The organism is Chryseobacterium sp. CBo1 (genome assembly GCF_001693475.1).
Taxonomy (GTDB): Bacteria; Bacteroidota; Bacteroidia; order Flavobacteriales; family Weeksellaceae; genus Chryseobacterium; species Chryseobacterium formosense.
Window position 1 is genome coordinate 1 of sequence record NZ_MAUH01000004.1, and the last position, 115,343, is coordinate 115,343.

Consider the following 115,343-nt stretch of genomic DNA (forward strand, 5'->3'; position numbering starts at 1 on the left):
GGGCGCAGTTTTGCTGCGCCCTAGTCTTTTACATATAATAAATTTTATCTTCCTAAAACTTCCGTAATCGGATTTCCTATATTTCCGCTTGGAAACTGAATATGCAGCAAAGCAGAAACTGTCGGCGCAATATCGGTCATGTGATAGGCTTTGTTGCTTTCACCATGTTTAATACCCCATCCCATAAAAATCAATGGAATGTGTGCGTCATAAGAATTCCAGACGCTGTGTGTTGTTCCGGTTTTAGAATATGGCGGAAGCATCGAATCATGAGAAATCAATTGAATATCGCCACTTCTCTGTCTGTTGATCCCGTTAATAATTCTTTGTTTAATAGGCTCCGGAATACTCGCTTCCTGAACTGCTGTTGTAGAAACTGCATATAAATCTGAAGGGTCATTTTCCAATTCCTGAACCGCGAACTTTTTAATGCTTTCCAAATCAAGATTATTATCCGCAATTAATTTTCTGTCGAAATAAATTTGGTAATTGTCGACACCGTTAATCAATTTATCGACACCAAATTTAATTTTAAGCTTTTCATTAAGATTCTTTTCCATTCCCTCTCCAAAGAAACCTGTTGTAATCTTATGCTCCTGAAGAAATCCAACTGAATGCGCTCCACCGTGATCTGCAGATACAAAAACGGTGTATTGGTTCTTCCCTACTTTTTTATCAAGATATGCAAAAAATTGCGCAAGATCCTGATCAAGTCTCAGATAAACATCTTCTACTTCAATTGAATTGGGTCCGAATTTATGTCCCGCATAATCTGTTGAAGCCAAATTGATGGCTAAAATATCAGTTACATTATCTGCTCCCAGTTTTTCTCCTTCCACAGAAGCTTCAGCCAATTTCAGGGTTAAAGTATTTCCGAAAGGGGTGTATCGGATGTTATCTTTTTTAGTTTTATAATCTGTCGCAAGATTAGAATAAGGGAAAGTAGGCGTTTTTGAACTTCCTAAAAGTCCTTCCCAAGATGAATTATCGGGTGTACTTTCGGTATATTGATTGATGGGTAATAAAGTATTCCAACCGTTTGCGACCAACTGATCGGGAAGATTTTGTGCGTTAAAATCTTTTACCCATTGTGGAAGATCATTCATATACCATGTACTTGTAATGAAATCTCCTGTAGAATCATCGAACCAAAAAGCTCCGTTTGGCGTGTGACCGGCAGGAAGAATTGAAGCTCTGTCTTTTAAAGACACCCCAATAACTTTACCCTGAAAATTGGTTGCTAATTTCAGCTCATCGGTAATTGTTGTCGACCAAAGATTTTTTGGAGAATGGCTTCCTACTTTCACATTGCTTGTTCCGACCGGTTTTACGCTTTCGTCAGTTGTACAGTAAACATTTTTACCGGTTTCTTTATCGGTCCAGTCATTTCCTGCAATCCCGTGAATGGCAGGAACCGAACCTGTATAAATCGAAGTATGTCCCAAAGCCGTAACGGTAGGAACATACGGAATATGCACATTATTTAAAGAATATCCTTTATTTAAAAGTCTTTTGAAACCATCGTTGCCATATTTACTGTAATAGCGATACAAATAATCCCACCTCATCTGATCAATGACCAAACCTACAACAAGTTTTGGTCTTTCGACCTGTGAATTCTTATTTTTCTGAGCATTGATTGTAATCACAGACAGAAACGTTGCTGCCGCAATTGAAATTTTCCTAAGCATTGAATAAATTTTTTGTGACCACAAATTTAAGGGTTTTAAAGGTTGGGTGTGTGAAATTTTGATTAAATTTGAAAGTCATTATAGTTCTTATACTACTTACAGTCAATTTAATTTAATGAAACTTTTAACCATAAAAAAACGAGAGAACGGAAGTTATTTCATCGATGGAAATCCAACTTTTGTAGCAAATTTATTCATCTTTTTTATCATTTTTATTCCGTTTTTTTTATCAAGTAAAAATTTTTGGTTTAGTCTTATTCTCTCTCTCCTTTTTACCATTTTTGTATCAATCCTAATTTGGATAAGTGATTCTATAGGGAAAAAAGTCCATTCTAAAATCTTTGAAAGAAAAATTTTCACAGAATTAAGACAAAAAGGGTTTCAAAAAGAAAGTATTGATAAATATGAGGGCTTAATTAAAACAATTGAAGGCAGAACTGTACGGGTTTTTTACAATTGGAATAAATTTGCTGAAGGATTTCTGAGTTTTGGCGATATTGAAATTAATGTTTTTTATAAACCACAGCTTTTTGAAAACGATATTAATAAAATAGATGCAGATAAATTAAAGAAATTAAATAAAAAGTATGATCCTTTTTATACCTCAAAAATTAAAAGATATGCATTTGCAATTGATCGCTTAAAAGTTTTCATCAATTATTATCCTTGGACATCAAGCCAAAAAATTGAAAAAGAGATTAATAAAGCTTTAAATATTCTAAAAGAAAACAGTTTACAGTCATTCGATATACACAAGATTTCATCCGAATATATTGATCTTCAAAAAGACGGTTGCTTTTATCCAAACATGGAATATATCTGGGAAAACTTCGAAAAAGAAGAAGCTTTACCAACCATTAAAATTGAATAATCCTAATACTTTATGGAAATCAAAAAACTAGAAAAAATAAATGAAAATACAACTATCAACTGGGGCTTAAACGGTTATGAAACCGACAAAGTCATTGCAATTTCAACAATAGAAATCGGGAATACTTTTGAATTTAATCTAAGAGAAAAAAATCAACATTATAAAAAAATCTGGGAAACAACTTCTGAAGATATTGATGATTTGAATGAAATTATTGAACAGGGAAATTCCTTCGGAGCTTTTGAAAATGGTGAATTAATCGGTTGGGCAATCTGTGATTTCAGGGAATGGAATAACAGTCTTTTTATTGAAAATATTTTAATTGATGAAAAGTTTCGCGGACAAAATATCGGAAAATTATTCATCAAAAATATCAACCGAAAAGCAAGAGAACTTCAATGCAGATTGGTTGAACTCGAAACTCAAAACACCAATTATCCGGCTATCAAATTCTTTCAAAATGTAGGTTTTTCGATCACAGGAATTAATACAAAACTCTATAAAGATTCCATAGAAACGGCTTTATACATGAGTTTTGAAGTCTTGATTTAAAATATAAATTCATTGATTGATAATTAATATTTTTAATTGACTGATATATATTATCTTTAAAAATTACTAATTATCATGAAAAAAACAATCACGTCTATATTTATTATCTTTCTTCATCAAATAATTTTCGCTCAGAAAAATCAATATTACGATTTCATCAAAACTTGGAATTTTATTAAATATTATCACCCCGATGTAGCCAGCGGAAAAGTAAACGCAGATAGCTTGTTTTTAGTTACAGTTAAAAATATCAATTCAAAAGATAATTTTAATTCTGTTATTACTAAATTATCTCAGAATTTAAATAAAAATTTAACGAATCCTGCTCCAACAGATACGTCAAAAGACATTTTAGCTAAAAATCAAAACTTCAACTGGTTCCGGAAAAACGGAAAAATTTCTTCTGAAAATAAAAATCTGCTGAATACGATCTACAATCACCGTTTCAATTTCGAATTATTAAAAGAAAAATCGGTGAGCGATGAAAAAAAATATTCTTTCCCAAAAACAGAAAATCTTCCACCAGAATACCGTTTACTGACTTTAGCAAAAATTCAGGGAATTGTTGATTATCTTTTTCCTCACAAATACATTATGGATAAAGGTTTTGATGATTATTTTAAAAACTCTTTAGACGAAAATTTATCTGTCAATTCAAGAAAAGATTTTGAAGTGATATTGGCAAAGTTGGTTTCAAAGTTTAAGGATAGTCACGCTTTCAGTTTTTATACTCAGCTTAATTTCAGAGGTGATATTTTTAACGGATTGTATTACGCACCTTTTGATTATCAAATCGTTGATGATCATTTATTGATTACGGATATTATTTTTCCTGAGATTTGCTCTAAAGCAAATCTTAATATTGGCGACCAAATAACAGAAATTGACGGAAAAAGTATCAAACAGATTATTGATGAAAAATCTAAATTACTTTCGGTTTCTAATCGGAATAAACTCGTTTATGAACTTTCAAAATATCAGGAAAACCTGATTTGGCCAAACAATAACAAACAGAAAAAACTGACTGTAAAATCTCAGCAGAACAAAAAATTCATCACAAGCATAGACTTTGCAGATCCAAAAGATAAGTCACAAAATAAGGCAATTGCAGAATACGTCGGCAAAAAAATAATGGACAAAAGAAATCATAATCTTGTTGATAAAAATATTGCTTATTTCAATATTAACAGAACTTTACAGTTTATAGACAACATAGATGATGATAAGATAGATGATGTGATGGAAAAAATTTTAGGAGATGCAGCACAGAAAAAAGCAATTGTTTTCGACATGAGAGAATATCCTGATTGGGGTGGTTTTGTATTTCATTATGTTTACAAATACTTTTCCCCTGTTGAAAATTATTTTCACAAATATTACGCTCCGAATTTAAAAAACGTAGGCACATTCTATCATTTGGATAAACCAATACAAAATTTTCCTGAAATTAAAGAAAAAACAACGCATACTTACTCCGGAAAAGTTTTCATTCTGGTAAATCCAGAAACCCGCAGTGCAAGTGAATGGTATTCTATGAGTTTACAGAAAATTTTCCCGCAATCTGTTACAATTGGTCAACAAACTTCAGGCGGAGACGGAGATGTGGTGAGAGTTATTCTACCGGGAGATTATGTTTTAGAATTTACAGGAAACGGAATTTTTTATCCTGATAATTCCCAAACCCAACAAACCGGAATCCGAATTAATGAAATCGTACATTATAAAGATCAGGATTTTCTCAACAAGCGCGATCTTGAATTTGAAAGGGTTTTGAACTCCGTTAAATAATTCTTTGTTGGAAAAACGCAAAGACGCAAAGTTTTTTATGATAGTAACGTTTTTAAGACGCAAGAAAATCAAAGATTTTCAGCAAAGGTATTTACCATGAGAATATTAATTTTGCACTATTAAATTTTATCTTCGATAAAATCCTTGCGCCTTAGAACAACATTATTAAAAAAACTTTGCGCCTTTTCGAAAAACCAACAAATTACGCTCCAACCTCACAATCAAAAACTTCATCGACAAAATCAATAAAACATATTTAAAATTTTATTTTGTACTAATCGGTACAATTGTATACCTTTGTCTTATCAAAATAAAGAAATGGCGGGAAGACCCAAAATATTCAATGAGCAGGAAGCGATTCAAAAAGCGACCGAAGTCTTTAGAAATAAAGGCTACGACACGGCTTCTGCAGATGAATTACTGAATGCCATGGGAATCGGAAAAGGCAGTTTTTATCTGGCTTTTAAAGGAGGAAAACAGGAATTGTACGTTCGTTCTATCAAGCAGTTTGCTGAAGGTTTTAATCAAAAAATCGGGCATGCGATTGAAAAATCGGACAATCAGATTGAATTTATCAGACAGTTTTTTTTAATGCTTTCCGATGCTGATAATTGCGATATCGAAAGAGGCTGTTATCTTGGAAATGCATTGGTTCAGCTTTCTGAAAAAGATGAAGATATAAAAAAAATCACAGCTGAATTATTAAAAGGTTTGCAGAAAATTTTCGCAAAAGCCATCAGAAATGCCCAAGAAAACAGACAATTGAAAACGCTGGAAGATGCTGAAATTCTGGCTTGGCATTTAACCAATTTATGGAACGGAATCCATGTCACAAGACGTATGGAAAACTCTCCGAAAATCCTCAGATCAATGATTGAAATGAATTTGAGATTACTGAAATGATGTGGCTGAAAGTGGGATGATGGAACCTTGAAGTTCGTTAGCGCGAAGTATTGGGCTCCAATTATCAAGCTTCATCACCAAAAAAAATTTTACACAATTTTGTACCAAATAGTACAATTTATAATTTTAAAATATAACTTAAACAACAACAAATTATTATGACTATTACAAACAACACCATCTTAATTACTGGCGGAGGATCAGGAATCGGATTAGAAATTGCAAAAGCATTAAGCCCTTCGAATAAAATCATCATCGTTGGAAGAAACAAAGAAAAATTAGAAGCTGCAGCGAAAGATTTAGATAATGTCTTCACGATTCAAGCGGATATTACGAATGAAGCGGATATCGACAGATTGGTAGAAGAAGTAAAAGTGAATTTCGGAGGACTGAATATTCTGATCAACAATGCCGGAAGTGCTTATATCTACAACGTTGCAAATGACGGAGACGCTTACAGCAAAGCCGTTTCAGAATTTACAACCAATTATTTTGCACCGATCAGACTTTCAGAAAAATTCCTTCCATCATTGAAACAACAAACTGAAGCAGCCATCGTGAACGTTTCGTCTATCGTAGGATTCGTTCCCGGTTCGCACCTTCCGACGTATTCGGATTCTAAGGCCGCGCTACATTCTCACACCAGATTGTTGAGATACGAACTGGCAAAAGACACCAACGTAAAAGTTTTTGAATTGATGCCACCTTTGGTAAACACCGATTTTTCCGTAGAAATCGGAGGCAGAGAAAACGGTATTCCGGCTTCAGATGTTGCCAATGATTTGGTGAAAGCTCTTCAGGAAGATATTTATGAAATTCGCGTAGGAAATACCGGTCTGTTGTACGACAATTTCTTTGCCGCTACAGAAGGTGCTTTCGCTACTTTCAACAACTAAAAATACCGTCGTTCCTGATCGGAATTGATTCCATATATTTTATCTCTCGCGAGTCTTTCGTGGGAGATTTTTTTATACTTAAATTATCATATCTGCTGTGCATTTTGAAACAAAAATAACTAATTGATAATCATTTTTTTTCTTGTATTTCTTATGTAAACGAATGGCTTTGTTTAACTTAAAAAAGCAAATGTTTTTATAAAAGCTTCGTTTAGCATTACAATAATTACCACGCAAGGACAACCAAAGAACAACAATAATATTTAAATAAAAGATAAATGAAGCCATTTCACTTATTTTCGAAAAACAAAAAACAAATGCACAACGAGTATTATTAGTTCTGAAAAAGCGATCACCAATAGAAGTGTTTTCAAGCATAAAAGTTATGATAAAAATCTGACAGAAACTCGTGACCCTCACAACAAACAAAAAAAGAACCCCACAACAAAATCCCTCTCTCAAATAAACCCCAACTTTGTCCTGTAAAATTTAAATAAAAATGGAAAACGTACAGACAAAGAAAACAGTTTTGGTAACGGGAGGAACGGGATTTTTAGGAGTTCATACCGTCCTGCAACTATTACAGCAAGGATATGAGGTGAAAACAACACTTCGTTCACTCGCAAAAAAAGACACTATCATCAAAGCATTGGAAGAAGGCGGAATTACAGATTTCTCACACCTTTCATTTATTGAAGCAGATCTTACGAGCGACACCAATTGGGACGAAGCAGTAAAAGGTTGCGACTATGTTCTTCATGTTGCATCTCCCTTCCCTGCACAAGATCCGAAGGATGAAAACGAGCTTATCATACCTGCAAGAGACGGAGCTCTGCGCGTTTTGAAAGCATCAAGAGATGCGGGTGTGAAAAGAGTTATTTTGACCTCATCTTTTGCGGCAGTTGGCTACAGCAAAGACATTGAAGACCATGTTTTCACCGAGGAAGACTGGACGGATGTGAATGCTGAACTTCCTGCTTACATCAAATCAAAAACGGTGGCTGAAAAAACCGCTTGGGAATTCATTGAAAAAGAAGGTAACGGTTTGGAATTATCGGTGATCAATCCTGTCGGAATTTTTGGTCCTGCCATTGGCGGAATCACTTCTGCATCGCTGGATATTGCGGTTTCTGGAATTTTAAATGGAATCTTAGAATACACTCCGGCTTTCACAATGGGCGTTGTAGATGTAAGAGATGTTGCAGATATTCACATCAAAGCAATGTTGAATCCGAAAGCTTCCGGACAACGTTTTATAGCTACTTCAGAAGGTGTGATGAGCTTTTATGATGTTGCCGAATTGTTCAAAAAAGAAAGACCACAATACACCGAAAATATTCAGAAATTGGAACCCATCGGACAAGAATTCTACAAAGAAATGTCAAACCAAAAAGCAAAAATCCTTCTCAACTGGAATCCAAGAAGTCGTGAAGAAGCTTTACTGGCAGGCGCAGATAGTTTAATGAAGTCTTAAATATAAACATACCGTCAGTTCGAGTGAAATTATTTGTAACAAAGTGGAAAATAATTTTGTGTCGAGAACATATAATAAAAAGCTTCTCGATACGGTTTTTGCAAAACCTACTCGAAATGATTAGAATTCAAAAACCTTTACTAAATTTGTGTAAATAGTATCCGTTGAAAAGCAACAGGTTATTCATAAAAGTACTATAAATTCAAGCAAATCTTGAATTAAAAAAAATTTTGCAACAGTTTCCAAATCTTGAATTCTTGTTTTTTCTTTCAAGACAAACGAAATTAATTAATGAAAAATGAAATTCAACAATCTCCATTCCTGTCATCTCGGTCCCGAAATATCACCGGAACAGTTTATTCCTGAGCATTTCTTTTTGTTTTTGCTTAAGGGTTCCATGACTTCGTACGATGGATATAAACATTACAATATGAAACCCGGTGATTACTGTATTGCAAGGAAAAACCATCTGGTTCGATATACAAAATATAAAGATGAAGGGCAGTTTGAAAAAGTAATTATCGCTTTTGATGAAACATTTTTGAAGAAATTTTTAGAGCGTCATTCTTATTATGCAGAACCAACGGATCATAAAGATTCGTTTTTATTTATCGAAGAAGATAAATTGATTAACAATTTTGTGCAATCATTAGAACCTTATTACAACGGAACAGAAAAGTTGGATGATATTTTTGTTGATATTAAACGTGAAGAACTGTTGATGATTTTACTTAAAAATAATCCTGATCTGAAAAATATTTTCTTCAATTTCAATATCCCGCATAAAATTGATCTGGAAAAATTTATGAATCACAATTATAAATTTAACATCAGCATGGAACGTTTTGCTTTTATGACAGGGCGTAGTTTATCAACTTTCAAAAGAGAATTTAAGGCTATTTTTAACACAAGTCCGGGGAAATGGTTAATGAACAGAAGACTTCATGAAGCCCATTTTCTACTTAATAAAGAAAACAAAAAACCAACAGACATTTATATTGATCTTGGTTTTGAAGACCTCTCCCACTTTTCTTATGTTTTTAAAAAAGAATTTGGAGTTTCACCTTCGGAATTAAAAAATGTGAAGAAAGTAGATTCCAAATTAATTTAACATAATTTTAAACTTTTCAGATTGCTTTTAGCACCAATTTTGCACGGACAGAAGCGCAAATGATGTTTCTCAACTCAATGAAATATGAAGAAAATCGTTTTAACAACCGTTTGTGCAACATTTATTTTATGGTCGTGCAATAAAAAAGATGAAGATCATGCTGTCTCTCAGACAGAAAATACGCGTTCTGATGTTGCAGATTCTACAGAAATGATTTCTGATACCGGATATAATATCAGTAAAATTCCTGAAACCGATAAATTTCACGGAACTTTCCCTTATTTTCAATTACCGGAAGGTTATTCTTTCACAGATCCGAATTCTTACCAGGGAAATGGGCAGACTAAAGATTTTGATAAAGAATATTTTTATGATCACGGCACTTATACTTCAATGGAAGGTAAAACCTATAAAGCCGAAATCCGGGTTTCTGATGATTTTAAAGAAAAGAAATTTTCACCACTCGAAATTCAGAAAAGTTTTGACGAACTTATAAAAAATGTGGGCGGAGTAAAAATCAATACCGGCGAACCACTGCGTGAAGGTGAAGAAGAAAGATTAAAGAAGAAAGATCCCGAAGCTTATAATCTGGGATACATGCACTCCTGCAACAACTGGAAAAACGTAAATACCTACATTATCAGAACTGCCGAAAAAGTTGTTTTTGTACAGTATAATCTAGGAAAAGAACAAACGAGCATAACGGTTTTAGAAGCCAAACCTTTTGAAAATAAAATGTCGATTGCAGGTGAAAAGTCGAAAACTGATTCAGCAATTAGCAATAAAAAATAACTTTAATAGAATATTTTAAAATAAGACACATTTTCGATGTGTCTTATTTATTTTGATAATTAAAATTATTTTTCATAATTTTGTATCGATCATTACAAAAATAAAATGAGAGGCAGACCAAACATTCACCAAAATGAAGAATTAATTCAAAAAGCGCAGGACATCTTTTGGAAAAAAGGGTATACCGCAACTTCATTAAATGATTTGCTGAAGATCACAGGTGCAGGAAGCGGAAGCTTTTATAATACTTTCAAAGGTGGAAAAAAGGAAGTTTTCAAAGCAGCAATTAACCAAAGAAGAAAAGATTTTGAAAATTTTAAAGAAGAGCTTAAAAACAGTGAAAATCCAATAGAGCTCATTAAAGATTTCTTCAGAAGCGTAGCAAATTCTGATAAAACAAGGCATTTACAAGGCTGTATTATCGCAAACACAGTGGTTGAAATGACTTTTGTTGATGAAGACTTAGAAAAGGAAGCCATTCAGATTTTAAAACAAGTTGAAGAAATGTATTCTGAAGCCATTAAAAAAGCTCAGGATGCAGGAAAAATTAAAAATCAGGCAGATGCTTCCGTTCTGGCAAGAAACCTTATCACATTCTGGTGCGGATTGAATACTTTGAGAAGAATATATCCTGATCAGAAAATACTTTCCCAACAAATTGAACTACAATTGGCTGTACTCAGCTAATTTTTTTATCAAATTTTGGATCAATCATTACAAAAATAAAATTTAATTATAATGAATTTACAATTAACATCAAAAAAAGCTTTCATCAGTGGTTCTACGCAAGGAATTGGCTTTGCAATTGCAGAACAATTATTAGAAGAAGGTGCAGAAGTAATCATCAATGGAAGACAAAACGAAAAAACACAACAAGCAGTTTTAGATTTAAAACAAAAATTTCCAAGTGCTAAAGTTTCCGGAATTGCTGCTGATTTTTCAGATAAAAATCAAGTCGATGAACTTTTAAAACAACTTAACGATATTGACATTCTGATTAACAACGTCGGTATTTTCGAATTAAAAGACTTTATGCTCATCACTGATGACGAGTGGCAGAGAATCTTTGAAATCAATGTGATGAGTGCGGTAAAATTATCAAGACATTTATTGCCATCAATGCTTGAAAAAAAGCAAGGAAGAATTATTTTTATCAGCAGCGAATCGGGTGTGAATATTCCTGCAGATATGATCCATTATGGGATGACAAAAGCTTCGATGATGGCAATCAGCAACGGTTTATCTAAGCTTACAAAAGGAACTGAAGTAACCGTGAATACCATTCTTGGTGGGCCTACATATTCTGACGGCGTCGCATCAACAGTTGAACATTACGCAAAACTTCAAAATATAACCACCGAACAAATGAAAGCAGCAATCGTGCAGCAAACCAACCCAGATTCTTTATTACAAAGATTTATTAAGCCTAAAGAAATTGCCAGTCTTGCAACTTATCTGTCAAGTCCGCTTTCTGTTGCGACGAATGGATCTTGCCTCAGAGCTGATGGCGGCGTTTTGAAGACGGTTTAAAATTTCAAGCACAATCTTTACAGACTCCGGTCAGAATACAATTTACACTTTCTACAGAATATCCTTTTTCCAGAGAAAACTGAACGGCAACCGGCAGACATTCTATCGTTTCACATTTTGTACATCTGAAATGAAAATGATGATCTGCCAGTTTTTTTTCTTCACATTTAATACAGACTGCAAAATACTGCTTCCCGTCTTCCGCAACAATTCTATGAAGGATTCCGTCTTCACAAAAACGGTTGAGAACACGATAAACCGTAGCTCTGTCTATATTTACAGAAACTTTTTTCATAATTGTATCCTGGCTCATTGCTTTTTTTGAATCTGCTAAAACATTCAAAACAGCTTCTTTCGTAGGTGTACTTCTTCTTATCATTTTATTAATGCGATTATGTTGCAATAATAAAAATTTATTTTAACTTTGACAAACATTTCAACTAAGAATACCTTAATAAACTTTAAATCTGAAATTATGAACGAAGTACAATACGAAGTGATCATCATCGGCGGAAGTTATTCCGGGCTTTCTGCAGCCATGGCATTGGGAAGATCATTAAGAAAAACTCTGGTGATCGACAGCGGAAAACCCTGCAACGAGCAGACTCCACATTCTCATAATTTCCTGACCCAAGACGGAAAAACGCCAAAAGAAATTGCTTTTCTTGCCAAAAAACAGGTAAAAGAATACGAAACAGTAAGCTTTTTTCATGGAAAAGCAATTAATGCTAAAATAACAGAAAATGGTTTCGAGATCCATACAGAAAACGGTGAAACTTTCAGTTCAAAAAAAATTATTATAGCAACGGGAATTACCAATGAAATCCCAAATGTTAAAGGTTTTGCGGAATGTTGGGGAATTTCGCTGATTCATTGTCCGTATTGTCACGGCTATGAATATAAAGGCAGAAAAACAGGAATTATAGCTAATGGTGACAAAGCCGTTCATATTGCTTCCTTGGTTAAAAATCTTACAGAAGATGTTACAATAATAACAAGAGGAGAAGCCAGTTTTACGGATGAACAAAAAGAAAAATTAGCCAAAAATAATATTCAAATTATTGAATCTGAAATTTCTGAATTAAAACATCAAAACGGAATGATTGAAAGCGTAATATTCTCAGATGGAAAAGATGTAAATTTTGAAGCCGTTTACGCAGCTTTGCCGTTTCACCAACATTCGGAAATTCCTGAACAATTGGGTTGCGAGTTTACAGATTTCAGGCACATAAAAACCGATCAGTTTCAGAAAACAAATATTCCCGGTGTTTTTGTTTGTGGTGACAATTCTTCGATGATGCGATCTGTTTCGAGTGCTGTCATGACCGGAAATGTAGCCGGAGCAATGGTGAATATGGAATTGGTGACGGATTGTTTTTAAAACAGGGATAGATTATTCAATCAATTTTGTAGATTTGAACAAATGATACACCACAAATGAATAAACTTCACCTGATTCTTTTTTTTGTTTTGAATATATCCTTAAACGCACAAAATCATCGTTTTATTTACGAGTATAAATATGTTCCCGATTCGACAAAAGTTGACAGCGTTTTAACTGAAAATATGCGACTCACGATTTTCAAAGATCATTCTGAATTTTTGAGCGAAATGAAAGCGAAAAGCGATTCATCAAATTTAAAATCATCAGAAAATAACGGAGATGCAAATTTTTCTCCCGGAAATATCAGAAACTTTATCTGGAAAAGTTATCATGATGCCAAAGATTATTCTTTAGAATATATTGGGATGGAATCTTATAAAGTCTATGATGAGAGAAAGCTGAACTGGAAATTGTTGAATGAGAATAAAAAAATTCAGAATTATAATTGCCAGAAAGCAACTGTGAAATTCGGAAACAGAGAATGGACAGCCTGGTTTACAACTGATCTGCCTTTTCAGGACGGACCGAATATATTTAAAAATCTTCCGGGATTAATTGTTGCCATAGAAGACACAAAAAAGCATCACTCTTTTCAGTTGGTTGCCAATTATGAGACGAATGACAACCTGCATAAAGTTAAATCTTTTAGCTTATTAAAGACTTACGAAGTTAACCGGAAACAGTTTAACAAAAAATGGAATGAATACAGAAGAAATCCGATCGGTAATAATGAACAATTTTTATTAATGAATCCTCAGATCAAAATGATCAGCATACAGGATGAAAAAGGTAATACAATAAATCTGGAAGAACTGAGGAAAAATGAAAGGAATCAAGCAAAAAAGAATATTCTAAGAAACAATAATTTTCTTGATCTTGAATTGTACAGATAATTTGGAAAACTGATCATTAATTCAAACTAAAATGAATGTCCTCAAAGAACATATTAACAAAACAATTTCCTTGACCGACGAAGAATTTTCGGTTGTTGAATCATTTTTCACAGAGGAACATTTCAAAAAACGTGAAATGATCATCAGCGAAAATGATCAGGTTGACCACGTCTATTTCATTATTTCAGGTCTTCTAAAACTTTTTTATACCGATGCTGAAGCTAAAGAACACATCATTTCTTTTTCAATGGAAGATTGGTGGGAAAGCGATTATGCAGCATTCTATACACAAACCAAAGCTACTCAGTCCCTGCAATGTCTGGAAGATACTTCAGTTTTAAAACTTTCTTTTAATGATTATCAGCAACTCCTGACTGAAGTTCCTAAAATGACCGATTTCTTTCTGAAAAAAGCCATTGGTGGACATATTTCAAACCAAAGAAGAATTCTTTCGCTCATGACGATGAATGCAAAAGAACGATACGAGCAGTTTTTAGAGTATTATCCTAAACTCATACATCGTTTACCAAAAACCGTTTTGTCTGCATATTTAGGGCTTTCCAGAGAAACTTTAAGCAGATTGTACAACGAATCATCGGCCAGGTAAATAGTGACGCACGTCACAGCATTATTTTCCGTTTTCTGCCGAACTTTGTTCCATTAAATACATTAAAATTTTTCAACATGGAAAAAAGAATCATTAACCCGTGGACATGGCAGAATGAAAGAAATTATGCACAAGCCGTAGAAGTAAAAAATGTTCAGAGCACCCTGTATGTATCAGGACAAACCGCAATAGATGACAATGGAAAATCGAGCGATGCCGATATGAGAACGCAGATCATCAAAACCTTTGAAAATCTTGAAAAAGTAATTTCACAGGCAGATTTTGAATTGAAAAACATGGTGCGCCTAACGGTATACACCACAGATCATCCGGCTTTTTTTGAGAATTTTGATGTCTGGCAAACCTGGATTACAAAACATGGAATTCAACAGGCGGCTACTGTTATTGAAGTAAAAACTTTGTTTGAAACACTCAAAGTTGAAATGGAAGCGACGGTTGTAAAGTAATTTTTCATGTGAATCGTCTAAAGCAAGACACTGTAAAATTGAGTTCATAAGATAATGATAAAGTATATTAGAATTTTCTCCTTAATATCATATTCGTTAATTATGTTAATGGGATCGATGATACCCATTCCATTTATTTTTTGGTTAGGTTTTACTGTTTTTGACTTTGGGAATATTGATCAGTTATTTGCATTTTTAGGAATTACTGGTATTGTTCTTAATGTAATGAAATTCAAATATGATGTAGCAATTTCGATACTAAGTATTATTTTGATGATTACTGCAGTTGCAAGTAGATTGATTTATGTTTCAGTTGAAGCTTTAAATTATCCTGCTTTTACAATTCCTTTTTACACATTTATTACAACTCAGATTCTATTAGTATTCTTAAAACTAAGAATTAAAGCCAATCATATCTCATAAAAAAGGTTTAAACAAAATAAAAATCCGCGCTTTTCCAGCGCGGATTTTATTTATATAAAGGTTTAATTTAATTAAAACTTCAAATCTCCGTTTACTTCTCTTACTGCTTTTGCAGCTTCGGCGAACTTCAATTGTTCAGCAGCTGTTAAAGTAACGTTTACGATTTTTTCAACTCCGTTTTTACCGATGATGGCAGGAACACCTAAACAGATATCTGTTTCGTTGTATTCACCGTCAAGCATCAAAGAACAAGGAATCATTTTTTTCTGGTCGCAAGCGATTGCCTGAACCATTACAGAAACTGCTGCACCCGGTGCATACCAAGCTGAAGTTCCCAATAATTTAGTCAATGTAGCTCCACCAACTTTAGTTTCTTCAATAACGTAGTTTTGTTGCTCGTCATTAAGGAATTCAGTTACCGGAACACCGTTTCTTGTCGCCTTGCTTAATAACGGAAGCATTCCTGTATCACTGTGAGCAGCGATTACCATCCCATCAACATCAGAAATCGGAGCTTCTAAAGCTTCAGCCAATCTGTACTTGAATCTTGCAGAATCTAAAGCCCCACCCATACCGATGATTTTGTGCTTAGGAAGACCTGAAGTTTTGTGTACCAGATACGCCATTGTATCCATTGGGTTAGAAACCACGATGATGATTACTTCCGGAGAGTTTTTTACTAGGTTTTCAGTAACTTCTTTTACGATTCCTGCATTGATACCGATCAACTCTTCTCTGGTCATTCCCGGTTTTCTAGGAATACCTGAAGTGATTACTGCAATGTGAGAACCTGCTGTTTTACTATAGTCTCCTGTTGTTCCAGTGATTTTTGTATCAAATCCGTTCAGAGATGCAGTCTGCATCAAATCCATTGCTTTTCCTTCTGCAAAACCTTCTTTGATATCTACTAAAACTACTTCTGAACAGAAGTTTTTCATAGCGATGTATTCTGCACAACTTGCACCTACAGCGCCTGCACCTACTACAGTTACTTTCATAATATTTTATTTATTTTTTATTAGTTTAATTTTTTGCTTCCCAAATGTACAAATTCCCGAAAAATTGAGCAATTTTTCGGGAATTTTAATTATTATTTAAGAGATATTAGTTAACGCTTAATAAAAACGTATACAGTTTCTTCGCACCTGAAAGCACTTCGTTGTAATTCTCTTCTTTCACTTCAGAATCTAAAATTTCTTTAAAATTCTTCCACATCGATCCTGTATTTTCCTGATAACATCCAAAAAAATTGAACGTCACCTGATCAAAGCCTTCCGTTTTAGAAAGTTGCTTGGCAATTACATTCCCACCCAAAGTAGAACCTTCAATCACATACATTGCTCCCAAAGCTTCATGCTCATTTTCAAACTCAAGATGAAGAGAAGGTTTTTGATTATCCAGAGCCAGACCGGAAAGATCTTTCTCGATCAGCGGAAGTTTTTTTCTTTCGTTAAGCTGAAGTTTTTCATTGAATTTATCAGAAAGACTGCTGAATATTTTGTTTTCACTATGAAGAAGCATCAGATAATTGGTGTGAATAATTTTCCTGTAATCTTCTAAAGTAAATGTTTTATTAAAAATTTTCTCAGAATTAAAAAGTTTTTCGGCCGCATCGTGATACTCTGCCGTATTTTGTTTTAGATATTCAGATACCATATTCTTGTTTAAATTTCAGCAAATTTAGGCTTTTGAAAGGTTAAAATAAAGCATGTTCCGTCTTTACTGCTTTCATAATCTACATTTCCGCCCAGTCTGTTCATTATTCTGTGAACGATAGACAATCCTACTCCATTTCCTTTGAATTTTTTGGCATTATCCATCCTGTTGAAAATCTTAAACATTTTATGCTTATTCTCTTCAGGAATTCCTATACCGTTGTCTTTAATTCTGTAGATGATTTTATCACCCTCTTCAGTGCCTTCAATTTCAATAACAGGATTTTCCTGATCTGAAGAATACTTAACGGCATTATTGATAATATTTAAAAACACCTGATGCAGCATGGTCTTATCTGCTAAAACATGAGGACATTCTCTAATAACTACTAAGCTTTTAGGGCTATCATATGTCATTTTTGCATTTTCTGTAATTTTCTTAATAGTGAGTGTGGTTTCAACATCTTCAAGCTGAATTTCGCTGTGCTTCGCACGACTGAGCTGAAGGACATTCTGCATCATTTCTGCCATATTGTCGATCTCATCAATGATAGAATTGATTTTGTTTTTGTTCTTGTCTGAAGTGTCTGCCAAGCTATTCAGCAACATCTGAGCATTAAGCTTCATTACGGTAAGCGGAGTTCCCAAATCGTGTGAAATCGTGTAAGAAAAACTATCCAGTTCTTCATTTACCTTTTTCAGCTGATCATGCAGCTTCTTTATGGTGATATATTGTTTATGAGAGGTCTCAAAAATAAGATCCCTGATTAAATCAACAGCGATGACATTTTTAGAACCCCATCTTTTAGAATTTCCTCTGATGTTTTCTGTAAAAACCTGGAAAGAAGTACGCGGAGAAACATATTTGATTTCAATGCCGTCTTTGGAAATTACATCAATATTTTTTTCGGGGTTTCCTGCCCAGTTGATATGTTCATCAAACTCTTTTCTGAACCAGATCAGAATTTCTTTTTTGCTTCTTTCGACAAAGTAGATAATGATTCCTGCTGTATTTGAATTCAAGTTTAATTCAGTACCATGATCTTTCAGAAAACTGTTGCTTACAAATACATTTTCTGTTGTATTCTGATATGCCCAGTCTACGATTTTGTCAATCGTTTCACTATCCGGAGTCAAGCCATCGGTAACCACATCATGATCGGAAATAATAACTAATCCGTCGGCTTTTGGCATTACTCTTAGTTCCGACTTATTGGCTTCCAGAGATTCAAAAAGTGTGTTATATTTCAGAAATTCAGATTTTAGATGACTTAATTTTTCATTTAAATCTAATCTGTATTCTAATTCTTTTTTAGCTTTAAAAGAAGAATAGGCATTGGATGCCAAAACCGTGAAAATTCCTGCCTGTACACGATCTTCAAGATCAATATGTTTCGGCTCCGAATTCTGACACGTTACCAACCCCCAAAGCTGATCATCAATAATAATCGAAATACTGAAACTTGAAGACGCTCCTGAATTCTTTACATACTGCCCATGAATGGGCGACATTGCTCGTGAAGCAGTAAAAGTAAGATCAATACTGGTTTCGGTACGGCTTAAAAGACGAATCGGCTCCGAATGAACATTTGAAAAAATTCTTTTTCTCTTTTTTCTGTATAATTCACGGGCCTGTCTCGGAATATCGTGTTCAGGATAGTGAAGTCCCAGATAGCTTTCCAGATGATTGTTGGTTTTTTCAGCAATTACTTTACCGGATCCATCGCTCATAAATTTATAAACCATGATCCTGTCATAATTGATGATATTAGAGAGTGTATTCAGAAGTTGATCCCAGATTTCCTGGTCATTATCGATGATGTAGAAATTGTCGTATTTGTTGGTAATGCGTTTTCGCTGATTTTCTAAAACCGCCTCAAACTCCAAAAATATATAATTATTGGTGCGGAAGACAGAAAAATGATATTGGTTGTCGTTCAGAACAATTTTATCAAAATAAGTTTCATTATCTCTTCTGGAAAGAAAACCGGAATCAATAAAAATCTCCGAACTTATTACATTCTGAAAAATATCCGGAAACTGTGATATTTTTTTTCCAAATAATTCTTCAGGATTTTCGATATTAAAAAGATCAGTAATATTTTCACTGAAAAAAGAGATGGTAAGAGAAGCTGCGTCAATGCCAATCAAATACCCAAAACTTTGTATGTAACCCGGAATATGAATGGGCTCATCATGACATTCTACAAAATTCATAACTATCTAAAATAAGTAAACAAAGGTAGACAAATTAATAGCCTAAATAAACACAATGTGGTATGTTATATTACTTTCACATTAATAATTAACAAAAATTATGATTTATTAAAAAATAAACCACAATTTATCAATATAAAACAAGGAATAATGTTAAAAAATTAAACAATATACATTTAAAATAAAAGAATATTAATTAACTTTTGCGTTATGGAAAAGTATAACAATTCACTTTTTCAAATATTGAAAGAAATCACTTTTTTAATCAAATAAAGACAAATTTATAGTAAAATACATATTAAGGAGATATACTTATTTTATTTTAATGATCTCAGTTTGAAAGCCTTTATTTTTAAATACATACAAATGCTTTCTTTTAAGAGAATCCAAAACCTCTATCTGAGATTCATTTTCGCCCGATAAATCAAAATTTTCTACTTCGATCATAGCAGGTGAACCTACTTGATTACTTACAGCAACGGGAAAAACTGTTTTCCACTTGATATCACCGTTTGTATTTTTGATGTTGGTAATTGTTCCGCTTGCTCCGTGATTTGTAAAATATACTGTTGCCTTTTTGTCATTATAATCATTTGTAGCATTACTGATCTGCGCTTCTAAAAATGGAAGATCAAAATTGTAAACATTCTCGATATTATAGCGTATTCCTGGTTCGAAAAATTCCATAGTAATTGTCGGCCGGTAATATTCACTCCGGTTTTTCGGAAAAATTTTCACAAACTCATCCTTTCTGATAACGAAAGTTTTAGCCGTATCTTTCTGTTGAAGATAAAGGTATTTTGCCTGTGAAAAATTCGATTCGGATAGAAATTCACCCGTAATTCTTTTAATGCTTATGTCATTCCCTTCAACCTTTTCGATCTTAAAACCATAATTATCGATATTCCCGTAATAATCAATGTCATTGACTACAAAAAACTGGCTTGCATTAGGATTTTTAATTTCAGATTCCAGAAATTCAATCTTTTCCGACATCTGATTTTCCATTTCACGATTGGCTGTATATTCAGAATAATATCTTTTGCCAAAATACATTACAGCAAGATAGATTACCAATACAGGCAAGATCCAAAGCAGTTTATTGGTTTTAAAACCTGTTCTTTTTTCTTTTACGACGTATGTTTCCGATAAAGAATCGTGCCACCCTCTTTTAGCAAAGAAAGACAACGCATCAAACGGAATATTTCTGCATAAAGTTCTGAGAAAAATCGTAGAGGAATTCGGGGATTCGGCTTTTGAATTAATTACTCTTGACTCCGTTAAAAATTTTGCTGGCGTAGAACCAAAAAGAATCTCAGAAACCGGATAATAAATAAAAAAGAACACAAGAACAATGACATATAAAGACCATCTGCTTCTGAAAAACATCTTAAGACCTTCGCTTTCCCTGAAAACATCAGATTCCATCAGCCAATATCCTAAAGATATTACACACGGAATGAGAATCAGAGACATGATGGTAACATCTATAATCCAATGAAAAAAACGCTGCCATTTTCCTGTATCGGTAACTGTAGTTTTCTGTTCGGTCGCAATAATATCAATTTCTTTCTGGCTTTTAATAATTTTTAAAATATTAAAACTCAGATATAAAACACCCAAAAGAATGACATAGCCCAATATCAGGTAAAAGATCTGCTTTGATGTTGTATTTTCCCAGTTCGTGATGAAAACTTTATAAAATGTACTTTGCAGCAACAAGACAATAGCATCCAAAAATATCACAGAAAAAACAAAACCTACAAAACGGGTTTCTTTACCTTTTGATCTGATAAACTGTAATCCGCCGATAAAAAGAAGCACATAAAAAACGAAATTCCAGATATCGGAATGCTCAAATCTGTTTGTAAAACTGAGATTAAGCGTAGTAAAAGCAAATAAAATCTGAAAAACTTCGGAAATTGTATTAAACTGCGAAGCCCCTTTCCAGACTCCGTAAAAAGAATAAAAGCAGCTAAAAATACCGATAACGGATATAGCCATCGCACTGATGGCTACAAGTTTGTAATTTTTTCCCATGTAAGTTTTTTAAGGTTATTGTTAGTTTTTTTTACACTTCTTTATCGAAATAAAGCATGTAATATTTTCCTTTTTCATCCTGACCCTGCTCTAGCATTTTTCGGTCACCGTGGATGTAAATATGAAAATTCTTGTCTAATTTAATAATACTTTTGAAATGACGCTGCGTTTTTTTCACCGCCGCTTCACTGATCGGAAATTCTTCGGCAATATTGATCTGCATATCCTGCTCATAATCGGTTTTAAAATTATTAAAACTTTCGATCACATGCTCATCACCCAAAACTTCGGCTGCAAATTCATCCAACTTGAATTCTTCTTTTTCTTTGAAGAAATTGATTGATTTATTTAAAAAATCTGCCTGATCTGCCTTTGAAACCTCAAATTCCTGTGGAAGCTGCTTTACAATATAATCTTTGTAGACCATCAAAGCTTCCTGCGTATGAAAATATTCATCGTCACGCTGTTTTACCTTTAGAAAATCTTCGAACCAGTAATACATATCTCCGTTTTTGTTATTGTCAACCACGGAAAGTACATAGCCACTTTCTTTATTGTTATTATAAATCAATGCCGCTTTATCAATTTTTGAAAGGCTGATTCCCTGATCTTTTTCGATCTCGAAAGATTCGTTTTTAGGGAATATTTTTAAGAATGATTCTCTTTTTTCGGTTTTAAAAATCCCGATTTTATCTACTCTTTCTTCGCTTTCTCTTTCGTCTTCAAAGAAAACGATAAACAATTCGCCACCCTGAACTCTTGGGTTTTCTGCTGCTTCAAAAAGATGTTTGGCAATATTTTCAGCTTCCCAAAGAAATTTTGCTTTGTCATCAAAAATTTCAGAAACCGAACTGAAAACCGGATTATTCACCAAATAAGAATCGCTGTAAAACTGATAGGTTTCTTCTGTTTTAAATGAACCTAAAAAATAATTTTCAAGCATTTCTACAGTTCCCTCATCCAGTTGAAGCTCTTCCTGTGAAAGTATAAGTGATTCTCCGTTGATTTTATTTCCGACTCTGTGGACTACAATTTTTGTAAACATCGTTGATTTTTTATGGATTGCAAATATATTTATTCTGAAAGTTAAAACGAGAAATTTATATATTTTCTTTTAAAGTAAAACCCGAAATACTCACCCAGTAAGATAAAAAAAATATTTCCAAAGTTTGGCTGAAAAAACGCACGACAATTCACTTTCATTTCGCCAAAAAATCCAAAAAATGCAAAATTTGACATTTTTGACACATCCGAAGTTTAATATTTAAACCATTATAGGCATTTTTTGAAATTTCACACAAGAGAAATACTATTTCAATGTAAATAATTAACATTTTCCATGTCCTTTTTATAAAGCTTAAGCCGATGCATCTTTGATAAAATAAATTCATAATTATGAAAAAAATTAATCAAAAACTTATCAATACTTTAATAATAATTTTAATAAAACAAATATTAATAGCAAACTTCAAATCTGAGTATATATTCATAAATGGATTAATGATTTTATTACAAATTTTCTTAAATAAATATTCTTTTCAATTTTACAATTTCATTTCATTACATTTTCCAGGAGGTTCATTACAAAAGATTCTTACATTCAAATTCAAAAAGATATTAATAACCAAATATTTAAGAAATTCAAAATTAATAAAAACGTCTAAAAACCTCATCAATAAAGAAAATAAATAAATTCACCGAAAAGTGTATAAAAAATTAGTAATAGAAAATATTTAATCTGAAAACCGCTATTTTGGTACAGTTTTGGTTGAAACAAGAATGTTTTGAAAAATATTTAAAAATGAACAATATTGAGAAGAAAGTAATAAATGAAAGTGGAGCAATTGAACATTTAAAAATATTCTATCCTTCGTTACAGAATGAAATCGTGCAGCTTTCCGCACAAAACAATTTCGCCGGAATTATTCAGACTACGGTTGATCACATGAAAAACCTGCTGAAAGAATCAAAGATCAATATTGTGAACCATAACATCAAAATGATGGATTGGCTTTACAGAAACGGAACAAAAACCGTAAAACAAATGATTGAAAACCTTTTTGTGAGATCTTTCAGAAGTTTTAAAAAACAAACCGACATCAATCAATGGAATCTTTTATACCAATATATGCCTCTAAGTTTTCAGAGAATTTACGTAAAGCAGACCAAAATGGATGAAGTATTATTCAAAAGACACTAAATCACATTATATATCACGAAAAATCCCGGAGCAATTACGCTTCGGGATTTTCTATTAATTTGAAATTTTAAACATTACGAAAAAACATATCCCGGCAAAGGATTGGGAAGATTCGGAAGCCTGTAATTCACAGCGCCCAGCAAAATCATATCAAAATAAGGATTTTGTCTTTTCTTAATAATAAATTCTTTCGAAACATCTTCACTAAGATTTAACCTGAATGAAGAATCCTCATAAAGCTCTTCTCTCTGAATGGAAATGGTATAATCTCCTTTCTCCATATCGTTGAAAACAACTTTGCCATCATTATCTGTTTCTGTAGAATACGTTGATCCGTCTGCCGAACTTTGCAATAAGATATTGATGTCAGTAAGATAATTTCCAAGCTCATCTTTAAAGATTAAACTAAACTGGAATTTGGTTTTCTGTTCAACAACATTGATGACCGGTATAGGAAATAATATTTTTCTTCTGAACAGATTTTTATCGAATCTATTTATTATCGGTTGATTTGTGATCACATTCTCTAACTTCACTTTCCGCAAAACAGGCGTTGAAAATAACTTATTTTGTGAAATCATTTTAAACTTAGAGGTTCTGATGATTTTTGGCTGAACCAGATCTATCGTTTTCAGGTTTTTTGCAATATTTCTGAAAATATAAGTCTGCGGAATTTTTTCTTCAGCCGTAACCTCATTTTCTTCAGGATTTACATTTTTATTATAGGCATAAACCCGTCTGATAAACAGAAATTTTTCGATGTATGATGGCAAAAGCCCTTTGTTGAGATCAGATTCATCCGAAACAACCTGTTGATCAGAAAAATTCCAAAATTGGGAATTGACAAGATTAGGCTTAAACCAGTTTCTTAAAACGGTAACAAAAATATATTCAAATTCAACTTTTGAATAGCTTAAGCCTGAACTGTCGTAAGTATTATAAAAATCATCTGTCAATGAAGTTTTTGCAGAATTTTCCAAATCAGCGATTTCTTTTTCTTCCATTACGATTTTTTTCCATCCGGAATATTCATACTTGTACAAATCGTTTGGAAGGCATGAAACCGGCAGAAAATCAATATTTGACCCGACTGTTGTTACTTTGGAAATTTCACTTTGGAGTTTTAGATATTCCTGATTCCATTGAGATACAAAAGCAGAACGTTCACTGATGCTTGAAACGATTTTCAGTGCGTTTTCGATCTTGTCTCTTTCGCCGTCAATAAGCCAGTCGTTAAAAGCTATATTCTGAAGGGTTTCAAGTTCCTGCTTTTTAGACAAACTTTCTTTATCGTCAGGATTTGCCATAATCTTATCGCTGAGATCCTGAATATTTTGTACAAGGCCTTCATATTTAGCTTTGTAACTACTGTATTTTTCGTAATCTGCTGCTTTTGTAAGACCATCGTCCTGATACAAAACTGATTTTGCATCTCTGTATTTTTGCTTGTCTGCATCCGAAAGGGAGCTTTCTATCAGTTTAGCATGATCAAATATTTTCTTATAATTTTCCGGTAAAGAAGAATCAGGATTCAATTCATAAATATCCTGCCTTCTGATAACGGCGTTTGCGAGATGTGCAAACGCCATTTGGTTTTCATAGGCATCAGATAGATACTGAACAGGAGTTGTAGTATCTAAAAAATTAAAATCCTGATTATTAAAACTTGTAGTAATGGGAGAAAATGTAAGAAAATAACGCCCCGAAACTGTATTTAACTGATTAAATACGGATTTCAGCTTTTCGAATATGATTGCATTTAAAAACATTTTGTTTGTTTTTGGTTAAATCCAACTGGTAATATTCGGAAGCGGATCCGGACTTTTCGGCAGCACATGACAGTTGAAACCTATAATCTGCATTCCATCCACACGAATTCCCTGAGAATCTGAATGTGATTTGAAGTCAGACTTGTAACTGCTGGAAGAATAATTGGCATCCACACTAAAAGGTCCCCAACCGGCAGATGCATCTGCTTTATCAGATTTAAAAGCCGAAGCATATTCTGAGTTATATTGTCCGAAATCTAAAACCAGATTACGGATAAATAAAACAGATGTAGGATATGCAGGCATAATTCCGTTTGGCGGCATCGCTCCGTCATTCAAAAATTCTCCTCTTGACTGAACTTCTGGACTTCCCATATCTAATTTCCAGGCTTTTGAAGTAAGAAAAGGTGTTTTCAGCCAAGGTCTTACAATCGGAACCTGACACATTTCAAAAGTCAGTTTAAAATTGGATGCATTAATAGTACGGTTGCTGCTGGAATCTTTATGCTGATAACCTGCAGATGCACCAAAACCTAAAAATCCTGCTGAGCCGCTTACTCCATAAGAAGTATATTTGCTGTCTGAATGTCTTGCGTAATCTGAAGATCCGAAGCTAAATTTCGTCCAGCCACCTTCAACAAAATTTCCGGGAACGAGAGAAGTGTAATAAAAATCTGAACCGGAAGCAAGACCAGTGAGCTTGGCTCTTTCCAATGTGTCTTTATATTCTGCTTTTAATAAAGATAAATCTTTTGACATGATCTGATCTATTCTTGCCGCAATTCCTTCGTATTCATTTTTGTATCCGTTTGTAACCCAATCAGACATTGCTGCCTGAACTTTTTTGCGCAAACTGGAAGCATTCATCGCCCAAAAGTGAATTGCCTTAGAATTATCTGCAGCCAGCGCATCGACTCTGTAAGTATTGTATTCTAAAACCGCATCGATATACGCTGCCATTTTCTGATTGTACAAAATTACGAGCGGACTTGGCTCTATCACTTCAGATTCTTCATCGGTAATAAGATCTTTTTTTATTCTTTTTACCTGTAGAAGCTGTTTAAATTTTTCTACTTTGGCTTTTTCTTCCTCAGATAGTTCTGTATTGGCAACTTTACTGAATTGTAGCGCATATTTATACACATCCGATAAAGTTCCTTCATTTTGCTGAATACTCAGTTTTGATAATTGATTGTTGTCTGCCGCATTTACATCCGGAATAAAATCTACAAGGCGCGCCAGATTTTCTGCCTGTTGGTAAAGCCATCCTGTACTTGTTGCTCTTATTTTTTCTTTTTCCTGATCGGTAAGCTCAACGACTTTGCCTTCACTGTCTTTTTCGGGAGTATAAACACCTGATAAACCCATGGTTAAAAAACGTAAATCTTCCGGTCTTATTGGTATCCCCGGAGAACACCAACTGAAAAAATTATCCTTTGACGGTGGAACATCTCCATCTCCGCCAGTTAATACTTCGTAAAGCTTACCAAGAACTCCTTGCATAAGTTGATCCGGTAAAATGTTTGATAAATCTGCCATTGTATTAAGTTTTAAAATTGTTATTGTGCTTACTCTTTTACGGATTTTCAGCTTAGTTTCCTATTAATATTTGTGATTTATAAAGAAGTGTATTCATGATCTTCAAAATCTGCCAGAGAAGGTCTTATAATTGCCCAAACACGTGCATGAGGGAGCGAAGTGTTCTCAGCGGGCGGATTCACCTGATGATCATTTGTAAGGATATGACAGGTAATTCCTACTCTTCCGGATGCACCATCATTTGTATAAATAACACCTGTCCCTAATTTGTCTTCCAGAATTTTTATTTTATCCGTTTTAAGTGTATTGTCTTTAGATTGATTATTTCCGGAAGCATTCGGGTCTGCTGCATTTGTACCGTATCCGTCTAAAGCAAAGCCTCCTCCGTTACCATCGATTACAATGAGCGTACGATCGTTTTCGTCCCATTGATAGACCATTTGTATATGATCGGGACCGCTTTTATTACGTCCATCAAACAAGAAAATATCGCCGGGAAGAATATCTAATGAACCTCCTGCCTGAATTTCATCAAACAAAATTATTTTTCTGAGAATTCCTCTTTGCTGATGATAATCTTCAAGTGAAACAGGAATTCCGTCTGCAACTATTTTTGGAATTTTTAAAGGCTTACTGAACTTTACGAGCTCTCCCGAATTTCCGTCAAAACCTATTTTATAGTATGAACCATAGGAAGAAAGCCCTAAAGTTCCTGCAAAATAAGTATTCACAATCTTCCTGGATGCTCCACTGTTTTTGTAGAAATACCCCAAAGTATTGCCACACCAGTTATTAGGATCAGAAGGGTTTTCAGATTTAAAAATCATATTTTTTGCATCTGCTAAAGGCATTTGCAGTAATGTAAAAGCAAAATCGGCAACAGACTGAAGCTTCGAGACCAAATCACCGGATGTATTGTTAGAAGATGAGTTTCCATTGGAATTGATTGTTTCCTGTACTCCGGAATTGGGATCCCATGTAATGTATCCGTTATCAAACGAATTCCATTTTCCACCTGAAATATTAGAGTTATCCAACTCATCGGATGTAGGAAAACCCAACTCACTTATAGCTTCTCCAAGTTCTATGTATCTTCCCAAAATTGCGCCGTGAACTTCAAAAATTTCGTAGAACGAATTTTGATATAAAATTGCATTTTCAAATCTCATTTTGTACCCATCTCCTATAAGTTCTGCCTCACCGAGAGGTGCACCGACATAAAAACCTCCTGCATTTAGCTGGTCTATTTTTTCGTTAAAATCCATAACTTATATTTTTTAAAATGGAACGTAATACGTTGTAGAATTATCTGTAAATTTTGCACATTGGTCTTCCGGCAATTCGGTGAGAAACTGATCGAATGCGATGTATTTTTTGAAAGAATTTCCTGCAAATATTTTCAGTTTTTTTACCAGATCATTTTTCGCAACTTTCTGATTTTTATAAAAAGTGAGAATAATTTTTGTAGGATCACCATTGGTTGCTTTATATGCCGAAGAATTTCCGACCCAACCGGCTGCAGGCATCCAATAACTAAAGTGAAACATGAGCTGTATGGCATCTTTAGACCAGTTGTTTGCAGAAACATGACCTGTAAGTCCCGGAGCAAAATTCATTACAAACTTCCATTGCTCATTACAAATTACATCCTGAAAATCGGGATTTGAAACCACATCTGCTAAAAAATCTATAAGTTTAGTATCCGATTTCATGTGTCTGAAACCATCATCATTAGTAAGAATTACAGAATTTGTGGTGTCTACAACGAGTAAATTTTTATTTTCATCTACAGCAACACCAACTGATTTAAAAGCTTCTTCCAAATTAGGATTTTGGGTGAAAATAGACTTTAGAATCTTCGGAATATGAATTTTTGAAATCCCTTTACCCCAAGTCACAATCATATTATCATATGCGTTTATCGAATCAAAAGAACCTTCTGAGCTTACTTCCTCCCAAATCCATTCTTCAATACTTCCCGCTACAATAGCTGTAGGTTTCGGATTAAATTTTCCGAAAAAAGCAAACCCATTGGGTACAGGTTTTACATGAGTTGTAACAGCATCTCTTTTCTCCCGGATGTTATTTATCACAACCGAAATATCATCTAAAGTATAATTATTTTTGTCTGAAAGTACTTTTTGCCAGTCAAGCAGATCTGCTTCCTCATAATGTGGGTAAAGTTGCACGTATGCACCATCATATGATGTCCAGTATATTATTCCGTATTGGAACATACTCATTTTTCCGCCCTCAGATTCGGGATTATCCATTTCATCTGATGTTGGAAAACCTAAATCGCCTGTAGTTTCATTAAATTCTAAATACTTCTGATAAATTGCTCCGTGTACTTCATACGCCTGATTATCGTGTTGATTTTCATAAATAGAAAAATCCTGAAATCGCTGAAATCTTCCTTCAAAAATCGGTGTAATCTCAGTTAAAGGGGTTTCAAGATTCCATCCGGCATCGATGAGTGCTTGTTTTTTCTCCTCTAGATTCATAGTAATAATTTTATAATTGGTTGTGATTTAAACTTTCAGAAAAAAATAATTTGAGTTGAATTTCTCATTAATTTTCTGATAAGATTATGATGTAAAATTATTTGAAACACAAAGAAGAGTGACAAGGAAAACCACTATATAACTGCGGGTGTTTACCCCTTTATTTTAGTAATAAGAAAAAATTTTGAATGGGATATTTTTTGAATGGCTCTTATTTAAAAACAAAAAAACCGCTGTAAAATTTAATTTACAGCGGTTTCTAATTATAATGTATTGAAAATTACTTCACTTCTTCAAAATCTGCATCCTGAACATCTTCTGCTCCTCCTGCATTTCCAGTATTCTGTGCTCCTGCATCAGCACCTGGTTGTTGACCAGCAGCATACAATTCTTCTGAAGCCGCCATCCAAGCTGCATCTAAAGCTTCTGTTTTGGCTTTTACATCATCTGCATTTTTAGCTTCGAAAGCCGTTTTTAATTCTCCGTGAGCTGCTTCGATTGCTGCTTTTTTGTCAGCAGAAAGCTTTTCACCGAATTCTTTCAATTGTTTTTCAGTCTGGAAGATCAATCCGTCAGCTTTGTTGAAGATTTCAACTTCTTCTTTTCTCTTAGCATCTGCTGCAGAGTTTTCCTGAGCTTCTTTCTTCATTCTTTCGATTTCTTCGTCAGATAGACCTGAAGAAGCCTGAATTTTGATAGACTGCTCTTTACCAGTTCCTTTATCTTTAGCAGAAACACTTAGGATACCGTTTGCATCGATATCGAAAGTAACTTCGATCTGAGGAACTCCTCTCGGCGCTGGTGGAATATCTGTAAGGTCGAATCTACCGATTTCTTTGTTATCGTTGAACATTGATCTTTCCCCCTGTCCTACTCTGATGCTTACAGCCGGCTGATTGTCAGAAGCTGTAGAGAATACTTCAGATTTTTTAGTTGGAATCGTCGTGTTCGCTTCAATTAATTTAGTGAAAACAGAACCCATTGTTTCGATACCTAAAGAAAGTGGCGTAACATCTAATAAAAGAACGTCTTTTACATCACCGGTCAATACACCTCCCTGGATCGCAGCACCAATTGCTACAACCTCATCCGGGTTAACTCCTTTTGAAGGTTTTTTACCGAAGAATTTTTCTACTTCTTCCTGGATGATCGGAATTCTTGTAGAACCACCTACCAAGATTACTTCGTCGATATCTGAAGTTGATAAACCTGCATCTTTCAATGCTTTAGCAACCGGCTCCATTGATCTTCTTACTAAATCAGAAGCTAATTGCTCAAATTTAGCTTTCGTTAAAGTCTTCACTAAGTGTTTTGGACCTGTAGCTGTAGCGGTAATATATGGAAGGTTGATTTCAGTTTGTGGAGAAGAAGATAATTCGATTTTTGCTTTTTCAGCAGCTTCTTTCAATCTTTGTAATGCGATTGCATCAGATTTCAACTCAACACCTTCTTCAGCTTTGAATTCATCAGCCATCCAGTTGATGATTACATCATCAAAGTCATCACCTCCTAAGTGTGTATCTCCGTTTGTAGACAATACTTCGAATACACCATCACCTAAATCAAGAATAGAAATATCGAAAGTACCACCACCAAGGTCATATACAGCGATTTTCTGATCTTTATGATTTTTATCAAGACCGTAAGCTAGCGCAGCAGCAGTAGGTTCGTTGATAATTCTTTCTACTTTAAGACCAGCAATTTCACCAGCTTCTTTAGTAGCTTGTCTTTGTGCATCGTTAAAGTATGCAGGAACAGTGATTACCGCTCTCGTTACTTCCTGACCAAGATAATCTTCAGCAGTTTTCTTCATTTTCTGAAGCGTCATTGCAGAGATTTCCTGTGGAGTGTATTCTCTATCGTCGATTTTTACTTTTACCGTATCATTCGGTCCAGATACCACTTTATAAGGTACTCTTGAGATTTCAGAAGCATCGTCTTTAAAATGAGTTCCGATAAATCTTTTAATTGAATAAACTGTTTTTGTAGGGTTCGTTACCGCCTGTCTTTTTGCAGGATCACCTACTTTTCTTTCACCATCTTCAGTAAACGCTACAATAGATGGCGTTGTTCTTTTACCTTCTGCGTTAGGAATTACAACAGGATCTTTACCTTCCATTACTGCAACGCAAGAGTTTGTTGTTCCTAAGTCGATTCCAATTATTTTACTCATAATTTTTATATTTTTTTCTAATTTTTTAATTTTAATTGTACAATCTCATTTTCTCAATATTTGTACCAATTATCTTTTTATGACAAAATGACAGACTAGGTAATATGAACATATTGAACGTTGCTAAATTTCTTTAAGTGCCTTCTTTTTTTAACTAAAAAATTAATTAAGAATTAATCTTAAAAGACGATTAATGAAGAGTTTTTATTACTACTTTTGATAAATTTTACAAAAAAATATGTCATTACATTTCAATCCCAGAGATATCACATGGTTATCATTCAACGAAAGAGTTTTGCAGGAAGCAATGGACGAAAACGTGCCGCTTCATCTCAGAATTCGTTTTCTCGGGATTTTCTCCAATAATCTAGACGAGTTTTTCAGGGTGCGTGTTGCAGGTCTAAAGCGTGCCATGGATTTTAAGGAAAAAGTACTTGCCGAATCTTTTTATCAACCCCCTTCAAAAATTCTTCAGAAAATAAATGACACCGTTATCACGCAACAGCATGATTTCGACAGAACCTGGAAAAAAATCCAGAGTGAAATGGCAGAGCATAATGTCTATATAAAAACTTCTAAAAATTTAAGCTCAAAACAAAAAGAATTTGTAAGACAATATTTTGATGAAACAGTAGAAGCCAACGTCATACCGATCCTTTTGCATGAAAACACACCCATGCCCTACATGAGAGACAAAAGTCTTTATCTGGGTGTTGCCATGAGAAAAAAAGACTGGAATTATCACAGCAATTACGCCATCATAGAAATCCCGTCCCGTTTTGTAGGGAGATTCGTTCTTTTACCAACAGAAGATCCAGAAGAAAAAAATGTGATGCTTCTGGAAGATGTGATCACCTTCAATCTGCCACATATTTTCTCTTATTTTGGCTATGACGAATTTGCAGCAAATGCATTTAAAGTAACCAAAGATGCCGAAATGGATATTGATAACGATATCAAAACCAATCTGGCAGAAAAAATAGAAAAAGGACTAAAAAACCGTAGAAAAGGAAAGCCTACCCGATTCGTATTCGATAAGGATATGGATAAAGCTTTGCTCGAACTTCTTATCCGAAAGTTAAATTTAAGTAAAAAAGACAGCATTATTCCCGGAGGTAAAATTCACAATTTCAAACATTTTATGGATTTCCCTGATGTTTTTGAAAAATATGAGAGACCGGTAGAAAGAACTTCTTTTACACACCAGGCTTTTGAGCATGGAGAGAGAGTAACCGATGTTATTTTAAAACACGATGTCCTTTTGACATTCCCTTATCATACCTATACTCCTGTGATCGATCTTTTGAGAGAAGCAGCAATGGATCCGGATGTGAAATCTATTCAGATCACTGCATATCGTCTCGCAAGCAATTCGAAAATCAGTAATGCATTAATCTATGCGGCCAGAAACGGAAAAGAAGTAACCGTCATGCTGGAGCTTCAGGCGAGATTTGATGAAGAATCAAACCTGATGTGGAAAGAAATGTTTGAACCTGAAGGAATTACCGTTCTTACAGGAATTCCAGATAAAAAAGTACATGCGAAACTCTGTGTCATAAAAAAAAGAGCGAACAACAAAACCCTTCAATATGGTTTTGTGAGTACCGGAAATTTCAACGAAAAAACAGCAAGAATCTACGGCGATCATCTCATTATGACCTCTGACCGTGGAATTATGGCAGACATCAACAAAGTTTTTAATGTTCTTAGAAAACCGAAAGAAGATTATATATCAGTTTTAAAAACCTGCAAGAATCTAGTGGTTTGTCCACAGTTTATGCGTGATAAAATTGTACATCATATCGATAAGGAGATTGAGGAAGCCAAAGCCGGAAGAAAAGCAGAAATGATTATAAAAGCCAACTCTGTAAGTGATCGTGCTTTAATCACAAAATTATACGAAGCGGCCGAAGCTGGCGTTGTTATCAGAATGATTGTTCGTGGAATTTACTGCGCAGTCAACCAGAAAGATTTCAAGGAGAAAATAAAAGCAATAAGTATTGTCGATGAATATTTGGAACACGCCAGAGTTATGTATTTTTATAATAAAGGTTCTGAAGACATCTACATCTCTTCAGCCGACTGGATGACCAGAAATCTTGATTACCGAATTGAAGCTGCCGCAAAAATAACCGATAAAAATTTAAAAAAAGAAATCAAAGACATTTTGGATATTCAACTTAGCGATAATGTTAAGGCAAGAATTTTAGATAAAAAATTAAGCAACGAATACATCCGTAATGACCAGAAAACATGTCGTTCACAGATTGAAACTTACCGATATTTAAAAGCTAAGGCAAGCAAAAAATAGAACATCAGAAAAAGAACGAAACTTTAATTGGAGAATAATTTTCGTAAATTTCGGAATTGAAATTTAAATATTTTACTGAATAAATAAACCATACTTACAATGATCATTGCAGCGATAGACATAGGAAGTAATGCAGCCAGACTTTTAATAAACGAAGTAAAAATCCAGAACGGAGAACCTGAGTTTATTAAGCTTAATCTTTTACGAATTCCTCTGAGATTGGGTATGGATGTTTTTACCCTTGGTAAAATAGGTATAGAAAGAGAAAAAATGGTGCTCGACTCTATGAAAATATTCAGTGATCTGATGAAAATTTATAAAGTTGAACATTATCGCGCCTGTGCAACCAGTGCAATGCGTGACGCTGCAAACGGACAAGAAATCATTAAAAACGTAAAAGCATCATCAGACATCGACATCGAGATTATTTCCGGTGACGAAGAAGCTACTCTGGTTTATGAAAATCATGTTGCAGAAGGGCTTGACAAGGATTTCGCTTACCTTTATGTAGATGTAGGTGGTGGTTCTACAGAGCTTACTTTCTACGAAAACGGAAAAATGCTTTATGAAAGATCTTTCAATATCGGAACCATCAGATTGCTTAATGATCTGGTAACCGAAGACAACTGGAAAGAAATGAAAGAAGAAATCCGAAAAAATATCAACAGCAAAAAACCTATTGTTGCGATTGGTTCAGGAGGAAACATCAATAAAGCCTTTTCGATGAGCAAAACCAAAGACGGAAAACCCATGTCTGCAACGTATCTGAAAAAAATCTACAAAGAAATCAGCGCACTTACCGTAGACGAAAGAATGACTAAATATAATTTCAGACAGGATCGTGCAGATGTATTGGCTCATGCGTTAAAAATCTATAACAATATCATGACCTGGTCTGAAATTACAAGAATTTTTGTCCCTAAAATTTCGGTTGCGGATGGATTGATCCACAATATTTATGATAAGGTCACAAAGAAAAAATAATCGATAATTATTGTTATTTTCAAAATATAAGACAAATTGGTGAATATTCAGTTTGTCTTTTTTTTATTTAATAAATATTTAAACAACAAGACTAAATAAGAAGTAATTATTAATCATTTCTTAAAATTTAATTAAAAGCCTCACAATGTACAATCTTCATTTTTGCAACAATCTAAAATCTGATAAAAATGAAGAACAAATACCTTTTAAGAGGTCTGTTGCCGATTGCCGCGTTATTTCACGGTGCAGTTTCAGGACAATCATTAATCCATTACTGGAATTTTAATAATAATGCTTCCGTTGCAGCGATTACAGCGCCTTCGCCGGCTGCAGCATTACAAAACGGAACCATTACAGCTTTTCAAAACGGTACAGCCGATCCTAATACTTTTATTAATTTATCCAGTGCTACAGGTAACGGTTTTTCGACAATCAACGGAAGAAACGGAGATGCTGCAGGTACGCACTTGCGTTACAACAATCCAATCCCTGGAAATATTCAGTTTGCTCTACCTACAACAGGTTACAATAATGTTGTCGTAAAATTTACGACCAGAAGATCAGGTTCGGGAGCAGGAAAGCAAAAATGGTCTTATTCGATTGACGGGGTTACATTTTTACCTTTCACTTATACTGCCAACAACGATCCCGAAGGTGCCGTTTTACCGGTTGACGGAGATCCAACGTTGGTAACTCTTGATTTTTCAAACAACTTTAGCGCAAACAATAACCCAAATTTTATGCTGAAAGTTGAATTTACTGCGGGACCGGGAGGAACAGTTGGTAACAATAGATTCGACAATTTCACGGTTGATGCTACTGCGATGAGCGGAGTTGACACGACTCCACCAACGGTAACTTATTTACCCGCTAATAATGCAAACAACGCTTCTGCAACGGTAAATCCTACGATTACTTTTAATGAAAATGTAAGATTAATTGACAATTCTGCGATTACTGCTGCAAATGCCCAGAATTTAATTGAATTAAAATTAAATAACGCAACAGGAACCACTGTTCCATTTACTACTACTTTCAGCAATAATCAGATTACAATAATTCCTACAGCAGGTTTGCTTCCGAATCAGGCTTATTATTTAGCTTTAAAACCAAATATGGTTGAAGATGCAAGCGATAATGCAGTTACAACGGCAACTTCAAGCACCTTTACAACGGCAGGAACAAGCATTTCTTTAGATAAAACTTTAATTAAAGTCAATGAAAATGCCGGAACTTTAGCATTTAAAATAAATGTTGCCAATCCTTCAAATGCAACTGTAAATCTGGTCGTAAAACCTGCCCCATTCAGCACAGCAAACAGCAGCGATTTTACTTTGGCAAATCAGACCATCAATATTACACCTTCTACAACAAGTGTAACGGTAAATATTCCGATCCTCGATGATAATTTGGAAGAACAACAGGCAGAATATTTTGTAGTAAGTCTTGAAAACCCTGCTGGAACAACCATTACAGGAGACACTTCATCAACCGTTTATATTATTGATAATGATAAAGCTGCACCGGTTCCTTCCAATCAGATATCGTTAAATTATATCGGAAGTTTTGATCCCTCAGGAAACAACAACAGCTCAACGGAAATTGTGGTTCATGATCCTGCAACCCAGAGATTGTTTACGATCAGTTCTTTAACAGATGTTTTTGATATTATTAATTTTTCCAATCCTTTGGCTCCGACTGTTGTCAGCACAATAGATATGACCCTTTATGGCGGAATAACAAGTATTGCTGTAAAAAACGGAATCATTGCTGTTGCTTCTCCAAACGGAACCAATCCTCAAGGTAACGGTTCGGTTTTTTTCTTTGATATAAACGGAACATTTTTAAAACAGGTGCAAGTCGGAGTTTTACCGGACATGATTACTTTCACTCCGGATGGAACAAAAGTAATGACAGCAAACGAAGGTGAACCAAACGATGCTTATACCGTAGATCCTGAAGGTTCAATTTCAATTATCAACATTCCGAATTTAACGGTTGCTGGAATTCAGGCTTTGACACAATCGAACGTAACCACTCTTTCTCTGACTACATTTAACGGACAGGAAGCTGCATTAATCGCTTCAGGCGGAAGAAAAGTGAAAGCAACAAGTACTTTGGCTCAGGATCTTGAACCGGAATACGTCACCATCAGCTCAGACAGCCAAAAAGCATGGGTTTCTTGTCAGGAAAACAATGCAATCATTGAAGTTAATTTAGCAACAAATACTTTAGGAAACATTTGGGGATTGGGCAAAAAAGACATGAGCCTTCCCGGAAACGGTTTTGATGCTTCAGATAACAACGGGGAAGTTTTAATTGCAAACTGGCCTGTAAAAGCATACTACAATCCTGATGCAATGGCTTCTTTTAAAGTGGGAAGCACCACTTATCTGGTTACCGCAAACGAAGGTGATGAAAAAGATTTGGGCGGATTCAGCGAAAGAACAACGGTTGGTGCAAACGGATATGCTTTAGACTCTACAATTTTCCCGAATGCTTCCGTTTTAAAAGCTTCGCATAATTTAGGAAGATTCCGAGTGACCAATGTAAATGGAAATACAGATGGAGATGCTGATTTTGAAGAAATCAATGCTTTGGGAGCAAGATCATTCTCGATTTTCAATACAGATACAAAACAGCTGGTTTATGATAGCGGTGACCGATTTGAAAGCTATATTGCAGCTAATCATCCTTTGATTTTCAATGCCGATAACGAAGCCAACGGAGCAAAAAACAGAAGCCGTGCAAAAGGTCCCGAACCGGAAGGTGTAACTCTAGGAACAATTAGCGGACAGACTTTCGCATTCATCACTCTGGAAAGAACAGGTGGCGTGATGGTATATAACGTAACAGATCCAAACAACGTTACATTTGTAGACTACAAGCATTCAAGATCGACTTCTGCTTTTGCTGGAGATAACGGTCCGGAAGGAATTATCTACATCGCTCCTGAAAATATGAACAACGGTAAAGGTTACGTTATCATCGCCAACGAAATCAGCGGAACATTGTCAATGTATGAAGTACTGTCTTCTGCAACATTAGGAACAGGCGAAATAAAACCTGAAAAAGCAACTTTCAACATCTTCCCGAATCCTGTAAACAAAGGAAATACACTGTACTTCAACAGAACAATGGGTTACGAATTGTACGACATGAGCGGAAAACTTCTTGGAAAAGAGAAAAACGCTCTTACCATCGACACTTCAAAATTAAATACCGGAGTTTACTTAATTAAAACTTCAGAAGGCGAAGTGAAGAGATTCATCGTGAAATAATTTTTTTTTACTTAATAATTTACTTTTGAAGCTCCGGAATTCGGGGCTTTTTTGGTTTAAAATTATTAAATGTCATATATATTAGATAGCTTTAAAAAAACAAAGAAGTTTGTATATTTGACATGATACGAAATAAGTGAGAGAAATGAGTGACAACAAAATAAATATTACTTCTAGCTTACTAGAGAAAGGTATAGATATAGCAAAAGACTTTGTTGACAAATTAATTATGCCTTCGGTAGAGGAAACAGGATTATTATTAAAGGATAAAATTTCATTATGGAGATTTAATAATCAAGTAAAAACATTAGTTAAGGCAAAAGAAATTTGTTCTAAAAATAATATATCAACAAAACAAATTTCACTCAAATTATTATGTCCTATTTTAGAATATTCAAGTATTGAAGATGATGATTTTTTAACGGATAAATGGGCTATTTTATTATCAAATTTGGTAGATTCTGAACAGAATATTCAAAACCATGTTTTCCCTTATATTTTAAGTCAAATCTCGAAAAAAGAGTTTCAAATTTTAGAAAGAATATTCGACGATAAAGAAAATAGAATATCTAAAATCAGAGAAGAGCTCAATAATTATTATATTAATAAAGAAAGCATCGAAAATGAACACTCTAAAAAATTAAAATTAATTGATAAAAAAATCCTTGAGTTCAATTTGGTTGATAATGAACCAAACTTTGATTTATTAAAATTGTATAAAGAAAAATCTGCTATTAATAGCAAACTTCAGAACTATAAACACAAAGAAGCTTTAATAAAATATTCATTAGAAAAATTAGAAATAGTTTCTGCAGAAAATTTTGAAAATTTCGAACTATCAAACTTGTTAAGATTAGGGTTGATAAAGGAAGAAAAAGATGTTTACGCTAATCCTCAAACTTTAAAAATTCCTATTGATCAAGACGAATATGAAAGTCATGCAAGTTTCAATCTTGAAGTTGATGTACATTCAGATACTAAATATTTATTAACTGAATTTGGAGAGTTATTTATCAAAGTATGCAAAGAAAAGCAACAAATAATATAATGTCAATTTCCACAAAAAAAGACAGACCTTCAAAGGTCTGTCTTTAAAAAATATATTGTCTTATTTTTACTCTACATTCACTACCTTTTCAATTTCAGGAGCGTGTTGCTTGATCGTATTTTCAACACCTAATTTCAAAGTTGAGAAATTAAGAGAGCAACCTGAACAGTTTCCTAAAAGTTTTACAAAAACAGTATTATCTTTTACATCCAAAAGCTCGATATCACCGCCGTCTTTATTCAAAAACGGACGAATGCTTTCCAGAGCTTCCATTACTCGGGTTACAGTGTCTTCGTGTGTTATATTTGTCTCCATATTTGGGTTTGGTTTTCAAAAATATATTTGAAATTAATTAAATTATTTTTTTGGTGAGCAACCAGCCATTGTCGTGATCTTTACTGCTTCAGTCGGAGGAAGAAATTTGTTTCTTTCCACTAAACTTTCTACCATTTTTTTGGCAGTTTCGGTATAGATTTCAGCAATTTTAGACCCTTCCTGTAAAGCTGCCGGTCTTCCTACATCTCCTGCTTCTCTGATACTCTGAATTAAAGGAATCTCCCCTAAAACCGGAATGTTTAAATCCTCTGCTAAATATTGCGCTCCCTGATTTCCAAAGATATAATATTTATTGTCAGGTAATTCTTCCGGTGTAAAATACGCCATATTTTCTACTAATCCAAGTACAGGAATGTTAATACTTTCCATCTGGAACATGGCAATACCTTTTCTAACGTCTGCTAAAGCAACGTGTTGAGGTGTACTTACAATCACCGCTCCCGTTACCGGAACTTCCTGGATTATTGATAAGTGAATATCTCCTGTTCCCGGAGGAAGGTCGATTAATAAGAAATCAAGTTCTCCCCAAGCTGCATCTCTGATCATTTGGTTCAAAGCTTTTGAAGCCATCGGTCCTCTCCAAACAACTGCCTGATTAGCTCCTGAGAAATATCCGATAGAAAGCATTTTTACCCCATAATTTTCGATAGGTTTCATTAAGCTTTTTCCGTTTACGTCTACAGAAATTGGTTTCTGACCTTCCGTATCAAACATCGTAGGAACAGACGGCCCATAAATATCTGCATCCAATAAACCTACTTTAAAGCCCATTTTCGCTAAAGTTACCGCAAGGTTTGCAGAAACGGTAGACTTACCAACTCCACCTTTTCCTGATGCGATGGCAATTATATTTTGAATTCCCGGAATTTGTTTTCCTTTGATCTGGCTTAGTTGTACTTCACTTGGTTCCGGAGAAACAATTTTAAGTTTAAGGTTAATCTCTTCTCCAAATTCGCTTGCGAACGCCTGTTTCATTGCTGCCTCAAGCTTTTTCTTTTCGTGCATTGCCGGTGAATGGGCAGTCATATCGATATAAACATCATTTCCCATAACCTGAAAGTTCGACACAAGGTCATCTACTTCAATCTCTTTAAGGAAATTCTGTACTTTTTCTTTAGTCAACATAAAAATATAAATTGTCTACAAATTTACGGATTTTTTAGCTATTTAGAATCAATAAACGGACTGATAGATAAATTCTTTTGCAGAAGGAAATTTTACGTAATTTAGGGCGATTTTAATTTTAATTTCCATGAAAAAAATAGTATTCGTTCTTTTAGGATTAATTGCTCATAATTCGTTTTCACAAAATTATTCGCAATATATAAATCCTTTTATTGGAACGGGCGGTCACGGACATACTTTTCCGGGTGCCATTGTACCTTTCGGAATGGTGCAACTTTCTCCGGACACGAGAATCGAAGGAAGCTGGGACGGCTGCAGCGGTTATCATTATTCAGACTCTGTAATTTACGGATTTTCTCATACCCATTTGAACGGAACCGGAGTTTCAGATTACGGAGACATCATGTTGATGCCTACAATGGGAAAAGCAGGTTTAACGCCAAAAGAATATTCATCAAAGTTTTCTCATAAAAATGAAAAAGCAACCGCCGGATTTTATTCGGTGAAATTAGATAAACATGACATTGATGTTCGTTTGACGACCACTAAAAGAGTTGGCTACCATGAATACAAATTCAACAAAGCCGGAACAGCCAATATTATTTTAGATTTAAATCACAGAGATAAATTGCTGGAAGGCGAGGTTAAAATCATCGACAGCAAAACAATTGAAGTTTTCAGAAGAAGTGAAGCATGGGCAACCAACCAATACATTTATGCCCGAATTGAGTTTTCAAAACCAGTGAAAATCTCGGGCAAAAACTTTAACGGTAAAAATGAGAACAATACTTTTTCAGGAACCAAATTAGCTTTAGCATTTACCTCAGCTGTAAAAAAAGGTGAAAAAATCAGCGTGAAAGTAGCAATTTCCCCAACGGGATATGAAGGTGCAGCCAAAAATATGTTGGCTGAAGGAAAATCAAATGATTTCAGCGAAATTCAAAACCAAGCCGTTACAGACTGGAATAAAGAGCTTTCGAAAATTGAAGTTAAATCTGCAGACAAAGACAAACTGACGGTTTTCTACACCGCAATGTATCATGTTTTCACGCAACCGAATATCAATATGGATGTTGACGGGAAATACCGCGGAAGAGACAACAAATTTTATATGGCAAACGGTTTCGATTATTACACCGTTTTCTCACTTTGGGACACATTCAGAGGAGCACACCCTTTGATGGTATTAATTGACAAGAAAAGAACGGCAGATTTCGTCAATACCTTCATCAAACAACGTGAACAGGGCGGAAGAATTCCGGTTTGGGAATTAGCATCTAACGAAACAGAATGTATGATCGGTTATCATGGCGTTTCTGTGATTGCAGATGCCATGGCAAAAGGAATTACAGGTTTTGATTACGAAAAAGCTTTTGAAGCTTCAAAAAACTCTGCGATGCAGGATATTTTTGGTTTAAATGCTTATAAGCAGAAAAATTATATCAGCATTGATGATGAGCATGAAAGTGTTTCAAAAACGTTGGAATATGCATATGATGACTGGTGTATCGCTCAGATGGCGAAAATTTTAAATAAAAAAGAAGATTACGAATATTTCATGAAGCGTTCTCAGAACTGGAAAAATCTTTACAATCCGAATAACGGTTTTATGCAGGCAAGAAAAAACGGGAATTGGTACGAACCGTTTGATCCGAGAGAAGTCAACAACAATTATACAGAAGGGAATTCTTGGCATTATTCTTACTTCGTTCCACAAGATATTCCGGGATTGATCCAGGCGCACGGCGGAAAAGAAAAATTTGAACAGTTTATTGATGCTATTTTCTCAGCTCCTGACAAAACAACAGGTAGAGAGCAGGTTGACATTACCGGTTTGATGGGACAATACGCTCAGGGAAACGAGCCGAGCCACCACATCGCTTATCTCTATAATTTTGTTGATAAACCACAGAAAACAGAAGAAAAAATCAAATATATCCTTGATAATTTCTACAAAAACGCTCCGGACGGTCTGATTGGAAACGAAGACTGCGGACAGATGAGTGCATGGTTTATTTTGAGCTCAATGGGAATTTATTCTGTAACTCCGGGAAAACCTGAATGGGAAACCGTAACACCTTATTTTGATGAAATTAAATTGCATTTAGAAGACGGAACAACAAAAATCATTACCAAAAACACTCAGAAAAGCGAGCTTAAATATTTAGGTTTTGAAGATGTAAAAGCGGCTAAAGATTTAAAATATACAGAACAAACTGCATCTCCCGTAATTGCTGCAGACCGACTTTTTGAATTTACCACTCAGGTAAAAATCACTCCGTTGAACGAAAAAGATAAAGTATATTACATGACTTTGGATGATGACGATAAGAATGTAAGAAAAACGTTTAAAGTTTACAAAGAACCATTTACCATCAATAAAACAACACAAGTTTCTACTTATGCTGAAAGAAATGGTGAAAAAAGCTCGATTACTACAGCCAATTTCAACAGAAGACCAAACCATTGGGATGTAGCCATCAATGCAACGGTAAATCCGCAATATACAGCAGGCGGAAAACTGGCCATCATCGACGGAATCAACGGTGATGTAAACTGGAGAAAAGGCGAATGGCAAGGTTATCAGGGACAAACTGTGGAAGCGATCATCGATTTTAAATCGCCTCAGCAAATCAATGAAATTTCTTCAACGTATCTACAAGACAGCAGAGCATGGATTTTAATGCCGAAGAAAGTAGAATATTACGCCTCGATGGACGGAAAAACATTTATTCTTCTAAAAACTTTAGAAAACGACATTGATCCGAAAGATGAAAATGTTCAGATAAAAGATTTCAGAACTGCGGTTCTTCCTACAGAAGCAAGATATTTAAAAGTAAAAGCGTATCACTTCGGAAAACTTCCGGAGTGGCATCAAGGTGCAGGTGGAGAAGCTTATATTTTTGTAGATGAGATTTCTGTGAAATAGAAATTCGCAATTCATAAATAATGAAACCTCTTTCGATTTGGAAGAGGTTTTGTTTTTTAATATCTCGCAAATTTTTCGGATTGAGCAGATTTTTCTTTTATGAATCTGCTTCATCTGAATCATCTGCGTGGGATTATTTTTTATTAAATATTACTTAATGATAATTTGGTTATTCAATAGGAACGGGCTTTAGCCCGTTTAATAAATTACAAAGTTCCCTTGGCTTTAGCCAAACCTTATTGATTAATTTTTGGAATCAATTCATTCTTTCCGACCAATTCAATACTTCCGGCAATTCTCTATCCGAAAATTCAATATGAATCACTCTTCTTTTCTTACCGTTGGTTGTACGGTTTGAACCGTGAAGAGTCAAAGGTTTCATGATCATAATTCCACCTTTGTCAACGTTGCAGATGGTTTCGGTTTCAATATTCCAGTCGATGGTTTCGGGTCTGTAAATTCCTTTTGCATGAGATTTTGGAACAACTTTTAAAGCTCCGTTATTCTCATCAGTATCATCAAGATGAATTCTTATCGTGAAAATATTTTCGAGAAGATCTAAAGGCGGCTGTACTGCAAATTGATTCTGTTTTGTTGTCCATGGTCCGAAATTTTCCAACTCTACTTTTTTATCGACGGAAATTGTCAAATCCTGATGATAAGCGACATACCAGTTTGATTTTTCAGGCTTGTCGAAATAAATGCTTTTTACGACAAAATAGCTTTTACCAAAAATCTCGTTAATAATTGTTTTTAAATTTTCATTAAAAATCAAATCTTTTACTTCTGGAATTTCTTTTAAAAACTGACGAATGGCGAAAAGGTCTTCCGATTTTCGAAACGTTTCTTTTGAGGTATCTATATCTTGAATGACTTCAGTAATTTTTTCTATTTCTTCATCAGAAAAGATATTATTGATGACCGTAAAGCCGTTTTCCTGGATTAGATTTATATGATTTTGTAAATTCATAAAATATAAGTTTTATTGCTATACTTCTGTAATGGTGAAAGAAGAGTGCATATTGAAGAATCTTTTTTTTAAACGCAAAGGGCGCAAAGGTTTTTTTAAAATTTTGAAAATATTTTCCGGGTGCAAAGGCGTTTGACTACGTCGAATCTCTGATTTCACTCAGCAAAGTAATACAAAATTTATTATTAGCATAACATTTGAAAACAAGATAATGAGTTTCCTACTTCGATTCTTTCAGAATGACAAACTTTGGTGATATTTGCTATTCTCAAATAACAAACTCCTACCATTGCAGCAATTGTTTGAGCTCATTTTATTTGTATTTGCGGCGCGGCTAAGCCGCGCCGCAAATACAAATAAAACAGCGAGTGCGGAAAGCGGGAAATATCTCCTAAAAAAATGGTCAACAATGAAGATTAACATTCATTATTGACCACTTTATTAGTTTAGGCCAAATTAAAATTTACATTTTTCCCCCATGATTCTCCAGTTGCCCTTCCCATTTTGAAACGGCAGAAGTTGCTAAAGCATTTCCTAAAACATTGGTCATACTTCTTGCCATATCACAGAAGTGGTCGATTGGTAAAATCAAGGCAATTCCTTCCGGTGGAATTCCAAACATCGAACAGGTTGCAACGATAATTACTAATGAAGCTCTCGGAACTCCGGCAATTCCTTTTGAAGTTAACATCAACACCAAAAGCATGGTAATCTGTTGTCCGACTGACATTTCAATTCCGTAAATCTGAGCGATAAAAATTGATGCAAACGTCATGTACATCATACTTCCATCCAGATTAAATGAATATCCTAAAGGTAAAATAAAGGATACTACTCTATTGTTACATCCAAATCTCTCTAATTCTTCAACAAGCTTTGGAAAAACTGCTTCTGAGCTTGTCGTAGAAAATGCAATCAGCAAGGGAGATTTTATTCTTCTTAATAATTCGAAAAGACGGTTTCCTAAGATTAAATATCCTACCAACAACAAAACCAGCCACAAGATAGCTATTGCAAAGAAAAAATCTCTCAGGTAAATAGCATATACTTTAAATATTTCAAAACCATTTGTTGCTACAACCGCCGCAATGGCGCCCAAAACTCCAAACGGAGCAAACCACATGATGTAGCCGACCATTTTCAGAATTCCGTGAGCAATAACATCGAATAATTTGATAACCGGTTGAGCATATTCGTCTCCCAAATTTGCCAGAGCCACTCCAAACATAATGGAAAAAACCACAATCTGAAGCACTTCATTCGTTGCAAAAGCCTCAAAAATACTTTTAGGGATAATATGCTTTACAAAATCTTCCATTGAAAAACCTTTGCTCGACTTGATCAGCTCTTCTGCTGAAGCCGCATCCTGAATCGGAAGTTTTGTAACGTGTCCCGGCTCGAGCCAGTTTACCAAAATCAAACCGATGAAAAGAGAAACGAGTGAAGCAGTAATAAACCAAAGCATCGCTTTTGTTCCTACTCTTCCGATCATTTTAATGTCGCTCATTTTGGCGATTCCCACGACCAAAGTTGTAAAAACCAATGGTGCAATAATCATTTGTACCAATCGTATGAAAACAGTTCCGAGAAGTTTTATGTTTTTTGAAAACGGTTCGGCACTTTCAGGATATTGTACATGAACGAAGCCGCCAATCGCTACACCTAATACAAGTGCAATGATGATGGCAAAAAATAGTTTGTTTTGTCCTTTCATACGTAGATTTCTATTATTTTTTTTATACCAAATAGAATTGCGTCTTTGTCATTAGAGTTTGCCGATTTTTTATCATTGAAACCGGTAAATTTCATATGCATTTGCAATTCATGGCAATTTCATACTATTATCAATGGCCACAAATATAATGTTTTTCAAATATTATGAATCATTAGTTTAAACTACATAATAACAAGCTATTAACAAAAACAACATCATGATCCTGATCATAAATTATTCAAAAAACTTTATTTAAAATTTTTATCATTTGTATTTTGGTATAGATTTTATTATTACATTTGAGTCTAACAAAAACATTAAATAATTAAATTAAATCAAACTATGAAAAAAACATTCGTAATGTCTGCCTTAGCTTTGGCAGTTTCATTTGGAGCTATTTCGTGCAAAAAAAAGGTATCTGATGCTGATCTTCAGACTCAGGCTACCACAGTAATTACAGCAAATCCTACAGCAACTGTTGAGATAAAAGAAGGTGTTGCACATCTTGGTGGAACATTTGCTACTCAGGCAGAAAAAGATGCTGCTATTAAATCTTTAAAAGAAATAAAAGGGGTAAAAGATGTACATGATATGGCAACGATAGAAGTTGCTCCAACTGCACCACCGGTAGAAACTGCATCAGCTGTAGACCCTGCAGTTCAGCAAAAAGTACAGGATGCCGTAAAAGATTTCCCTTCTGTAAAAGTAGAAGTTGTAAATGGAGAACTTACATTGACAGGAAACGTTTCTTCAGCTCAGGCTAGAAAAATCAAAGAATCTGTTGATGCTTTGAAAGTTGGAAAATATAACAATAACTTAGTCGTAAAATAATTAAAGATGAGCACATTACAAGATAAATATTCAGGTGTAGTTTCTGCTGCTCAGTCTGCAGGAATTTCAAATCTTCAGGTTCAGGAGCAGGATGGAATTCTTTATGTTTCCGGAAATGCTTCAAACACGGCTGCTAAAGATGCAGTATGGAATGCTTTGGGAGCAATCGACTCAACCTATTCTGCAACAGATATTAACCTTGATGTTCAGGTTTCAGGTTTAGCTGCAGGTGCAAATCTTACCGTTGCAACTGAAGAATCTAATCTGAATATCAGACAAGAGCCTTCAACTGAAGCTGCTGTCGTAGGAAAAGCATCAAAAGGATCTTCTGTAACTTTAGTAGAACAAACTTCTGACGATTGGTGGAAAGTAAAAACTGCTGACGGACAGGAAGGTTACGCTTATGCAAGATATTTGAGAGCTTAATTTCACAATTAAATTTAAAATATAGAACATCTCCTTTTAGGGGATGTTTTTTTGTTGTTTAAATATGAAAACAATTTACCTATTTCAAACCTTAAAATAAAATCACATTTTATTAATAAATTAGCGTCAAATTTTATTCATGAAGATTCATTTTTCAATTTTACTTATTTGCTTTTTCATTTTCGGATATTCTCAAAATACCCAACAGCAAGACAATTATGTAAAAGATAATTTCACAAAACAAGAGTTTTATATTCCGATGCGTGACGGAACAAAACTTTTTACGGCAGTTTATACACCAAAAGATATTTCCAATAAAAATAAATATCCATTTCTGATGCAGAGAACCTGCTACAGTATTGCGCCGTACGGTGAAAATGAGTACCGCAGAAGCCTTGGCCCGAATAAATATCTGATGAACGAAAAATATATTTTCGTCTATCAGGATGTTCGCGGAAGATATATGAGTGAAGGAGTTTTTACCAATATGACGCCACAGGTTGAAAGAAAAACCAAAAAAGATATTGATGAAAGCACCGATACTTATGACACAATTGAATATTTAATTAAAAACATCAAACACAACAACGGAAAAGTCGGTCAGTTCGGAACTTCTTATCCCGGATTCTATACTGCTGTAGGAACTTTAGCACAACATCCGGCTTTGGTTGCTTCATCTCCACAGGCTCCGATTTCAGATTTCTGGAATGACGATTTCCTGCACAACGGAAGATTTATGCTGGGTTATTTTAAAACCTTCCCTGTCTTCGGCGTTCAGAAAACAAAACCGGAAAATAAAGCCTGGTATTCTGGTTCTATGATTAAATCAACCTCAGAAGATGGTCTAAAGTTCTACAGAGACATGGGAACACTAAAAGACGGTTACGAGAAATACTATAAAAACAATTTCTTTATGACTGAAATTATGAATCACCCAAACTACGATGAATTCTGGCAGAAAAGAGGTTTATTGCAACATCTGAAAAATATTAACCATGCGGTAATGACGGTTGGTGGCTGGTTTGATGCGGAAGATCTTTCAGGACCATTAAATATTTACAAAACCATTGAAAAAACCAGTCCGAAAGCTAAGAATACGATCGTGATGGGGCCATTTTCTCACGGAGGATGGGGACGTGAAGAGGGAAAACATTTTCATAATCAAATCTATTTCGGAGACAGCATTGCAATCTATTATCAGAAAAATATTGAAACGAAATTTTTTAATCATTATTTAAAAGGAAATACAAAACAAGACGCAGACTTACCGGAAGCATTGATGTACGATACGGGCGCTAAACAGTGGCGTGAATTTGCAACTTATCCTCCAAAAGAAGCGAAGAAAATGAATTTTTATTTAGCTAATGGAACTTTAAAAAATTCTGCAGGACAAGGATTTTCGGAATATTACAGCGACCCGAATAACCCGGTTTTAAGTTCTGATAATCTGAAGGATTTTAATGGATTTACACCAAGAAATTATATGTCGGAAGATCAAAGATTTGCTGTCGGAAGACCGGATGTTCTGACTTTCACAACTGAGGTTTTAACAGAAGATATGACTTTTGCAGGAGAAATTTTAGCAAAATTAAATATCGCCTCCACTTCTACAGATGCCGATTTTGCAGTAAAATTAATTGATGTTTACCCTGAAGATTTTAAACCAACTGAAAAGAAAGATGGTGTGATTTACGGAAATTATCATCAGATGGTAAGAAGTGAAATTATGCCTGCAAGATTCAGAAATTCGAGAGAAAAAGGAGAAGCTTTGGTTGCCAATCAGAAAACTAAGGTAAATTTCAGATTGCAGGATGTGGTTCATACTTTTAAGAAGGGACACAAAATTCAGATACAGGTTTCGTCAACATGGTTTCCTTTGTTTGCCATCAATCCCCAAAAGTTTATGGAAAATCCGAATTTTGCTGCGAAGGAAGATTATACCAAAGCGCTTATAAAAGTTTTTGAAGATTCAGCGATTGAGGTTGAAGTTTTACAATAAAGTTTAAAAGCTGTTCGATTTGAACAGCTTTTTTTGTTTTTTAGAGCTCGCTGATTTTACAGATGACGCAGATTTTTAAATTATCTCTTTTAAATTTATGCTTAACTGTAAAAATCAACAGCTCATTTGTCATTCTGAATGAAGTGCAATGGAATGAAGAATCTAATTTAAATTTTAGAGATTGCTCCTTCGTCGGAATGACAAACTGCATAATAAAATCTTTGTAAAAAAATTTATTCTTCAATAGTTCTGAAAGTCAAATTCACTCTCGGCGTTTTTATTTTTGTCGTTGGTGGAAGTCGGTGAAGCCAGTTTTCCTGGGTTGTTCCTTTCATAACTAATAAACTTCCGTTTTCAAGCTGAATGTCAATTCTTTCTTTTGAAATTTTATGTTTGAAAGAAAATTTTCGCTCCGCTCCAAAAGTTACAGAAGCAATTGCGCCGTGTTTTTTTAAATCTTTTTCACCATCGCTGTGATACGCCATTCCTTCACTTCCATCGTGGTATAAATTCAGAAGACAAGAATTATAGGTTTCTCCGGACACTTCTTCACATTTTTGTTTTAAAGCTAATAATTCGGGAGTCCAGAGTTTTGCATATTTCGTACGATTGGAATAAGTGTATTCAAATTCTTTTTCACCAAACCAAGCCACTTTTCTTTTGGTGTAAATCAATTTACCGAAAATTACGGCTTCATCATTTTCCCACGGAATTTCGTTGAATAAATACTGGTAATATTTTTCGCATTCTGCATCAGAAAAAATCTTTCCGTAATATTCTGCAACTCCGTCTTTGGGAAGAACATTGATGGGGAAATTTTGTATTTCGTTGAAAAGGTTAAGCATTTTTTAAGGTTTAAGCTAAATATTAAAACACAAATTACACAAACATTTTTCACTAATAACACTAAGAAATCATTTCATCTGATAAACCTCCACGACATTGCTTTTTTTTAACCACAAAGCGCACAAAGATCTTTCACGAAGCACACGAGAACCTGTGAAAATCTGTATAATTTGTGAGAGAAATTATTTACAGCAAAATAGAATCATCAGAATATATCTTTGCACTTTCCCAGCCGATTATCAACCGTTTTCTATCACTTCCCCACATATAACCACCGATTTTGCCTGAAGATTGTATCACACGATGACACGGAATTAAAAATGCAACAGGATTGCTTCCGATCGCAGTTCCTACGGCTCTTGAAGCTTTCGGGCTTCCTATTTCGTTAGCTAAATTTCCGTAAGTCGATAATTTTCCCAAAGGAATTTTAAGCAAGCTTTCCCAGACTTTCAACTGGAAATCAGTTCCTTTTAAATGGAGTTTTATGGTATTGAGTTTTGACCAGTCTTTGTTAAAAATTGATAATGCATTTTTCTGAAACTCATCGTATTTCTCAAAAAAAGATGCATTGGGAAATTTATGGTGTAAATCTCTCAATGCATTTTCTTTATTTTCTTCGAAAGCCATATAGCAAATCCCTTTTTCGGTAGATGCGGTAATGATTTTTCCAAACGGACTCTCAGAGAAATTATAATTTATTCTCAGATTTTTTCCACCGTTTTTGTATTCTGCGGGAGACATTCCTTCGATATTCACAAACAAATCATGTAATCTGCTTGTGCTTGAAAGTCCGGTTTCCAGAGCAGCATCAAACAAACTTGCTTTTTCTTCTTTCAATAAATTTTTTGCGTGCTCAAGACTGATGAACTGCAAAAATTTCTTTGGGCTCGTTCCTGCCCAATCGGTAAATATTTTCTGAAAATGAGCCGGACTTAAGTTTACTTTTTCAGCAACCTCATCCAAATTGGGCTGAAGTTTAAAATTGCTCTGAATATACTCTATCGCCTTGGCAATTCTCTGATAATCTATTTGCTCTTGTCTCGACATTTTCATTTGTTTTTACCTCACAAATGTCAGAAGAAAAATTGGAAGAAAAAATCCGTTTCCTGCGGAATTTTAATCTCTGTTGATATGATAATAAGCCAACATCTTGTAATACAATTTTGCAGCTAAGAAAGCACTTGGTTTTGCATAAGCAGAATCCATCAGCTCAACAATATCAAAAGCCACAACATTACATTTTTCGAAAACTTTTCTCAATAGCTCTAATGTTGGATACCATTGTAAACCTCCCGGTTCCGGAGTTCCTGTAGATGGTGCGATTGATGGATCAAAAGCATCCAAATCGATGGTGATATACACATTACCGGAAACTTTTTCCAAAACATCATTTACCCAATTGTCGTTGTGAGCAATTTCGTGCGCAAAAAACACTCTCCCTTCAGGTAAATACTGAGCTTCCTCAACATCCATAGAACGGATTCCCACCTGAACCAAATTATGTTTCTGATTCGCTTCAAAAACCGCGCAAGCATGGTTAGAAGTAGAACCATGGAATTCAGGACGTAAATCTGTATGAGCGTCTAACTGAAGAACCGTCAAATTTTCAAATTTTTCTCCAACCGCACGAATAGAACCGATAGAAACCGAATGCTCACCACCAAAAAGGGTAAACAATTTATCTGTTGCCAAAAGCTCTTTTGTTTTCTGATAAACCGCTTCCGTCATTGCTTCAGGTGTTGAATTTTCAGAAACTTCTCCAGCTAAATAAACACCCTCAAGATAAGGTTCAGTTCCTGTTTCAATGTCATACAGTTCCATGTTTTCAGAAGCATCAAGGAACAATTCAGGACCTTTATCTGCACCTTTTCCCCAAGTTGAAGTTCCGTCATAAGGAACTGTTACCAAAACTACTTTTGAATTTTCTAATGAAGCATTTTCTTCAGGAATTCCTGCGTATGTTTTCATGTTTTATTTAGAATTAAATGATTTTTGCAAAGATAATGAAAGATAGATGATGGATGACGGAAGTTGGAAGTTTTTATGGTGAAATTAATTCTCGATTTTAGATAGTATTAAATTTAAAAATTCTCGCAGATTTTGGAGATTACGCAGATTAAAATAACTAAATCTGTTTTTCACCGAAGCTAAGCTTCCAACATCTAGCTTCAAGCTTCCAGCCAAATTTATTAACTTTGCAAAAATTTAAAAAATATGTCCTTAAAAGCTGTGCTTTTCGATATGGATGGGGTAATTGTTGACACAGAGCCACTGCACAGAAAAGCTTATTTCAAAACATTTAAAGAACTAAATGCCGATGTTTCTGAAGAACTTTACACTTCGTTTACCGGTGCTTCTACAAAAAAAGTTTGCGAAACTTTAATTCAGACTTTCGGACTTTCTCAATCATACGAAGATATTGCAGCCATCAAAAGAGCACATTTCAAGGATTATTTTTACAACGATGCTGAATTTGATTTAATTTCAGGGGTCAGAAAATTGATTGAACATTATTATCAAAACAATATTAAATTAATTCTCGCTTCTTCCGCAACGATGACGACCATCAATATGGTTTTTGAAAAATTCGGACTGGAAAAATACTTCATCGGAAAAATTAGCGGTGCCGATTTGACGGAATCAAAGCCTCATCCTGAAATTTTCCAGCTTGCCGCAAAATTAGCCAATGAGCCAATTGAAAACTGCATGGTTATCGAAGATTCCACTAATGGGATTTTGGCAGCACACAGAGCCCATATTTTTTGTGCAGCTTATAAAAGTCTACACACACATAATCAGGATTATAGTTTGGCGAATATTGTGCTTTCAGATTATTCTGAACTGGAAATTGATAAAATTTCTCATCATTTTAATTAAAAAATAGCTCTCAAAATTATGAGAGCTATTTTTATACATTTTGGCTAAAGCCATTTGAATTTATTTGTATTTTAAAACGGGCTAAAGCCCATTTCTATTGAAACATCAGATATTATTTATAACCAAGAAGCTTCAAAATATCGTCCGGCTCCTGTCTTTCTCTGAAAATTTCATATTGAAACTCGCCGTTCTCATCTTTCTGAATCAGAATATGTCTTGGTTGCGGCATCAGACAGTGATGAACTCCACCATAGCCACCAATTGTTTCCTGATAAGCCCCGGTGTGGAAAAACCCTATGTATAAAGGTTTTGTATCACTGAAAACAGGCAGATAAATGGCGTTGGTATGCTGTTCAGAATTGTAGTAATCATCAGAATCACAGGTTAAACCTCCTAAGAAAACTCTTTCGTAAGAATCTTCCCAACGATTTAGCGGAAGCATGATAAAGTGTCTTGAAATCGCCCAGGTATCAGGAAGCGTTGTCATGAAAGATGAATCGATCATATTCCATTTTTCTCTGTCGTTCTGACGTTTCTGAGAAATAATTTTATACAGATTTGCACCACTCTCTCCTACGGTAAAACTTCCAAATTCTGTATAAATATTCGGTTCTTCAACCCCTTCTTCTTCGCAGAATTTTTTGATTTGAGAAACAATTTCTTCCACCATATACTGGTAATCGTAATCAAAATTCAACGAAGTTTTGATTGGGAAACCACCACCGATATTCAGTGAATTAACTTCGGGAGCAATTTTCTTCAAACGTGCATAAACACGAAGACATTTGTACAATTCATTCCAATAATACGCCGTGTCTTTGATTCCGGTATTAATGAAAAAGTGAAGCATTTTCAGTCTTGCATTCGGATGTTCTGCAATTTTCTGACTATAGTAAGGAATAATGTCTTTGTAACCGATTCCTAATCTAGAGGTATAAAATTCGAATTTCGGTTCTTCCTCAGAAGCAATTCTGATTCCGATGTCAAAAGTGGTATCGATGCTTTCTGTAAGCTTATCCAATTCACGGTAATTATCCAGAATTGGCGTAATATTTTCAAAACCATTATTGATCATGTCTGAAATTTTAGCCAGATAATCATCAGTTTTAAAACCATTACAGATTACTTCAATATTTTTATCAACTTTTCCTTCACCGAAAAGAGATTTTACAATATCCATATCATATGCAGAAGACGTTTCGATAGAAATATCATTTTTCAATGCTTCTTCAATAACGAATTTGAAATGGCTGGATTTTGTACAGTAGCAATATCTGTAGCTTTTTTTATAATCAATTTTCTCAAAAGCTTCCTTGAACCAGCCTTTTGCTTTCTGAATATTTTGAGAAATCTTCGGGAGGTAACTTACCTTTAAAGGAGTTCCAAACTTTTCAACAACTTCCATCAAAGGAATATCGTGAAACAACAAATTGTTCTCAGAAACATTGAATTCTTCCGTTGGAAAATACAATGTCTGATCAATAAGTTCCGAGTATTTTATTTTCATTTTCTAACAAGTGAATTAAGAATGCAAAATTGCTAAAAAAGTTTGATTTTTTAGTTTAAATTTTTCTTAAAGTTTATATTTAAACCTAAAAATAAAAATGATATTTATTTATGAAAAACAGATTTTCTTAACGTATTCTGTATGTTGAATTTACATCCTTTTCTTCCCTGCAAAAAAAAGCAGGTCTCCTTTCTGATATTCTATAGAAACATGATCTTTCACCGCAAAATTTCTGATCATCATATCTTTTGTCATATCTGCATTCACATTATCAAGAGGCCATTGCAAACCTTTTGTGATAATATTTTCTGCAAAAGGAAAAGGATATAACGATACAATTCTACCTTTCATTTTCTTTGCCAAAAACAATTTTGGAATGAAATAATACTCTGAAAATTCGTCATAAAACTGAATATTCATCTGATCTTTAAAACCAAAAGCTACCGTAAGATTACCCAAAAAATGATCCTGTTCTCCACCACTTCCACCGAAAACATCAACATTATCAAAACCTTTTTCAAGAATAATTTCTAAAGCTTTATGAAAATCTGTTCGTTCCTGATCCGGAGTATGAATAAATTTTTCGTGATAAATATTTTCATCCGAACCTGAATGAGAATCAAAATCACCGGAAATAAAATCAAGCTTATCTAAAGGAAAATCTAAGTCTTTTAAATAGTGAAAAGCGCCATCTGTACAGGCAATCAGGCTATAATTTTCTAAGTCTGGGAAAGATTTCGGAGCATCTCCGTTGATGAAGAGTAATACTTTATCTTTCATTCGGATTCCAGTATTCTTCAGGCTCGTTATTGATTTTCGAAATATATCTTGCCAGAACAAAAAGGTAATCTGAAAGTCGGTTCAGATATTTAATCAGTTCAGGACGCACTTCTTCAGATTCATTCAAAAAAACCAAAGAACGCTCTGCTCTTCGGCAAATTGTACGGGCTGCATGTAAAAAAGTCGCCGATTTACCACCACCGGGAAGAATAAAATATTGAAGCGGTTCTAATTTTTCTTCAAAAGCATCCATCCAGTTTTCCAATTCTTCAATTTCCGTATCAGAAATAATTAAGGGAAGACGAGATTTTCCGTTGGCCAACATCAATTTATCCACAGGAGTTGCGGCTTCAGAACCTACCGTGAACAAATCGAACTGAATTTTTTTCAGCTGTTTTAAAACTTCTTCATCCTCAATATGACTTTTTGAAATTCCTATAAACGAATTCAACTCATCAATATTTCCATAGCTGTCAACTCTTGCACTGGCTTTCGACACTCTTGTTCCGCCATACAAAGCGGTCTGACCCTTGTCTCCTGTTTTGGTGTAAATTTTCATAGGCCTAAATTACTTTTTTAAAATTATGCTGACAAATGATTTTAGCTAGTTAAATTTTAATTATCACTGTAATTCGCAGCAGATTTTTTTTTAACTTAAAATTTAATGCTCAGAAATCTGAATAATTTCATAATTTTAAAACACCAATCATTAAATATTAAATATGGCAACCAATCAACAGCTCAGCGAATTAATGGCGCTTGATTTAGGAATAAATCTTGTCAACAGAAGACCTTATGCAAAGGAAGTTTTCAAATGGCAGGATATTGATCTTCTTCCCCATTCTTCTGCAGACACTTTATTGTGCGAAATCTACGAATGGAACGGCAGAAACTGGCGCACGACCAATAATAATCTTATCGGCTATCTTTTTTCAGGTCAAAAGCTTATTGACATCAAAAATCAACTGATGAGTGTCACCAAACATTCTGCATTGATACCCGATTTTGAATTTACAAAAGACAGTATGATTGAATATGGCCTGGCTTTACCCTCCTTATTTAACATCGGTATTAACGGGAATATCAATCAGGCTAAAAATTTTTCTGTTCGGGTAAACGGCGTTACAAAATCAAGGATTACAAACATCGATCCGCCCGGAATTGAAATTCTTCAGAGCTATTCTGCTTTCACTCAATCGAAATCTAAAACGTACCGAAAAAATGTAAAGTTTAATTACTTGAGCGCCTCTTTATTTTATGCTGAAAGTGTAGAGATTTTTCTTGAAAAAGAATCGGGAGTCGGTTTGGATGTAAGTTTCCAGACAACCAATGTGAATGTAGAAGCAAAAGTTGACACCGATACCAAAAAACATTTCGTATTAAAATATTCCGGAAACCAGGCTCCTTTTGCCGCTAAATTTGTAAAGGGAAAAGATTTTGATGTAGAATAATTTATCCGAAAAAATCACAAAATAAGTGATTTTAATTTTAGAAATAAAAAAGTTCACATTAGCCATTCTTTGAAAACTTATGTGAACTTTTATTTGTATAGCTTGAAAACTTTTAAAAAGCTTTTGTGACTTCTGTGGTAAATGTTACTTATTTAAAAGCATTGCAGCTTCTTTCGCAGCATATGTGAAAATCATATCTGCTCCTGCTCTTTTGAAGCATGTTAAACTTTCAATAATAGCTTTATCATTATCAAGCCAGCCGTTTTGAGCCGCAGCTTTCAACATGGCATACTCGCCACTTACATTGTAAACCGCAATAGGCAGATCGATCGCTTCACGAACCTTTGCAACAATATCCAGGTAAGGAAGTCCGGGTTTAATCATGATAATATCTGCGCCTTCTTCCACGTCTTTAAAAACTTCATTCAAAGCTTCACGGGAATTGTGAAAATCCATCTGATAGGTCTTTTTATCTTTCGGAATTTCCATGTTGTCTTTTGGAGCACTGTCTAAAGCACTTCTGAAAGGCCCGTAAAACGAACTTGCGTATTTTGCGGCATAACTCAGAATTCCTACATCATGAAAGCCGCTTTCTTCCAAAGCTTCACGAATTGCCAAAACTCTGCCATCCATCATATCACTTGGCGCCACAATGTCAGCTCCGGCTTCTGCGTGTGATACAGCCATTCTTGCCAAAGCTTCGTTGGTTGCATCGTTAATGATTTTTCCGTTTTCTATGATCCCGTCGTGGCCGTAAATTGAGTATGGATCTAAAGCTACATCGGGCATAATTACCATTTCAGGAACTGCATCTTTGATTGCTTTAATGGTATTTTGCATTAATCCATCTTTATTCCACGCTTCTTTTCCGGTATTATCTTTTAAATGATCAGAAACTTTCATGTAAAGATTGACCGCTTTTACACCTAAAGAAAATAATTCTTTACATTCTTTTACGGTTAGATCAATGCTTCGCCTGAAAATTCCGGGCATAGAAGCAATGGCTTCCTGCTTGTTTTCGCCTTCCATTACGAAAATTGGCATTACAAAATCATTGACTGAAAGACTGCATTCTCTCACCAAACCTCTCATCGATTCATTCACTCTTAGTCTTCTGTTTCTAGAATATATCATCTTTGGAATACTTTTTGAATAATTTATTGCAAATTTAATATAAGTTCTACAAAAAACTATTGCAGAGAATTATAGAATTTATTATTTTTGTTAGTAATATTTAAGCAAACTATACGTTGATGAGAAAACTTTTACTTTTATTTATCTTTATTGCAGCTTCTATCGGCTTTTCCGATAATTTAAAAGCGCAAATAAAAGAGCCAACTTCGAACTCTCAGAAGTCAGATGATGGTGTGCTTACTGCATACCCGAATCCAGCAAAAGACTTTTTGATGGTGAAAGCTAAAGATTCTTCATTGAAAATAAAAAATGTTTCGTTCTATTCTATATTAGGAACTCAGGTTGCTAATTATGCGGTAAATAACAATAGTGCCGAGATCAATATCCAGAAACTAAAACCCGGAAAATATCTTATAAGATATATTCTAAGTGACAACACGCAAAAAGTTACTCAAATAGTAAAACAATAATATACAAATCCTGATCAACATCAGGATTTTTTCTTTTAGCTAAATTCTCAATTCCGTAACTTTCGGAATATTTTTATACTAATTGTAAAAAACAATTTTTAATGCTAAAAGCTGAACATATTACTAAAACCTACAATGCAGGAAAAAAAACTGCATTGGATGATTTTAGCATCCACGTTCCGAAAGGAAGTATCTACGGTCTTCTCGGACCCAACGGAGCGGGTAAAACCTCTTTCATCAGAATTATCAATCAAATTACACAGGCCGATTCGGGAGAAGTTTTAATCAACGGAGAAAAACTAAATCCCAATCATATTAAGGACATCGGTTATATGCCGGAAGAACGTGGTCTTTATAAAAACATGAGTGTCGGTGACCAGATTCTATATTTTGGGGAGCTGAAAGGGATGAAAAAAAATGATGCCTTGAATGAAGCAAAAAAATGGTTTGACAAGCTAAATATCGATCAATGGTGGAAGAAAAAGCTCTCTGAACTTTCAAAAGGGATGGCCCAGAAAATACAGTTTGTGGTAACAGTGCTTCACAGACCCCATCTTTTAATTCTTGATGAACCTTTTTCTGGTTTTGATCCTGTAAATGCCAATTTAATTAAAGATCAGATCATCGAACTTAAAAATAACGGAACCACCATCATTCTCTCCACCCACAGAATGGAAAGCGTGGAAGAAATGTGTGATTATGTTGCATTGATCAACAATTCAAAAAAGATTATCGATGGTAGAGTTTTTGACGTTCGTGAAAAATTCAAGAAGAATATTTTTGGAGTTACTTTATCTGAAATCAATGATTATCAGTTTGATCAATTTAAAGATAAATATGGAATTTTTAATATTACCAATGAAAATAATCTGATTTCTTTTGATCTTAAAAACGAAGCAGATCAGAATAATATTCTTCTAGATCTGGTGAACGTTGGAAAAGTAAGATCATTCGACGAAAGAATTCCGAGCATGAATGAAGTATTTATTAATGCAGTAAGCAATCACTCTTAATTTTATGAACAATATTTTTTTAATTACAAAAAGAGAATTTCTTACACAGGTTAAGAAAAAGTCTTTCATTATACTCACTTTGCTGGCTCCTTTAATGATTATTGCTTTTGGGGCAGTGATTGGTTTTATGTTTAAAGCTAATGAGTCGCACAACATTATTGAAGTGGTTGATAACAGCGGATTATTTAGAGGACAGCTTAAATCTGACGAAAAAATCAATTATGTATTTATTCCGGCTGCTGAAGAGCAGTCTAAAGTTAAAAATCTAAAAGGAAATGAGAATTTGGATGGTATTCTGATACTTCCTGCTTTATCCGGTAATGATCTTGATAATATTGAGAAAGGTTCAAGACTGGTTGTCAACACCAAAATTGGTTTTGATACGAAACAGCAAATTATCTCGGATATTACCAATGTTATCAAAAAAGAAAAAATCAAGCAACTTGGAATTCAGCAGGCACAGCTTGAAAATTTAGATAAAAGTTTCACTTTAAAAACCATTAACGTTTCAGAAGACAATAAAGAAGATTCTGATTTAGCATTCGGAATTAAAAGTGCAATGAGCATGATCTTAATGTATGTAACATTCATGTTTATTTTAATTTATGGTGTTCGTGTAATGAGAAGCGTTTTGGAAGAGAAAAACAACCGTGTGGTTGAGATTATTATTTCTTCTGTAAAACCTTTTGAATTGATGATGGGAAAAATTTTGGGAGTTACTTTAGTTGCTTTAACTCAGTTTATCGTTTGGATTACGATGTCTGTAGCCGGAGCTCTGATTTTGAATACCGGATTTTCGTCACTTCAGAAAAATATTCCGGGCGGGAATGAAGAATTGATGAGCAAACTTGATGTTGGACAAATGGCGACACAGATTTCTCACAGTTTGTTAGAAATGAATTTCCCTTTAATTATTTTTGTTTTTATCATATTTTTCCTTTTAGGATATATGTTTTACAGCTCTGTTTATGCTGCAATCGGCTCTGCAGTTGATAATGAAACGGAAACGCAGCAATTTACTTTATTTGCGATTCTTCCGCTTACTTTAGGGATGTATGGAAGTATTTCAGTCATCAACAATCCTGACGGACCTGTCGGATTCTGGATGTCTATAATTCCTTTCACTTCACCTGTTGCGATGGTGGCAAGAATTCCTTTCGGAGTACCTGCTTGGCAAATTGCTTTGTCTATTGCTTTGCTGGCTGGAACGACTTTCTTTATGATTTTTTTAGCAGGAAAAATTTACCGAGTAGGAATTTTAATGTACGGAAATAAAGCGACGATGAAAGAAATCTGGAAATGGATAAGAAGTTAAAATAAAATGATATTTCATCAAAAATAAAAAATAAAAATTCCGGAACTGAGTTCCGGAATTTTTTATTGTAACGAAAAAATTTTATTCGAAAATATAGCTTAACGTTAAACTAAGAACCTGTTCAGATTTCTTTTTAGCTGTATTAGGATCTTGAGTAAAGCTCTCAACAAGCTTCGGATATGTATTGGATATACCAAAATCATATTTTAAAGCTAGTTCTAACTGTCTTTTATAGCTATATCCTATTCCAACACCTACTGCAAAGTTGAAGCTGTTCGCTTTACCACTTATCTGCGGATAATCAGGATCAGTTACATCAGGATCGTAATAAGGTCTGCCTACAGGAGCATTTTTTGTAGTCTGATTCAATAAGAAATTGAATCTCGGACCAATTAATCCAAAGAATTCTGATTCTGCTTCAGAAAAATACCCTTTGAAATAAATTGGAACACTTAGATAGTCATTAGCATATACAGCATCATAACCATCTACTCCTTTAGCATTTTTATCTTTTCCCGATTCACCGGCTCCATAATAGGTAACCTCCGGCTGCAGATAAAACTGATCTGCACCTCCCATCGGAATTAATGCCAATACACCTGCCTGAAAAGTAAATCTTGGTCCCGAAGGATTATGCGCATTCTTTACTCTGGAATAGTTTCCACCTGCTGTAAGACCAAATCTTGTGTTTCTTAAATCAATCTGGGCGAATGATAAAACAGAAAAAGCCAACGCGGATGTTAATAAAATTTTTTTCATATTATGCTTGTTTTAATTATCCTAAGATTTTTGCTACGGTAGCACCGATGTCAGCAGGGGAATCTACTACGTTGATACCGTTTTCTCTCATGATTTCCATTTTTGCCTGAGCTGTATCTTCTGCACCACCAACAATTGCTCCAGCGTGACCCATTGTTCTTCCTTTAGGAGCAGTTTGTCCAGCGATGAAACCTACAACAGGCTTCGTAGAACCACTAGCTTTATACCATCTTGCAGCTTCAGCTTCAAGACCACCACCGATTTCTCCGATCATTACAACCGCTTCAGTTTCCGGGTCGTTGATGAACAATTCTAAAGCTTCTTTAGTTGTAGTTCCGATAATTGGGTCACCACCGATTCCGATTGCAGTAGAAATACCGTAACCAGCTCTTACCACCTGATCAGCAGCTTCATAAGTAAGAGTTCCTGATTTTGAAACAATACCTACTTTACCTTTTTTGAAAACGAAACCTGGCATAATACCAATTTTAGCTTCTTCAGAAGTGATGATTCCAGGACAGTTTGGCCCGATTAATCTGCACTCTCTGTCTGCGATATAAGATTTTACTTTTACCATATCTGCAACAGGAATACCTTCAGTAATACAAACGATCACTTTAATACCTGCTTCAGCAGCTTCCATGATAGCGTCTGCAGCAAATGCAGGTGGTACGAAAATAATACTTACGTTTGCTCCAGCTTTAGATACAGCATCAGCAACAGTGTTGAATACCGGCTTTCCTAAGTGCTCGCTTCCTCCTTTTCCGGGAGTAACTCCACCTACTACGTTTGTTCCGTACTCAATCATCTGACCTGCGTGGAAAGTACCTTCGTTACCAGTAAATCCTTGTACAATTACTTTAGAATCTTTGTTTACTAAAATTGACATTTTATTGTTTTTTAAATTTATTTTCTTATTTTATTATTGCTCACAAATTTACTTATTTTTCTTTGATTTTAAATAAATCAGAGCAATTTGTTTACTCAAGATTTCTCAATTTCACCTCTTTTTTCAGGTAAGTTTTATAATCTTCGGCAAACATTCCGATGTACGTTCCTTTTTTAAGGTCACGGTTGACTCCTGTTTTACCTAAAAGCACAGAACCGCTTTCAATATTATTTCCTGAAGCGATCCCCACCTGTCCCCATAAAGTTACCTCATCACCGATGATACAGCACCCTGCAACACCAACCTGAGAAGCGATGAGACATTTTTTTCCGATAACTGTATCATGACCAATCTGAATCTGATTATCTAAGACCGAACCTTCACCGATAATTGTAGAATCTGTAACTCCTCTGTCGATGGTACAGCCGTTTCCGATTTCTACGTTGTTTTCAATAATGACATTTCCCACCGAAATCAAACGGTCGAAATTTCCGTTCAGTTTTCTGTAATAGAAAGCATCACCACCTAAAACGGTATTGGACTGGATCACCACATTATCTCCAATAATCGTTCTGTCCCCGATAACTACATTTGGGAAAATTAAAGTGTTTTTTCCGATGGTTACATTATTTCCGATGACCGCGGAAGGATGAATTTTCGTACCCTCTCCTATTTCAACATCATGAAGGGTCTCCGTGAAATTGTAAATTCTTGTAAAATGCGTATTGATTTTATTGAAATCTCTGAAAGGATCGTCTGAAACAAGAAGCGCTTTTCCTTCGGGGCATTCTACTTCTTTATCGATTAAGATAATGGTTGCAGCAGAATTCAGTGCTTTTTCGTAATATTTTGGATGATTGACGAAAACGATTTCTCCTGCTTTTACACGATGAATTTCGTTGGTTCCCAAAACTTCGAAATCTTCAGAGCCGATAAATTTTGCTCCGATGAGATCAGCAATTGTTTTAAGTTTTTGTGGCTGATGAAACGTCATATTTTTAAATGATGTTTGTTTTAAATTAACCTTGTCAAAGTTTAAAAACTTAACAAGGTTTCTAATGATGCTTTACTTAAATTAACTTTGCCAAGATCAGAAAACTTGACAAAATTTGTTTTTCTGTGTACATTGCAGCCCGGCTTGAACGGAGCTCTTTTTGCGAAACAAAGTGTAGCAAAAAAGCGGGAGTGGAAGACGGAAATTGCTGCCATAAAAATAAAAAAGGCTCCCGAACAATATCGAAAAGCTTTTATAATAAGAAAGCTGGAAACTTCATGCTTCCAGCTTCCTGCTATTTTATTTTACTCTTTCAAGGTAAGAACCGTCTTCTGTGCTCACTTTGATTTTGTCTCCCGGCTCGATGAACAAAGGAACCATTACTCTTGCTCCTGTCTCAACGATTGCATTTTTCAGAGCATTTGTTGCTGTATTTCCTTTTACTCCAGGATCTGCTTCTACAACTTCAAGATAAACTGACTGCGGCAATTCTGCAGAAAGTGGAGTTTCATCAACTTCTTTAAGAATGATTGTCACTTCTTCACCCGCTTTCATCAGGTTTGAGTTTTCAATCATGTCTTTGTTTAAATATAATTGAGAAAAATCTTCGTTATTCATAAAGTGGAAACCGTTCTCATCATCATAAAGATACTGGAATTTTCTTGTGATCACCTTTACTTCATCAATTTTGTGACCTGCAGAGAAAGTATTGTCGATCACTTTACCGTTGGTTACCGATTTTAGTTTTGTTCTTACGAAAGCAGGACCTTTTCCTGGTTTTACGTGAAGAAATTCGATTACTTTAAAAATATCGTTGCTGTACTCGATGCAAAGACCTTTTCTGATATCGTTACTTGTTGCCATACTTTTGGTTTAAAGTTTCGGGTTTAAAGTTTGAATCTATAAACTCGATTTTTTTTATAGTTATTTTTTATTCTAAATTATTCTTTTCCTGTTCCGTATCCCTTTACAATACCTCCAGGAGAGTTTTTGATAAATTCTAAAATCTCATCTCTTTCAGCGGTCGGAAGCATTTCTTTTTCGATATGAATTAATGCTTGGGTAACGTTCATTTTCATCTGGAAGATATATCTGTAAATTTTCTGAATTTCGAAAATCTTATCATTAGTAAAACCTCTTCTTCTTAAACCTACAGAATTAATTCCGGCATAAGAAATGGGCTCTCTACCTACTTTAATGTAAGGCGGAATATCTTTTCTCACCAGTGATCCTCCTGAAACCATTGCGTGTTTTCCGATTTTACCGAATTGCTGAATGGCAGAAAGACCTCCCATCACTGTAAAGTCGCCGATTTCAACGTGACCGGCAATACCGCAGCCGTTTGCAATGATCACATTATTTCCGATAATGCAATCGTGCGCTACGTGGGAAGTTGCCATAATCAGACAGTTTTCTCCTACTTTGGTATATCCTAAAGCTTTTGTCCCTTTATTTACGGTAACACATTCTCTCAAGGTTGTATTATCTCCAATAATCGTCTGTGTATCTTCTCCTTCAAACTTCAAATCCTGAGGAATTGCAGAAATTACAGTTCCAGGGAAAATTTTACAATTTTTTCCGATTCTTGCACCATCCATAATGGTTACGTTAGACCCTATCCATGTACCTTCACCAATTTCTACATCTGCAGCAATTGTTGTGAAAGGTTCTACCACTACATTTTTGCCAATTTTTGCACGTTTATCTACGGCCGCTAATTGATGAATCATTTAATCAATTTTATTTTTTGCAACTTGAGCCATTAGTTCTGCTTCTACAGCAACAGTATCTCCTACATATCCGTAACCCTGCATGTGAACAATACCTCTTCTGATTGGTGTTATCAATTCAATTTTGAAAACTAAAGTGTCTCCAGGTATTACTTTTCTTTTAAATTTAACCTTGTCAATTTTAATAAAGTAAGTCGAATAGTTTTCAGGATCCGGAACGCTCGCCAAAACTAAAATCCCACCTGTCTGAGCTAAAGCTTCAACCTGTAAAACTCCTGGCATAACCGGTTCTTTAGGAAAATGGCCAACGAAAAACGGTTCGTTGAACGTTACATTCTTTAAACCTACAACATGGGTATCTGAAAGCTCAAGAACTTTGTCAATCAATAAAAACGGATAACGATGCGGCATTAATCTCATAATCCCGTTGATATCAAAAACCGGTTCTTTGTTTAAATCAAAATCAGGAACGTTTTTCTTTCTCTGTAATTTCCACTGACGATTCAGCTTTTTAGCGAACTGGGTATTTACAAAATGTCCTGGTTTGTTGGCTATAATTTTACCTTTAATTTTAACTCCGCATAAAGCCAAATCACCGATTACATCCAATAATTTGTGTCTTGCAGCTTCGTTCGGAAAGTTTAGAGTTAAATTATCTAAAATTCCATTTGGTCTTATTGACACGTGGTCTTTACCAAAGGCTGTTTTTAATTTTTCGGTTGTTTCTGGAGTTAAATCTTTATCAACATATACAATTGCATTAGAAATATCTCCACCTTTTATCAAACCGTGGTCAAGAAGCATTTCCAATTCGTGCAAAAAGCTGAATGTTCTTGCAGAAGAAATTTCTTCTTTAAATTCTGAAATATTTTTTAATGTAGCATTTTGAGTTCCTAAAACTTTAGTCCCGAAATCTACCATTGTAGTCACTTCATACGTATCTGAAGGGATGATTGTAATTTCTGAGCCTGTTGCGGGATCGCTATAGCTCAACACTTCTTTTACAACAAGATATTCTCTTGCAACAGTTTGTTCTACAACACCAACACTTTCGATAGCTTCTACGAAAAATTTTGATGAACCATCTAAGATTGGTGGTTCAGAAGCATTCATCTCTAAAATTGCGTTATCTATATCGCAACCTACCAAAGCAGCCAAAAGGTGCTCACAAGTATTGATTTTAACACCTAATTTTTCTAATGTCGTTCCTCTTTCTGTTGCTACAACGTAATTAACATCAGCTTCGACCTGAGGATGCCCCTCCAAATCTGTTCTTACGAAAACAAAACCTGTATTTTCTTTCGCAGGTTTAATGGTTAATTTTACTTCTTTACCAGTATGAAGACCAATTCCGGAAAGAGTAACTTCTTCCTGAAGGGTTTTTTGCATATCACTCATTAGTATGATCTTTTGAGTTATTCTCAAGATTATTTATTCTTTTCGCAAGTTCAGGAAGGTTCCTGAAATGCACGTAGCTTCTAAGATAGTCGTTGTAACTAATCGCAGGTGAACCATACACGGTTTCTTTATCATTAACGCTTGAGTTTACTCCACTCTGCGCCTGAATTTTCACCTGATTACCGATTTTTATATGACCTACAATTCCGACCTGACCGCCAATTTGATTCCAGTCGCCGATGGTTGTAGAACCTGCAATTCCTGCCTGAGCAGCAATGACATTGTTAGCTCCGATTTTTACGTTGTGTGCAATCTGGATCAGATTATCTATTTTAGTACCTTTGCCAATCATCGTAGAACCAATTGTTGCTCTGTCGATACTACAGTTTGAACCGATTTCCACATCATCTTCAATAATAACATTTCCCAGCTGAGGAATCTTCTGAAAACCTTCAGGAGTCGGCTGAAAACCAAATCCATCACCACCTATAACGGTGTTGGAGTGTATCACACAATTATCTCCGATAATGCAATAATCATAAATTCTAGCACCACTGTCGATCTTACAGTTTTTACCAATTTTCACTCCTTTACCAATGTAGACCTGAGGAAACACCTGTGAACCTTCACCAATTTTTGCTTTTTCTGATACATAAGTAAACGCTCCGATATATACTTTATCTCCGATTACGGCAGTTTCGTGAATCGAAGAGCCATCTTCAATACCCTCTTTTCTGCCTTGCATTTCCTGATAAAGATTCATTAAAATCTGAAAAGAAAGATAAGCATCTTTTACAGCGATAATGGTAGGATTATATTGATCTTTATTGATAAGCGTCTCGGTAACAATAAGTACCGAACATTTTGAAGTATCTAAGTGATGCGCAAAACGATCCTGCGCAACAAAGGAAAGATGACCGGATTCCCCGCTTTCGATCGGTGAAACGCCGGTAATAAGCGCATTTTCGTCGCCTATAATTTTTCCGTTGATAAAACTTGCAATTTGCGAAGCTGTAAATTCCATATTCTGCAAAGATAAGAAATTCTCTTATTCGCAAACATTTGGAATATAGATTTTAGTATTTATTTAAGAAAAAATCACACATCAATCTTGAAAGTGTAAGAGAAAATCTTATTATAATCTTGGGAAAGTAAGAATATATCTTTTGGTTTTATGAACGATCAATCCTGACAAAAGCTGATCTTCCGACTCGTCTAACCTCAGAACTTCACCACTTTTCTGTAACAGATAAATCGGCTGTTTTTCTGTATTATAAGGAAGAAGACTTCTTGTAATTTCGTGCACCAGTTCTTTTCCGTTATCGATTCCGAAAAATTCGTTTGTATTTCTTATTTTTTCATCAATAAAATTTTCATCAAAAGGATGTGACGAAATAATGGTTTTAGGAAGATTTCGCTGAATGACACATTGACACCAATAAGACAAGATAAAATCATCAGATTTCTGCCACAACTTCATTGCCTGAATCACATCATTATCATCAAGTTGCGTAAAACGTTCAACATCTTCATCGGTTGCAGCGCTTTTTCCTCTGTGTAAAAAATATTTTAAATTTTCGGTTGCAGGCAAATCGACGCCTTCAGAAGCCAGATATTTTGCTCTTTCTAAAATTTTAACCAAAATAAATTCTGCCAAAGCGGAAGTTTTATGATAATAAACCTGCCAATACATAAACATTCTTGCAGTAAGGAAGTTCTCAATTGAATAAACGCCTTTCGCATCGATAACCAATTCTTCTTTGCAAACGTTCATCATCGAAATAATCCTTTGTGTATTGATATTTCCTTCTGAAACTCCCGTAAAAAAGCTGTCTCTGTTCAAATAATCCAACCGGTCTACATCCAGTTGCGAACTGATTAACTGATTAAAAAACTTTCTGTGATATTTCCCCTGAAACATCTCAATCGCCGTTGATAACTCACCATTAAACTCATCATTTAATCTGTTCATTAATAATAAGGAAAGATTTTCATGATGCCAATCATCCATTAACATACTTTCTAAAGCGTGCGAAAACGGACCGTGACCAATATCGTGCATCAGAATTGCCAACATGGCGCCTTTTTCTTCATCAGGAGAAATTTCAACATCTTTCTGTTTTAATGTTTCCAAAGCGGTAAACATCAGATGCATTGCACCGATAGCATGGTGAAATCTCGTATGCGTTGCACCCGGAAAAATTAAATTTAAAAGTCCGGTCTGCGAAATTCTTCTTAATCTTTGAAAATAGGGATGTTCGATAACATCAAATAAGATTTCGTGAGGAATTTTGATAAAACCGTGTACCGGATCGTTGATAATTTTAAGCTTATTCTGCATGGAAGTATTGTGAGACAATTGCAAAATTAAGTTTTTAATGTCAATTCAAAGAAAACAGACAATTATTATTTGAAATATAAAGATTAAAATTTGTTTAAAAATCGCAGTATTTATCTTATCTTCATAGAATAATTCAGGATTGAATATTGATCGAAAACCTTTAACTAAGATTTAACTTTTCAGCTCATTAAATTGGGAGATTTTACCAAGTTTTGGTCAAAGTTTTGATACTATAATCCGCATAAAAAATAAACTTGTATGTCAGACAAAATATTATGGATTGATGATGAAATAGATTTACTAAAACCTCATATTGTTTTCCTCGAAAAGAAAGGTTACCATGTAACTCCGGTAAACAATGTGAATGAGGCTTTGGAACTGATTGACTCAGAAAAATTTGATTTAACATTAATCGACGAAAATATGCCGGGAATTTCCGGCCTTGAAGCCATTCCGATGATCAAAGAAAAAGACAGTTCTCTGAAAATCGTGATGGTTACCAAAAGCGAAGAAGAGCATATCATGGAAGAAGCAATCGGGTCGCAGATCTCAGATTATATTCTGAAGCCTGTAAATCCGAACCAGATTTTGCTTTCATTAAAGAAAAATCTTCAGGAAGATAATCTTGTAGAGCAAAAAACAATTCTTCAGTATCAGCAGGAATTCAGAAATCTTTCGATGGAGCTTTCTTATTTAAGAACCTATCAGGATTGGGCTGAATATTATAAAAAAATAGTGAACTGGGAACTTAAATTTGATAAAGTGACCGATAACGAATTTGCAGATCTTTTGCAATCGCAGAAAGAGGAAGCGAATATTCAGTTTGCAAAATTTATTGAAAATAATTACGAAGACTGGCTAAATGGCTCAGAAAAACCGATGATGAGCCATACTTTATTTAAAGATAAAGTAAAACCGGAGATGGAAAAAGAAAAAGTTTTGCTTTTAATGATCGACAACCTACGATACGATCAGTGGAAAGTAATCGAACCTTTGTTTACCAAGCATTATAATAAGGTATCTGAAGATTATTATTACAGTATTCTTCCAACAGCGACTCAATACGCAAGAAACTCTTTCTTTGCCGGACTTTTACCTTCAGAAATTGAAAAACGTTTTCCTGATAAATGGTTTAACGATAATGAGGAAGGAAATAAAAACGAATTTGAGCGTGATTTCCTGGAAGATCAGATGAAAAGAGTTGGTTTAAGCTCAAAATCGATGAAGTACCTTAAAGTTCTGAATGCCGATTTTGAAAGAAAAATCTATGATGACTTCAATCAGCATAAAAACAATGATCTTTTGGTGATTGTTTACAACTTTATCGATATTCTTTCTCACGCTAAGACCGACAATCATATTGTTGATCAGCTAATCAGAGATGATAAAACCTTCAGATCTTTGACAATGAACTGGTTTGAGAATTCTTCAATACTAAAGATCATTAAATTAGCTGCAGAAAGCGGATTCAAATTAGTTATTACAACCGACCATGGAACGGTTTATGTAAAAAAACCAAGCCGCGTTGTCGGTGACAGAGAAACATCAACCAACATCCGTTATAAAACCGGAAAAAGTCTGACTTATGACGATGGTGACGTTTGGGCAGTTACAAATCCTGAAAAACTGTTTTTACCGAAAGGAAATTTAAGCTCCAAATATATTTTCGCAAAGAATAATATCTTTTTAGCGTATCCTAAAAATTATAATCATTTTGTAAATTATTACAAAGAAACCTATCAGCACGGCGGAATTTCTTTGGAGGAATGTATTATTCCTATTAGTGTTCTTGAACCGAAATAACTTTTTGCTTTTAGCTGATTGCTTATTAAAAACTTTAATTCCGGCGGGAAAAATCTTCGATTTTTCCCGCCGGAATTTTTTATATTTTGTAAATTACCGAAAATAATTTTCCAACCATGACCGATGACGAAATCTTATTGCAAAAACACAATATTCTTACCTCTGTACAGGAATTAATACAGAGAAACGAAATGATCTCTGCCATAAAATTAGTAAAGGATAAAACAGGGTTGGGCCTGAAAGAATCTAAGGATCTTGTTGATAATATTAGCAGATTTCCTTTCAGTTCAGCACAAAATTTCAATCATGTATCCAGCGTTTCCACGAATGAAATATTACAGAAAAATAATATCGGAGAAGAAATCAACACACTTTTACAACAAAACAAAAAATTAGAAGCTATAAAACTGTTGATCGACAATACCGGAATGGGATTGCACAATGCAAAAAACTTTGTAGAAAGCATTCAAAATAAAGAAACTACATTTAATCCTGAAGCAATAGAAAATTTTTCTAATATCAGCGTAAAAATGACCAACATTAATGGAAAGATTACCGTAAAAATGAAAGAAGGTAGCAATCCCGGAAAAATAATCTATCCGAATGATCCGAATTGGGAAAAAGCAAAAAAAATGCTTGGAAATAAACCAGAACTTCTTCAATATGAAACAGAATTTCTTAACGGGAAACATCCTATCCCTCAGAAAAAAAGCAATCTCTTCGTAGAAACTAATTCTTTTGGAAAATGGATTTTATTTTTCGTTTTGTTTTGCCTTATCATGCTGGTTATTTATTTTTTCAGTTCTAACAATTAAACAATAAATCTTGATATTAATTTTAATTCTTAAACTATAAAGATTATAAAGAGTATAATTTAAATATGAAACTAATTACCTACAACGTCAACGGAATCAGAGCTGCTTTTACAAAAGATTTTTTAGGCTGGCTGAAAACTGCAGACCCCGATATTATCTGCATTCAGGAAAGCAAAGCAGGAAACGATCAGATTGACATCGAAAGCCTTGAAAAAATCGGCTATTACAGTTATTGGCATTCTGCCGTAAGAAAAGGCTACAGCGGTGTCGGAATTGCCTCTAAAACAAAGCCGAATCACGTAGAATACGGTTGCGGAATTGAAAGCTATGACAATGAGGGAAGAATTATCCGTGCAGATTTTGACGGATTTTCTGTGATTTCAGTTTATGTTCCTTCTGCATCAAACATTGAAAGACTGGATTTTAAAATGCAGTTTTGCCATGACTTTTTAGAGTACATTAAAAATTTAAAGAAAGAAATTCCAAACCTTATTATTTCAGGAGACTTTAATATCTGTCATCAGGCAATTGATATTCATAATCCGGTTGGTCTGAAGAACACTTCTGGTTTTTTACCGATGGAAAGAGAGTGGATGACTAATTTTATTGAAGAATGCGAATTGATTGACAGCTTCAGACTTTTTAATAACGAGCCCGACAATTACACATGGTGGAGCTACAGACAAAATTCCAGAGCCAATAATAAAGGATGGAGACTCGATTATAATTTTGCATCTTATACTTTAAAGGATAAACTTTCAAGAGCGGTGATTTTAAAAGAAGCGGTACATTCTGATCATTGTCCGGCTTTATTAGAATTTCATCTATAAAAACAAAAAATCCAGTTGATTTCTCAACTGGATTTTTCTTTAATTTAAATCATAAATTAATCGACAATTTCATATTCCACCGGGATAGTACCTCTATCGATATTCCCGATTTCATCGAACGCGGCTTTAGACATATCTAAAACTCTTGATGAATGGAAAGGCCCTCTATCATTAACCGTTACAATTACCTCTTTTCCATTGTTCAGATTCGTTACTCTAATTTCAGTACCAAAAGGAAGCGTTCTGTGTGCCGCAGTAAGTTTTGAATTATCAAAAACTTCTCCGCTGGCTGTTTTTCTACCGTTAAATTTATCGTGGTAGTACGATGCATAACTTGTTTTCTTCGCATCTGTAGCGTTATTCGAAAATGAATAAACACTAAAGGTTGAAATCATCATTATGATTACGAGAATGAATCTTTTCATCATGTTGAACTTTTACTTGTTTGACGAGGCAAAAGTATACGGAAACTTATTAGCTACCTATTTTAAATGTTAACAAACATTAAATAAAACTTAAATAAAACTTAATTATTCTTGTAACTTCCTATAAATAGGGATTTTAAAGCATAGTGTTAAAAAACGTTAAAAAAACACTATAAAAGTTAACACAATTAACTAATCGCAGCAGAATTAAGAGATGTAAAAAAGTAAAACAATCTGAAAATCAAACATTTAAACAAAATGCAAAATTTATCAAATTGACTGAAACTTCTTCAAATATCTATTAACTTATTAAGAAAACAGAAAAGGTTATGTGAAAATTAAAAAACAATAAAATCCTGCTTGTACTTGTATTAATGGTTGTTTTGATTTCAATATTTTCGGCAGGAAAAGAATTTGGGCAATATCTCTATCAAAGATTTAACTAAAAAATTTCCTGCTATTTTAACTAAAATAAAAAAACCAATGAAAAATCATTGGTTTTACTCTTATAATTTACCTATACAAGTTCTCCGTAGAGATCGAATTCTTCTGCTGAAGTAATTTTAACATTAGCAAAATCTCCGATTGAAATGTAAGTATTCTCTGCTGAAACCAAAACGGTATTGTCTACATCCGGAGAATCGTATTCTGTACGACCCACGAAGTAATTACCTTCTTTTCTATCGAAGATACATTTATAAACCTCTCCGATTCTTGCCTGGTTCTTATCCCAAGAAATCTGTGACTGCAATTCCATGATTTCTTCAACTCTCGCTTCTTTTACTTCCTGTGCGATATCGTCTTCCAAAACGTAGGCTCCAGTGTTTTCTTCATGAGAGTAAGTGAAACATCCCAATCTGTCGAATTTCTGCTCTCTTACCCACTCTTTCAATTCCTGGAATCTTTCTTCAGTTTCTCCTGGATAACCAACAATTAAAGTCGTTCTGATGGCCATATCCGGAACTTTTTCTCTGAATTTATCTAATAAAGCATTTGTTTTTTCGTGAGTCGTTCCACGTTTCATTGATTTCAATAAATCTGAATTGATATGCTGAAGCGGAATATCGATATAATTACAAACTTTCGGTTCTTCGCGGATGATATCTAAAACATCTTCAGGGAAACCACTTGGGAAAGCATAATGAAGACGAATCCATTCGATACCTTCTACTTTTACCAATTCTTTTAAAAGTTCACCTAAAGCTCTCTTCTTATATATATCTAAACCGTAATAGGTTAAATCCTGAGCAATAAGAATTAATTCTTTTACTCCAACTTTTGCCAGTTTCTGAGCTTCTTTAACCAATTTTTCAATCGGCGTAGAAACGTGACCTCCTCTCATCAAAGGAATCGCACAGAACGAACAAGGTCTGTCGCAACCTTCAGAGATTTTAAGGTAAGCATAATGTTTTGGAGTGGTTGTTAATCTTTCACCAACCAATTCATGCTTATAATCTGCTCCTAAATGTTTTAACAAGATTGGAAGATCTCTCGTTCCGAAATATTGGTCAACATCTGGAATTTCTTTAATTAAATCCGGTTTATATCTTTCGGAAAGACATCCCGTAACGAAAACTTTTTCAACTTCACCTCTGTTTTTTGCCTCAACGAAATCAAGAATGGTATTGATCGATTCTTCTTTTGCATTATCGATGAATCCGCAAGTATTAATCACGACAATATCACCTCTGTCTTCGTGCACAACTTCTTTTCCGTTGGCTTTCAGCTGGCTCATCAACACTTCAGAATCGTAAACGTTTTTGGAACAACCTAATGTTACGATATTTATCTTCTTTTTACCTACAGATTTTGTGCGCATTTTATATTGAATAATAAGTAATTAGTAATCAGTAATTTTTGTGGCTGCAAATTTACGCATAAAAAAAGAACCGGCAGATTCGGTTCTCTATTTAGATTCATTATAAACAATTTTTTTAGATTAATAAGCCTGATCGTCTCCTTTCACGATATTATATAAGGTAAGAAATATAATTTTCATATCTAAAAAGAAAGACCAGTTCTGAATATACCAAACATCTTTCTCTATTCTTTTTTCCATATCCTGATGCGAAAATATTTCTCCTCTGGAACCCATCACCTGTGCCCAACCTGTAATTCCAGGTTTCACAATGTGTCTGGTCATATATTTTCTTGTAATCTTAGAATACATTTCTGTCTGAGACAGCATATGTGGTCTTGGTCCTACAACTGACATTTCACCAAGAAGAACATTAATAAATTGAGGTAATTCGTCGATACTGGTTTTACGCATAAACGCTCCAAACTTTGTTATCCTGGAATCATTTTTTTTTGCAGTTTGATGATCAGCATTTTTATTGCTTTTCATACTTCGGAATTTCATACAATTGAACGGAACATTATTAAGCCCTGATCTCTTCTGTAGAAAAAAAACAGATTCATTACTTTCAATTTTTACAATTAGAGCAACTAATGGTATCAACCAAGACAATAAAAATATAATGGCAAACAATGAGAAAGCTATGTCAAATGATCTTTTTAAAATTTGTTTTTTAGGATTCGAAAGAGGTTCTCTAATTAACTTAAGAAATGGAATCTCATGAATAACGTCAAAATAATTAGGTCCTAAATTAGCATACTTAAAATCTGGAACCATATAAATTCTTATCATTTTATGTTCTGCAATATCAACAATTTTTTTATAAACCTCAACTTCAATACTATCATCACAAAATATAATATTATTTATTTTGGTATTTTCCAAGTCATAGAATAATTGTTCAATACCACCCAAATATTTGTTTTTAGTTTCATTATTTAGGGGCGTATAAGTTCCTCTTATTCCTATAACTCTTCTCAGATCATTATTTGATAATATTGAGGTAGATAATCTGTTTTCTCCTACTAAGACTGTATTGAAAGAATAAAACATCCTACCTAATTTGACTCTGTTTTTTTTTCTATATAAAAACAATAAAAGTCTTGTAAGAGTTATTAAAAAGCCGAGATATAAAAAGTAAAAAATTACATTTCGATAGTTAATATTTACAGCAAAAATTAAACTGAGAAAGATTGCGGTAGCTAAGATAAAAAGAAAATAAACTTTGGTCAAAGCATTGAAATGCAGTGAAGACTCTTTTACTTTAAGACTTTTATATGGTTTTATAATAAAACAGATGACAAACCATGAAATATTTAGAAGAATAAGCTGTACTTTATATTCTTGGGAGAAGTCTTTTTGATTAAACTGAAAAAAATACAATTTTCCGAAAATAAAAAGACTATTGATAAGAATATAATCAATTATCAAAAAAATTCTAGGTAAATGTTTAAAAAAATAAGCTAACATACAATCACCATTCGCAGATTTGAAAGTTAGTTAGTAAAACTAAACTTAATCATCAAATCTTCAGCTTTTATTAAAATTCTAATATATTAAAAATTTTTTAAAGCAAACGATGGTAAAATTTTATCTTTTTCCGACAAAATAATATCCTCGGTTGGTAGTTTCCAATCAATATTTAGATCCGTATCATTCCATAATACTCCGCCCTCAGAAGCTTTATCATAAAAATTATCACATTTATATGAAAAAACAGCAGTTTCGCTCAGAACCGAAAAACCGTGCCCGAAACCTCTTGGAATATACAGCTGCAGTTTGTTTTCATCTGTAAGTAATAAAGAAAACCATTTTCCGAATGTAGGAGAATCTTCACGTAAATCTACTGCTACATCAAGAACTTTACCTTCCAGACAAGAGACTAATTTCGCCTGCGCATTATCTCCTTTTTGTAAATGAAGCCCTCTAAGAACACCGTAACTCGATTTTGAAATATTATCCTGAACGAAATGGCCGTTCATTCCTGTAAGTTCTTCAAATTTTTGTTCATTGAATTTTTCGTAAAAGTAACCCCTGTCGTCTTTAAAAACAGTTGGTTCGATAATGTAGCAGTCTTTAAGTGGGGTAGATTTTATTTTCATTTTGACAAGTGTTTCAAAAATAAATTTCATGCAAATATAAAGAAAATTAATCTACTCCATTTCGTGTAAATACCCTCTTATTCAAGATTTTTTACCGTCGTATTTATCGGCTGTAAGTTTATCAGCAATTAATTTAAACTGTTGATCAAAAATTTTTTCTTCAAATTTTTCTGCATTTTTTCTTATCGCATGAACGTCAAAAGTACTGTATAGGTTTTCGAATTTGTTTATCGCACCTATTAGCGACTCAACAGTCTGATGTTCAAACAAAATCCCTGTTTCACCATCGATCACAGTTTCCAAAACGCCGCCTTTACCATAAGCAATTACAGGTGCTCCAGATGCCTGAGCTTCAACAGGTACAATGCCAAAATCTTCTTCTGCCGCAAATACAAACCCTTTTGCTCTCTGCATATGATCTTTCAATATAGTAAATGGTTGATAGCCCAAAAGGGTGATATTTGCAGTAGCAATCTGTTTGATTTTTTTAAAATCCGGTCCAGTACCTATAACAATAAGCTTCTTATCGGGCATTGCCGAGAAAGCTTCAACTATAAGATCTATTTTTTTATAAGGAACCATTCTGGAACACGTAAGATAAAAGTCGTCTCTTTCATGAGAATATTCAAAATTTTCAACGTCAACAGGTGGATATACAGTAATAGCCTGACGATTGTAAGTTTTTTCAATTCTTTCTTTAATGAAATTTGAATTACTAATAAACTGATCTACTCTATTTAGTGAAATTATATCCCAAATTCTGAGATTATGTAAAAAGTACTTAGCGAAAAAACCTTTTATTCCTCTCTGTAGACCTTCTTTTTTCAGATATTGATGATGCAAATCCCAAGCGTATCTTACAGGTGAGTGACAGTAGCATAAGTGTTTCTGCCCAGAATGTGTTAATACTCCTTTGGCTACACAATAGGACGAACTTATAATCAAATCATACTCAGAAAGATCAAAAGTCTCTATAGCAAGCGAAAAGAAAGGCAGATAATTTCTATATTTTTTTTTTGCGAATGGCAATCTTTGGATAAATGATGATGTAACTTTTGCTTCGTCAATATTTAAATGGGTTAGCACGTCTTTATGATAAACTAACGTAAATATATCTGCTTCAGGATAATGTTTGTGGATTTGCTTAAAGACCTTTTCAGCACCACCAAATTCTGTAAGCCAGTCTTGTACAATTGCTACTTTCATTATAATGAGAATAAAATAAACTTTAACATAGGCAGAATTTAGTAATAATTAAGTTTTACAAATATATCTTTTATTACACCTAAATAAAAATAATATATACTCTTTACCTTGATTTATTATTCTTAATGAGCTGTAATGGCTTTCAAAATTATTTTCAAAACTTCACTGCCACTTTTTTCCCAACTATACTTTATATGATTCTGACTGCCTTTCTTTATATAAAGAGCTCTGTAATTTTCATCACGAAAAAGGTTCATTTTATCTTTCAGTTCGTAGTGATTTTCTGTGTTTGTGTATAAAACACTATCATAAAAAACTTCATGAAAGCAGGGGATATCTGAAACAATGACAGGAGCTTCGCATTTTTGAGCTTCTAAAGGGGGTATACCGAATCCTTCATATAGTGAAGGATAAATAAAAGCTATGGTATTTGTATAGTATTCCATCAGTCTTACATCTGAAAGACGACCTAAAAAACTTATTTTGGTATTTGATTTAAATTCCTCCAGATTATATCTCGAAAAACTTTTTCCATTGATATCCCCTACTATATACAGGCGAATTTCTTCATCTGTTTGGCTCAAAATATTGAAGGCATTCAATACCAGTTTCAGATTTTTTCTGTAGTTAAGAGAAGAAACTGTTAAAAAATACTGTTCCTTTTTAAGCTCTTCATTTTGCACTGCACAAAAACTTTTGTTTACAGCATTATTTACGACCATAATTTTATCTACAGAAATATTATAAAGCCTTATAATTTCTGATTTTGAAAAGTTGCTTACTGTAATAATTTTTTTGGAAGAACGAGCGATGCTCGGTAATAGATATTTGTAAAGAAGCAAAAATTCTTTAGAATATGCTTGAGGAAATATTTCGAAAGCGATATCATGTATAGTAACAATATTATTTCGGTAAAAAAGCGGTGCTGTATTACATAGATTAAGCAGTAAAGGCGATTTATTTTTAAGTAAAAATAACGGTAAATCGATTTGTTCCCATAAATGAAATCGGTTTATCCCTAATATCTTAACATTTAATTCCTCTGCAATTTCAGAATGAATTATATTTTTTGGTGAAACAAAAACAGCATCTTCACCAAGTTCTTTTTTTAGGTATCTTGAAATTTCTATCGCAAATCTCTGAACACCTGTAATTGACTGAGTAAGAAATCTCGCATTGATAACAATTTTCATCGAAATTTTTTTATTTTTTTAAGTTTTCAGATAGTTTTTGAAGGAGCTGTAGGTAATAATCTTCTGAAATTTCGCTTTCGTAAGGTATAAACCTCATTTCTGAATTACTGGGAGGCTTTTTTGATAATTTGAATACGGCTGTTCCTTCATTGATCTCGTCAAACATTGCGACAAAAATATTTTTTGCTCTGATTTTTTGAACTATATCAATCTGTTTTTTAAACAATGCTCCCTTATCTCTAGGAATTTCGTTCAGAGGCGCATTCGAAACTGAGTTATGCCAGCTGAAGCCTGGATAAATTACAGGCAGATAACCTATTTTGTACTGGTCACACCAAGCCATATCGCTTTGCATAACATTTAAGACTTCTGACATATTATTATATCTTATTCTCCCGACTGACCATGGCATAATGTAATTACTGCTTTTTGCCAAGTCATGAAGAAAGATATTTGCTGTACTATCATTATTTAGTGTTCTCCAGTAAAAAGGCACACCTAATACAATACTGCAATTACCGTAATTTTTATCATTCTGCAAAAAATCAATTATTTTTTTTATGTATTGAATATTTGACGGAGAATCTTTAAGACCAGCTATAATAACCCCTACAATAGGTTTATCTTTATCGAAAAGGTATGGAGTGTTTTTCTGAGACGTAATTTTGAGATGATCTACCAAATATTTCCAATCTGAGATCACCTCATTTGCATCTTTATCTGTTTTCAGACCACTTATATCATACATTACCGAAAGCGATCGACCGTATTTTTTTCCTGCCTGCATCATGTTTTTTAAGACCTTCAAATTATGTTGTCTTGTTGCGTCATTAAATGCCAGAAAAAAACGTTGTAAGAATATACCATCAATGTTATAGTCTTTCATCCATTTCATATGCAAATCTGTAGTAGACTGATCGTTGGAGCTAAATAAAAAGGTAGGATTACCCTCAGAATCCGTAATTGGTGTTTTATAGAGTTTTTTATATTCTTTGGTTTCTGGCCATGCATCAAAAGAGGATACTTTACTGTTAAATACCCAATCTTTGGCATAACGATGCCAACCAATTTTTGCACTATCCCCTTCCGCAGTAAACCACCCCTGATAGCCCGACATCACTTTATCATGAAAAGAATTAAAATGTGGCTTAACTGTATGTCTATACTGTGAATGGTATTCGCCCACTCCCAAAAGCAATAGAAAAAAATACAGAATTTTGATCATCTTTTACTATTAGAAATTTCCATTATTTATAATGATTTTTCTTAATTTTTAAATATCGGCTAAGATAAATTTCACTTGTCCGTACTCGCTCTTCTTTCCCTATAATTTTAAAAAGAAATTTCATTATTTTATAAGATAAAATTCTTTTATTAACAAATGATTTAAAACTAAAGTCATATTTCAAACAATATTTTTTGACAGAATCAATTTCAATATCAAATGTTTCTTCCACAGTAATACTTCTATCCCCTATAAAATGATCATAAGTAAATTCTTTAATGAATTTAGTAGAATATTTTTTTTTTAAAAAACGCTGTGTAATATCACTTTCTTCAAAATACAAAAAGAAACTCTCATCAAAAAGCCCGATCTCGAAGAATTTATCTTTATCTATAAACAGCAATGCCCCCGAAAGATAAAAGAATTTTTGAAAATACAGATTAATTTTGTTTAAAGAATCGCTTAGAAAAGCAGTCAAAATGAAGAAATCATATTCGGGTCTGTTAAGAAAAGAGCTGTTTCTACCACCACTCTGCTTACCCCCTATCATTGCAAGTTGTTTATTTTCTTTAAACAATTTCAGAGCTTTTTTAAAAACTGGAGCCTTAAAAATTATATCAGGATTTGCGATACAAATATACTTTCCACTCGCAAGTCTTACACCGACATTATTACCTTGCCCATAGCCCTTGTTTTGTTCATTTTTCACCATTTTTATCCGTTCTCCGTATTTATCAGATACATGTCTGGACATTTCATTAAAACTTTCAAGGGAACCGTTTTCAACAATAATAATTTCAAAATCGTCTTGTTCTAAATCATTAAACTGATAAATAGACTCCAAACAATTGAAGATATGTTGCAAAGAATTGTATGTCACAATAATGATCGATAGTTTAATCATAAAATATCTTTTAAATATTTAATAGACATCATCATTGTTTCAAGTTCATCACGATAATGATTGTCTTTCAAAACATAGTCCGGAAAAATATAAAAAAACATGGCACAGACAATCTGTATAGCTCCGAAAATCAAAAATTTAACAGTACGGTTCTTATGCTCTAGATCTTTCGTTAGGAAAAGGAAAAATATACACCAAAAAATATGAAATGGAATAACGTAACGATGTCCCAAAATATCAATCAAAAAAGATATAGGAATAAATAAAAGAGGAAAAAAACTTATTTTATATAAAAAAACGTACACAGGCTCATGTTCATACTCAGGAAAAATCTTAAGGACGTCTTTATTGAGAATGTACAAAAATGCCAAATTTAATATATAGGGAAAAGCAGTATACAGACCACCAACCAAGCTGGTCATGTTTTCTTGAACCAAATAATCTCCAAAGTGATTAAACTTACCCGCTAAATTAAATTTGAAGATCAAAAAAATAGTGGCAACAACTAGAAACGACCCCAGCAAGATAAAATTTAAAAAGTTCTTTCTATTTATAAAATAATAGATAGGTATAAATATAAGCAGCAGTGAAATTGCTGAATGACAAAGGCAGGCCAAAATGAAGAGTAGTACGGCAACAACTATTTTTTTGTTTAGCATTAAATAATAAAATCCCAAGCAAAGAAAAGGAAATCCTAAAAAATACCGTATTTGGTTAACTGAATGTACATAATTGAGTACCATAAAAGCCAACATAACATAGAAATAATTTTTATTAAATCTTGTTATCAAAAAATAATTGATGAATATTGTAATAATAATATGGAACTGAAACAAGTCAGTAAACTTCAGTTGCATATCATTAAAGAGCACACTAAGCCTGTAAAATATAAAATCTGTACGATCGGTTTCAAGCTTAAAAAACCATCTATACATTTCCCAATCGGCCATTTTTGTTACTCCTACTGACAAAATAAGAATAATAGCTAAAAGAAGAAAGTTGCAGACGTTAGCAAGATATCGAGAATATAAATTCTCAATCATCAATCCCAACAGGAGGTGTACAATATATATGAATAATAAAATTTCCAAAGAGATATTCAGCTACAGTTACAATTTTTTTTAATCAGATGGTATTCGAGAGTGGCCCTTTATATAATTCTCTTATTGCTTTTTTTCCCTTTTCAGATTCAAAATAAATATCTTTACATATCTGACCATTTCTCTTACTTTTCCTTGCATAAAGATTGAATGAAAGCTCATTAACTCTGAGTCTTTCATAGTTCATACTCTTAAAATCTCCTATATCTTCAGAGAGTACTACAGGAATAATTCCATAGTGCATGTATTCTATTAATTTCGTTGGACAAGCAACGTTATTAACAGCAATATTATCCCTCAACACAAATCCGTAATGTGCTTTTTTATAATAGTTTTCCAATTCTGCGGGGCATACTCCCCGAATATCAATGTTATTCGTAGCAATCCCCGAATCCAAAATTTTCCTTTTCATCTCTTCTACCTGCCCGGTAAGAATTTGAAAAAAATAATTTTTGGCGCAACTTATTTTTTTAATATGACTGATCATTAAGTCTATATTCTGCCATGGCTGAAGATTTCCACTATAGATGATGTTTACTACAGAATCATTACACGCATCATCAAGTTCTGTTTCTATTATTTCACCTAAATTATTAGGCAATATCGGATAAACAATGTACTGTGCTTTTGCCTTTGGATATTTTTCGGAATAATAGTTTATCAGCTTGTTTGTAACCCCTATTACATAGTTCAAATCATTGTATATATATTTTTCTAAGGTATTAAAGATTCTTGCTCGTTTATAATCTTTAAATAATTTAAATTCTTCCGGAACAAGACCGTGTAAGTCTAAAACGTATCTTTTTTTAAATATTTTAATAAATAAAAACAGGTAGAGAATGTTGTGTATTGACTGAATATAAACAAGATTTGCTTTAAGAAAGTATTTTATTATCAAATTTAAATGCAAAAACAAATTACATTTTATAATTACTCTATCATTGTTCTGAACTGCTATAAATTTTCTGAAATTCCTGTACGGAGAAGCAGTAATATATACCTTTCTGCAATCACAAAAAAGCTTATCTATATGGGTTACCCGTTGAAAAAAACCATCCCTGAACTCTTCATCTGTAGTTGGGAACTTAGATAGGAATAATATCATATCATAAAATGTATGTCTTAACAAATGTCTTTCTATAAAGGCATTTAGGCAGAAGATTTAGTGATGGAAAAACTGCCACCATTTTTTAACTTCGGCATTATATCCGTATCCATATTTATTACCATATCCTAAATTTGTTGCTTTAATTCCATTTAGCACTATCCCTACATTACTTAGTTTTTTATCTTCAACAGAGTTGTTTAGAAAATCAATATATTTCTTTTCAGATACTTCAGATCTTGTAACGTAAATTACCAAATCACTGTTTTCTGTAATTAGGAACGAATCTGTTACCAAGAGAAGAGGAGCTGTATCTAAAACGATGTAACTGTACTTTTCGCTGTTTTTAACCGTTTCCAGGAGTTCTTTTAGTCTTCCATTCTGAAGAAGTTCTGTTGGATTTGGCGGAATAGTTCCTGAATATATAAAATCGCAGTTTTCATTATAGCCACTTTCATGAATTATTTCATTAAGTGAAAGATTTTCACCACTTAAAAACTCACTCAAGCCCTTTGCCTGTTTCATTGATGGGTTGTACCGTTGTAACTGCGGATTTCTTACATCAGCTCCAATTACCAGTACTTTATCTCTCACCGAGCCCAAAACCATTGATAAATTAGTTGAAACAAATGTTTTACCTTCCCCTTTTACCGAAGATGTAATTAAAATCACGTAGGTGGATTTCTTCTGTGTAAGCAAGAATTTCATATTGGTAACCAAAATCCTGAAAGATTCTGCCATCGGAGAAACATCATTGGTTTTTATTAAACTTGATCCTTTACTGTTTAATTTCGGAATTTCAGCGATAATAGGTAATTTCGTAAGCTTTGTAAGATCCGAGCGCGTAATAACTTTACTCTGCAGCAGCTGCTTAATGTATATAAATGTAAATGGAATCAATAATCCTATAAAGATGCATGCAGCGGCAATATATAATTTTTTAGGAGCTACAGGTTTACTGAAAATAAATGCTTTATCTATAATTCTGGCTTTTTCAGCAGTGATTTCCATACTGATTGCAGCCTCCTCTCTTTTTTGTAATAACAGCAAATATAGACTTTCTTTTATCTGCTGCTGTCTTTCAATACTTCTAAAAAGTTTTTCCTGAGAAGGAATTTTCTCTATCATATTTTGAGAACTCCCTAATTGGGTTTCTATCTTATTTCTTGCGAACTGCAAAGTAGTCACATTTTTTTGCAATGACTGGGCAAGTGATGATTTCACATCAACAATCTGTCTGTTAATCTCCTTTACAATAGGGTTATCTGGTGTCGCATTCTCAATGTATTTATTTCTTTGTAAAATAAGGGCATTGTACTCTTGAATTACTTTTGCCGAAGATTCATTATCGAGTCCGACATTTAAAGGGAGTACATCACCGATACCTTTTGCATCTAAGGTATTTTGCAATACTTTATTTATACCAATCTGTGTTTCAATTTCGAGTAACTGAGCTTTACTTTGTTCCTTAAGATTGAGATTTATTTTTGCTTCGGAAGGTAAATCTACTATATTGTTATCTGATTTGTATGTCGCCTTCTGTGTCTCTACATCACCAAGTTCTTTAGCAATAAGAGCTATTCTTTTGTCAATAAATTCTTTAGTTCTTTTTGACTCAATATTTTTATCATTTATAGCATAGTTATTATACTGTCTTACGAGGCTGTTTAGATAATCTTTTGCTTTCTCTGTATTTTCAAAATCTACAGACAGACTTATAATGGTACCTTCTTTATCGAGTAGATCAACAATTAAAGCATTTTGATATGCTTCAACCACACCTTCAAAACTGCTATATGTAAAATACATATCGGAAATATCTTTACTGGCAGATTTTACGTAATCTTTATTTTTTGTAATCAGTATAAATGCAAAAGGCAACGACGTAATTTTGTCAAAAGTAGTGATAATCTCGCCATCAAATTCTTCTGAAGATAAAACTATCATTTGTCCATCAACTCTGATAGATATTTCTTTTTTTGGCTGTTCAGTGTCTTTTTTTTCCTGAACGACATGTATTGTAAGTGGGCTAGTTTTTCCGTAAAGCTCAATGGAATTCAGTGTTTGTCTTGCATACAAAGGTGTTTGAAAATTATGTTCTCTTACTGCATCTTCAACAATTGTTTTAGATTCAAAAACACCAATCTCATTTTCTATGCTATTGGTTCCCATTCCAGAAAACCCACCCAAACTCTGCAATACACCGATGTCTCCGGATGCAGCAGACATCTTTTTTGCATCCTTAATCAATACGGTAGTTTGAGCTTTATAAACAGGAACAGTAGATTTTATCTTGTAAATAGCAAACAATGCCATAATCACTACCCCCAAAATAAAATACTTCCGATTTTTCAGATAGGGACTTATAATTTCTTTTATGTCAATTTCTTTACTTTTTTTGTTATCCATTTTGTTGGATTATATTTTTTGAGAATTATCTTTTAATTAGAACGATTTTACTTGAAACCTTGCAAATATATTTATAATTATAAAATCTTCCCAATTAAAAATGATTATCATGCGAATAATTGATGAAATTGATTCCTAATTTTTTTAATATTTTTTAGTTCCAGTTATTTAATAAAAAATCTTTGCCACGAACTCAGTTACGGGAGTATATAAGTTATCATTAAACCAGCACGCGTAGGAATAATTTCTCCGCTTTTATTCCAATTTTTTGCCTTGTCATAGCGTTCGTTATTCTCTTTAATATAGCCCTTATAAAAAGATTGTACAGAACCTATACCGGCAAAAACATCTAAACCTAAATTTTCGCTAACTGTAAAATGGTAGCCCCCGCTTATTCCGAAAACAAAAGCAACCCCCCGCTGATACATCTCTGCAGTACGTATACTACCATCATCCAAATATTGAGAATTTCCTACGTCATCTAAAACAGGCTGTTTTGTTAAGTAATTCCATTTTTGCAAATCAAACGCCGCAATCGATCCATATGTCCCCACATACCATTTTTTCATTATTTCATTAAAATAATATCTTCCCTCTAAGGTTCCCATATATATCTGTAGATTTTTACCATGGAAGGATTTCCATGGCGAAATAAATCCTTCTGCCTGAAGAGAAATATTTTTACCAAAAGGTTTTTCTACCGCAAGATTTACGATACCAATTACAGTGAAAGGAGCATTAATCTTTAGTACTGTTTGAGATTGTATATTTATGACTAAAAGAAAAACTGAAAGAGAAATTATTTTAAGAAATAAACCATTACTGTACTTCATATTATTCTGATGTTTCATTTTTTTAAAACAGAGAATGTCTTAAGCAAAATCTGTGCATCTTTTTTAAAGGAAAGGTTTTTATAATATTCCAAATTCATTTTTACTTTTTCAGGAAAAAGAACCTCATCGTTATATTTTAAAGGATTTCTCTTCTGATTCAAAATTTCTTCTTCGTTTCTAAATTTAATACTGGCTTCACTTGTAAGTCCGGGTTTGAGACCAAGAATGAGTCTATCCTCGCCTACCAGAGTATCATAATATCCTGCTACATCCGGTCTTGGTCCTACTAAAGACATATCACCTTTGAGAATATTAAATAACTGAGGAAGTTCGTCTAATTTGTTTTTTCTCATCCAAATTCCTATTGCTGATTTCGTATGAGCCTTTGGATGAAAAGTTCTGAATTTAAATATGATAAACGTATTTCCGAATCTGCCGATACGGTGTTGTTTAAATATACCTGGAAAACCTGTATCTAATGAAGAGATCAGGAAGAGAATACAAAACAAAGGCAGCAAGATTAAGATTATCAGAAAACTGAGACCATAATCCATTGCTACTTTCCACCAAGGATATTTTTTCACTTAAAATAAATTGGTCTGTAAAGATAGGGAAAGATGTTGATTTACAAATAATCTTAAAGTTTTAAGGAATATTACGAAAGCAGAATTACTCAACAGAAATATTCCATTCAAAATCAACACCTCATTGTAAGATAAAATCATTTATAAATAAAAACTCCTTACCTCATCGTAAAAGTAAGAAGCTGATTTTTATATTAATTTTAATTAAAATAGACTAAGAAAAAAATTCTTTGATTATTTTTTCAATACGTTCTCTGTCATGGTCAGAAAGATTAGAGCCCGAAGGTAGACACAGACCATTATCAAATAACCTCTCAGATACATTGGTTCCATAATACGGAGTGTCAACAAAAACCGGCTGTAAGTGCATCGGTTTCCATAAAGGTCTCGATTCTATATTGTCCTCCAACAGAGCCAACCTCAAATCTTCTCTGGTTTTTCCCGTTACTTTTTCATCAACTATGATCGCAGACAGCCAATGATTGGAAAAATATTCTTCTGAAGGTTCAGAAAAAACCTCAACACCATCAATATTTTTGAAAAGTTCGACATAAAAATCATGCATTTTTCTGCGTGCTTCTACCCTGTCTTTTAATACTTCCATTTGTCCACGCCCGATTCCCGCAACAATATTACTCATACGATAATTGTAGCCGATGTGCGAATGCTGATAATGTGGTGCATTATCTCTTGCCTGAGTTGAAAGAAAAACGGCTTTATCTTTATCCTCCTGATTATGACAAACCAAAGCTCCTCCACCGGAGGTTGTGATAATTTTATTACCGTTAAACGATAAAATCCCAAAACGTCCGAATGTTCCGCAAGTTTTGCCATTATACGCTGAGCCTAAAGCTTCTGCAGCATCTTCAATGACAGGAATATCATATTTATCTGCAATTTCTAAAATTTCAGTCATTTTTGCAGGCATCCCGTAAAGATGAACGACGATAATTGCCTTCGGTTTCTTTCCTTTAGAAGTTCTGTCTTCAATCGCCTCCTTTAAAGCAACCGGACACATATTCCAAGTATCTTTTTCTGAGTCTATGAAAACAGGAGTCGCCCCGCAGTAAGCGATTGGATTCGCAGAAGCTGAAAATGTCATCGACTGACAAATCACCTCATCACCGTGTTTCACGTCACATTCAATTAAAGCTAAATGTAATGCAGCTGTTCCGGCAGAAAGTGCCGCCACCTTTACATCTTCATTTAGAAAAGTCTCCAAATCTTTTTCAAAACCGTCTACGTTTGGACCTAAAGGGGCTACCCAATTTGCAGCGAATGCTTCGTTCACATATTTTTGTTCGGTTCCGCCCATGTGTGGGGAAGAAAGCCATATTTTTGAGTTCATCGTTTATATCTATTTCGCTGCAAATTTACTTAATTTCATTCAACCGAGGTAGGTTAATCCTCTAAAATTTGTTATTAACCTAAAGGAATATTCAGTGTGTGAGTTCAATTGCTGTACAAAACGGGAAAATAGCCTTTATAAAAGACTCGTAACAATTTAAGGAATTAATAATTACCAAACCGACATACGCTGAAGTTGAAGCATCCAAGTACATTGCACTTCTAAACGCCATATATACATGCAGCGCTTTTCCCGACAGACTTGTCGGCAGCGTCAGTTCAAGTTCTTTATCCATGGTATTTTCGTAGAATACTGTAGACGCTTCCCCTTCTACAGCACACAATATCTGAGGATCATCTGCATTTCCTCCAGCATTATACCATTCCAGTCTGAGGATCTTAGGCTGAGTTGATTCTATCCCTGTAGCAACAGCACCGGTAAGATCCTTTTTGAAAACTGAATTTCGGGATATTCGATCTGGAGTTCCATAGCAGTATAGTTAAGTTTGAAAGCATTGAGAAGGCTTGCCATTGCCTGATTATAAGAGGATTTACTCCTACTCTTACCCCGAAGAATGCTGATGCATAATTCTTATAAGATTCCAAGAAAGCATAATAGGTTTTCATTCTTGTCCAGATTAGCTCCAGTTTCGGTGACACCGGTTTTGTTGATTTTCTTGCACGTACTCTCAGAATTTCCGTTCCGTTTACGTTTGCTACTACAAGGCGACCGGTGCGGCCGCTTGATCCTGATAACAGCGAGTCATTTAATTTAGACATATTTCTATTTTTTTGGTTGTCTAAAATTAAATGTGCCCTCTATCACCTGATGAGAAAGCTCCTCATTTCCCCATCTTTCCGCATTAGGTTTATTTTTTCCTTTTTGTAGTATAGATATTACCAAGTCTACATCTCCCAGTTATAGACTGGTTATCCTTCCTTTATCCTTTGATCTACCTTCTTTATGAGAGGCAAGATAAGATTTAACTCATTTTAGTAAAAAAACATTCATATAGAATAACACAGAAAATAAAGTACTATGCGTCAAATAATTAAATTTTTTTTAAAAAAAATACATCCCTTATGTATGATATATTTTTTTGTTTTTGATTTAACCAAAACACAATAGCATGAAAACATATCCTTTTTTCAGTGAGAATGATCTTTCTTCATTAAGCAGAGAGCTTCAGCAATTCAGAGAACGAATGCAGACTATGGAAGTACCTTTTGATGAAAGCCAAATCCTGTTTGATGAAGATATCAGCAGTATTAGAACAGTAAGAGCATACCGAAAGAAAAAACACTTCCGGTGCCGAAAAATTTCCGGAAGTGCAATCTGTCTGAAATTCTATTTCTATATTGACCTGCTTGAACTGTTTCACAAGCAAAATAGTGAGAGGAACCTGCTATATAGAGATCTGTGTATGGCAGGCCTATGTCAATTAAGTGATATACACCAACTCTCAACTAAGTTGTTATACTTACAATAATCTTATATATTAGCTATCCAACTCTATAAATCTTAGTTTAATACCAATTTTTTTCTCTTCGATAAAAAAATATGCTAATTCAGAATTCTTATCAGTTGATAAAGCTCTCAACCTATCGATTAATTCACCATTGGTAGTTTTATCTTCCAAATTAATTTTTCGGACTTTTTCTAAATCTTTTTTAACGTGGGAAGTTCCCTGATTTATTTGCTGAAATCTTGGGGGATTTAATTTAACTAAATCATCAAATGCCTCATAGAAGACTTGTTTCTCTAAATCAAGAACCTTTTTATATAAAGAATCAGCTGTATCGTTTTTTAAGACATCTAATTTTTTCTGATGGATAATATCACCTTCATCAAGTTTTTCGCTCATAAAATGTAAGGTCGCACCATACGGGGTATCATCGATTATTGCCCATGAAGGAGTATGCCAACCTTTATTATACGGAAGAAATGCAGGATGCAGATTTAAGAAACCTATTGACGGAATACTTATTATTTTATTACTTATAATGTAGGGATAATGAATTCCTAAAATATAGTCTGGTCTAATAGATTTTAAAAAATCATAAGTATGCTCACTTTCTAAATCTTTCTTTCCTCTGAATATAAATTCTTCGTTTAATTCACTAATTTTTATAAGTTCCTCTGCGTGAGTTGAACTTGAACCTTCAGTAACTAAAAGAGCCTGAGGATAGTATCCTTTAGTGATTAAAAACTGTAGAATATCACAACTTATTTGTCGGTCTCCCGCAAAAACATACTTCATAATAATGTATTTTTAAAATTTTTTGGAAAAGCTATACTCTCTTTCAAACGAGTAAATGCAAAATGCTGATCTAGATTCTTAACTTTGGATTTTTCCATGTCAAATTGACAGAACCAATCTTCTAAGTGAAATAGATATTCGAATGCCAGGTTTAAATATGCCTCGTTACATTCAAATATATACTCGTTTAAGAGCTCATAGATTATCATATTTGCTTTGTAAATTCTTAAAGCCTGAAAGTATTGTTTCTGTTCCGTGTAAAGTTGATAAGCATATTCGCTCCTTTTGATAGCTCGTATCAGATTATCCTTTGTCGTCATTTCCTTTAAAATATTCTGTTGTTATTTGTCCTTCCTGGCTGATACCTTCACTTTTGAACACTTTTTTAAAAGTCGTTACAAAAACTTTTATATCAGTTGCAAAAGAAATGTTATCTACATACCACACATCGAGTTCAAATTTTTTAGTCCATGAAATTGCATTTCTGCCGTTTACCTGTGCCCAACCTGTAATTCCGGGACGCACGAGATGTCTGCGTTTCTGTGTTTCATTATACAAAGAAAGATATTGTGGTAATAAAGGTCTGGGACCAATTAAAGACATATCCCCTTTTAGCACATTAATGAGCTGTGGAAGTTCATCCAATGAAGTTTTACGGACAAATGCTCCAACAGGAGTAAGACGATCGGCATCGGGCAGTAATGCTCCATTGCTATCTTTATTATCATTCATGGTTTTAAACTTAATGATCTTAAAGATCTTTTCATTTAACCCCGGCCGTGCCTGAAAAAAGAAAGGTTTCCCGCTATTGGCAAAATAGAGTCCTGCTGTTACCACCAGAAACACCGGACTTAATATCAGTAAGGCAAAAAATGCTACTGTAAAATCGAATAATCTTTTAAAAAAATTTCTGTACATTATTTTTTAATTGGCATATTAGTAGTTTGTACTCTTCTGCTACAGCGTTCCAGACTAACTGTTGATCATAACGAGACTCAATCATCGGTCTGCTATTCTCCTTTATTTCTTCATAAAGACTTTTATCTTCCATCATTTTATGCATTGCCAAATTAATTGCCTCCGCATCTTTTACAGGAATAATTATACCATTTTTACCATTTACAACAATCTCGTTGCAACCGTTAATATTGCTTACAATACTTGGAAGTTTCATTGCTCCTGCCTGCATCACTACGTTAGGAAAACCTTCACGATAACTTGGAAACACCAGTGCATCGGAAATTGCAAAATAAGGGCGAACATCATTCTGAAAACCTACACTGATAATATTGCTGTTCAAATTGATCTCATTTAAGGTGGAAGACTTCAGCGGATCCAGTTCACTTTCCAATGGCCCCACCAACAGCAGCTTTGTATTTGCTATATCTAATTTGGAAAATGCCTTAACCAGTTCATTAATTCCTTTATCCCCTACTAACCTGCCCACAAATACAAATACAAAATCATCCGGTGCAATTTTAAGATTGGTTCTTAGTCTGTATTTTTCCTCTGCCGAAACAGCATCCACCGAAAAAAAGTTAAGATCTACACCATTCACATTTCCGTTTGCCAAGACTTTTAAAGGTTTTGAAGTGATTTTAAATCTGATCAAATCATTTTTAACCCCATTCCCTTCCGGATAAACATGAGTGGCTGCCCAACACAGCAGCTGATCCATTCTAATTAACAATTTCTGCATTAACCCTGTACGAGTAGGGAAAATAAGACCTGTAAAAGTATGCATGCGAATAGGAATCCTTGCCATTTTCCCAGCAAGCATCGTAAGCAAACCTGCTTTAGGGGTAATGGAATGTACAATCGTCGGTTTTTCTGATTTTAAGGTTCTATACAGCTTTACTAAAGAAATTAGATCCTTAACAGGACTAATCCCCCTTTCCATATCAACCGAAATTGTTTGAATATTTTCTCTCTTCTGAACTTCTATAAGGTCATTCCCTTGTGATGAAATACCAACAATTTCGAATTCGGTAGACAAATATCTGAGCTGTCCTTTCAATAGAATATTCAGCGACAGAGATATGGTAGAAGTACGTATAATTTTAGTTTTCATTATATATTTCAATTAATCTGTCTACCATAAAAGTTATATCGAATTGCGCTGCTTTACAAAAGCATCTGTAAGCAACTTCATTATAATACTCATCTTTGCTTAAATCTAAAATTTTTTGAACTAGATCCTGCTCATTTTTAGGCTCAAAAAGTATTCCTCCCCCTTCAACAACCTGTGCTAAACCGTCAACATTGGATGCTATTAAAGGTACTTTACTTGCCATGGCTTCCACAGCGACTAATCCGAAACCTTCCCAATGTGAACTGAGTATAGAAATGTCGCACATCTTAATTAAACTATATACATCATCTCTAACACCCAGAAACGATACTCTATTATTTAATTCTAATGAATTTACTAAATTTTTTAATATCTTTTTTCTTTCCCCATCTCCAACTAATAATAATTTATATTGTGGAGGCAGTAATTTCAAAGACCGAATGACGGTATCTTGATCTTTCTGCTCACGAAATCCGGCAACCATTATTAATAATTTATCCGTTTCTGAATAGTTGAAATCTTTACGATTTTTAGCTGTACTTTTCACTACATTTGACAAATTCACACCGTTTTTAACTACCTTAAGTTTCTTCTCAGTCAAACTAGTTTTTTCAATTAGAACTTTTTTAACTTCTTCTGTAATACATATGATTTTATTGTAGAAAGCATAAATAAATTTTTCAATGTGTTTGTATTTACCACTTTCTAACCTTCTATTTGAGGTATTATGCTCAGTAAATATGAGTTTTATTTTTTTTAAACAAAATATACGTGCAATTACTGCAAAATACTGAGCCGGAAAGAGATGTACATGTGCAATATCATAACGATACAAGAACGGAATCAGCTTAATTATATTCAGAGGACTGTATATCGAATTTCCCAGTGAATATATTTTACAGCAATTTAAAGCTTCTAATTCTCTATACAAATGAGTATGCAAACCATTTAGTAAAACTACGTCTACCTCGTATCCTTTTTCTACTAATAAAGGAACAGTTTCTCGTACTAACTTCTCAGCACCGCCTACGGCTAAACTATCTATTATCTGAACTATTTTCAATTTCTGTCTTTTAATAAAAAAATTAAACTTAAAGGAAATCCTAATACACTGATAAAAATACTTATATGTTTTAAATGATAAGGAATACTGTAAGATGAAAATTTTGCAAAACGCCAATAGTTTATATTTGCTTTTATTTTCTGTATAAAAGGAATATCCATTTTTTCTAGTTCACTGTAATAAGTTAAAGTATTGATTGGCGATTTTTTTCTTATCGAAAAGATTTTACATGTTAATCCACCTGGAAGATATTCGCCAATATAAATAATCTCAGGTATCCAGTAGAAAGAATATTTCTGGCCAATTCTGTTCCAAATGAGTGCTTCCGGGCAGAATTTTTCGTCTGTAGCAGGAAACTTGTACTTTCTAAGAACACTTGTTTTAAGAACTTCTGCCATGTCTCCAGATATTTTATATCTGAATCTAAAGTCTAATACATTACAGATTAATTCCTTATCGAAGTTTTGCGAGCCAATCGGCGTTTCCTTATCATATCCTCTTCTAAATGACAGACCTGCGATTTCATTATTGTTTTCAATGCGGGTATATTTCTCCAGAATTTTTTCGACAGCATCTTCTAATAAATAATCGTCACTATCAACAATAAAAAACAATTTTCCTTCTGCTACTTCCAATCCCTTATTTATTGCTATATGCTTACCCCTATTAGTTTGCTTATAAAATCGAATATTTATAATATTTTCCGCAATAAATGCTTTTACTACTTCTTCTGTATTGTCGGACGAGCCATCATCTACAATAAGCCATTCAAAGTCTAATACAGATTGATTTGAAAGGCTAATATAAAGTTTTTTAAGCAGTGATGCTCTATTGTAAGTTGGAGTAAAAATTGTTAAATTCTGCATATATTAGATATTAAATACGAAATAAATAATAGTAAAAAATATTACAATAGTTAGGGGATTGATAAATATATTACCAGGTAATCGATGTGTAAATACAGGAATAAATAATAATGGGATTAACATCCAACTCAAAAGACCGAATCTATCCGAAAAAGGAATATGAAACATTAGAAAAAAAAGCGAGCTCATTACTACAAATAATTTGTGTAATAAATTGTAGAAATCTACCTTGTATTTATTTTTTTTTAAGAGTTGTAAAATTTTATAGCTTATAAAAATAAAAAACAGATTAAACAAAAAAAAATCAATCCTGAATCCCAATTTATAATTAACAATTTCATCAGAGCCTGCAGATCCATAGCTTCTCAATCTTTCAACATTTAATACTGAAGTAAAAAAAGCATTTGTAAAAATATTATAATTTAAGGCAGATATTAATGAGCATATCAATAGTAATAAGTATATCCACATTGTTTTTTTTATACGAGTAAATACATAGAGCAACGTTAATGGAACTATATATACCAAATGCATTAAAAATGCAACTGAAAAGTAAATAATAAATTTCTTCTTATCTCTTTCATACAAACCTGCTAAACCACATAGAAAAAAAGCAAAACCCAGACCCTGTCTGATAATATTTTGTGTCATCGAGTAATAGAAGAAACACGAACATAAAATAAAAAAGATTAAAAATATATTTTTCTCAGAAAAGGTTTTTAACGCTTTTAATATTAGGAAATTGATTGTAGTTAGAAGCGCAAAAATGTACTGTCCAAAGGTGAATCCTAGTAGATTACAGAAATATGCTATCAAATAAAATAAATAATCACCTTTTAAATTAAAGATCTGCTTAAATGAGCTTAATGTATAATATTCATATTCATATTGTGAGAAATCACTACCTATAGCAATCTCCTTATAACTAATTAATAGTGAATAACATAGCACATAGACGAATAAAACAATATCATACAGCAGAGGACCATCTCTTTTTTTAAAAAAGAGATTTAAAGCTTTCACCAAGGCAAAGAGTACTAAAACCAAAAATAGTAAACTTTGGTATAAGGAAGTTTCCTCTAAACTAAACATCTCTCATTTTTATTTAAATTCTAGTACTAATATTAATCTAAAATTGCATTAATATTCTGCTTAATATCTACACTGTTATAAAACTGTAAAGATAAGTGGCTCATTTCTTCATATTTTTCATCAATTGCCAATACTATTTTACTAATGTCTTTTCCTATAAAATCTTCAGTAACTTTTCCGCATCTATATCTGTCAAATATAGATTTCATCGCAGGCAGATTGTTACTTATCATCGGAATACCAAACTTGGAGTATTCGAAAATCTTATTAGGAGCACAAAATAAAACATTCAAGACCTGTTCAATTTCACCTTCAGAAGGGAAATAACTTATGAAACCAATATATGCTTTACTGGTAACATGCAAATGGTTCGGTGCTTTTATCAACGGAAAAAACAATACTCGGTTGCTTGCATATTTCTCCTGAAGTTTTGCTTTGTAAGGCGTTTCAGGCCCCATTATTACTATGACAAATTCTTCCGGTAAAAAATTTATACTTTCACAAAACTCATCCAGTCTTCTTTCAGGATAATTAAAACCACCCTGATAAAGAAGAATTTTTTTTCTTTCAATAGAAGTTAGCAAAACATTGATTTTTTCATCAATAGCCGATGGAACATCCATAAATGACTTATTAGGAATGATAACAGTCTGCTTATTATTCAATCCAAATATCGCTTTTACCACCGAATCTCTATTTTCTTCACAATTGATTATTTTATAAGCAGATCTTACACCTGTATAGTAATTGCTGTCTGAACAGAATAATCTGAATTTTGTTGGTACTCTGAACAATGGAACTTCAAAAAAGTATATAATGCTTCTAAAATCTTTGATAATCTCATGTAATAAAAAAACAGACTCATTTCCTAGAAACCAAACTATAGAATTTTTTTCTATGTTAGACAAATATTGTCTCACACGTTTTCTGTAAGTATAAAGTGTGTAGAGTTTAGTGATAGGATTACTATTTATTGAATAAGATATCAACTCTTCATATACCAAGCCTTTATCCAGCAGATATTGAATATTTTCTGGTTTACTACAATAACCTAACAAATGTACTGAATCTCCTCTCTCTAATAGAATGTTAATTAAAGATAAAATCGGTGGATAAACCAGAACATCAAACTGTAAAATCAGATAATGATTGTAAACGTTATTTTCACTCATATAAATTATGATTGATTCTACAAATGTAAAATAAATTGAACAATTTTTTCGCAGGCTTTCCCGTCTCCATAAGGGTTATGCAAAGACGACATTTCATCATGAAGTTCCTTATTTCTTAATAGGCGATTGGTTTCATTAATAATCTTCTCTTTATCTGTTCCTACCAATATTACAGTTCCTGCTTCCACTGCTTCTGGTCTTTCTGTAGTATCTCTCATTACCAAAACCGGCTTTCCTAAACTTGGCGCCTCTTCCTGTACCCCTCCAGAATCGGTAAGAAGTAAATAAGACTGCTGCATAAGCCATACAAAAGCAGGATAAGATAGGGGATCGATTAATTTAATATCTTTAATGTCTGATAATATTTCATTAACCGGTTTCTGCACATTAGGATTTAGATGTACAGGATAGATAATTTGTACATCATTATTTGTAAGAGCTACCTCTTTTAGAGCTTCACAAATATTGATAAATCCCTGTCCGTGGTTTTCGCGACGGTGCCCTGTTACTAAAATTAACTTTTTATCTCTATTTACAATCGTTTTTAAAAATTCAATTTCTTCACTGATGAGAGATTTTACTATTTCAGAACTGTGTAATAATGCATCGATTACTGTATTTCCGGTAATAATAATATTTTCAGATTTAATATTTTCATTAACTAAATTATCGAAAGACTGCTGAGTTGGTGCAAAATGATAATCTGCCAATCTCCCTGTTAATTGTCGATTCATTTCTTCAGGAAATGGTGACCACTTGTTGTTGGTACGCAGCCCGGCTTCTACATGACAAATCTTAGCACCAGAATAAAACGCAGCCAATGCAGCCACTGTAGATGTAGATGTATCGCCATGTACATAGACATAATCTGGGGTAAACTGCTCCAAAACATCTTTCAACTGGGTAATAATATCTGCCGTAAGCGAGTAGAGATTTTGCCCGGGTTTCATTAGGTTTAAGTCATAATCTGGTTTTATCTGGAAAAATTCTAAAACCTGATCCAGCATTTCACGGTGCTGAGCTGTTACACATACTCTGGTTTCGAATTCAGAATATTTCTGAAATTCGTGTACTAAAGGTGCCATTTTTATAGCTTCAGGTCTTGTCCCGAATATGATTAAATTCTTTTTTTTCATAAATATTTTTTTAAAAATCTAACTAGAAACCTCATCCTTTTCATTAAGCATGAAATTCTAAAATTAGTATTATTTAAGTCAGCGGCCGTTAACTCTGTCTGAGATAAGCTTTTTAAAACGACTTGACCTACTGCATCAGTTGAATGATTTTTTATCACATACTCATAGCATAGATCTCCAGTAGCGTAATTATTACCTAATAAAACCGTTGACATAATTTCTTCGAAAGATAAATCCCGTGATAATTTTTTATTATATTTCTCTGCAACATTAAAGTCCTTAGAATCAAATAACCAATTAAATTTATTATCCGTAGGAATTGGGTCATAAGAAAAGTCTAAAATTATTACTGCTTTTCTCATAGTTCCGATTTCTAAAGCGGAAGTACCCATTGCAAAAGCTACATCGAAGTTTTTGTTAATATAATTTTCTAAAATTTCATCAAGCATTGTTCCTAAAAATTTTATTTCAACATTCTTAGGTAAAACTATATTTTCAATTTTATTTTTTTCACTGCCTTCGCCTATAATATGAATAACAAAATTTAAATGCTTATTCTGCGTCGCATATTCTATGGTATGATGTATTACATTAATTAAAGCAGATATTTTATCATTGCTTAGTCTCCCAACCCATCCCAAATTAATGTAGTTTTGTGTTAATGACTTTTTAATGCCTGTACGTTGTTCACAGAAAATAGGCATAAAATCTTCTGGAGCAAGTCGAAATTTAAAAATATCTTTTTGATAATTGAGGTTTGTACCATCCATAAAATACACCCCTTTTTTTACGATAAGTTTTTCTAGATCTTCACCGATCTTCATAAGGGATTTCTTAAAAGGATTATATTTACTGTAACCATTATGGACATCATATAATCCTGAAGGATGAATAGACCATAGTAAAATCTTAAAATCTCCATTCAACATACTGTTAATCTCATATATAGATGATAAAGGAGATATAACGACAGATTTATCGTCTATGTTAATAGTATTTTGTCCTGTATAATATAAATGATTAAATTTTAAATTATTTTTTAGAAGCATATCTGCAACTACACCATTATGAAAATCAATATAATTAACTTCAATGTTATGCTTATCAATAAGATATTTAGCTAGTCTAAAAAACAAAAACTCAGCTCCACCCACTATCCTACTGGGATAAAAAAATGTAATTGAACTAAAATTTAAATATTGCATCCTTTTTAAGCAGTAAGTCTTTAAAATAAATAAATAAAACGATCATATAGCAAAAATAATTTAGTGCAAATGCATACGTTGCACCAACCAAGCCAAAACGCTTCACAAAAAAATAGCTGAAAACTACGTAGGTAAATGAAAAGATAATCTCTGTTATGATATATATTTTCATTTGTGCCTTAGCCAGCATAATGTAAGCCAATAAATATGCAGTAATTTTAAAAAAATCACCTACTAACTGCCATAAAAACAAATCAGTCATTTCATAAAATTGTTCAGAATAAAGTAACCTTATAATAAAAAATCGCAAGAAATATACAATTACTAAACCTACAGCCGTTATTGGTATTATATATTTGTAGCCATATAGGACCTCTTTTCTTATAAGATCGTTTGTCTTTAGTGATGATAGTTTTGGTAAATAATATGTACCAAGCGCTGTTAAAATAATTAGTAAATACGCATCCGAAACTCTCATTATCCCCTGCCAAATACCCGCCTCATCTATGTTTTGAAGATTAATGATGATATTTCTAATAATTATCTGCGAAACAGGTACAGTCAGAGCGCTTACTATTGCCATAAAACTATATTGGAAAAGCTTTTTCCCAATTATTTTATTATAAATTGGTTTAAAATCTCTAACTGTATAAGAAGTTTTTTTGAAAAAAAAATAACAACAAACAAAAAATAGAATTGTCTGAGTCATTATTAATGCATACAGCGCCCCCTCAACCCTAAAGAAATATACCAAACAGCATGTAACGACAAGGGAAATAAAACTTCCTAATGTATTGATTATCGTATAAATATTGATCAGCCCCCTTCCATTTAAAATAGAAATTAGTAAGGTATTTAATGAATAAAAAATAATCGTTAGGCCAAAACAAATAATAATATTGGTATAAATATCAGTATTAAAGATAATTTTTGAAAAAAAACCGGAAAAAGCAACCAAAATAATTAAACATACTACTGAACAAAAAATAGATATATAAAGAGCTGTATTAAAAAGTTTAAAACTCTTAGTATCATTTCCCGCATATTCAGCTGTATACTTTACAATCCCATTATTTATTGCACCATTTCCAAAAGCTAGAATGATCGCAATAAAATTAATAAATGCACCAACTACTGCTACACCAGCAGGACCTATTAAGATTGCAATAACCTTGGTGGATATAAAACCTACCAGAGTTTTTGATAAAGTAATTAATCCAGAATAAACTGCTGTTCTACCTAATTTCATTAAAATCTATTTATCCACTCAATAACAGTGTCAACTTCTTCATCAGTCATTACCGGACTTATCGGTAAACTTAATACTTCGTTATGGATTTTTTCCGTTACAGGGAAAGTCAGCGTATTCATTTCTTTATATGCTCTCTGATTGTGTGGCGGAATAGGATAATGAATTAGGGTCTGCACTCCTTTTTCGGTAAGGTAATTTTGTAATTTTTCTCTTTCCGGAGTTCTGATTACAAATAAATGCCAAACATGCTCTTCCTGATTCTCTGGCAATTGAGGGAGTGTAATATTTTTATTGTTGATTTCTGTAACGTAGCTGTTCGCAATCTCTCTCCTTCTGGCATTCTCAGCATCAATATATTTAAGCTTTACATCTAGAACTGAAGCTTGAATTTCATCTAATCTGGAGTTTAAACCCTGATAAATATTTACATATTTCTGATTAGAGCCATAATTTGCTAACGCACGAATTGTTTTAGCCAACTCATCATCGTTAGTAGTTATTGCGCCTGAGTCACCAATTGCACCTAAGTTTTTACCCGGATAAAAGCTGAAACCAGCTGCATCGCCAAGATTTCCTGATTTTATTCCCTTCAATTCAGCACCAATTGCCTGAGCATTATCTTCTATAATTTTCAGGTGATGTTTCTTTGCAATTTCCTGTAATTGCTCTGAAAAAACAATTCTCCCATACAAATGTACTATCATGATAGCCTTGGTTCTGGAAGTTATTTTTTCTTCTATTTTGGAAATATCAATATTAAAAGTTTCAGGATCTGGCTCTACCAATACAGGCATTAAACCATTATCTGAAATAGCAAGCAGTGAAGCGATGTATGTATTTGCCGGAACAATTATTTCATCTCCCGCCTTCATTACTCCCAGCTCAATATATGACTTTATGATGAGTCTCAATGCATCGAGTCCGTTAGCTACTCCAATAGCATGTTTAGCGCCTATGAACTGAGATAGATTCTGTTCAAATATTTTTACTTCATTTCCAAGCAGATACCATCCGGATCTGAAAGTATTAAGAAGTCTTTCTTCAATTTCCTGCTGATGTGCAAGATTTATTTTCTGTAAATCTAAAAATTTGACCATTTGTATTATTTAAAAATTGTAACTGCGCCCCAGGAATACCCCACACCAAAACCTACAAACATTACTTTATCAAAGTTCCTATCAAAAGATGCTTTAAATGCCAAAGGTATGGATGACGAAACCGTATTACCATAGTTCTCCATATTCAAAAGAAATTTTTCACTTGCAATGCCTATTCTTTTACGCAAAAAATTAAGCATGAAAGTATTCGCCTGATGAAAAACATACAGATCGACTTCTTCCTTCAAAAGATTGTTGAGTTTCAAATTGTCATTTACCAAATCGGGAACATTTTTAGCCGTAAAGTCGAAGATTGCAGAACCGTTCATAAAGAGGTAATTTTCTAAATTTTCAGTCGCAAGATCTTTTTGATTTTTTGTTGCGCCGTTCTTTATGATTAAATTATCGGCGCCCGATCCGTCTGATCCCAGCGTAAATTTGCCTATTTCATATTTTCCTTCTGTAGAAATCAGCGTTGCTGTTGCTGCATCTCCAAAAAGACTTGTGTTGCCTTTATCATCAGGATGAATAGCTTTAGAATACATATCGGCGGTAACCAGAAGTACATTTTTAAAATTACCTGAAGCAACCAGCGAGGATGCCAAAGAAAGTCCGTAAATATATCCGGAACATCCTTGGTTAATATCTATTGCACCACATTGCTTATTAAGTCCCACTTTATTCTGAACGATACAGGCTGTAGTTGGAAGCTGATAATCTGGTGATTGTGTGCATAAAATAAAATAATCAATTTCAGATAAATTAACTTTATGTTCTTCAGCTAAGTTTTGAATAACTTTTACCGCCATATCCGAAACAAACTCATCCGGTTTGGCAATGTATCTCTCTTTAATACCTATCTTTTCGAATATTTTATCGCTATCCCATTCAGGGAAGCGCTGAGCAATATCCTGATTGGTAATTTTTACCGAAGGAACATAAGTAGAGATATACTTTATATAACTTTTCATTGCTGTTTGCTTTGTACAAAATCATATAACTCCTGCACAGAACCAAAACTGTTTAGTTCCTCAGAACTCATTTGTATATTATAATCGTCATCTAACATTACCGTAATCACCATATTGGTTAAAGAATCCCAAAATTCAGCTTTTACAAAATCAGTATCAGCTTCTATAATAAAAGTATCATTTTCGAGCTGCGATTTAAAATTATCTATAAAACTGTTGATATCCATTTGTATAATTATTTAATATTATTAAAAATCTTATTTCTTCTGCTTTCAAAATTTTCCTTTTCTAAAATAAAGTAGTTATTATCTTCAGATTCCCTAACTAGAATTGGATTAAAAAGTTTATGGTATTTTACTACTGAAGTATTTGCCTTATTGACTTCAAATCTTACTTTAGAATATTTAAGTGTTTCAAATACAAATTCTTTCATTATAAGATCTACTTTTATTGAGTTATTTGTATTCTCATATCCCGGTTTAGATACCCAACTTCCTATTTCGCAGATATCGTCCTCAATATTGTAAACTCTGTATGTAGCAAATTTCTCACCTTTCTCGTCTATTGCTATGAAATAATATTCTTTATTTTCTGCTTCTCTTTTTATATATCCCTCGATCCATTTTTTTTGAAGCTCAATATCAGAACCTGTCGAAGAAATAAATCTGCTTTTTTTACTGTCTGTTCTAAGCATGATGATAAATTCAGCATCATCAATATTTACAGATCGTAATTTTATCCCGTATCTTTCTATTTCCATTTTTTTCTGTAATCTAAAAATTTTTCATATTGTCTGATGTAATCATTTTCGGTATATTTCATTGATGCAAGAACAAGACAAATACTTCCACTTGAAAAATCTTTCATCTCACGCCAAATACCTGGCTTTATATGCAATGCCTTATTAGGATGATTAAGGAAGACTTCTTTCTTATTGATTCCATCATCTAAAATAAATGTGAATGATCCACTAGCTGCAATTACATATTGTTGCAAATCATAATGTGCATGACCACCACGTTCGGCACCCATTGGAACATCATATAAATAGTAAATTCTTTGAATATCAAACGAGATGTTTTCACTGTTTTCCAAAGCTATAATATTACCATTATCATTGTGAACGACAGGTAATGTTACTATACTGCAATCATCTATATTATAAAGCACTTTTCAAATTTTTAAACTGTTCAAAATCTCTGATATAGTCATTCTTCTCGTACTTCTTATCTGAAACAATTAATGCTAACGAATTTGTCGAAAAATTTTCAAGCGTTCGCCAATACATTTTAGGTATATATAGACCATGATATGATCTGTTAAGACAAAACCTTTCTTCTTTTTCCCCATCGTGCAACACTACGTCAAAACTTCCTGAAAGCGCAACAATAAATTCCTGTTGCTCTTTAAAAGCGTGGCTTCCTCTCACTTCTCCGCCGGGAACATCGTAGATCCAATAGGTACGTGCTATATCAAATGGCAGTTGATTGGGATATTCAAAAAATGATAAATTACCACGTTTATCTAATATCTTTGGAAGATTAATAATTTGGGGCTTCATATTATAAATTATGTTAGAAGGTTCACACTTATTGATTCAATTATGTTTTAATGTTTAAAGTTATTATAATCTTTTGTCAACTATATTGGTTTCCAAAACTCCTTTAACATCGTAAATAATTCCTTTTTCGTTCATTAATTTTTTAAGATCAATACCTAAAAATTCCTGATGTGCAACGGTCAAAATTACAGCATCAAACTTGCTTGTGAAATTTTCACCTTTCTCTAAATAATTGGATTCTGTATAGCATTTGATATTATACTCATCCATCACTTCATTATGATCTGCCCAAGGATCATAAGTAGTTACTATTGCTCCATATTCTTCTAAATTCGTAATAACATCAATTGCCTTCGAATTTCTGATATCAGGACAATTTTCTTTAAAAGTTATTCCTAAATTTAAGATTTGAGATCCTTTAACTTTTATATCGTTTTGGATCATCAGCTTTACAACTTGTGAAGCCACGAATGCACCCATGGAATCGTTCAGCCTTCTGGCCGCTAAAATAAGTTCCGAATAATAGCCAATATCCTGAGCTTTCTGAGCGAGATAAAAAGGATCTACACCAATACAGTGTCCTCCTACCAATCCTGGTTTAAATTTCAGAAAATTCCATTTTGTTCCGGCTGCCTCTAATACATCATGGGTATCTATATCCATCAATGAAAAAATCTTTGCAAGCTCATTCATAAAAGCGATATTGATATCTCTTTGAGAGTTTTCAATCACTTTTGAAGCTTCTGCTACCTTAATCGTCGGAGCCAGATGAGTTCCTGCCGTTATAACAGATTTATAAAGATGATCTACAATTTTACCAATTTCCGGTGTTGAACCCGATGTTACTTTTAATATTTTATCAACCGTATGTTCTTTATCTCCAGGATTAATTCTTTCAGGAGAGTATCCTACAAAAAAGTCCTCATTGAATTTTAAGCCAGAAACCTTTTCTAAAACAGGAACACATTCTTCTTCCGTAACACCAGGATACACTGTAGATTCGTAAATAACAATATCATTCTTTTTCAGAACTTTAGCAACAGTTTCACTGGATTTGTACAAAGGTGTAAGATCCGGATGATTATGCTTATCTACTGGTGTGGGAACTGTAATTATATAAATATTAGCGTCTTCTATGTCTTTGGCTAAAAAAGAACAGAATAATCCGTTCATATTTTTACTGAAAGAATTCTGACTCAACAAAACAGACTGCAATATATTGTCATCGATTTCTAAAGTAGTATCTTTTCCTTTCTGCAATTCTTCTATCCTCTTCTGATTAATATCAAAACCTACCACCGGATAACGGGTTGCAAAAAGCCTTGCCAAAGGCAAACCTACATATCCTAAACCTATTATTGCAATTTTCTGTTGTTCCATACTAACATGCCTCGAGATACTAATTGATTTTTCTGTTTTATTTTAAGTTTGAATCAACCAATAATCTTTAAAAGTCTATTTTTCTAATATTTTTTTCCACCAAGGCTTATGTGCATCTGCTGAATATCCATAACCATATTTGCCATAACCATAGCCACTATGAATTTTACTGACATCATTAAGTACCAAACCTACATTTTTGATTTTCTTATCTTTTATCTGTTTGCTTATAAAACCAACCAATTCTTTTTCAGTGTAACCAGATCTTGTTACATAAACCGTAACGTCTGCTACGTCTGAAATCAAGAATGAATCTGTTACAAGCATTAAAGGCGCTGTGTCTAGTAAAATATAATCATACATAGGTTTCAGTTTATCTACTAATTCCTGATACCTCCCGTTGGATAGCAATTCTGTCGGATTTGGTGTAATTGCTCCTGAATAAATTACATCACAATAAGGATTAAAAGATGTTGGATGAATAATTTCAGACACTTCCATCTGATCATCATACATAAACTCAGACAATCCGATCAACCCTCTTCTACTTTCATTATATCTCTGCAACTGAGGATTTCTAATGTCTGAACCAATAATAATAACCTTTTTGCGCGGTGTGGCTAAGGTTAAGGCTAAATTTACGGACGTAAAAGTTTTCCCTTCTCCTTTTACCGTAGATGTTACAAAAATCACATTGCCTTTTTTATTTTTAGGCAACATAAAATTAATATTTGTGATTAATATTCTGAAAGCTTCTGCCAAGGGTGACAAGTCATTCAGCTGTACGATTTCAGGATCTCCTTTTTCTAAAGAAGGTAATTCTCCGATTACTGTAGCTCCATTAGCCAGTTTTTCTAATTCCTGCTTGGTTTTAACTTTATTATTGAATAATTCTAATAAATAAATAATCCCAAATGGAATCAATAATCCGATAATAAAAGCAACTAAATAAATAATCATCCTTTTAGGAGATACCGGAACAGGATTTACCAGAGCATCATCAACGATTCTTGCTTTCGGTGCTGCAATTGCCAATGAAATGGCCGCTTCTTCTCTTTTTTGCAGAAGAAGAAGATAAAGCTGTTCTTTAATATTCTGCTGTCTTTCAATACTACGGAACATTTTCTCCTGAACAGGAATTTTTGAAATCTTACCTGACAATCTATTAAGTTCTCCCGAAATGGTATTTCTTGAAATTTGTAGCCCTGATCTACTTTTTTGAAGACTTTGCAGTACTGCACTTCTCATACTGCTTATCTGTTTTGTTGCATCCTGAACAACAGGATTTGCTGTTGTAGAGTTTTCAAGCAAACGGTTTCTTTCAATTACGAGTTGGTTATACGCCGAAATATCAGAAGTAATATTTGAATCGGTCAAACCAACATTCAACGGAAGTACCTGATAATTTCCTTGTCTGTTTAAGTCACTAATCAAACCATTCACCAATTCAAGCTGTGATTCTACTTCTAGTTGGCTTTGACGGTTTTTCATTGCTGTCTCCAGAGAAAGTTCTGCCTCTGTTTGAATATCGGCAATATTATTTTTTACTTTAAAATCTTCTTTTTGATTTTCAACGGTTCCTAACTCTTTCCCGATAAGGTTTATTCTCTCATCAATAAAACTTGCCGTTTTCTGAGCTTCAGAATTTTTATCAAGAACAGCTTCTTTATTATAATTAATAGCCAAAGCATTCAGAATATCTTCTGCTTTATCAGCAACCGGATCGGTAATTGAAATTTTTAAAACAGTAGCCTCCTTCTGAACTAAACTTACATTTAATTTACTTAAATAATATCTTGCTCTGTTCATCCCTGACATGAACTGAAGTCTGAATTCTTTTACTGATTTATCGCTTGGAGAAGGATTATATTTTTCATTTTTTTGGAATATAATTACACCAAAAGGCATACTTACTGATTTATTAAATTCAGCAACAATATCTTTTTTAAAATCTTCTGATTCAATGATAATCTTATTGCCTTCAATTTTGGCTATTACATTCTTACCAGGGTATCTCGCTTTTTTCTTTTCGCTGATAACACGAACAATAAATGGTGCACTTTCTTTATAAAGCTCTGTTTCTTTTATTTTCCCTTTTGCATACACACTAGTTTCAAGAGATTTTTCTCTCACCACAGAGAGCATCAGCTTTTTAGATTTAAGAATTTCAATTTCGTTATCAACAGAACTGGTTCCCATACCGCCGATTCCTCCTAGTTCAGAAATAACTGACATTTCAGGTTGTCCGGAAGTTGATTTTTTAACCTCTTTAATCAATAATGTTGATTCTGCACTATAGATGGGTACACTGTAACGTAAAAAAAACCACGCTAAAATAACCGCTATTATCGAGCCCACGATGAACCAATACCATCTATAAATATATGGTCGGATAATCTCTCTGATATTGAGTGTTTCTTCCTGAAACTCTTCCTGGTTTTGATTATAATCCACTATAAAAAATAACTTTCGTAAATAAATTTCTTAATTTTTAACTAATGCCAAAACCCCGATTACCAAAGAGGCAAGAACTGATGCTACAGAAATATACAAACCCGTATTCGGATCTACTCTTGCAGCTTTTTCTCTATTGGAATTTGGCTGTACATAAATAACGTCATTTTGCTTTAAATAATAATAAGGTGAATTGATAAATTGTGCACTTGTAAGATCGATACGGTTCTGTGTAATAACACCATCAACAGTTCTAACAATTAAGACATTTTGTCTAACTCCAAATGGAGTAAGGTCACCTGCTAATCCAAGTGCTCCCAATACTGTAGTAGTACCATCCGGAATAACATAGGTTCCTGGTTTTGCAACTTCACCAACTACAGAAACTCTGAAATTGATCAATTTGGCATCTACAACAGGTTCTTTTACGTATTGGCTAATCAATCCAGCAAGTTTTACTCTAAAACTCTCTACATTTTCACCGTGAACACTTACTTTTCCGATTTGTGGGAAAACGATATTATAATCTGTATCTACACTATATGTAGGTCCTGAAACGGGAATCTGTTGTGGAAGACTATTTGAACTAGGATTAGAATATTGTGTGGTTGTTGCACTAGAAGAATATGCCTGATTAAAAGGTTTTACCACATCCAAATCTTTTGCCGTTACCATAATAATCAATTGGTCTCCGGGTTGTAAAGTACTACGGCTGTTTTTAATGGAATTATCTAAGGCGATGCTTTCAATATCCTTCATATAATTAATCTCCTGTCTTGGAGCACATGAAAAGATTGCTAAACTTAAAAAACCGTAAACAAAATATTTTTTTAAAATCATTTCTGATAAATTTTTCACAAAAATAGGATTATTATTCTTTAAACAAAATTTGCTTGTTTATTAAAATGTTAATTCACCTTTTTATAAATTAACAAGTTTTAGTTAAAAACTAATTGTCAATAACAATATTCGCCGGAGCAACTTCTTTTTTATCTAAAATTTCAAACTCTGAGTTGTTGCTTATAAATTCCGGGACAATATCTTTCAAAAGCTTTACCACTTGCAATTTATCTCTCTTAACAGCAGATTTAACGATCTGCTTACATAAGACTTCAATTTCATCAAATCCTAATGAAGGATCTTTAGAGATCATTATTTTTTCATTGTGGGTAGGAACTGTTGTTGCATTGTTACTCAAGAGTTCTTCGTATAATTTTTCTCCGGGTCTTAATCCGATAAATTTAATTTCAATATCTATATCGGGAGTATAGCCGGATAATTTGATCATTCTTCTCGCCAAATCTAAGATTTTCACAGGCTCCCCCATATCAAAAACATAGATTTCTCCACCCTGTCCCATGGTTCCTGCCTGAAGTACCAGTTCGCAAGCTTCCGGAATTGTCATAAAATAACGGATAATATCTGGATGCGTAATCGTAACAGGACCTCCTTTTTCAATTTGTTTTCTGAAATGTGGAATTACTGATCCATTAGAGCCTAGAACATTCCCAAAACGGGTTGTAATGAATTTCGTCATGTTTCCTTCAGAATTCTGCAATGACTGTACGAAAAGTTCTGCCGTTCTTTTGGATGCCCCCATCACATTAGTAGGGTTCACCGCCTTATCTGTAGAAACCATTACAAAACGGTTTACCTTGTATTTTTTTGATAATGAAGCTAAATTTTTGGTTCCCAAGACATTTACAAAAATTGCTTCATGTGGGTTTTCTTCAATCAACGGAACATGCTTGTATGCTGCTGCATGATACACCATTGAGAACTGATAAGTTTCAAAAATTTTCTCCAGTCTGTAACTATTTGAAATATCAGCCAAAACAAATTTAAACTTTTGTTCTGGAAATTTTTCAATAAGCTCCAATTCCAATTCATATAAAGGAGATTCTGCCTGATCAAGAACAACGATAAGTGATGGATTGAACTGCGAAACCTGTCTAACAATTTCACTTCCAATAGACCCTGCTCCACCCGTAACCAATACATTTTTTTCAAAATGCCTTCTTCTTACCTCTTCATTTTCGATTTTAATCGGTCTTCTATTCAGTAAATCTTCAATCTGCAATTGGCGAATTCCACCAACGAGATCAGAATCACGCATTTTACTGAGAGTAGGTGCTTTCAAAACTTTTAACCCATTGTCTAATGCAAGGGTCATCCATTCTTCCAATTCGTGCTTGGTCATAATTTCTTTAATAATTAAAACTGCATCAAACCGGCTTACTAAGTTTTTATTACTGAAAAAGTGGTCAATATTATAAATTTTATGCCCCAAAAGAACAGCTTTATGCGAATCGGATCTTTTTGTAAGAAACCCCGATAAACGATAAGGATAATTTGGATTATGTAAAATTGCTCTAGCCAGAGATACAGAAGCATCACCTACTCCCACTACAGCAACTCTTACTTTGGAAGATGACCCCTTATAATCTATCAAGATATTAAAGAACTGTTTGGTAACCATTCTGAAAAAAAACATGATGGAAACCGAAATAAAGAAGTAAAGAAATAAATTAGGATACAGATACAAAGGGTTCTGAAGCCAAAATTCCGTTCCCACATTGATCAACAAAAGAGTGCACAAAGTACATCCCGAAGACAGGATGATTTTAAACAAGTCAAAAAAGGTAGAGTGCCTGATAATTCCTGCATATGTTTTAAAAACAAACATAAACAGTACATTTACAGCAATCAATAAAAGCTTTTGTTCAAATAAATACTGCGGAAAGTTGACACTTACATGAAGTTTCTCGAGAAAAAAATAAGAAAGAAGAATTGAGAATAATACAATAGAAACATCTATCAAAATTACAATCCATCTTGGTATATATCTTAGCTCTGTGAGTTTCACAATATTATCCCCATTATACAAGGCAGCAAAAGCATCATTAAGCTTTTTCATTCAACATTTCGGTGTTTCAATTATTTTTGGCAAATATAATCATATTATTTCTATAAAAAAATTAGTAATGGAGATATTTTATTTTAAACAAAATTATATATTTTAAAATTAACACAAATCACAAATTAATGTAAAAAAAATTCAATAAAAAACATAAATGAATAAAAATTTTACAAAACAAAGTCTTCTGTTATACAATTTATTAATTATGAGTAATATAAAAAAGACTTCCGAAAATTTGTTTCGGAAGTCTATATAGATTAATTGATTTTTGACGATTATTCTGCAGACAATTTCTTTCTTTTTGCATAGGCAAAAGTAAAGATCACAGCAACCACAATTAGAGCCAGAATATAATCATCAATTGGAACCAACTTTGGATCTCCCGGTCCAGCCGGATTTTCACCATCTGCCATTGTAGACATTTCTGGTTCGTCATAAACATAAGGATTATCTGATTGCCCAAATGCAATGCTAGAAATAATCAATAAAAATCCTGTTACTATATTTTTCATCATCTTCTTATTTAATTATTTTTTGAGTATATTCTTTACCTTCAGAAATTGCCTTTAGAATATAAAGACCTTTAGCCTGAACTTTTACAGTTACCGATTTTGAATTAGAAGTTACTTGCTGAACTTTTCTTCCTGCTGCATCAAAAACTTCAACAGACTGAATGTTTTTATTATTTCTCACCACAAAATCTTCACCGTCTCTGTATACTTCAAAAGTTCCTTTTTCTGTTTCGTTGGTAGATAATACATTTAATTTATATACGATCTCAAATCTGTTTGTGAAATCTCCTGCATTAGCTGAGAAGTTGTATGCTCCAGACTGTAGGTTTGTATAAGTTGCCGTTTGTTTATCATGTAGATAAATATCCTGACCATTTGCAAACAGACCTTCTTTATGAGATAAAGAAATAATAAAGTTTCCGTTTTCGAAATGTTTGTTTCCTAACTGAACAACATCATCATTATTGAAAGATGATCTACCCTGGATCACTAATTTCTCAGCACCAGCTAAACTATAGAATGCATCAGAACCCATACCCATAGCTTTAGAATCATATACATCATAAGCATCTGAAGCACCTTGACTGTATGTGATTGCCTGAGTAACTGTATTTCCGTAAGAAGTCGTTAATTTAATCCAGAATTTACCTGAACTTGCATTTTTGTTTAATGTACCTCCAACACTTGAAGAACGCATTGCGTTTGTAAACGAAACATTTCCGGCATCAAGCGCTTTTACAATAAAGCCCTGCCCCACTTTTGCAATATTTCCTGTTGCATTAAGAACAGTATTATTATAAGTCTGTGTTCCCGGTGCTTCTACCCATGTGTTGCCAGCAGGATCCGCAGCATTCACCGTAGCATAACCTACATTAACCGAAGTATTACCTGTTTGTGTAGTAACATTCCCTGTTGTGTTGTCCCAAAACCAGAATGTTGAATTTAATAAAGATTGGTTTGCAGAATAGAAGGCATTCAAATCGATATTAGAAGGATACGGATTTCCAATTAAATTAAAATTGTTGATACCTCCAGATGTTCCTGCTAATGCTACATTCACGGTACCATTGTTCGGAATTTGAGAACCTCCTCCAAAAGCTACAGTTGCGTTACTTGCAGGTACTTTTACAGAATATCCTTTCCCTGCATTATTGGTAAAGTTTGCATTATCATTTGTAACGTTAGGATAAAGATTTGTTGCTGTATCGTAAGTCATAACGTATGTTGGTGCAATAGCAGCAGAACCATTTACATATGCTGTATACAGATTCTGGTTTGCAACCGGTGATGACCAGAATACATATTTTCCTCCAACACTTGCACTGTTTCTGTTTGTTATAAAAGAAGCTCCTGTTCCAGATGTATAAACACCGCCAGTTGTCTGAACAAAATTACCTCCGTCATTTACAATAATGTTACCGTTGTTCGTTACATTTCCTGCGGTAACGGTTTCGTTATTATTGATTGTAAGAGTATAGGTTGGATCAATTGTTAGATTCTGCGCAACAAAACCACTTCCAGAATAATTACTTGAAATAATCGCATCAACTGTTGCTGAAGGAGTACCGTTTGACCATGTCGTACCGTTCCATGTTGTACCCGCTATAACTGGAGCATTAATCGAAAGATTGCTAACTCTCCACATTGCCCAACCTCCTGTACTGGCATCTTCGTAAATAAATGCTATATGAACATTTCCAGCTGCAGGTACAACAAAATTGTTTAGACTTCCAGTAGAAATTGCTGTTCCAGAAGCTTCTGCAATTGTTGTAAGATTAGTCCAAGTAGCTGCAGTTGGATCACCATAACCTGCATAATTTGTAGAATATACTACTTTTAGGTCATCACCTTCATATTGAGAAGCATAGCTGAAAGATAAAAGTGAATTTGCCTGTGCACCTGTAAATTTCGGAGAAATTAGCCACGCTTTTGTAGTTCCTTCTTGATACCCATTACTTTCCGCGCCATTTGCAGCTGTTATCCAACCTACATACCCCGCATTACCTGATTCCTTATAATTTACCCAATCTCCTAGTGTATTAGTAAATGTTTGAGTGTAAGGAATTGTTGCTACAGCAGGATTTGTAATTGTAATTTGTTTCGTAGTGACAGTACTTGCAGTCAATGGGGCTGCTACTGCAATTGCTTTAATCTCGGATGTTACACTTATCTGGAATGGAGCATTATATTGCGTAGAAGAGGTAGTAGGCGTTGTACCATCCGTTGTGTAATAAATTAAAGCTCCTGAACTTGCACTTGATAAAGTAATACTTGCCGTATTCCAATAAGTATCAATACCATTTGAAGTCCCTGTTGCAACAATACTTGGATTAGCAGTTTGAGTTACTGCTCCTTCATAGAATTCAAAATAAGGCGCTCTAAATGTTCCAGCACTTGTTGAATAAAAAACAAATGCATATTGAGCATTAGCAATCGCTGAAGTTGGTGTAAAAGTCTGCTCAACTGCCCCCGGACTAGACACAGAACCTAAAATATTATATGTTACACCTCCATCCGTTGTATATAAACACCAAAGTGTTGCTGGAACAGTTCCACCAGTAGCACTTGCTTTAACTTTTATAGAACCTACATTGTTGATCGCATTTGCTCCCACCAATGCATAATAACCAGATGCGGAAGCCTGAATACCTAATGCTGAGGCAATTGCTGTACCTCTATTGTTGACACCAGCATTAAGCTTTGCTAAGTTGTTGTAGTTTGTAGCATTGTTAGTACCTAACCAAACAATACTGCTCGATTGGCAAGATGCAGCATTTGCATACCATGTCACTCCACTTACTGTTCCCGATTTTGCACCATAGGTGTTTGCGGTTCCAAAAGCAGAACTCTGATTAGCCAAATCTAAGTTATAAATCAGATTTTGCCCCCATCCCCAGACCGAGAACAGAGCCATCAAAAACGCAAAAATCGTCCTTGATTTACTTTGTAATTTTAAATTCATATAAATTATTTTTTTCGTCTGACAAATCTAAATAATATTAATGAACGTTAAAATTATGTATTTGTTAATTTTCAATTACTTGCAAAATAGAGTCATATTCAAAGCCTTTATTTAGAAGATATTTAATAGTCTTTGATTTTTTTTGATAATTTTGTAATCCTTTTAATTTACTCTCGTAATTTCCGTAGATCTTGGTCATTATGTTTAAATAATCATTTTCATCAATTTCATCAAAACAGGTAGAGATTAGTTTTTCGGTGATGCCTTTCTGTTTTAAATTAATCTTAATTTTGGTTTTTCCCCAATTTTTAATATAAAATTTTCCGCGGATGTAGCTTCGGGTAAAACGCTCCTCATTCAGATAATTTTCCTTCATTAAATACAAAAGGATTTCTTCTTTCGCTTCAGGAATCAAAACAAATTCACGCATCTTTTGCTCCACTTCTGCATGACAGCGATCCTGATACACACAATAGTTGACCAGTTTCTGTTTTATTTCTTCAAATGTGAACAATTTTTTATCGGAATTCATTTTTTTGGTTGATGATTGATGGTTGATGGTTGATGGTTGATGGTACAAAATTACAATTTGCAAAAAAGAGGCACAAAACACTTTGCACCTCTTTTGATTTATTTTTTAAAAAGCTAAAAGCAAATTGCCAACAGCTAAAAACTTATTAATAATTAAATAA

At 33.8% G+C, this 115,343-nt stretch carries 102 protein-coding genes (1 of these 102 running past the window's edge); 32 read left to right on the forward strand and 70 right to left on the reverse strand.

Annotation, left to right across the window (positions count from 1 at the left end):
* Nucleotides 1–44: 44 nt before the first annotated feature.
* Complete coding sequence (pafA, locus tag BA768_RS03950; RefSeq protein WP_065719789.1) at nt 45–1,691, reverse strand: alkaline phosphatase PafA; 1,647 nt, start codon at nt 1,689–1,691, stop codon at nt 45–47.
* A gap of 115 nt (nt 1,692–1,806) precedes the next feature.
* Here pafA and BA768_RS03955 point away from each other — a divergent pair, with 115 nt between their 5' ends.
* The 10 genes from BA768_RS03955 to BA768_RS04000 all read left to right on the forward strand — a co-directional run bounded on the left by BA768_RS03955 (nt 1,807) and on the right by BA768_RS04000 (nt 11,608).
* The gene (locus tag BA768_RS03955) at nt 1,807–2,562 is read left to right on the forward strand and encodes a hypothetical protein (RefSeq protein ID WP_123947063.1); all 756 of its coding nucleotides are present in this window, start codon (nt 1,807–1,809) and stop codon (nt 2,560–2,562) included.
* A gap of 12 nt (nt 2,563–2,574) precedes the next feature.
* Nucleotides 2,575–3,114 carry a GNAT family N-acetyltransferase gene (locus tag BA768_RS03960; RefSeq protein WP_065719791.1) on the forward strand — a complete coding sequence of 180 codons (540 nt, stop codon included), beginning with the start codon at nt 2,575–2,577 and terminating at the stop codon, nt 3,112–3,114.
* Nucleotides 3,115–3,189: 75 nt separating this feature from the next.
* Nucleotides 3,190–4,902 carry a S41 family peptidase gene (locus BA768_RS03965; protein WP_065719792.1) on the forward strand — a complete coding sequence of 571 codons (1,713 nt, stop codon included), beginning with the start codon at nt 3,190–3,192 and terminating at the stop codon, nt 4,900–4,902.
* 318 nt (nt 4,903–5,220) lie between these two features.
* Entirely contained in the window at nt 5,221–5,805 is a 585-nt protein-coding gene (locus BA768_RS03970; RefSeq protein WP_065719881.1) for a TetR/AcrR family transcriptional regulator, read from the forward strand.
* A gap of 158 nt (nt 5,806–5,963) precedes the next feature.
* Nucleotides 5,964–6,701, forward strand: a complete 738-nt coding sequence (locus BA768_RS03975) for an SDR family oxidoreductase (protein ID WP_065719793.1) — start codon at nt 5,964–5,966, stop codon at nt 6,699–6,701.
* Nucleotides 6,702–7,200: 499 nt separating this feature from the next.
* Nucleotides 7,201–8,175, forward strand: a complete 975-nt coding sequence (locus BA768_RS03980) for an SDR family oxidoreductase (RefSeq protein ID WP_065719794.1) — start codon at nt 7,201–7,203, stop codon at nt 8,173–8,175.
* A gap of 298 nt (nt 8,176–8,473) precedes the next feature.
* Entirely contained in the window at nt 8,474–9,286 is an 813-nt protein-coding gene (locus BA768_RS03985; RefSeq protein WP_065719795.1) for a helix-turn-helix transcriptional regulator, read from the forward strand.
* A gap of 84 nt (nt 9,287–9,370) precedes the next feature.
* Entirely contained in the window at nt 9,371–10,078 is a 708-nt protein-coding gene (locus BA768_RS03990) for a hypothetical protein (RefSeq protein ID WP_065719796.1), read from the forward strand.
* A gap of 105 nt (nt 10,079–10,183) precedes the next feature.
* Nucleotides 10,184–10,765 (forward strand): TetR/AcrR family transcriptional regulator, encoded by a 582-nt coding sequence (locus BA768_RS03995; protein WP_065719797.1) that lies wholly within the window; start codon nt 10,184–10,186, stop codon nt 10,763–10,765.
* Nucleotides 10,766–10,816: 51 nt separating this feature from the next.
* On the forward strand, nt 10,817–11,608 hold the full coding sequence (locus tag BA768_RS04000; RefSeq protein WP_065719798.1) for an SDR family NAD(P)-dependent oxidoreductase: 792 nt from the start codon (nt 10,817–10,819) through the stop codon (nt 11,606–11,608).
* Nucleotides 11,609–11,612: 4 nt separating this feature from the next.
* On the opposite strand, the gene BA768_RS04005 is transcribed toward BA768_RS04000, so the two are convergent.
* On the reverse strand, nt 11,613–11,987 hold the full coding sequence (locus BA768_RS04005; RefSeq protein WP_065719799.1) for a Fur family transcriptional regulator: 375 nt from the start codon (nt 11,985–11,987) through the stop codon (nt 11,613–11,615).
* A gap of 96 nt (nt 11,988–12,083) precedes the next feature.
* Between BA768_RS04005 and BA768_RS04010 the strand changes: the two genes are divergently transcribed.
* The 5 genes from BA768_RS04010 (at nt 12,084) to BA768_RS04030 (ending at nt 15,382) form a co-directional block, all read left to right on the forward strand.
* Complete coding sequence (locus BA768_RS04010; protein WP_065719800.1) at nt 12,084–12,989, forward strand: NAD(P)/FAD-dependent oxidoreductase; 906 nt, start codon at nt 12,084–12,086, stop codon at nt 12,987–12,989.
* Between the two features lie 56 nt (nt 12,990–13,045).
* Entirely contained in the window at nt 13,046–13,885 is an 840-nt protein-coding gene (locus tag BA768_RS04015) for a GLPGLI family protein (RefSeq protein WP_065719801.1), read from the forward strand.
* Between the two features lie 31 nt (nt 13,886–13,916).
* Complete coding sequence (locus BA768_RS04020; protein WP_065719802.1) at nt 13,917–14,492, forward strand: Crp/Fnr family transcriptional regulator; 576 nt, start codon at nt 13,917–13,919, stop codon at nt 14,490–14,492.
* A 77-nt stretch (nt 14,493–14,569) separates the two neighbouring features.
* Entirely contained in the window at nt 14,570–14,959 is a 390-nt protein-coding gene (locus tag BA768_RS04025; RefSeq protein WP_065719803.1) for a RidA family protein, read from the forward strand.
* Between the two features lie 108 nt (nt 14,960–15,067).
* A complete protein-coding gene (locus BA768_RS04030) occupies nt 15,068–15,382 on the forward strand; it encodes a hypothetical protein (protein ID WP_228388287.1) in 315 nt (104 codons plus the stop codon).
* A gap of 71 nt (nt 15,383–15,453) precedes the next feature.
* Here BA768_RS04030 and BA768_RS04035 read toward each other — a convergent pair whose 3' ends face one another.
* The 5 genes from BA768_RS04035 to BA768_RS04055 all read right to left on the reverse strand — a co-directional run bounded on the left by BA768_RS04035 (nt 15,454) and on the right by BA768_RS04055 (nt 22,339).
* A complete protein-coding gene (locus BA768_RS04035) occupies nt 15,454–16,380 on the reverse strand; it encodes a malate dehydrogenase (RefSeq protein ID WP_034674621.1) in 927 nt (308 codons plus the stop codon).
* 106 nt (nt 16,381–16,486) lie between these two features.
* A complete protein-coding gene (locus tag BA768_RS04040) occupies nt 16,487–17,038 on the reverse strand; it encodes a biliverdin-producing heme oxygenase (RefSeq protein WP_034674620.1) in 552 nt (183 codons plus the stop codon).
* A gap of 8 nt (nt 17,039–17,046) precedes the next feature.
* Entirely contained in the window at nt 17,047–19,254 is a 2,208-nt protein-coding gene (locus BA768_RS04045; protein WP_065719805.1) for an ATP-binding protein, read from the reverse strand.
* 312 nt (nt 19,255–19,566) lie between these two features.
* Entirely contained in the window at nt 19,567–21,294 is a 1,728-nt protein-coding gene (locus tag BA768_RS04050; protein WP_065719806.1) for an RDD family protein, read from the reverse strand.
* Nucleotides 21,295–21,325: 31 nt separating this feature from the next.
* Nucleotides 21,326–22,339, reverse strand: coding sequence for a nucleoid-associated protein (locus BA768_RS04055; RefSeq protein ID WP_047479060.1), 1,014 nt, complete (start codon nt 22,337–22,339; stop codon nt 21,326–21,328).
* A 756-nt stretch (nt 22,340–23,095) separates the two neighbouring features.
* On the opposite strand from BA768_RS04055, the gene BA768_RS04065 reads away from it, so the two are divergent.
* Nucleotides 23,096–23,494, forward strand: coding sequence for a hypothetical protein (locus BA768_RS04065; protein ID WP_065719808.1), 399 nt, complete (start codon nt 23,096–23,098; stop codon nt 23,492–23,494).
* 74 nt (nt 23,495–23,568) lie between these two features.
* Here the strand turns inward: BA768_RS04065 and BA768_RS04070 are convergent, their stop codons facing one another.
* The 5 genes from BA768_RS04070 to dnaK all read right to left on the reverse strand — a co-directional run bounded on the left by BA768_RS04070 (nt 23,569) and on the right by dnaK (nt 31,479).
* Nucleotides 23,569–25,263, reverse strand: coding sequence for a carboxypeptidase-like regulatory domain-containing protein (locus tag BA768_RS04070; protein WP_065719809.1), 1,695 nt, complete (start codon nt 25,261–25,263; stop codon nt 23,569–23,571).
* 15 nt (nt 25,264–25,278) lie between these two features.
* Nucleotides 25,279–26,802, reverse strand: coding sequence for a hypothetical protein (locus tag BA768_RS04075; RefSeq protein ID WP_034674612.1), 1,524 nt, complete (start codon nt 26,800–26,802; stop codon nt 25,279–25,281).
* 77 nt (nt 26,803–26,879) lie between these two features.
* Nucleotides 26,880–28,067: an LGFP repeat-containing protein gene (locus BA768_RS04080; RefSeq protein ID WP_065719810.1), complete on the reverse strand. Its 1,188-nt coding sequence runs from the start codon at nt 28,065–28,067 to the stop codon at nt 26,880–26,882.
* A gap of 12 nt (nt 28,068–28,079) precedes the next feature.
* Nucleotides 28,080–29,306, reverse strand: a complete 1,227-nt coding sequence (locus tag BA768_RS04085; RefSeq protein WP_065719811.1) for an LGFP repeat-containing protein — start codon at nt 29,304–29,306, stop codon at nt 28,080–28,082.
* 280 nt (nt 29,307–29,586) lie between these two features.
* The gene (gene dnaK, locus BA768_RS04090) at nt 29,587–31,479 is read right to left on the reverse strand and encodes a molecular chaperone DnaK (RefSeq protein ID WP_065719812.1); all 1,893 of its coding nucleotides are present in this window, start codon (nt 31,477–31,479) and stop codon (nt 29,587–29,589) included.
* Nucleotides 31,480–31,717: 238 nt separating this feature from the next.
* Between dnaK and ppk1 the strand changes: the two genes are divergently transcribed.
* From ppk1 to BA768_RS04110, 4 genes are all read left to right on the forward strand, one after another.
* Nucleotides 31,718–33,790 (forward strand): polyphosphate kinase 1, encoded by a 2,073-nt coding sequence (gene ppk1, locus BA768_RS04095; RefSeq protein WP_034674607.1) that lies wholly within the window; start codon nt 31,718–31,720, stop codon nt 33,788–33,790.
* A 99-nt stretch (nt 33,791–33,889) separates the two neighbouring features.
* On the forward strand, nt 33,890–34,774 hold the full coding sequence (locus BA768_RS04100; RefSeq protein WP_034674604.1) for an exopolyphosphatase: 885 nt from the start codon (nt 33,890–33,892) through the stop codon (nt 34,772–34,774).
* Between the two features lie 188 nt (nt 34,775–34,962).
* A complete protein-coding gene (locus BA768_RS04105; protein ID WP_065719813.1) occupies nt 34,963–38,055 on the forward strand; it encodes a choice-of-anchor I family protein in 3,093 nt (1,030 codons plus the stop codon).
* 145 nt (nt 38,056–38,200) lie between these two features.
* Nucleotides 38,201–39,103 carry an Abi-alpha family protein gene (locus BA768_RS04110; protein WP_065719814.1) on the forward strand — a complete coding sequence of 301 codons (903 nt, stop codon included), beginning with the start codon at nt 38,201–38,203 and terminating at the stop codon, nt 39,101–39,103.
* Between the two features lie 66 nt (nt 39,104–39,169).
* On the opposite strand, the gene BA768_RS04115 is transcribed toward BA768_RS04110, so the two are convergent.
* The gene (locus tag BA768_RS04115; RefSeq protein ID WP_051882657.1) at nt 39,170–39,418 is read right to left on the reverse strand and encodes a NifU family protein; all 249 of its coding nucleotides are present in this window, start codon (nt 39,416–39,418) and stop codon (nt 39,170–39,172) included.
* Between the two features lie 42 nt (nt 39,419–39,460).
* Entirely contained in the window at nt 39,461–40,564 is a 1,104-nt protein-coding gene (locus BA768_RS04120) for an Mrp/NBP35 family ATP-binding protein (protein ID WP_034674599.1), read from the reverse strand.
* A 127-nt stretch (nt 40,565–40,691) separates the two neighbouring features.
* Here BA768_RS04120 and BA768_RS04125 point away from each other — a divergent pair, with 127 nt between their 5' ends.
* Nucleotides 40,692–43,493, forward strand: coding sequence for a GH92 family glycosyl hydrolase (locus tag BA768_RS04125; RefSeq protein WP_065719815.1), 2,802 nt, complete (start codon nt 40,692–40,694; stop codon nt 43,491–43,493).
* A 256-nt stretch (nt 43,494–43,749) separates the two neighbouring features.
* Here the strand turns inward: BA768_RS04125 and BA768_RS04130 are convergent, their stop codons facing one another.
* Both BA768_RS04130 and BA768_RS04135 read right to left on the reverse strand, forming a co-directional pair.
* Nucleotides 43,750–44,463 (reverse strand): phytanoyl-CoA dioxygenase family protein, encoded by a 714-nt coding sequence (locus BA768_RS04130; RefSeq protein ID WP_065719816.1) that lies wholly within the window; start codon nt 44,461–44,463, stop codon nt 43,750–43,752.
* A gap of 463 nt (nt 44,464–44,926) precedes the next feature.
* Nucleotides 44,927–46,177 (reverse strand): dicarboxylate/amino acid:cation symporter, encoded by a 1,251-nt coding sequence (locus BA768_RS04135; RefSeq protein WP_065719817.1) that lies wholly within the window; start codon nt 46,175–46,177, stop codon nt 44,927–44,929.
* 342 nt (nt 46,178–46,519) lie between these two features.
* Between BA768_RS04135 and BA768_RS04140 the strand changes: the two genes are divergently transcribed.
* The 3 genes from BA768_RS04140 (at nt 46,520) to BA768_RS04150 (ending at nt 49,433) form a co-directional block, all read left to right on the forward strand.
* Nucleotides 46,520–47,008 (forward strand): BON domain-containing protein, encoded by a 489-nt coding sequence (locus BA768_RS04140; RefSeq protein WP_065719818.1) that lies wholly within the window; start codon nt 46,520–46,522, stop codon nt 47,006–47,008.
* Between the two features lie 6 nt (nt 47,009–47,014).
* The gene (locus tag BA768_RS04145) at nt 47,015–47,434 is read left to right on the forward strand and encodes an SH3 domain-containing protein (RefSeq protein WP_034674590.1); all 420 of its coding nucleotides are present in this window, start codon (nt 47,015–47,017) and stop codon (nt 47,432–47,434) included.
* A gap of 139 nt (nt 47,435–47,573) precedes the next feature.
* On the forward strand, nt 47,574–49,433 hold the full coding sequence (locus tag BA768_RS04150) for a CocE/NonD family hydrolase (protein ID WP_065719819.1): 1,860 nt from the start codon (nt 47,574–47,576) through the stop codon (nt 49,431–49,433).
* Between the two features lie 233 nt (nt 49,434–49,666).
* Here BA768_RS04150 and BA768_RS04160 read toward each other — a convergent pair whose 3' ends face one another.
* From BA768_RS04160 to speB, 3 genes are all read right to left on the reverse strand, one after another.
* Entirely contained in the window at nt 49,667–50,278 is a 612-nt protein-coding gene (locus BA768_RS04160; RefSeq protein ID WP_065719821.1) for an alpha-ketoglutarate-dependent dioxygenase AlkB family protein, read from the reverse strand.
* Between the two features lie 187 nt (nt 50,279–50,465).
* Entirely contained in the window at nt 50,466–51,326 is an 861-nt protein-coding gene (locus BA768_RS04165) for a bifunctional helix-turn-helix domain-containing protein/methylated-DNA--[protein]-cysteine S-methyltransferase (RefSeq protein WP_065719822.1), read from the reverse strand.
* Between the two features lie 69 nt (nt 51,327–51,395).
* Nucleotides 51,396–52,247, reverse strand: coding sequence for an agmatinase (gene speB / locus BA768_RS04170; RefSeq protein ID WP_065719823.1), 852 nt, complete (start codon nt 52,245–52,247; stop codon nt 51,396–51,398).
* Nucleotides 52,248–52,493: 246 nt separating this feature from the next.
* Between speB and BA768_RS04175 the strand changes: the two genes are divergently transcribed.
* Complete coding sequence (locus BA768_RS04175) at nt 52,494–53,156, forward strand: HAD family hydrolase (RefSeq protein WP_065719824.1); 663 nt, start codon at nt 52,494–52,496, stop codon at nt 53,154–53,156.
* Between the two features lie 112 nt (nt 53,157–53,268).
* Here the strand turns inward: BA768_RS04175 and BA768_RS04180 are convergent, their stop codons facing one another.
* From BA768_RS04180 to BA768_RS04190, 3 genes are all read right to left on the reverse strand, one after another.
* On the reverse strand, nt 53,269–54,663 hold the full coding sequence (locus BA768_RS04180; protein ID WP_034674577.1) for a decarboxylase: 1,395 nt from the start codon (nt 54,661–54,663) through the stop codon (nt 53,269–53,271).
* 150 nt (nt 54,664–54,813) lie between these two features.
* Nucleotides 54,814–55,443, reverse strand: coding sequence for a thiamine diphosphokinase (locus tag BA768_RS04185; protein ID WP_065719825.1), 630 nt, complete (start codon nt 55,441–55,443; stop codon nt 54,814–54,816).
* Complete coding sequence (locus BA768_RS04190) at nt 55,433–56,002, reverse strand: cob(I)yrinic acid a,c-diamide adenosyltransferase (RefSeq protein ID WP_034674575.1); 570 nt, start codon at nt 56,000–56,002, stop codon at nt 55,433–55,435. Before BA768_RS04190 ends, BA768_RS04185 begins: the two co-directional genes overlap by 11 nt.
* Before the next feature lie 163 nt (nt 56,003–56,165).
* On the opposite strand from BA768_RS04190, the gene BA768_RS04195 reads away from it, so the two are divergent.
* The gene (locus BA768_RS04195) at nt 56,166–56,894 is read left to right on the forward strand and encodes a hypothetical protein (RefSeq protein ID WP_034674573.1); all 729 of its coding nucleotides are present in this window, start codon (nt 56,166–56,168) and stop codon (nt 56,892–56,894) included.
* A 144-nt stretch (nt 56,895–57,038) separates the two neighbouring features.
* Here the strand turns inward: BA768_RS04195 and hemB are convergent, their stop codons facing one another.
* A complete protein-coding gene (gene hemB / locus BA768_RS04200) occupies nt 57,039–58,028 on the reverse strand; it encodes a porphobilinogen synthase (RefSeq protein ID WP_065719826.1) in 990 nt (329 codons plus the stop codon).
* A 119-nt stretch (nt 58,029–58,147) separates the two neighbouring features.
* On the opposite strand from hemB, the gene BA768_RS04205 reads away from it, so the two are divergent.
* From BA768_RS04205 to BA768_RS04215, 3 genes are all read left to right on the forward strand, one after another.
* Complete coding sequence (locus tag BA768_RS04205; RefSeq protein ID WP_065719827.1) at nt 58,148–58,498, forward strand: T9SS type A sorting domain-containing protein; 351 nt, start codon at nt 58,148–58,150, stop codon at nt 58,496–58,498.
* A gap of 101 nt (nt 58,499–58,599) precedes the next feature.
* Complete coding sequence (locus BA768_RS04210) at nt 58,600–59,511, forward strand: ABC transporter ATP-binding protein (RefSeq protein ID WP_034674570.1); 912 nt, start codon at nt 58,600–58,602, stop codon at nt 59,509–59,511.
* Nucleotides 59,512–59,515: 4 nt separating this feature from the next.
* A complete protein-coding gene (locus BA768_RS04215) occupies nt 59,516–60,826 on the forward strand; it encodes an ABC transporter permease (protein WP_065719828.1) in 1,311 nt (436 codons plus the stop codon).
* A gap of 81 nt (nt 60,827–60,907) precedes the next feature.
* Here the strand turns inward: BA768_RS04215 and BA768_RS04220 are convergent, their stop codons facing one another.
* From BA768_RS04220 to BA768_RS04255, 8 genes are all read right to left on the reverse strand, one after another.
* Nucleotides 60,908–61,585: a porin family protein gene (locus BA768_RS04220; RefSeq protein WP_065719829.1), complete on the reverse strand. Its 678-nt coding sequence runs from the start codon at nt 61,583–61,585 to the stop codon at nt 60,908–60,910.
* A gap of 16 nt (nt 61,586–61,601) precedes the next feature.
* A complete protein-coding gene (gene sucD, locus BA768_RS04225; RefSeq protein WP_034674564.1) occupies nt 61,602–62,474 on the reverse strand; it encodes a succinate--CoA ligase subunit alpha in 873 nt (290 codons plus the stop codon).
* 91 nt (nt 62,475–62,565) lie between these two features.
* Nucleotides 62,566–63,468 carry an LpxD N-terminal domain-containing protein gene (locus tag BA768_RS04230; RefSeq protein ID WP_065719830.1) on the reverse strand — a complete coding sequence of 301 codons (903 nt, stop codon included), beginning with the start codon at nt 63,466–63,468 and terminating at the stop codon, nt 62,566–62,568.
* Nucleotides 63,469–63,768: 300 nt separating this feature from the next.
* Nucleotides 63,769–64,332, reverse strand: a complete 564-nt coding sequence (efp, locus tag BA768_RS04235) for an elongation factor P (RefSeq protein ID WP_034674561.1) — start codon at nt 64,330–64,332, stop codon at nt 63,769–63,771.
* 77 nt (nt 64,333–64,409) lie between these two features.
* Nucleotides 64,410–65,198 (reverse strand): acyl-ACP--UDP-N-acetylglucosamine O-acyltransferase, encoded by a 789-nt coding sequence (gene lpxA / locus BA768_RS04240; protein WP_034674559.1) that lies wholly within the window; start codon nt 65,196–65,198, stop codon nt 64,410–64,412.
* On the reverse strand, nt 65,199–66,596 hold the full coding sequence (locus tag BA768_RS04245; protein WP_034674557.1) for a bifunctional UDP-3-O-[3-hydroxymyristoyl] N-acetylglucosamine deacetylase/3-hydroxyacyl-ACP dehydratase: 1,398 nt from the start codon (nt 66,594–66,596) through the stop codon (nt 65,199–65,201).
* The gene (lpxD, locus tag BA768_RS04250; RefSeq protein ID WP_034674555.1) at nt 66,589–67,620 is read right to left on the reverse strand and encodes a UDP-3-O-(3-hydroxymyristoyl)glucosamine N-acyltransferase; all 1,032 of its coding nucleotides are present in this window, start codon (nt 67,618–67,620) and stop codon (nt 66,589–66,591) included. Before lpxD ends, BA768_RS04245 begins: the two co-directional genes overlap by 8 nt.
* Before the next feature lie 111 nt (nt 67,621–67,731).
* Complete coding sequence (locus BA768_RS04255) at nt 67,732–68,937, reverse strand: HD domain-containing protein (protein ID WP_065719831.1); 1,206 nt, start codon at nt 68,935–68,937, stop codon at nt 67,732–67,734.
* Nucleotides 68,938–69,195: 258 nt separating this feature from the next.
* On the opposite strand from BA768_RS04255, the gene BA768_RS04260 reads away from it, so the two are divergent.
* The 3 genes from BA768_RS04260 (at nt 69,196) to BA768_RS04270 (ending at nt 72,385) form a co-directional block, all read left to right on the forward strand.
* On the forward strand, nt 69,196–70,740 hold the full coding sequence (locus tag BA768_RS04260) for a bifunctional response regulator/alkaline phosphatase family protein (RefSeq protein ID WP_034674552.1): 1,545 nt from the start codon (nt 69,196–69,198) through the stop codon (nt 70,738–70,740).
* Nucleotides 70,741–70,856: 116 nt separating this feature from the next.
* Nucleotides 70,857–71,555: a ribosomal protein L7/L12 gene (locus BA768_RS04265; protein WP_065719832.1), complete on the forward strand. Its 699-nt coding sequence runs from the start codon at nt 70,857–70,859 to the stop codon at nt 71,553–71,555.
* 65 nt (nt 71,556–71,620) lie between these two features.
* On the forward strand, nt 71,621–72,385 hold the full coding sequence (locus BA768_RS04270; protein ID WP_065719833.1) for an exodeoxyribonuclease III: 765 nt from the start codon (nt 71,621–71,623) through the stop codon (nt 72,383–72,385).
* A gap of 56 nt (nt 72,386–72,441) precedes the next feature.
* On the opposite strand, the gene BA768_RS04275 is transcribed toward BA768_RS04270, so the two are convergent.
* The 39 genes from BA768_RS04275 to glyA form a co-directional block, all read right to left on the reverse strand.
* Nucleotides 72,442–72,813: a septal ring lytic transglycosylase RlpA family protein gene (locus BA768_RS04275; RefSeq protein WP_047478964.1), complete on the reverse strand. Its 372-nt coding sequence runs from the start codon at nt 72,811–72,813 to the stop codon at nt 72,442–72,444.
* 514 nt (nt 72,814–73,327) lie between these two features.
* Entirely contained in the window at nt 73,328–74,629 is a 1,302-nt protein-coding gene (gene rimO, locus BA768_RS04280; RefSeq protein ID WP_065719834.1) for a 30S ribosomal protein S12 methylthiotransferase RimO, read from the reverse strand.
* Nucleotides 74,630–74,749: 120 nt separating this feature from the next.
* On the reverse strand, nt 74,750–76,138 hold the full coding sequence (locus tag BA768_RS04285; protein WP_065719835.1) for an exopolysaccharide biosynthesis polyprenyl glycosylphosphotransferase: 1,389 nt from the start codon (nt 76,136–76,138) through the stop codon (nt 74,750–74,752).
* Nucleotides 76,139–76,224: 86 nt separating this feature from the next.
* A complete protein-coding gene (gene rfbC, locus BA768_RS04290; protein WP_065719882.1) occupies nt 76,225–76,770 on the reverse strand; it encodes a dTDP-4-dehydrorhamnose 3,5-epimerase in 546 nt (181 codons plus the stop codon).
* Nucleotides 76,771–76,851: 81 nt separating this feature from the next.
* Entirely contained in the window at nt 76,852–77,976 is a 1,125-nt protein-coding gene (locus BA768_RS04295; protein ID WP_065719836.1) for a glycosyltransferase family 4 protein, read from the reverse strand.
* Nucleotides 77,977–78,098: 122 nt separating this feature from the next.
* Entirely contained in the window at nt 78,099–79,169 is a 1,071-nt protein-coding gene (locus BA768_RS04300; RefSeq protein ID WP_065719837.1) for a glycosyltransferase family 4 protein, read from the reverse strand.
* Between the two features lie 10 nt (nt 79,170–79,179).
* Complete coding sequence (locus BA768_RS04305; RefSeq protein ID WP_065719838.1) at nt 79,180–80,394, reverse strand: glycoside hydrolase family 71/99-like protein; 1,215 nt, start codon at nt 80,392–80,394, stop codon at nt 79,180–79,182.
* A 22-nt stretch (nt 80,395–80,416) separates the two neighbouring features.
* Entirely contained in the window at nt 80,417–81,298 is an 882-nt protein-coding gene (locus tag BA768_RS04310; RefSeq protein WP_065719839.1) for a glycosyltransferase family 2 protein, read from the reverse strand.
* The gene (locus tag BA768_RS04315; protein WP_065719840.1) at nt 81,295–82,341 is read right to left on the reverse strand and encodes an EpsG family protein; all 1,047 of its coding nucleotides are present in this window, start codon (nt 82,339–82,341) and stop codon (nt 81,295–81,297) included. The genes BA768_RS04310 and BA768_RS04315 overlap by 4 nt, the downstream gene beginning before the upstream one ends.
* Before the next feature lie 82 nt (nt 82,342–82,423).
* Nucleotides 82,424–83,503 (reverse strand): hypothetical protein, encoded by a 1,080-nt coding sequence (locus BA768_RS04320; protein WP_065719841.1) that lies wholly within the window; start codon nt 83,501–83,503, stop codon nt 82,424–82,426.
* A 57-nt stretch (nt 83,504–83,560) separates the two neighbouring features.
* Nucleotides 83,561–85,912 (reverse strand): GumC family protein, encoded by a 2,352-nt coding sequence (locus BA768_RS04325; protein WP_065719842.1) that lies wholly within the window; start codon nt 85,910–85,912, stop codon nt 83,561–83,563.
* Nucleotides 85,913–86,109: 197 nt separating this feature from the next.
* The gene (locus BA768_RS04330; protein WP_228388289.1) at nt 86,110–86,763 is read right to left on the reverse strand and encodes a DUF3575 domain-containing protein; all 654 of its coding nucleotides are present in this window, start codon (nt 86,761–86,763) and stop codon (nt 86,110–86,112) included.
* Nucleotides 86,760–87,329 carry a sugar transferase gene (locus tag BA768_RS04335; RefSeq protein ID WP_317039933.1) on the reverse strand — a complete coding sequence of 190 codons (570 nt, stop codon included), beginning with the start codon at nt 87,327–87,329 and terminating at the stop codon, nt 86,760–86,762. The genes BA768_RS04330 and BA768_RS04335 overlap by 4 nt, the downstream gene beginning before the upstream one ends.
* A 214-nt stretch (nt 87,330–87,543) precedes the next feature.
* Nucleotides 87,544–88,677 carry an aminotransferase class I/II-fold pyridoxal phosphate-dependent enzyme gene (locus BA768_RS04340; protein ID WP_065719843.1) on the reverse strand — a complete coding sequence of 378 codons (1,134 nt, stop codon included), beginning with the start codon at nt 88,675–88,677 and terminating at the stop codon, nt 87,544–87,546.
* 398 nt (nt 88,678–89,075) lie between these two features.
* Nucleotides 89,076–89,456: a hypothetical protein gene (locus BA768_RS04345; protein ID WP_065719844.1), complete on the reverse strand. Its 381-nt coding sequence runs from the start codon at nt 89,454–89,456 to the stop codon at nt 89,076–89,078.
* Between the two features lie 719 nt (nt 89,457–90,175).
* A complete protein-coding gene (locus BA768_RS04355) occupies nt 90,176–90,937 on the reverse strand; it encodes a formyltransferase family protein (protein WP_065719846.1) in 762 nt (253 codons plus the stop codon).
* 303 nt (nt 90,938–91,240) lie between these two features.
* On the reverse strand, nt 91,241–91,855 hold the full coding sequence (locus BA768_RS04365) for a sugar transferase (RefSeq protein WP_065719848.1): 615 nt from the start codon (nt 91,853–91,855) through the stop codon (nt 91,241–91,243).
* A complete protein-coding gene (locus BA768_RS04370) occupies nt 91,836–93,008 on the reverse strand; it encodes a glycosyltransferase family 4 protein (RefSeq protein WP_065719849.1) in 1,173 nt (390 codons plus the stop codon). The genes BA768_RS04365 and BA768_RS04370 overlap by 20 nt, the downstream gene beginning before the upstream one ends.
* A complete protein-coding gene (locus BA768_RS04375) occupies nt 92,998–94,071 on the reverse strand; it encodes a glycosyltransferase (RefSeq protein ID WP_065719850.1) in 1,074 nt (357 codons plus the stop codon). The genes BA768_RS04370 and BA768_RS04375 overlap by 11 nt, the downstream gene beginning before the upstream one ends.
* Complete coding sequence (locus tag BA768_RS04380; protein WP_065719851.1) at nt 94,068–94,937, reverse strand: glycosyltransferase family 2 protein; 870 nt, start codon at nt 94,935–94,937, stop codon at nt 94,068–94,070. Before BA768_RS04380 ends, BA768_RS04375 begins: the two co-directional genes overlap by 4 nt.
* A gap of 3 nt (nt 94,938–94,940) precedes the next feature.
* On the reverse strand, nt 94,941–96,029 hold the full coding sequence (locus BA768_RS21735; RefSeq protein ID WP_065719852.1) for an EpsG family protein: 1,089 nt from the start codon (nt 96,027–96,029) through the stop codon (nt 94,941–94,943).
* Nucleotides 96,030–96,061: 32 nt separating this feature from the next.
* The gene (locus BA768_RS04390) at nt 96,062–97,201 is read right to left on the reverse strand and encodes a hypothetical protein (protein ID WP_065719853.1); all 1,140 of its coding nucleotides are present in this window, start codon (nt 97,199–97,201) and stop codon (nt 96,062–96,064) included.
* A 17-nt stretch (nt 97,202–97,218) separates the two neighbouring features.
* On the reverse strand, nt 97,219–98,337 hold the full coding sequence (wecB, locus tag BA768_RS04395) for a non-hydrolyzing UDP-N-acetylglucosamine 2-epimerase (RefSeq protein ID WP_065719854.1): 1,119 nt from the start codon (nt 98,335–98,337) through the stop codon (nt 97,219–97,221).
* Nucleotides 98,334–99,542, reverse strand: a complete 1,209-nt coding sequence (locus BA768_RS04400) for a hypothetical protein (protein WP_065719855.1) — start codon at nt 99,540–99,542, stop codon at nt 98,334–98,336. Before BA768_RS04400 ends, wecB begins: the two co-directional genes overlap by 4 nt.
* A complete protein-coding gene (locus tag BA768_RS04405; protein ID WP_065719856.1) occupies nt 99,523–100,791 on the reverse strand; it encodes an O-antigen translocase in 1,269 nt (422 codons plus the stop codon). The genes BA768_RS04400 and BA768_RS04405 overlap by 20 nt, the downstream gene beginning before the upstream one ends.
* A complete protein-coding gene (locus BA768_RS04410) occupies nt 100,791–101,891 on the reverse strand; it encodes a DegT/DnrJ/EryC1/StrS family aminotransferase (RefSeq protein ID WP_065719857.1) in 1,101 nt (366 codons plus the stop codon). Before BA768_RS04410 ends, BA768_RS04405 begins: the two co-directional genes overlap by 1 nt.
* A 5-nt stretch (nt 101,892–101,896) precedes the next feature.
* Entirely contained in the window at nt 101,897–102,862 is a 966-nt protein-coding gene (locus BA768_RS04415) for a ketoacyl-ACP synthase III (protein WP_065719858.1), read from the reverse strand.
* Nucleotides 102,859–103,089, reverse strand: a complete 231-nt coding sequence (locus BA768_RS04420; RefSeq protein WP_065719859.1) for an acyl carrier protein — start codon at nt 103,087–103,089, stop codon at nt 102,859–102,861. The genes BA768_RS04415 and BA768_RS04420 overlap by 4 nt, the downstream gene beginning before the upstream one ends.
* Nucleotides 103,090–103,097: 8 nt before the next feature.
* Nucleotides 103,098–103,622 carry a GNAT family N-acetyltransferase gene (locus BA768_RS04425; protein WP_065719860.1) on the reverse strand — a complete coding sequence of 175 codons (525 nt, stop codon included), beginning with the start codon at nt 103,620–103,622 and terminating at the stop codon, nt 103,098–103,100.
* Nucleotides 103,613–104,032: a sugar 3,4-ketoisomerase gene (locus tag BA768_RS04430; RefSeq protein WP_065719861.1), complete on the reverse strand. Its 420-nt coding sequence runs from the start codon at nt 104,030–104,032 to the stop codon at nt 103,613–103,615. The genes BA768_RS04425 and BA768_RS04430 overlap by 10 nt, the downstream gene beginning before the upstream one ends.
* The gene (locus BA768_RS04435; protein WP_065719862.1) at nt 104,022–104,423 is read right to left on the reverse strand and encodes a sugar 3,4-ketoisomerase; all 402 of its coding nucleotides are present in this window, start codon (nt 104,421–104,423) and stop codon (nt 104,022–104,024) included. The genes BA768_RS04430 and BA768_RS04435 overlap by 11 nt, the downstream gene beginning before the upstream one ends.
* Nucleotides 104,424–104,486: 63 nt before the next feature.
* Nucleotides 104,487–105,803, reverse strand: a complete 1,317-nt coding sequence (locus BA768_RS04440; protein ID WP_065719863.1) for a nucleotide sugar dehydrogenase — start codon at nt 105,801–105,803, stop codon at nt 104,487–104,489.
* A 75-nt stretch (nt 105,804–105,878) separates the two neighbouring features.
* Nucleotides 105,879–108,257, reverse strand: a complete 2,379-nt coding sequence (locus BA768_RS04445; RefSeq protein ID WP_065719864.1) for a GumC family protein — start codon at nt 108,255–108,257, stop codon at nt 105,879–105,881.
* A 30-nt stretch (nt 108,258–108,287) separates the two neighbouring features.
* Nucleotides 108,288–109,097, reverse strand: coding sequence for a polysaccharide biosynthesis/export family protein (locus BA768_RS04450; protein ID WP_065719865.1), 810 nt, complete (start codon nt 109,095–109,097; stop codon nt 108,288–108,290).
* 109 nt (nt 109,098–109,206) lie between these two features.
* Nucleotides 109,207–111,174 carry a polysaccharide biosynthesis protein gene (locus BA768_RS04455; protein WP_065719866.1) on the reverse strand — a complete coding sequence of 656 codons (1,968 nt, stop codon included), beginning with the start codon at nt 111,172–111,174 and terminating at the stop codon, nt 109,207–109,209.
* 278 nt (nt 111,175–111,452) lie between these two features.
* Nucleotides 111,453–111,689 carry a hypothetical protein gene (locus tag BA768_RS04460; RefSeq protein ID WP_065719867.1) on the reverse strand — a complete coding sequence of 79 codons (237 nt, stop codon included), beginning with the start codon at nt 111,687–111,689 and terminating at the stop codon, nt 111,453–111,455.
* A 7-nt stretch (nt 111,690–111,696) separates the two neighbouring features.
* Entirely contained in the window at nt 111,697–114,651 is a 2,955-nt protein-coding gene (locus tag BA768_RS04465) for an FN3 associated domain-containing protein (RefSeq protein WP_065719868.1), read from the reverse strand.
* A gap of 64 nt (nt 114,652–114,715) precedes the next feature.
* Nucleotides 114,716–115,183: a regulatory protein RecX gene (locus BA768_RS04470; RefSeq protein ID WP_065719885.1), complete on the reverse strand. Its 468-nt coding sequence runs from the start codon at nt 115,181–115,183 to the stop codon at nt 114,716–114,718.
* A 145-nt stretch (nt 115,184–115,328) separates the two neighbouring features.
* Nucleotides 115,329–115,343: the final stretch of a serine hydroxymethyltransferase gene (glyA, locus tag BA768_RS04475; protein WP_034674491.1), read on the reverse strand. Its footprint extends 1,251 nt past the window's final position; the window shows 15 of its 1,266 coding nt (coding positions 1,252–1,266); its start codon lies off the right edge, out of view; it ends in the stop codon at nt 115,329–115,331.

Coding starts and splice junctions, on each gene's coding strand:
- BA768_RS04165 (WP_065719822.1), bottom strand. CDS start 51,326: ATGTCGAGACAAGAGCAAATAGATTATCAGAGAATTGCCAAGGCGATA.
- BA768_RS04255 (WP_065719831.1), bottom strand. CDS start 68,937: ATGCAGAATAAGCTTAAAATTATCAACGATCCGGTACACGGTTTTATC.
- BA768_RS04300 (WP_065719837.1), bottom strand. CDS start 79,169: ATGAAAATTGTTATCAATGCGAGATTTCTTACTCAGTCAATTACAGGT.
- BA768_RS03975 (WP_065719793.1), top strand. CDS start 5,964: ATGACTATTACAAACAACACCATCTTAATTACTGGCGGAGGATCAGGA.
- BA768_RS21735 (WP_065719852.1), bottom strand. CDS start 96,029: ATGTTTAGTTTAGAGGAAACTTCCTTATACCAAAGTTTACTATTTTTG.
- BA768_RS04275 (WP_047478964.1), bottom strand. CDS start 72,813: ATGATGAAAAGATTCATTCTCGTAATCATAATGATGATTTCAACCTTT.
- lpxA (WP_034674559.1), bottom strand. CDS start 65,198: ATGATTCATCAATTAGCGGCCGTAGATAAACGTGCAAAAATTGGCAAA.
- BA768_RS04410 (WP_065719857.1), bottom strand. CDS start 101,891: ATGGTCAAATTTTTAGATTTACAGAAAATAAATCTTGCACATCAGCAG.
- BA768_RS04005 (WP_065719799.1), bottom strand. CDS start 11,987: ATGATAAGAAGAAGTACACCTACGAAAGAAGCTGTTTTGAATGTTTTA.
- BA768_RS04035 (WP_034674621.1), bottom strand. CDS start 16,380: ATGAAAGTAACTGTAGTAGGTGCAGGCGCTGTAGGTGCAAGTTGTGCA.
- BA768_RS04025 (WP_065719803.1), top strand. CDS start 14,570: ATGGAAAAAAGAATCATTAACCCGTGGACATGGCAGAATGAAAGAAAT.
- BA768_RS04140 (WP_065719818.1), top strand. CDS start 46,520: ATGAAAAAAACATTCGTAATGTCTGCCTTAGCTTTGGCAGTTTCATTT.
- speB (WP_065719823.1), bottom strand. CDS start 52,247: ATGAAAACATACGCAGGAATTCCTGAAGAAAATGCTTCATTAGAAAAT.
- sucD (WP_034674564.1), bottom strand. CDS start 62,474: ATGTCAATTTTAGTAAACAAAGATTCTAAAGTAATTGTACAAGGATTT.
- dnaK (WP_065719812.1), bottom strand. CDS start 31,479: ATGAGTAAAATAATTGGAATCGACTTAGGAACAACAAACTCTTGCGTT.
- BA768_RS03970 (WP_065719881.1), top strand. CDS start 5,221: ATGGCGGGAAGACCCAAAATATTCAATGAGCAGGAAGCGATTCAAAAA.
- BA768_RS04345 (WP_065719844.1), bottom strand. CDS start 89,456: ATGTCTAAATTAAATGACTCGCTGTTATCAGGATCAAGCGGCCGCACC.
- BA768_RS04470 (WP_065719885.1), bottom strand. CDS start 115,183: ATGAATTCCGATAAAAAATTGTTCACATTTGAAGAAATAAAACAGAAA.
- BA768_RS04120 (WP_034674599.1), bottom strand. CDS start 40,564: ATGTTGACTAAAGAAAAAGTACAGAATTTCCTTAAAGAGATTGAAGTA.
- BA768_RS04075 (WP_034674612.1), bottom strand. CDS start 26,802: ATGGCAGATTTATCAAACATTTTACCGGATCAACTTATGCAAGGAGTT.
- BA768_RS04030 (WP_228388287.1), top strand. CDS start 15,068: ATGGGATCGATGATACCCATTCCATTTATTTTTTGGTTAGGTTTTACT.
- BA768_RS04390 (WP_065719853.1), bottom strand. CDS start 97,201: ATGAGTGAAAATAACGTTTACAATCATTATCTGATTTTACAGTTTGAT.
- BA768_RS04315 (WP_065719840.1), bottom strand. CDS start 82,341: ATGATTGAGAATTTATATTCTCGATATCTTGCTAACGTCTGCAACTTT.
- BA768_RS03985 (WP_065719795.1), top strand. CDS start 8,474: ATGAAATTCAACAATCTCCATTCCTGTCATCTCGGTCCCGAAATATCA.
- BA768_RS04450 (WP_065719865.1), bottom strand. CDS start 109,097: ATGATTTTAAAAAAATATTTTGTTTACGGTTTTTTAAGTTTAGCAATC.
- BA768_RS04110 (WP_065719814.1), top strand. CDS start 38,201: ATGAGTGACAACAAAATAAATATTACTTCTAGCTTACTAGAGAAAGGT.
- BA768_RS04205 (WP_065719827.1), top strand. CDS start 58,148: ATGAGAAAACTTTTACTTTTATTTATCTTTATTGCAGCTTCTATCGGC.
- BA768_RS04465 (WP_065719868.1), bottom strand. CDS start 114,651: ATGAATTTAAAATTACAAAGTAAATCAAGGACGATTTTTGCGTTTTTG.
- BA768_RS04440 (WP_065719863.1), bottom strand. CDS start 105,803: ATGGAACAACAGAAAATTGCAATAATAGGTTTAGGATATGTAGGTTTG.
- BA768_RS04265 (WP_065719832.1), top strand. CDS start 70,857: ATGACCGATGACGAAATCTTATTGCAAAAACACAATATTCTTACCTCT.
- BA768_RS04135 (WP_065719817.1), bottom strand. CDS start 46,177: ATGAAAGGACAAAACAAACTATTTTTTGCCATCATCATTGCACTTGTA.
- wecB (WP_065719854.1), bottom strand. CDS start 98,337: ATGAAAAAAAAGAATTTAATCATATTCGGGACAAGACCTGAAGCTATA.
- BA768_RS04180 (WP_034674577.1), bottom strand. CDS start 54,663: ATGAAAATAAAATACTCGGAACTTATTGATCAGACATTGTATTTTCCA.
- BA768_RS04365 (WP_065719848.1), bottom strand. CDS start 91,855: ATGTACAGAAATTTTTTTAAAAGATTATTCGATTTTACAGTAGCATTT.
- BA768_RS04415 (WP_065719858.1), bottom strand. CDS start 102,862: ATGAAAAGTTATATAAAGTATATCTCTACTTATGTTCCTTCGGTAAAA.
- BA768_RS04405 (WP_065719856.1), bottom strand. CDS start 100,791: ATGAAATTAGGTAGAACAGCAGTTTATTCTGGATTAATTACTTTATCA.
- BA768_RS04115 (WP_051882657.1), bottom strand. CDS start 39,418: ATGGAGACAAATATAACACACGAAGACACTGTAACCCGAGTAATGGAA.
- BA768_RS03990 (WP_065719796.1), top strand. CDS start 9,371: ATGAAGAAAATCGTTTTAACAACCGTTTGTGCAACATTTATTTTATGG.
- BA768_RS04230 (WP_065719830.1), bottom strand. CDS start 63,468: ATGACGTTTCATCAGCCACAAAAACTTAAAACAATTGCTGATCTCATC.
- BA768_RS04220 (WP_065719829.1), bottom strand. CDS start 61,585: ATGAAAAAAATTTTATTAACATCCGCGTTGGCTTTTTCTGTTTTATCA.
- BA768_RS04460 (WP_065719867.1), bottom strand. CDS start 111,689: ATGAAAAATATAGTAACAGGATTTTTATTGATTATTTCTAGCATTGCA.
- BA768_RS04320 (WP_065719841.1), bottom strand. CDS start 83,503: ATGATATTATTCCTATCTAAGTTCCCAACTACAGATGAAGAGTTCAGG.
- BA768_RS03955 (WP_123947063.1), top strand. CDS start 1,807: ATGAAACTTTTAACCATAAAAAAACGAGAGAACGGAAGTTATTTCATC.
- BA768_RS04145 (WP_034674590.1), top strand. CDS start 47,015: ATGAGCACATTACAAGATAAATATTCAGGTGTAGTTTCTGCTGCTCAG.
- hemB (WP_065719826.1), bottom strand. CDS start 58,028: ATGATATATTCTAGAAACAGAAGACTAAGAGTGAATGAATCGATGAGA.
- BA768_RS04055 (WP_047479060.1), bottom strand. CDS start 22,339: ATGTTTACAAAAATTGTAGTCCACAGAGTCGGAAATAAAATCAACGGA.
- BA768_RS04190 (WP_034674575.1), bottom strand. CDS start 56,002: ATGAAAATTTACACCAAAACAGGAGACAAGGGTCAGACCGCTTTGTAT.
- BA768_RS04080 (WP_065719810.1), bottom strand. CDS start 28,067: ATGGATTTTAACGAAAAAATAGACCAGCTAAATGCAGGAGGTTTTTAT.
- BA768_RS04305 (WP_065719838.1), bottom strand. CDS start 80,394: ATGATCAAAATTCTGTATTTTTTTCTATTGCTTTTGGGAGTGGGCGAA.
- BA768_RS04425 (WP_065719860.1), bottom strand. CDS start 103,622: ATGGAAATAGAAAGATACGGGATAAAATTACGATCTGTAAATATTGAT.
- BA768_RS04340 (WP_065719843.1), bottom strand. CDS start 88,677: ATGAACTCAAAAATATGGCTTTCTTCCCCACACATGGGCGGAACCGAA.
- BA768_RS04160 (WP_065719821.1), bottom strand. CDS start 50,278: ATGCTTAACCTTTTCAACGAAATACAAAATTTCCCCATCAATGTTCTT.
- BA768_RS04260 (WP_034674552.1), top strand. CDS start 69,196: ATGTCAGACAAAATATTATGGATTGATGATGAAATAGATTTACTAAAA.
- ppk1 (WP_034674607.1), top strand. CDS start 31,718: ATGTCATTACATTTCAATCCCAGAGATATCACATGGTTATCATTCAAC.
- BA768_RS04045 (WP_065719805.1), bottom strand. CDS start 19,254: ATGAATTTTGTAGAATGTCATGATGAGCCCATTCATATTCCGGGTTAC.
- BA768_RS04295 (WP_065719836.1), bottom strand. CDS start 77,976: ATGAAAGTAGCAATTGTACAAGACTGGCTTACAGAATTTGGTGGTGCT.
- BA768_RS03980 (WP_065719794.1), top strand. CDS start 7,201: ATGGAAAACGTACAGACAAAGAAAACAGTTTTGGTAACGGGAGGAACG.
- BA768_RS04000 (WP_065719798.1), top strand. CDS start 10,817: ATGAATTTACAATTAACATCAAAAAAAGCTTTCATCAGTGGTTCTACG.
- BA768_RS04010 (WP_065719800.1), top strand. CDS start 12,084: ATGAACGAAGTACAATACGAAGTGATCATCATCGGCGGAAGTTATTCC.
- BA768_RS04130 (WP_065719816.1), bottom strand. CDS start 44,463: ATGAATTTACAAAATCATATAAATCTAATCCAGGAAAACGGCTTTACG.
- lpxD (WP_034674555.1), bottom strand. CDS start 67,620: ATGGAATTTACAGCTTCGCAAATTGCAAGTTTTATCAACGGAAAAATT.
- BA768_RS04040 (WP_034674620.1), bottom strand. CDS start 17,038: ATGGTATCTGAATATCTAAAACAAAATACGGCAGAGTATCACGATGCG.
- BA768_RS04455 (WP_065719866.1), bottom strand. CDS start 111,174: ATGAAAAAGCTTAATGATGCTTTTGCTGCCTTGTATAATGGGGATAAT.
- BA768_RS04310 (WP_065719839.1), bottom strand. CDS start 81,298: ATGATTAAACTATCGATCATTATTGTGACATACAATTCTTTGCAACAT.
- BA768_RS04330 (WP_228388289.1), bottom strand. CDS start 86,763: ATGAAACATCAGAATAATATGAAGTACAGTAATGGTTTATTTCTTAAA.
- BA768_RS04085 (WP_065719811.1), bottom strand. CDS start 29,306: ATGAATCTAGAGGAGAAAAAACAAGCACTCATCGATGCCGGATGGAAT.
- efp (WP_034674561.1), bottom strand. CDS start 64,332: ATGGCAACAAGTAACGATATCAGAAAAGGTCTTTGCATCGAGTACAGC.
- BA768_RS04370 (WP_065719849.1), bottom strand. CDS start 93,008: ATGAAAACTAAAATTATACGTACTTCTACCATATCTCTGTCGCTGAAT.
- BA768_RS03995 (WP_065719797.1), top strand. CDS start 10,184: ATGAGAGGCAGACCAAACATTCACCAAAATGAAGAATTAATTCAAAAA.
- BA768_RS04020 (WP_065719802.1), top strand. CDS start 13,917: ATGAATGTCCTCAAAGAACATATTAACAAAACAATTTCCTTGACCGAC.
- BA768_RS04195 (WP_034674573.1), top strand. CDS start 56,166: ATGGCAACCAATCAACAGCTCAGCGAATTAATGGCGCTTGATTTAGGA.
- BA768_RS04100 (WP_034674604.1), top strand. CDS start 33,890: ATGATCATTGCAGCGATAGACATAGGAAGTAATGCAGCCAGACTTTTA.
- BA768_RS04380 (WP_065719851.1), bottom strand. CDS start 94,937: ATGCAGAATTTAACAATTTTTACTCCAACTTACAATAGAGCATCACTG.
- BA768_RS04065 (WP_065719808.1), top strand. CDS start 23,096: ATGAACAATATTGAGAAGAAAGTAATAAATGAAAGTGGAGCAATTGAA.
- rfbC (WP_065719882.1), bottom strand. CDS start 76,770: ATGAAAATAAAATCTACCCCACTTAAAGACTGCTACATTATCGAACCA.
- BA768_RS04185 (WP_065719825.1), bottom strand. CDS start 55,443: ATGAAAGATAAAGTATTACTCTTCATCAACGGAGATGCTCCGAAATCT.
- BA768_RS04420 (WP_065719859.1), bottom strand. CDS start 103,089: ATGGATATCAACAGTTTTATAGATAATTTTAAATCGCAGCTCGAAAAT.
- rimO (WP_065719834.1), bottom strand. CDS start 74,629: ATGCGCACAAAATCTGTAGGTAAAAAGAAGATAAATATCGTAACATTA.
- BA768_RS04285 (WP_065719835.1), bottom strand. CDS start 76,138: ATGTTAGCTTATTTTTTTAAACATTTACCTAGAATTTTTTTGATAATT.
- BA768_RS04015 (WP_065719801.1), top strand. CDS start 13,046: ATGAATAAACTTCACCTGATTCTTTTTTTTGTTTTGAATATATCCTTA.
- BA768_RS04325 (WP_065719842.1), bottom strand. CDS start 85,912: ATGGATAACAAAAAAAGTAAAGAAATTGACATAAAAGAAATTATAAGT.
- BA768_RS04400 (WP_065719855.1), bottom strand. CDS start 99,542: ATGCAATATTTAAATTTTAGTTCAATTACATTTTTTTATCCCAGTAGG.
- BA768_RS04210 (WP_034674570.1), top strand. CDS start 58,600: ATGCTAAAAGCTGAACATATTACTAAAACCTACAATGCAGGAAAAAAA.
- BA768_RS04125 (WP_065719815.1), top strand. CDS start 40,692: ATGAAAAAAATAGTATTCGTTCTTTTAGGATTAATTGCTCATAATTCG.
- BA768_RS04355 (WP_065719846.1), bottom strand. CDS start 90,937: ATGAAGTATGTTTTTGCGGGAGACCGACAAATAAGTTGTGATATTCTA.
- BA768_RS04175 (WP_065719824.1), top strand. CDS start 52,494: ATGTCCTTAAAAGCTGTGCTTTTCGATATGGATGGGGTAATTGTTGAC.
- BA768_RS04105 (WP_065719813.1), top strand. CDS start 34,963: ATGAAGAACAAATACCTTTTAAGAGGTCTGTTGCCGATTGCCGCGTTA.
- BA768_RS04270 (WP_065719833.1), top strand. CDS start 71,621: ATGAAACTAATTACCTACAACGTCAACGGAATCAGAGCTGCTTTTACA.
- BA768_RS04050 (WP_065719806.1), bottom strand. CDS start 21,294: ATGGGAAAAAATTACAAACTTGTAGCCATCAGTGCGATGGCTATATCC.
- BA768_RS03960 (WP_065719791.1), top strand. CDS start 2,575: ATGGAAATCAAAAAACTAGAAAAAATAAATGAAAATACAACTATCAAC.
- pafA (WP_065719789.1), bottom strand. CDS start 1,691: ATGCTTAGGAAAATTTCAATTGCGGCAGCAACGTTTCTGTCTGTGATT.
- BA768_RS04435 (WP_065719862.1), bottom strand. CDS start 104,423: ATGAAGCCCCAAATTATTAATCTTCCAAAGATATTAGATAAACGTGGT.
- BA768_RS03965 (WP_065719792.1), top strand. CDS start 3,190: ATGAAAAAAACAATCACGTCTATATTTATTATCTTTCTTCATCAAATA.
- BA768_RS04215 (WP_065719828.1), top strand. CDS start 59,516: ATGAACAATATTTTTTTAATTACAAAAAGAGAATTTCTTACACAGGTT.
- BA768_RS04070 (WP_065719809.1), bottom strand. CDS start 25,263: ATGTTTTTAAATGCAATCATATTCGAAAAGCTGAAATCCGTATTTAAT.
- BA768_RS04245 (WP_034674557.1), bottom strand. CDS start 66,596: ATGAGTGATATGCAAAAAACCCTTCAGGAAGAAGTTACTCTTTCCGGA.
- BA768_RS04150 (WP_065719819.1), top strand. CDS start 47,574: ATGAAGATTCATTTTTCAATTTTACTTATTTGCTTTTTCATTTTCGGA.